The following is a 115,343-nucleotide window of genomic DNA, read 5'->3' as shown; positions in this document are numbered from 1 at the left end:
GGGTCATTTCGTGACCGATTACCCCGCCGATAGCGCCGTAATTGACCGCGGCATCCCCCTTGGGATCAAAGAAGGGCGGCTGCAGGATGGCTGCCGGAAAGACGATCTCGACCTGGTTCGGATCGTTATAGGCATTCACCGTCTGCGGCGTCATGAACCACTCGTTGCGGTCTACCTTCTTGTCGAGATGGCCAAGGTTGTATTGCCACTCGAAGGCGACCGCACGTGCGCCATTGCCATAGAGGTCGCCCGGCTTGACCGTCAGACCGTCATAGTTGCGCCACGTGTTCGGATAGCCGACCTGGATCTCGAAATTCTGCAGCTTGCGCCCTGCCGCTTCGCGCGTCGCGGGGGCCATCCAGGCATTATGGGCCAGACGGTTTGCAAAGGCGTCTTTCACGTCATGGGTAAGTTCGGTGATACGTGCCTTGGCAGCCGGCGGAAAATACCGGTCGACATAGATCTTGCCGATTGCCCAGCCCATGGCGTCTTCCGTGTGCTCGACGGCCTGCTTCCAGCGCACCGGAAGCTGCGGCGATCCTTCGAGTTCATGATCATAGAAATCGAAAGAAGCCTGGACGAAGTCGTGGCTCAGATAGGGTGATGCAGTGACGGCCAGATGGAAGGCTAGCCAGGCACGCAAGGTGTCGTAGTCTGAACCGGCCAGGATCTTGGCCATACCGGCCAGCGCAGTTGGCTGACCTACGATGATACGACGTGCACCAAGCTTGTCCGCCGGAATACCGGCAGCCGTCAGGAAGGCTGCCCAGTCAACACCCGGCGCTTTCTTTGCCAGCTCATCGACGGTCATAGGGTTGTACACCTTGACCGGATCACGCATTTCGGTACGAGACCACTGCGCCTGGGCGAGTGTGGTTTCCAGAGCCACGATCTTCGCGGCCGTCTGCTCGGCATCCTGCCATGAAATCATGCCAAGCGTTTTGGCAATATAGGCCTGATAGGCCTTCTTTTTCGCGGCAAAATCCGGCTTCAGGTAATAATCCCGATCCGGCAGACCAAGATGCCCCTGATGCAATGACAGTGCATATTGCTCGGGATTGTTGTCGTCAGCGTTGATCATCAGACCGAACGGTGAATACTGGAAGTTGGAAGCTGCCTGACCAAACAGTCGGGCCAGGCTCGACGGGTCCTTCACCGCCTGGATGGTGGCGAGATCAGCCTTGAGCGGCTCCGCCCCCAGCTTGTCGGCCTTGGCCGTGTCAAGGAAGGTCGCGTAAAACGCCCCGAGCTTTTCCTCGGTTGTCTTCGGATCGGCAGCGGGGTGCTTGCCTGCATCGGTCAGGATCGATTGCACGCGCTCATGCGCCGTCTCGGTCAGGATGACAAACGGACCAAAGGACGAGCGATCAGCCGGTATCACGACATTCTTCAGATAGGTGCCGTTGGCATACTGAAAGAAATTGTCGCCAGGGCGAACGGCCTTGTCCATGCCGGACATGTTGAAGCCCCAGCTCGGATCATAGGGCTTTACCGCCGCGTCGGCCTTTGCAGGAGCGGCACCGGCCGCATGTGCCGCAGGGAGGACCTGATGAGTCAGGGCGATGACACTGACAGCTCCGAGCCAGAGCGAGGTGGTACGTTTGAATTTTCCGGTCACAAGCCATCACTTTCAGCAGGTTCAACACCATCCCGCCCATTTTCTGGAGCGGGACACATCGTGCAACGTTATGACAGATTTTGTTTAACGGCGAGTCCGTGTGTTTGCCTTGCGCGAAGCCGGTTCCAGACTTGCCGAAGCCAGCACATTGAAGTCGAAAACCACCACCTTTTCGAGTGACGGACCCGCAAATTCCTTGAACGCCTCATGCGCAGGATCAAACCACGCCGGATCCATGACCACAGGCTTGCCAACATAATAATTGCGATCCCCTTCGGAGGCGAAGGTGACAACGAAGGCCTGCTGCAGACCTGCATCCACGCCTTCGCCGCTGTTTTGCACACCCATCTCGATCGACCGCACGGGGTGAGACCCGTCGGGACGGCGTGAGTCCTGCACAAGCCTCAGGAAACGCGAGGTGATTTCAGCGCGCATGGCATTGGTGGTGCCCGGCTTGTAGCGGAACATCACGACGTGCCGCAGAAGTCCCGGCCGCCAGCTGGGCGCCGTGAACTGGGGCAGGCCCACCTGCGCTGCGAGCTGACGGGCGGCAATCGTGCCATCATCAGCGACCGGGGGCAGAGTCACCGGGCCTGACGACGCGATCGGCAGGGAATAGGGATCAGCCATTGCCGGTGTCACGCAGGAGCCGGCGGCCACGGGGAGGAGCGCCGTCAGAGCGACACCCAGAAGGCTGAGACGTGTAAAAGTGTGCGACAAGGGTAGCCCTCCAGTTGGATCGGTTCCGTTCGTCACTGATTAGACCACGAAACCCGTCCGGGAGGGCTAAATTCTCGGTAGGAGAGAAAACGCTTTCGTTACGAGGCTGCCATAGCCTTGCGGAAGCGCTTCGCCTTGAACTGGATCAGCTGGTACATCGCCCTGGCAATCAGCACCTGCACCTTCGAGTGTGGCGTAAAGCCAATGGTCTTGAAGATCATGCTGGTCACACGATTGATGTGCTTAGGCTGATAATAGCCCATCGCCCGCGCCATGTACGCCGCAATACATTTCTTGTGATCATAGGGCGTGTTGGCAGGCATGTTGGTGGTGTAATAGGCGGTCGCGAGCTCATCATCCTCGCTTTCCGTCACCCGCCCCAGCGCGATCTTTGTCCGCTGCCACACGCTGAGCTTCTCGCGCTTGAGATAACGGTGCATGTGGTCATAGAACAGCTTGAAGTGACGGTATTCGTCAGCCGCAATCTGCTTGCAGATGGCCTTGAGCACTGGCTCATCCGTCGCATCCGCCATCGCCGTATAGAATGACGAGGTGCCGGTCTCGACCATGCAGCGCGCGATGAGCTCGCCCGTGCGCGACCCGCGGATCGAAGCGTCGACATCCTGCTCGATATGATAGGTCGCCCGATAACGTTCGAACGCCTTCATATAATCCCAACTCGGATCGGCCAGCATGGCCCATTTGCCCAGCGCATCCCCATGCTGGACTTCCTCGACCGCCCAGTTATCGGCGGCCTGCCGGAAATCGGGATCACCGACAAAGACATTACCGAGGTACACGGCGTAATCGAGCCCGTTCCGCTCGACCACCGCCGCAGCCTTGATGACCGGAATCAGATCCGGGTCCACGCGGGATGCATCAAAGGCATCCCAGTCCATCTGATCGATGCGCCAATGTTTCATGACGCTTAGATGACATGTCCCGGCCATTTTGGGTAGAGTTCTCGCGCAGGCGCGTGACAAGCGCCCCCTTGCTGTGGCATCGCTGCCTGAGCTTTTCCTTTTCAAATGTTTTGGAGCCATGCCCCGCATGTCCCTCGATACCCTGACACGCGACCCGGTCCTCCCTCGTGAAATACGCGCCCAAGGGCACGACATCCAGGCCGGCTGGAAACCCGAGATCAGGCATGACTGGACTCGCGATGAAGTTGCGGCACTGATCGACCTGCCCTTCCCCGAACTGATCTTCCGCGCCCAGATGGCCCATCGTGCCTATTTCGATCCCACCCGTGTGCAGATCTCGACACTCCTCTCCATCAAGACAGGTGGCTGCCCCGAGGATTGCGCCTATTGTCCTCAGAGCGCCCTGCACGAGAAGAGCGTGAAGGCCGAGCGCCTCATGGCCGTCGAGAAAGTGCTGACCGAAGCCCGGGCCGCCAAGGCCGCCGGTGCCGGACGCTTCTGCATGGGGGCAGCCTGGCGCTCCCCCAAGGAGCGTGACCTTGACACCGTGTGCGCCATGATCGAAGGCGTAAAGTCACTCGGGCTCGAAACCTGCGTGACCTTGGGCATGCTCGATGGCGAGCAGTCGCGCCGCCTGAAAGAAGCCGGGCTCGACTATTACAACCACAACCTCGACACCTCGCCTGAATATTACGACAAGATCATCACCACACGCACCTATCAGGACCGCCTCGACACACTCTCGAACGTGCGCGATGCCGGTATCAATGTCTGCTGCGGCGGAATCGTCGGCATGGGTGAGGATGAGAGCGACCGCGCAGGCCTGATCGCGACCCTCGCCTCCCTGCCCCAGCACCCCGAAAGCGTGCCGATCAATCTGCTCGTACGCGTCGAAGGCACACCGCTCGCCGAAGCCGAGGCCGTTGATCCCATCACCTTCGCCCGCGTCGTTGCCGCTGCACGCATCACCATGCCTGCCAGCCATGTACGCCTTGCCGCAGGCCGCGAACTGATGAGCGACGAAGCGCATGCCCTGGTATTCCTCGCCGGCGCCAACTCGATCTTCTGCGGCGACAAGCTGCTGACTACCCCCAACCCCGCCGAGCATCGCGACCGCAAGCTTCTGGCGAGCCTCGGCATGAAGCCGATGACCGAAGGGCACTGAACCGGTCTGGTTCGGTACGGCTTAGAGGGGCCGGTTCCTGCAAGGGGATCGGCCTTTTCTTTGCGCGACGGTGCCGGGGCTCTGCCCCGCACCCCGGAAAAGGGCGTGGGCCCCTTTCATCCCTGATGTTTATCCGGGACTTCGGCGAGAGCTGGCCTGTCATAAACGATATGAGCGCGATGACCTGCGGCGCTGCTCAGTGAGTGGCAGATCAGGGGCTTGTGTCTGCTGAATATTTCAAATCGCCGAGCAGGTACCGTCTGGGTGAGTCGCGCATATCCGCTCAGAGCGCGGCCGATCTGACTGACAACGAGGCTCCACGAAAAAAGCCAGCCCGAAGGCTGGCTCTGGAACAATCGTCATTCGGCCATCCCGGATGGCCGGGGGGTGAGGCTCAGCTTGCCCCGTGACCTGCTCAGAAATCAGCCGTGACAGAAAACTTGAACGTGCGCGGCAGGCCCTGAAGCAGATAACCACCGAATGCGCTTTCCCAATAACGCGTATTGGCAAGGTTATCGACACCCAGACGGGTCGTGATGGCCTTGTGCTCCACAACAAAGCTGTAGCGTGCACCCACATCGAAACGCGTCCAGTTTGGCACACGCATCTTGTTGAGATTGTCGGCATATTGATGGCCGGTCTGGATCACACGCCCCGTAAGCGTCGCGCCGCGGATGAACGGCAGATCATATTCGAGATTGCCGTTGATCGTGTAGCCCGGCACGCCGATGGAGCGATTGCCGTCATAAAGGCCGCCTGATGTGCGACGTTGGCTAGCATCTATGATTGACGTGCCGCCATTGAAGCGCAGACCCTTCACGATCTCACCATTGACGGTAAATTCGATCCCCCGGTTACGCTGCAATCCGTTGACCGAGAAGATACTGTTGCTGGTGCCTGCAATGGCAGACGTATAGGCGTTGGGCTGATCGATCTGGAAAATCGACACAGCAGTCGAGAAACGGCCGATATCGTATTTCGCCCCAAGCTCGTACTGGACCGTCTGGTAAGGCGGGAAAATCTGCCCCAGATTGACAACCTGTCCGCTGGCCTGAGGGCCGGGCGCCAATCCCTCAATGCGATTGAAATAGATCGACGTCTGGCGTGTAGGATGCACCACAAGCCCCACAACCGGCGTGAATGCTCCCTGATCGTAGGAAGTCGTGCTCTTGCCGTAATTATAGGCGACTGTCTTGATCGATTGATAGCGAAAGCCTGCCGTCAGCGCGACCCGGTCATGAAATGCCGAGACGGTATCTGAGAAGAAGAGGCTCCACAGACGCGTGGTATTGTTCTTCTGCGGATTATCGATGTTTCCGCCAATATACGTTTCGGGCTGCGACGCATTATAAAGCGTCGGATGATAGATGTTCGTGGCCTGCCTCGTCAGAGCGAGAGCATAGGCGGAAGCATTTTCCTCCCACAGGCCAGACCCACCGGCATTGATTTCATGCTTGATGCCACCCGTGTTGAAATGCGAGCGCAGCCCGGCCTGTGTGCTTTCATTGGTCTGCACATAGGGCACATACATGGCCCCGTTATAACCCGCCCCGGTCTGGCTGTTGGTGACATAGGTGCTACCGTAATTGCCCTTCTCGTTGCCTCCCAGACCGCCGAACTGCGCATAAGCCGTCAGGTATTTGCTGAAATCATGCTCCACCTTCAGCTTGCCATAGATGTAGTTCAGCTCCGTGTAGGTCCAGGGCTGACCGTAATTCGATCCTGCGCCCGGCACTTTCGGTACTGAGGTCGCACCACTCAAGAACACGCCACCGCGCCCGCCATTCACGCCCTGGTTCTCATAGGCCATGTCCACGGTAACACGCGTGCGTTCTGCCCGGTCATGCCAGTCGAAACCGCCACCTACCGCAACCTGATGGCGCTTCTCCCGGTCGATGGCCGCGACACCGCTACGACCTGCAACGTTGATCCGCACCCCGAACTGCTTGTCCTGGCCAAAACGTCGACCCACATCGACAGCGCCTCCGCCCATCGAGGAGCTGGTGTAGTCGCCCGTGACACGCGTCAGAGGGGTATCGCCGGCATGCTTGAATTCGAGATTGATATTGCCGCCCTGTGCCGTGCCACCCGGTGCGGCACCGTTGAGGAACGCCGAGGCACCATTGAGCACCTGCACCTGTTCGTAAAGCTGGGGCGAGACGAGCTGGCGCGGCGTGATGCCGTAAAGCCCGTCAATCGCCACGTCATCGCCATAGACAGGGAAGCCACGGATCACGAACTGCTCGGAGAAATTGCCGTAACCGAGCGTTGTGCGCACGGTCGGGTCATTCATTAGCACCTCGCCCAGCGTCTGGGACTGCTGGTTGAGGATCAGCGCCGAAGTGTAGCTGCGCACGTTGAAGGGCACATCCAGCCCCTTCTTGTTACCCAGCGCACCCAGATTACCGCCTGACTTTACTTCCATACGGTTCTGACGCTGCGCCTTGACCTCGATCTGCTCATCGCTGGTCAGGGCGTGGCGACCCGCCTTGTTAACCCCTCCCGCGTTTTTCTGACTGTCTTTCACCGTCCCCGATTGCGATTGTGCCTGCGTGGGTGTCTGATCCTGCGCGAAAGCTTGGCATGGCAGGGTTGCAGACAGCATGAGCAGGGCAGAAAGTGCCAGACGTCGTGGACGCGGCATTCCGGGGTTCAGGGCAGACAAGGTGAGCAGGCTCAAGAGGCTAATCTCATTGACAAGGGGTAAATGACGCGGCCAAATAGACGCGAATAAGAAACGCTCGCAACTAAACTTTGTCCTGACCTGCGATAATCGCGTCGCGAAGCTAGGCGCTGTTGCACAGGAAGCACATGCGAAAGAGTCTCAGTTACAAACAGGGCCGGAAACACATTCGTTCATGGGTCCGGCGCCTCATGATCGGCTCGGCTGTGAGTTACATTGCCAGTCTTTGCGTCCTGGCCCTGTTCCGGCATTTCGGAAGTGATCCGCTATTGGTTGTGGGGTTTCTCTGCGTCTTTGCACTGATGCCCATCATCGTGCTCATCGTATTCAGCCTGCCCCGCCGTGGAGGCAGGGTTGCAACTGGGCGTCACGTCTCTCACGCAGCCCTCTCCGTGTCCCTGCCCATTCTGCTCGCTTTGGCTGGAATGCCCTGATGCGCGATACGCTACGCAACAGGATGGGCTGGCTCCACGAATGGGTGGGCTTCATCGGCGGGCTGGTCCTGGTCGTCATTTTCACCGGCGGTTCGCTGGCGTTGTTCGACACCGAACTGACGCGCTGGATGCAACCGGAGCTATCCCATTATACGACCGGACCGATGACTGATGATGCGCTCAATCAGGTTGGCACGATAGCAGGCGAATTACGCGATGCAGGCCAGAATGCGTTCATCACCCTGCCTACCCCGCGTGACCCGATCATCCGTATCCTGCATTACGATGGGCATGTCTTTATTGGCGCGGCGTTTCGCCCTGCGGACGCTTTCCCTATTGCCACACGCCAGACTGGCGGCGGTCAGTTGTTCTTTGACCTTCATCACTCGCTTTATTACGGCCCCTTCTGGGGCAACATGCTGACTGAAATCGCAGCGGTGGGTCTGCTTGTGGCGGTTGGATCGGGAATTATCATCCATTTCAGATCGATCTTCAGCGATCTCCTGCTTTTCAGGCCCTTTGCCTCCAAGGGCCGCGCCTTCATGGACGCCCATATTCTTGCAGGACTGCTGTTTCTGCCCTTCATGGTCATGATGGCCTATACGGGCGCTGTGATCCATGCCCCCCGGCTCTTCCCAATGTTCAGCACGGGACATCACGGCCGCCCGTCGGACGGGACTGCCACTCATGGCCACACAGGTGCCAAGATCCCGACAGACCGTATTGCCGCACAGACGAGCCCCCACCCTTTCGCTACCCGATCTGCCATGACTTCAGGCCCCGCAGATACAACAGCCAGCCCAGGCCCGGTCCGTGCAGCGCTTGCGCCCATGTTTCACAAGGCTGAAGAGGCATTTGGTGACGGCTCGATCGGGCTTGTCCTGTTCGATCATGGCAAGGTATCGATGACGAAAGCCGATTCAGCGTCCTTTATCCTGTCTCGTGATCATCTGGAATTTTCAGAACAGGACGGCACACTGCTCAGAACAGTGAAAACACCAGATACGCTGCACCGCCTCGGCGGCGTATTGCGTGGGCTGCATTTCATCCGATGGGCGCCCCTGCCTTTGCGCTGGCTCTATTTCATCAGCGGACTTGTTGGCAGCGCCATGATGTCGGCTGGTCTGGTGATTTTCCTCATGAAGCACCGTCCCAGGAAGGCAAAAACCTTCGGGTTTCGTCTGGCTGAGACCCTGGCCATCGCGGTAACGACGGGCCTGCCTTTAGCCTGTCTTGCCTATCTCTGGGCCAATCGTCTCATATGGGCCGATCTGCCTGACCGAAGCCACCTGGAGATTCGCCTGTTCTTCGCAGTCTGGTTGCTCACCTTGCTTCATGCGGCGGGACGCAGCTTCACGGGTGGAGCACGCTCGGCATGGAATGAGCAGTTTTTCCTGTTTGCTGTCTTCTCGACGGCCCTGCTGCCGCTTGATCTGCTCTCACGCCATATGAACAACCTGCTGACGAGCCTCGACGTCTATAAGGGCGTCGATCTGACCATACTGGGCCTCGGACTCATCGCCTTTATCATTCATCGCAGACTGATCTCTCCATGACGCCTGTCTTTGGTCTTTTCCTGTGGATCATCGCATTCCTCGCGCACGGACTTCTTCAGCCCAAGATGTGCCGCATCCTGACGCTGCCGCATATTTCCGGCTATGCGCTTCACCCTTGCCGTACCCTTCTTCCCCTGCTCGCACTTTATCTTTGCTGCCGGAAGGGTGCAGTCTACGGGGTTATGGTCTGGTTTGGCACGGCATCTGTCGCAGGGATCTGCGCCTGCCTTATCCTGACTGCCATTTCCCTGCGCCAGATGCATGGCAAGCAGGTTTCGAACAAACCCGCCACCACCTGACCATGGGCCTGCCCCTCACTGCGGGCAAATCATGAAAGCTCAGCCCTTGTCGCCAAGCTGGGCGCGGCTTTGCATTGCGCGATCCCGATATGTGGCAGCCCGGCTGGTCTCCCCCGCAGCCTGGGCAGCACGAGCGGCACCATCGAGTGCTCTGGCCAGCCCGCGATAATCCAGCATGTCGCGACGCAGATCGACTGCCACCAGCGCCTGTGCCTCGGCCTGAGCGAACTGCCCCTGACGGAGTAGCAGTCGCGATGTGAGTTCAGCCCGGTCCGCTCGCTCCAACCTGGGAGGCCTGGGTGACACTGGCAGAGCGTTCAGTGAGGTAGACAGGAGAGCCATATCACCCAGCTCATCCGCAGCGATACCCTGCAGAAAGGCACGTCTCTCAACCAGAGCCGGATCATCCGTGCTGATCTGTCGCACGAGTTGGATCGCCTGGGTATTTTGCCCAAGTCGACAATAGGCGGCTACCGCCACAAGATCGAGCGCCGGGCTGGGTGCATCGCCCCGGAGCGCCATATCGCCATGTACGCGGCGTACAGTATCCAGCGCTGCTTTCGCATCACCCATGGCGAGTTCGGCAACGGCAAGATTGTACCCGGCATCGCGTATAGCAAGCACATCATCACGAAGCAGGGCTCTGCCATACGCAGTCTCGAACTGCGTTTTGGCCTGGTCCGCATGGGTCAGGTCGAATGAATCCCGCCCGACCTCCATGGCATTCAGGTAATCCTGATCGGGTCGTGAAGCGTCCCTGCTCCCAGCGCCGCCACACCCCGTCAGGGCCGTTACCCCCATCAATGTCCCAAGGAACAGGAAACGCGGCGTTCTCATGGCTTGATATCTCCAGCGGGAAGCCTGCGCGCGGGGGCCTTGCCCGAGCTGCCACCCAGGATCCAGAGACCACGCAACTGGTCGGTCAGGCGCTTGAGGCTGATGGTCGTGGCCTGTGCCTGTGTCAGCAGTGCCGGAAGCTGGGCACTTGCTGCATCCAGATGTGCCATCGTGTCCTTGAGCTGCGGCGTGGCTTTCTTCACGTCATTGCTGCTTGAACGCAGGTTATCCATCGTGCCCTGCGTCTGCTTCAGAACGCCCGATATCTGGGCCTCGATCGGCTTGAGCTGCGCTATGGAGTCCTGAAGTGTCCTGATTACTTCATCGGCGTGTTTCAGCAGCGTGTCATCCATCATCAGCCCACCGACTGTGCCTTTACCGTTGCGGATAGATGTCGTCACGGCAGCGAGGTCAGCCATGATCTTGTCCGCATTACGCAAGCTCGGCATCATGCCGGCACGGATATCACTGATGGTCTTGGTGATCATATCGGCCGGGTTGGGCTCGACCGTGGCTTCAAGCTCAGCAAACTCCCAATCCATCGCCGGGCCTTTGCTGCGCTCAAGCTCGATATAGCTTGCCCCGGCCACAACAAAGCGATGACGGATGATGGCGCGGCTATCCTTGCGGATATAGGGCTCGAATTGTGGGTCGATATCGGCAATGGCGTACATATTGCCATGCGGGTTGATCTTCACCGCACGGATCGAGCCGATACGGATCCCCATAAGCTCGATGTCATTTCCCACGGCCAGGCCCGCGATACCGCTCTCGGGCAGATTGAAATGCAGCTTGCCTGAGGGCGTCAGCCAGTCTCGCAGGACACCGGCCTCGATAATTGCAAATATGAACAGGCCGAAAGTCGCGACGACCAGCATACCGACCCATTCATCGGCATAGCGGATGCGCAACAGAGGGCGGGTGCGGCTGTCAGTGCTGGCGTTTGAACGGACACGAAACATCAGACCACCTGCTTCATTGGTAACAGACCCTCATCCAGCAACCTGTATCGCTGCGTTCCCTCGGCATTGTAACCGCGCCACAGATCCGGCTCGCGGGAAAACCAGATCACACCGCAGCCACGCTCACGCGCGGCTGTCAGCTCGGCAAGGAAGGCAGTCATCATATCAGCAGTCTCCAGCTCCACCGGATCTTCCAGCAAGAGCAGCTTTGGCTCTCCAAGAAAGGCTCTCACACAGGCCGCCTTGGCCCGATCAGCCACGCTCAGCCTTCCCGGGGTCAATGTAGGCAGACCTGGCAGGCCAAAACGTCTGGAAAGCGCGATTGCCTCATCAATCAGCGCCTCTGTAGGCGTGCGCGTATGATGCAGCTGTTGCAGAAGAATATTGAGATCGGTACCAAACAGGTCGATCCAGGCTCCCTGCTGCATCACACGGCCGATACGCCCCCGCAGCGCCCAGGCCCGGGGCTCGGCCAGCGCTTCCCAATCAAGCCCCTGGCACAGCACCTGTCCCGAGACGAGCGGCGCCATACCGGCGCAAAGATCCGCAAAACGTGTGGCGCGCTCGGAATCACGACAGGCAATCAGCATGCAGTCGCCCGGCATCAGGCGCAGCGAATAGGGAATGGAAGTGAGACCGCTTTCTTCAAAGACGGGGCGGGCTTCGCGCAATTCCAGTACGGCAGAAAGGTCGTCGGTCATGCGACTGTCACCCCGAGCACGACATTAACGACCATGATCACGAGAATACCGCGTGCAAAACCACGCGGCAGAAGGGTCGCGATCGTATCCGAGCGCGTGGCATCGAGACCGGTCAGCTGGGTGGCGAGACTCAGCAGAAAGCCGCTGATCGTCAGCTTGAGGGGGATCCCGAGATAATCGATCGGCTTCATCGCCCCGACGATATCGTAGAGGAACGTCCAGAGCGGCATGGTGATGACGGAGTGGACACGACAGACGCCGTATCCGACCGACAGTGAGATGATGCTGAACACCATGCCCAGCGTGAAGGAACTCAGCATCATCGCCAGCGCGCGTGGCATGACCAGTGTCATGAAGGGATCGATCCCCTGAGCCTGAAGCGCACGCAATTCACCACCCAGCGTCAGCTGTCCAAGCTGCGTCAGGCTCAGCATGGCACTTCGGCCGAGCAGGATGATGCCCACGAGAACCGGGGCAATTTCACGCACGAGCACGGTAGCAAGCAGAGAGTCAGTGCTATCGGCCATACCGGCAATACCCAGCCAGTAGATTGCCTGCGCCACAATGCCGAACCCCGTGAGCGCCGCCGTGAAAAGCGTGCTGAACAGCCCACCGCCCGCGGCCTGTCGCAGCGTGTTCTTGAACTCATGCAGCACTGTCCGGCGCCACGAGGTCGGGCGCAGTGCTTCGCGTATCACGCCCCAGCTCGCCCCGACGAGCATGAGTGAGAACCGCATCTGTCGCCTTGTCAGCGCACCCAGGCGGCGCAGCAGGCGCCTGTAGAGGGGAATTTCGTCACTCAACGCTTGGCTGCCAGAACATAGGTGTTGGTGATGCCAAGGCCCGGTAGGTAGAACATGCCGCGCGGCCGGAACAGATAGTAATCACGCAGCAACGCATGGGCCGCCTCTGACACCTGGATTGTCCCTGAGTCAGGGGCACTGATGGCCAGCAGCTCCGATGTCTGAGGCGCCTCGCCCCAGATATTGAACACGCCCGGATCCTGACCCAGCGTCGCCCCGAAGGCCTGCCCGACATCGAGGCCAATACGGAAGCTCGGGGTCAGTTCGGCGTCGGACAGTGTCACAAGCGCCAGTTCACGCAGGGCCAGCAGCGCATCGGCAACACGCCGTGCCGCATCGGGGTCGGGATCCTGTGAACACCCGCCAATCAGCACAAGCCTGCCGCCCAGAACCTGAGCCGAAAACAGCCCGGCATGCTGGATGACGTCCTGAAACCGCTCCACCAGCGTCTGGACGATCGGGATCAGATCAACAGTTGCTTCCGACTTCGAGTCCTGAAACAGGACTGTCGCCACCGGGACCATCGCATATTGCCCGGCCTTGAGACCGCCAGCGCTGTTGTCACCGGGTGCGGCAATGAAGCCTTCATTCAGTCGCGTGGTGATGGCACCATAATCCTCGCGCTGCTTCTGCTCCGGCTTTCCAGCTGATGCCTCATCGGCCCTCATGCTCGCAAAACGGACGGCCGCAATCTCGGCAACAATCGCAATGATGTGCGAGACCGCATGGGGACGGGCCGCGTCTTCCAGCACCACCATGCCGATAACCGTGCCTCTGGCGAGAATAGGCTGGATATAGACAGATTTCGAGCCGATCTGGCTCATGACCATGCGCTGGAAGGTACGCAGCCCCTCCTGTGCCGAGGCGTGATCGCTCTCGATCACCTCACCCGACATCAACATGGCAAAGAAGTTCTTGAGATCGCTATGGGCCAGTTCCATGCCCGCACTATGGGCGTCGGTCGTCCGGTCATAGGAGTCTTCGCACAGGAGACGCTCCTCCTCGCCAACCGACCGCCAGAGGCTCACACGCCTTGCCCGGGCCAGTTCGGCCAGGCGTTGTGTCAGAAGCGGTGCATCGTGTCCGGGGTCGAGGAGATGGGGCGTTCCGGCCATGGCATTGAGCGCGTTGCTCTCGGCCTTGACCTGGGCGCGTTCATACCGGATCTGGCGACGCAGACTTTCGGTCCGGCGGTTCTGACGCACCAGAAACCCTGCCAGCAGCCCGGCCAGCACGACAATCACCATCGAGAAAAGGAAGCCCTGCCGCCCTGCCGCGGCAGCGAAGGCCGCAAAATCGTCCTCTGGCGCGTTCAGCAGCAACACCCATCCTGGCCTGATCTTGTGCAGCGAGGCCATGATGGCAACGTATTGCGTGTCATGCGCCTTGATGAGGTGCACACCCGCCCCGTAGATGTGGAACAGCGAGAGCGCGCGTGTGAAAACCGGCTGCGTAGCGGGGTCGAGCTGCATCTTGTCGAACTGCCAGTTCGCCTTTCGCGCCACATCCAGCAGATGACTGCCTGCAATCAGACGCCCCTCCTTGTCCACCACAACCGCCTGCCCGCTTTTGCCAATCTTGATGGCCGCAAGAAAATCCGTCAGGCGGTTGAGGGAGATGTTGATGGCAAAGACGGCCTGATGCCCATCGGACGTATGTAGAACACTTGCGGCTGTCACGATGAGCTGTTCGGTGGCAACGGTGGGATAGGGGTCTGACCAGTTCAGGTCCGGATGCTCGAAGGCTCCCTTATACCAGGGGCGCTGACGCGGATCGTAATTCTTGCCCGGCGTGTCACTCGTGCGGACAAGCACATTGTTCTTGTCATAATACCAGTGCCGGAAAACATTCTTGTCCCGCAGCAGATGCACCCATTCCATGCCATCGGCGATATCCTTTGGCGCACGATCGATAAACCAGAACGAGCCACGATCATCGGCAAGATAGAAGCTCTCCACCTGCTCGACATTGCGCAGCATGGACGCGCCATAATTCAGAAAGACCTGGGGTGGCTCATCCGTCACCGGATCGGTCAGCAGGTCACGCGCCACCGTTGCAGTCGCCGGAGCTGGGGCCAGATAGTCTGAAACCTGCTGCGTCAGGTTTTTCTGTTCCTCGCGCAACAGATCGCGGGTAAGCGCAATCACCCCGTCGCGCGTCTTGTGATAGGAATGAAGCGTGACAACAACAATGACCACAATGACAAGAACAACGCCAAAGATCGGGCCTACGAGTTCGATCAGACGGCGTCTTCTCGTTTCGGCTTCGGGATCGGCCGGGTCAATGATCTCGGAAACTGGCAAAAGTCACGCCTCCCAGGATATCCCCTCCTGAGGGGAATGACTTGCGTTGATACGGCAACGCACGAATAACGCATGCGTCGCTTTCACATTTTCTCTCTTGTTTCAGCAGGCTGCAACCCGCATCTCCATCCAATACTGTCCGGATTGGAGAATGAAAATGGCAAGAGCATGGCTCACGGATCGCGTTATTCTCTCCCTCAGTGGCCGGGACAGGGTGAGCTTTCTTCAGGGACTGGTGTCGAACGACGTCAATGCTGCCTCAGACGAGACTCTGATTTGGACAGGCTATCTCACACCCCAGGGCCGCTACCTTTCGGATTTCTTTTTATGGTATGAGAGCGAGCGCCTTCTGCTCGACGTACCTGCCGATCACGCTGATTTTCTGATCAGCCGGTTGATGCGGTTCCGCCTGCGCGCTGACGTGGCGCTGGAGCGGACCGCTCTTTCCGTGGAAGCCCTCTGGGATGACACTCCCCACGAGGGCGCACGTCGTGACCCGAGACATCCTGATGCAGGATGGCGCCGTGTCACTGAGGGATCTGACACTGCCGATCAGGCCGATCTCACCGCCTATCATGTCCACCGCCTCTCGCTGGGCCTGCCCGATGCGCAGGATTGCGAGAGCGAGAAGACCTTGCTGATCGAGGCGAATTTCGATTGGCTGCACGGCATCTCTTTCACCAAGGGGTGCTATATGGGGCAGGAACTCACCGCCCGTACCCATTACCGTGGGCTGGTGAAAAAGCGTCTGGTGCCCGTGCAGGGTAATGGTCCCCTCCCCCCCTGCGGTACCATTCTGATGGCTGAAGGGCGCGAGATCGGTCAGATGCGCAGCAGTCTCGGGCAGCATGGCCTTGCCTTTTTACGTCGCGAGGTCTGGACAACGCCCGTGCATCATGAGGGAGTAACCCTCACACCCATCATTCCCGACTGGTTTCAGGACGAAGAATCATGAGCTACCTCCCCCCCGATCAGCAGACGATCGACACCCTGCTCGATACGGTGCATTTCAATGAGGATGGGCTGATCACGGCCCTCGCCCAGGCGGCAGAGGCGCCGCATGATGTTCTGATGCTGGCCTGGATGAACCGCGAGGCGCTGGCCGAGACGCTCGCAACCGGTCAGGTCTGCTACTATTCACGCAGCCGCGACAGGCTTTGGCGCAAGGGCGAGAGCTCTGGGCAGCGCCAGACCCTTGTTTCGGCCCGGCTGGATTGCGATCGCGATGCTGTGCTGTTGCTCGTGGACCAGACAGGCGTGGCTTGCCACACTGGCCGTCGCAGCTGCTTTTATCATGAAGTCGTCCCTGAGGGGCTGCGGGATACGAGTGCGCCGGAAGTCACCCCCGAACAGCTCTATGGCAGCGCACACTGAGCCTTGCCTCTTTTCCTGCCTCTTTCTTCCCGTCTGATGAAAAGGGCTGGCGCTTGCCGAGGGCTTATCCGTGACGCGAACGGGGCCTTTCCCTCACTGAATCACACCCCCCACCTCGGCACGCTGAGGCCGCTGGGCCCACAGCAGGTGCCTCCTGAGACGTCTCAGGACGCGTCGGGCTCAGTTGTCGCGACACTCCCCAGCGCTGTCACCGGGCGTCGTTCGTTCAGGATACGCAGCACCGCTTCTGCCGCCGCATCTGACGGGGTACCGTTATGGCTTGGCGATGCCGGAGGGCGCAGCTGCGCCATGACCGCATCGAAGGCGTCACGTTGCGCCGCCCCCAGCGCCGGGTCGGTCAACAGGGCATAGGACGCATCCGCCAGATCCTCTGGCGTGCAGCGCTCCTGCAGAAGCTCGGGCACAACCTCCCGCCCTGCAAGCAGATTGACCATCGCCACATATTTCACCTTGATCAGACGACGCGCCATGAACGCCGTGACCGGATTGACGCGATAAGCCACCGCCATCGGCACATGCGCCAGAGCCAGCTCGAGCGTCGACGTGCCCGATTTGGTCAGGGCTGCGCCTGCTGCGGCGAAAGCATCATGCTTGTCATGCAGCTCGGTCACGATGATCGGCTTGACCGGCCAGCGTGCCACGGCAGCGCGTACCGTCTGGGCGACAAGCGGCGAAAGCGGCAGGACCGGCACGATACCCGGCAAACGCTGTTTCAGCAGGGCGAGCATCTTGCCGTAAATCGGCAGAAGGCGTGGCACCTCGGAGCGACGGCTGCCCGGCATCAGGATCAGTACAGGTGCCTCGTCGGCAATGCCATGACGCAGCCGAAAGCGCTTCGCATCCCCCTGATCGGCCCCTGACTGAAGCACCGGATGACCGACGAAATCAACAGCGACGCCGCGCTCGCCGAACCACTCCACCTCAAACGGCAGGAGGCAAAGCAACCGGTCCCAGAGTTCGGGAAAACTATGGACGCGCTTCTCATGCCATGCCCAGACCTGCGGACCGACATAATGGATTTTCGGTACAGTCACATGTCGCAGACGCTTGAGAAAGCGCAGTGCAAACCCGGGAGAGTCGATCGTGACAATCAGATCGGGCTGACGCAGCACCACATCATTGACCGCCTCGTTCAGGCGCTGGGAAAGCTGTCGTATGCGCGGCAGCACCTCCACCAGCCCCATCACCGCCAGATCCCGCATGGGGAACAGGCTGGCAAGGCCCAGAGCCTCCATGCGCGGACCGCCGATTCCAACGAAAATCAGATGCGGGTCGCGCGCGTGAAGCGCTTGCATGAGGTGGGCGCCCAGCACATCACCACTGGCCTCACCTGCCAGAAGCCAGATGACGCGAGGGGTGATGGCAGAATGGGGCATGGAGCCTCAGCGTCTCAGCGTTGCGCCGGTTGCCTTGGCAACGGCTGCAATGATCTTTTCGGAAACAGCCTCGATTTCCTCATCGGTCAGGCTCGCCTTGACGGGCTGAAGCGTGACCTCGATGCCCAATGACCGATGGCCCGCCTCAAGCGACCCGCCCTCATACACATCGAAAAGGCTCACATCGCTGATCAGCGCCCGTTCGGCACCACGGGCGGCCTTGAGAACGGCCTGAGCTTCCACACCTGGTGCCACGATGAAGGCAAAATCGCGACTGACAGGCTGGAACGCCGAGAGCGCAGGCGGCTGGCGACGCTTGACCTTGGGCAGCGGCACGGCATCAAGGAAAATCTCGAACACCACAAGCGTCGAGTCGATGCCCATGGCGCGTGTTACGCGGGGATGCAGTTCGCCAAAGCAGCCCAGAACCGTCTTTGGACCCTGACGCACAACACCCGAGCGGCCAGGATGGTAATGACCGGGCGCATCGGCCGTCACGCTCAGCGCCTCGGCAGGAAGCTTGAGTGCCTCGAGCGCCGCCATAAGATCCGCCTTGGCGTCCCACAACGTCATGGGTTGTGCCCGCATGCCGGGGCGCCTTGGCGTCTCACCACCACGCAGCCCGGCCAGCACGAGCTTCTGCCCATCTGCGTGGAAGCAGGGGCCGAGTTCAAACAGGGCCGCATCACTCAGCCCACGCGCCGCATTACGCTGCCACCCACGGGCCAGATTGATCAGCGGCGTGGGGCGCATCTGGTTGAGGTCGGAAGCGATCGGGTTGAGCAGACGCAGCCCCTCAGGCGCTCCACCGAACAGCAGGGCGTCCTCATGCGAGACGAAGGAGAAGCCAACGGTCTCCACCAGCCCACGCAACGCGCAGAGTCGACGCAGATCGCCCAGACGGGCCTGTGCCGGCGTCAGGGCGGGAGCGGCAATCGCTGTCCTGAGCGGCAATGGCAACGGGGGAACCGAGTCCAGCCCGTAGATACGCAGCACTTCCTCGATCAGGTCGTTTTCTGCCTCGATGGCATGAACCGAGGCCGCAGCGTTCTGGGCCTGGGCAGGGTCGAGATGGGGTGCCTGATCGAGCGTGACACCTGTCGCCACGTCATTGCGCCATGATGGCACCGCAAAACAGGCGCGTGTCTCATCCTGCTCACGCACGGCAAAGCCAAGATGCTCAAGGATGCGTGTGGCTTCCCCCGAAGGGATTTCGACGCCACCCAGCGTCTCGAGACGATCGAAACGCAGCCATGCCTCACGCTGCCAGGCGGGAACTGCACCAGCGCTGGTGATCTCACTGGCCTCACCGCCACAAAGCGACAGGATGAGCTGCGTGGCAGCCTCCAGGCCGGGCAGAACGAGTGCCGGATCGATTCCACGCTCGAAACGCTGGCGGGCATCGGTATGGATGCCGAGCCTGCGCCCCGTCAGGGCGATACGCACCGCGTCGAACAGAGCGGCCTCAATGAATACATCCGTCGTTTCGTCAGAAACGCCCGTCGCCTCACCGCCGATCAGGCCAGCGAGAGACTGCACGCCAGCGCTATCGACAATCACAAGGTCATCCGTGCCGAGAACGAGATCGCGCCCGTCCAGTGCGCGGAACGTCTCACGTGCCGCACGGGTGAGAGACAGGGTGTTGCCGCTGATCTTGCCCGCATCGAACACATGGAGCGGACGCCCCAGATCGAAGGTGAGATAATTGGTGATGTCGACCAGCGCGCTGATCGGCTTGAGCCCGATCGATTCGAGGCGCTGACGCAGCCAGTCGGGGCTCGGGCGGTTTTTCACGCCACGTACCAGACGCCCGGCAATATAGGGGCATGCCGTATCGTACTGGATGTCCCAGTTGATCGGTGAGGCAAACTGCCCCTCGACTGTTTCAACCAGCCACGGCTTGAGATGGCCCAATCCGGCAGCAGCCAGATCCCGGGCAATGCCACGCACGCTGAGGGCATCGCCACGATTGGGCGTGATCGAGATATCAATCACCGGGTCATCGAGCTTCGCATAGTCTGCATAGGGCTGACCCAGCACGACATTCTCGGGCAGCTCGGCAATGCCGTCACTTTCCGCCCCGAGACCCAGCTCGCGGAGGGAACACAGCATACCCCCGCTTTCCTGCCCGCGAATCTTGCCTGCCTTGATGGTGATGTCGCTGCCCGGGATATAGGTTCCCGGCGGGGCAAAGATCACATGGAGGCCGGCGCGGGCATTGGGCGCACCGCAGACGACCTGCACCTTCTCGTAATCCCCACCAGCGGCCACCACACAGACCTGCAACCGGTCAGCGTCGGGATGACGATGAGCCTCAAGAATCTTGGCGACACGGAAGCCACGCAGCGAGTCGGCGGGATTTTCGACGCTCTCGACCTCAAGGCCTATGGCATTGAGCTTGCTGACGATCTCATCCAGCGAAACCGTGAAATCGAGATGCTCGCGCAGCCAGGACAGAGTGAATTTCATGGTCTCAGACTCCTTCTGCGAGGCTGACGGAGGACAGGGCAGAGAAGCCGTAATGACGCAGCCATCTCAAATCGCTCTCATAGAAGGAGCGCAGATCGGGAATACCGTTCTTGAGCATGGTCAGACGCTCGATGCCCATGCCGAAGGCAAAACCCTGCCAGATGGCGGGATCGAGGCCGCAATTGGCCAACACGCGCGGATGAACCATGCCCGAGCCCAGAACCTCGAGCCAGTCGGTCCCACCGCCAATCTCACCCGTCTGGCGCGACCAGCCGATATCAACCTCCATCGAGGGCTCGGTGAACGGAAAATAGGAGGCGCGGAAACGGACAGGGAGGTTCGGCTTGTCGAAGAAGATGCGCAAAAATTCGATCAGACAGCCCTTGAGATGACCGAGCGTGATGCCCTGGTCGATGACAAGTCCTTCACATTGATGAAACATCGGTGAGTGGGTGGCGTCATGATCGGCGCGATAGGTGCGCCCCGGCGCGATGACGCGGATCGGCGGGGGCTCGGTCAGCATGGTGCGGATCTGCACGCCCGATGTCTGGGTACGCAGCACACGCGGCGGCGACTCCTCATGGGATGCAGGCAGGTAGAATGTGTCGTGCTCGGTCCGCGCAGGATGATGGTCGGGCGTATTGAGCGCCGAGAAATTGTGCCATTGCGATTCGATGTCCGGCCCCTCGGCTACCGAGAACCCCATGGCACCGAAAATCGCGGTCATCTCCTCGATCGTTCGGTTGATCGGATGGAGCAGCCCGAGCGGAGTCGAGACAGCAGGCATCGACACATCGACCTGCTCGGATTTCAGCCGGGCCTCCAGCGCCGCCTCGGCAATGGCCTGACCACGCTCTTCAACAGCCGTATTGAGCGCATCGCGCAGTCGGTTCAGTGCCTGACCACGCTCCTTGCGCATCTCGGGCGTCATCTTGCCCAGTTCCTTGAGCAGGACAGTAAGGCGCCCCGATTTGCCGAGCACCCCAACGCGAATGGCGTCCCAGCTGGCGTGATCCTGCGCCTGCGCCAGGGATTCGAGAGTTTCGCTTTTCAGCGCTTCGAGATCATCGCCCATCATTCGCCTGTCCCATCGGTCAACTGGTATCGTCAAAAAAGAAAACGGGCCGTCCTGATACAGGACGACCCGTTTTCTATCAAATCCGGAAATCTGCCGAAGCCGAAATCCGGAGGCTAGAGCCTTTGATCAGGCCTGCGCCGTCTGTTCCTGAGCGGACTGCTCAAGAGCCATCTGCGCCAACTTCACGATCTCGGCGAAGGTTGCGGCGTCATCAAATGCGATGGCGGCCAGAACCTTACGGTCGATTTCGATGCCAGCCTTTGCCAGTCCGTTGATGAACTTGCTGTAGGTCAGGCCCTGCTCGCGAACAGCAGCGTTAATACGCTGGATCCACAGAGCGCGGAAATCGCGCTTCTTGTTGCGACGGTCGCGATAGGCATAACGAAGAGCCTTCTCGACGCGCTCGAGAGCGATACGATAATTGGTAGAAGACCGGCCGCGGTAACCCTTGGCGAGATCCAGAACCTTCTTGTGACGGGCGTGCGTCGTTACGCCGCGCTTAACACGTGCCATTTATCTGCTCCTCAAGCCAGTCCGTAGGGGGCCCACTGCTTCACGGTCTTCGCATCCATGTCTGTCATGGTCTGCGGGCCGCGATTGGTGCGCTTCATTTTCTGCGGACGGTTGATGAGGCCGTGGCGCTTGTTGCCGGGACCGCACATCACCTTGCCGGTCGCGGTGATCTTGAACCGCTTCTTGACCGACGACTTGGTCTTCATCTTGGGCATTTCATTCTCCTCTCGACATATCAGGCAACCTCCCGCAATTGCTTGCGGGCGTTACCAAGCGGCCAGGCATGCCCTACCATCGCCTGGACGCGCGTTCGAAAGGGGGCACCTAAAGGATATCTCTGCCCTGCACAACCCATTTTAACGCGCTAAAACATTTACTTTGGGTTAGACAGAACCTTAACCACAATATGGGACGTTCTTGACGTAGATCAACATTTGGGCCTTTTACGACGCGGTCTCTTTTCGCAACGTTTCCGAACACGAAACCACACATAGGACGACGCATGAACACGGTTTCCCGGCCGCGGTTCTGGGCAGCCCTCACCGCCGTGATATTTGCCCTTTGTGGCATTTATCTGACACTCGGCGGTGTCTGGCTCCTGAGCTATGGCGACACCCCTTATTACGCAGTCTGCGGTATTGCCCTTCTGGCGACCGCCTATCTCGTCTGGAGGGGCCGCGCGGCCGCCTTCTGGCTCTATACCCTGATCATTCTCGGCTCGCTCATCTGGGCGATCAGCGAAATCGGCATCGATTTCTGGTCGCTCGTGCCGCGCGGCGACGTCATCACCATTCTCGGCATCTGGCTGCTCCTGCCGTTCGTCAGCCGCCAGATCACCACGAGCCGCCTCGCCACCCTACCCCTGCTCGGCAGCGTCGTCCTTGCGCTGATTGTCGTGGTCGTGGCCTTCGTGCAGGATCCGGGTGACAAGGCGGGCAATCTGCCCACCGAAAAGATCGCCGCCGCTGGCAGCGATGCCGCCCAGGTGCCCGATGGCGACTGGCAGGCCTATGGCCGTACCCAGTATGGCGATCGCTTCTCCCCGCTCACCCAGATCAATGCCGACAATGTCAGCAAGCTCAAGGTTGCCTGGACCATGCGTACGGGCGACTTCAAGGGCCCGAACGACCCCGGTGAAGCCACCAACGAAGCGACACCGCTTGCCGTCAATGGCACGCTGTATTTCTGCTCGCTGCACCAGAAGCTGTGGGCCGTCGATGGCGCAACCGGCAAGACGAAGTGGGTGTTCGACCCCCATCTCTATGTCAATCCAGGCTTCCAGCATCTGACCTGCCGTGGCGTGACCTACCACAAATCCGATGCCAGCGCCGTCACGTCAGATGGCACGCCGGCCCCTGATGAGTGCCATGAGCGCCTGTTCCTGCCCGTCAATGATGGTCGCATGTTCGCTGTCGATGCCCAGACCGGCAAGGCCTGCCCGAGCTTCGGCAATAATGGCGAGATCGACCTGCGTACGCCTTACATGCCGTATGACCATGTTGGCGGCTACGAGCCGACCTCACCGCCTGTCGTAACAGACAAGGTCGTGATCGTTTCCGGGGCCGTGACCGACAACAACTCCACCAAGGAGCCCTCGGGCGTTACGCGTGCTTTCGACCTGTTCACAGGCAAGCTCGTCTGGGTGTTCGACCCCTCGAACCCCGACCCGAACGAAATGCCAAGCGGTGACCACAAATACGTCGCCAACTCGCCCAACTCGTGGATCACCGCGTCCTATGACGCCAATCTGGGCCTGGTCTATATCCCGACCGGCGTTCAGACCCCTGACCAGTGGGGCGGCAACCGCACCCCCGATGCCGAACGCTATGCGTCGTCCGTGCTCGCCCTGCACGCCGATACCGGCAAGCTGGCCTGGAGCTACCAGACCGTGCACCACGATCTGTGGGACATGGATCTTCCGGCCCAGATGAGCCTTGTGGATATCACCCAGAAGGACGGCACCGTTATTCCGGCCATCTACGCGCCGGCCAAGACGGGCAACATCTTCGTTCTCGACCGTCGCGACGGCAAGCTGATCGTGCCTGCACCCGAGCTTCCCGTGCCGCAGGAAGTGGTTAAGAGCGATCACGTTGCTCCCACACAGCCCTTCTCTGATCTGACGCTGCGCCCCAAGGCCCTGCTGACGGGCAAGGACATGTGGGGTGGCACCGTGTTCGATCAGCTGATCTGCCGCGTGGCATTCCATCAGCTCGACTACAAGGGCACGTTCACGGCACCGTCCGAGCGTGGCTCGCTGATCTTCCCGGGCAATCTGGGTATCTTCGAGTGGGGTGGTCTTGCTGTCGATCCGCAGCGTCAGATCGCCATCTCCAACCCGATCGCCCTGCCTTTCGTGTCGCGTCTGGTTCCCCGTGGTCCGGGTAACCCGCTCTGGCCCGAAAAGGACGCCAAGGGTTCGGGCGGCGAGACCGGCCTGCAGCACAACTATGGCGCACCCTATGCCATCATGCTGAGCCCGTTCCTGAACCCGATCACCACACGCATCGGTCTGCCGATCCCGTGCAAGCGTCCGCCGTGGGGCTACATGGCTGGTATCGATCTGCGCACCAACAAGGTGGTCTGGCAGCATCGCAATGGCACGCTGCGTGACAGCCTGTACAATAGCGCCCTGCCCATCCAGCTTCCGCCGCTCAAGGTTGGCGTGCCCAGCCTCGGTGGCCCGCTCACCACGGCCGGCAACGTCGCCTTCCTGACGTCCACGCTGGATTTCTACATCCGCGCATACAACGTCACGACGGGTGAAACCCTGTGGCAGGACCGTCTGCCCGCCGGTGGCCAGTCCACCCCGATGAGCTACTCTGCCAATGGCAAGCAGTACATCGTGACCTATGCCGGTGGTCACGGCTCTTTCGGCACGAAGATGGGCGATTACGTCATCGCCTACGCTCTGCCGAACTGATCCTTCCCGGTTTCGGAAACAGGAAAACCCGCCTTTTGGCGGGTTTTTTTGTGCCTGGCTTCAAAGGGCCTGCACGGCTCTTGCACAGAGACGAATAATGTCAGAGTGTTGCTGAAACCTCAGCCAAGGATTTCATCATGCTCCGTGGATTTCTCGCTCTGACCGTGCTGCTCGGCACAGCCGCAGCCCCTGTTGCCTACGCCAAGCCCTGCCGCGATGCGACCTCGGGCAAGTTCGTGAAATGCGAAAAGCCGAAGGCCGAGAAATGCCGCGATGCCAAGGGCAAGTTCACCAAGTGCAAGGCTGATGCCGCCTCCAAGGACGATAGCAAGACGACCGCACCCGCGACCCCCGCTGATGGGGCCCCTGGCAAGAACTGATTTAGGGGGCGGTCTCCGCCTCTCGCAGTTCGGGTTGTTCCATGTAAAAAAGGCCCGGGAGACCGGGCCTTTTTTCTTGATTGCCGTTCTACCCTGTCAAAATCAGGCCCGGGCTCGGGCCCGTATGGCCTGGGCCATTGCCTCAACCCCATTGCCACGGTTGGTCGAGAGCGCCTTCACCAGTCCCAGATCATGCAGGAATGTCGGGTCCGTCGCCTCGATCTCCGCCCGGTCACGCCCGGAATAGACGCGCAGCAGCAGAGCCACCAACCCATTCACGATGGCCGCATCGGACGCACCGGCGAAGAACAGGCGGCCATCTGACTCATGCGCCTCAAGCCAGACCTGGCTCTGGCAGCCGGGCACACGATGCCCATCATTCTGCCACTCAGCAGGAAAGGGCGGGAGGTTGCGCCCCATCTCGATGATGTATTCGTAGCGATCCATCCAGTCATCGAACAAGGCAAGTTCATCGCCGATCGACGCAATGGCCTCCGCCGCCGTGCCATCCACGGGCTGGACGAAAGGGAGATCCGTTACCGCGCCGCTCACAGGATGAACCTGCTCAGATCGCCCTTGCGGGCCAGAGGCGCAACGCGCTCCTGCACATCCTGCGCGGTAATCACCACAGTATCCCCGCTCCGGTCAGACGCCCTGAAGGAAACATCTTCCAGCAGGCGCTCCATGACCGTCGCAAGACGACGGGCACCGATATTCTCGACACGTTCATTGATATCCGCCGCCACTTCGGCGAGCGCATCCACCGCGCCGTCCTCAAAGGAGAGCGTAAGATTTTCGGTGCCAAGAAGAGAGACATATTGCTTGAGCAAAGAGTGCTCAGGCTCGAGCAGGATGCGCTTGAGGTCCTCACGTGTCAAACCAGCCAGCTCAACGCGAATAGGCAGACGCCCCTGCAACTCAGGCAGCAGGTCCGAGGGCTTTGCCAGATGAAAGGCCCCGGATGCGATGAACAGGATATGGTCGGTTTTCACCGGCCCGTATTTAGTGGTGACCGTCGTTCCCTCGATCAGCGGCAGAAGATCGCGCTGCACGCCCTCACGCGAGATATCGCCACCCCGTCCACCGCCTTCACCCGAGCGGGCGCAGACCTTGTCGATCTCATCGAGAAAGACGATGCCGTGATCCTGCGCATGACGCACTGCATCCTGGGTCAGTGCGTCGTTATCCACCAGCCGGTCGGCTTCCTCGCGGATCAGAAGCTGACGCGCGGCAGCGATCGTCAGGCGACGCTTCTGGGGGGAGCGGTTCATGAGGTTTTTCATGAGATCGCCAAAGGCAGCGGCATTCATGACCGTGCCACCCGCCATGTCGGGCATCTCACCCGCGCCCGGCTCACGCCCCACCTGAATCTCGATTTCCTTGTCCTCGAGTTCGCCATTACGAAGCATCTGGCGGAACTTGGTCTTGGTGTCCGCCGTGGCCCCTTCACCGACCAGCGCGTCGACAAGGCGGGATTCGGCGGCAAGCTCGGCCTTGGCATTCACGTCCTTGCGCCGGGCCTCACGCAGCATGGTGAGTGACACCTCGACCAGATCGCGCACGATGGATTCCACATCACGCCCGACATAGCCGACCTCGGTGAACTTGGTGGCCTCGACCTTCAGGAAAGGCGATTGTGCCAGACGCGCCAGACGGCGGGCGATCTCGGTCTTGCCGCAGCCGGTTGGCCCGATCATGAGGATATTCTTTGGCACGACCTCTTCACGCAACCCTTCGGGTAGTTGCGCACGGCGCCAGCGGTTGCGCATGGCAATAGCCACAGCCCGCTTGGCCTCGTTCTGACCGATAATGAAGCGATCAAGCTCGGAGACAATCTCACGCGGCGAGTAATTCGGAATTTCCATTACAGCGACTCTCCGCCCAGCAATTCCACCCGGACCGAATGATTGGTGTAGACGCAGATATCGCCCGCAATCTTCATCGCACGGCGGGCCACATCCTCGGCACTCAGCCCCTCGATATCGATGAGCGCACGCGCGGCCGAAAGCGCGTAATTGCCGCCGGAGCCGATCGCGATGATTCCGTCCTCAGGCTCAAGCACGTCGCCATTGCCGGTCAGTGTGAAGGAGCGATGGGCATCGGCCACCGCCATCATGGCCTCCAGCCGACGCAGATAGCGATCCGTGCGCCAGTCTTTCGCCAGATCGACACAGGCCCGTTCAAGCTGGTCGGGATAGCGCTCCAGCTTGGCTTCAAGGCGCTCGAGCAGGGTGAAGGCATCAGCTGTCGCCCCGGCAAACCCGGCGAGAATCGAATTCTTGGGCCCTATGCGCCGTACCTTGCGGGCATTGCCCTTGATGACCGTCTGGCCAAGCGTAACCTGCCCGTCACCCGCCATGGCCACCTGTCCGTCGCGACGAACGCAGAGGATGGTGGTGCCATGCCAGCCAACAGGGTCATGGGGGGAAGAGGAATGAGTGTGCATGCCTCTTCACATAAGCCCTGCGCGCAGAGAGACAAGCCCGCGCTATGCCCAGTTACGCAGCGTAGTGGCGATTGCCTGACGCAACTCCACCGGGGTAAAGGGCTTGCCCAGCACGAAAGCATCGGCAGGCAGGTTTTCGGGGTCGGCATAACCACTGACGTAAAGCACCGGCAGAGCGGGATATTTCTCCGCCAGGATGGCGCCGCATTCGCGGCCGCCCATGCCCGGCATCAGCAGATCGAGCACAACCAGATCGAAATGTTCACCCGTAGCCAGGCAGGCAATCACATCCTTGCCATCCGCAACGCTGATCACCTCATGACCGTCCTGCGAGAGAAACTGCGCCGTAACGAGCCGCACACCGGGTTCGTCATCAGCCAGCAGCACACGCAGCTTGCGCGGCCCCGAAACAGCCTCGACCGCCTCCTGCTGTGTCCCTGCCATCGCCTTGTGGCTGACAGGCAGAAGCATGATCATGCGCGTGCCTTCGCCCGGCGTGCTCTCGACACGGATATCTCCGCCGCTGCGCTGCAGGAACCCGTAGATGGTCGAAAGCCCCAGACCCGTGCCGCTCCCAAGGCCCTTCGTCGTGAAAAAAGGCTCGAAGATGCGGCGCGCGATTTCCGGCGGCATGCCGCAGCCCTGATCATCGACCGAGAGCACCACACGCTCGCCTTCAGGGGCATGAGCCTCATGGCTGAGCGCAATGCTGATGACACCGCCATCCGGCATGGCATCGCGGGCATTGATACAAAGGTTGAGCAGGGCCATTTCAAGTTGGCCTGAGTCACTCATCACGGAGGGCATGACCAGATCACGTGGCACGGCAGAGAGATCGATCGTACAGCGCCCCGTTTCGCCGCGCAGATCGCTCGACCGGCTCAGGCTCTGCACGATCAGGTCGTGCATGCTCCAGATCATCTCGACCAGATTGACAGGACGCAGCGCCATGGGTTTCGGCCGGCCGAATTCGAGCAGACGACGGGTCAGGACCGTACCGCGGCGGGCCGATTCAAGGGCATTGTCGAAGAGCTTGGTCACGGTCGGGTTTACTGCAGGCGTCATGTCCTGCAGCAATTCGAGCGAGCCCAGCATGGCGGTCAGCAGGTTGTTGAAGTCATGCGCAATCCCCCCGGCGAGTGTACCAAGAGCATGCATCTTGTCATCCTGACGCAGGCGCTCCTCCATGGCGAGGCGCTCAGTCACGTCGCGGTCGAGCATCATCTGCCAGCGCTGCGCGCTCGGGAAAGGGACACCCAGCGCATTGCGCGGCCAGGGCAGGGTCTGGCGCGTGATCTCGTGCCATCTCACCCCGTCAGCCGTATGCTCCGAAACCAGCCGCGAGACCTCGCCCTCGCTGCGGGTTTCCTCACGCATGGCGGCGATATCGGGCCGAAGGGCATCGTTGAACAGGGAGTCCTCAGCGATATCGCCCCTGCTATCTGGCGTGACTTCGACCTCGATATTGTGGCGCAGTACCGTGCCATCGGCCTCGGAAAACACGACATCCATCGGCACCGATTCCAGTGCGCCATGCAAAAGCACGCGCTCCATCATCAATGCCCGCTCGAGACGGTGATGGGCTGCAACCTCACGCACCATCGCGCGCAGTGAGTCGGATTCCCACGGCTTGTGGGCATAGAACTGGATCCTGCCCTGATTGAGGGCGGCAACCACGGCGGCCAGATCAGCATAGCCGGTCAGGAGAATCCCGCGCGCATCGGAATAGTCCCGCGCCTTGCTCAACATCACATCGCCCGTCATGTTGGGCATGCGCTGATCGGAGACAATCACCGCGATATCCGGTGACTTGCGCAGGAATTCGAGCGCCTCGAGCGGGTCTGTACTGGAGAGAATATCGAATTCATCTTCCAGCAGATCGGTCAGCGCGACCAGAATTTCGGCTTCATCATCCACCAGGAGGATACGGCTCCTCCCGAATGGTACGCTCATTTCGGTCCGTTTCATGCGCTGCGTCCTATCGTCACCGGTCCCGTAGGGGTAAGGCGCACCGGAACGGAGAGCGTGAAACAGGCCCCCACATCGCGTCCACCCTCGAGATTCGCGTCCTCTATATCAATCGTGCCGCCATGCGCCTCGATCACGCCATAGGCAATCGCCAGCCCCAGCCCTGTTCCCATACCGACAGGCTTGGTCGTGAAAAACGGCTCGAACACACGAGCGCGCAGGGCGGCGGGCACACCTGGTCCGTCATCTGCCACGCTGATCACATAATTTGCATCCGCCCCCTCCTGCTTCAGAACGGTCCGGATCACGATCTTGCCGCTCGGCGCCCCGGCCTCAAGCCCTTCTGCCTCGGCACGCGAGCGTATGGCATCGGCCGCGTTGCTGACGATATTCATGACCACCTGATGCAGGAGAGCCGGCTGGCAGACCAGCATGCGTGGGGCCGACAGATGGCGCTCCACTGTAATCTCGCGGCCGAATTTATGCGCTAGAAGGGCGAGCGCGGTGTCGATTGCCTCGACCACGTCAGTATCCTGAAAAGCGCTTTCATCGAGGCGTGAGAAACGCCTCAGGCTCAGCACCAGATTCTGGATGCGCTGCAGCCCCAGCCGCATCGCACCAATACGGCTCGAACATTTCTCGAGCAGCGCAAGCTGTGCTGGCAGAAGAGGCCCCTCGGACTCCGTGAGCCGCTGCAGGGCGCGCGCGATGGTTTCCTCATGCGCCAGAGTGAAAGCGAGCGGGTTGTTGATCTCGTGGGCAATGCCAGCCACGAGCTCGCCGAGCGAGGCCATCTTGGCTGTCTGCACCAGCTTCGCCTGTGTCTCGATCAGTCGCGCATTGGCATCGGCAAGTTCAGAATTGGCGTGGGCCAGCGCCTCGGCCATCGCGGCCTTGGCAGCAATGGCGCGGGCCTCGCTCTGCGCGGTCTGAAGCGCCACTTCGCGCACCTGACGCTTGATTTCCTGCTGCCTGATCTCGTCCTGAGCCAGCTTGCGACGCACAAGCACCCGGATGCGCAACGCTAGAACATCGGGGGCAATGTCGCTGGGTACCAGGTCATCCAGCCCTGCATCGAACAGATCTGCCGCAGAGTGACGCCTGAACCGGTCAGCATCGACAATGCCGAGAATCCGGAAGGATGTCCCTCCGGCCTCGAGCACATCCTGACGGCGCGCATCGAGACGGCGGCAGAAATTCACGCCATCGAGCAGGCGCGATGTGAGGTCGAGCACCAGACAATCCGGCCCCTCCTCGCCCCCAAGCCAGCCCCCGTGAATCAGCTCGCCCGAGGCGGTAACCGTGGTGACTGTATGGCCATCGCGCCAGAGCAGCTCCCCCAGAGACGCACCGGAGGAATCGCGCTCCCAATTGGCGTTATCACCCGGCTCGTCCTCGAAATCCTCGGTATGGGGGCTCGTGACGATAACGATACGCGCCCGGCGAAAACGTCCAGCCTCTTCGGCCTGAAGAAAATCCGAGCCCTCACGCAGCAGCGCACGGATGCGCAGCACCAGCAGGTCAGGATGGGCTGATTTGGAGATATAGGCATCCGCGCCGCTTTCGAGCCCTTCACGCTCCAGTCCGGGCCCGACATCCTCGGTCAGCATCAGGATGGGGATCGAGCGCGTCTGGGCGTTCATGCGGAACTGACGGGCCATCTGGCCGCCATTCATGCCAGGCAGGTGGTAGTCAGCCACCACCAGATCCGGCAGGCCGTCATCGAGGCAGGTCAGGGCTTCTTCACCGCTGGCCACGCGCCGGACGACAAACCCTGCCTCTTCAAGCAGAAGCGTAAGGGCTTGCGCCTGTATATCCGACTCCTCAACGAGAAGGATTGCGGGACGGGGCACATCTTGCAGGGTCATGAATGCACTGGTCTCATGAGTTTGCCGGAGTGATCAAGTTCGCCAGCGCCCTCAGGACGAAAAGAGTTCCTCTATCGTCTGGTGGCTGCAGAAATGGCGACATGTCGAAGGCTCATGCCATCTGGCCTGCTATGGGGTCCCTCACAACGCGGCATGTGCAGGTCGTGATGTTCATATGGATGCGAGGCCGCATCTCAGGCTGATCATTGCATTTCGCCGCGCTGGCAGCTACCTCAGGATCAGTCAACGTGGCCAGCCCTGACTGGACGCCACTTCATTCGTGCCCATCACGACAAGCTGGAAGCGCCCCATGGAAGTTTCGCCCCGCCCGCCCCTGTCACGCCTAGGCCAGCCGAGCGACGACCGCGAGCCCCGTGGCACAAACGGGCTTGGCACAGGCGGACGCAGCAGCAGCGGGCTTGCCGTCCTGCGCACGGCTTTCTGGGCTGTCTGCTACTTCGCCTTCTATTTCGCGCAGCAGGTGGCCGAGGTTCTGGCACCGCTTTGCCTCGTACTTGGCATTGGCTGGATGGCCCTGCCCAAGGCCCTTTCTGCCATCACCACCGGAACGGCCTCGACCGATCCTCAGGCGCAGGACGTCATGAACCATGTGGTCGGAAGCATTCCTGATCACCTCGCTATCGGCAGCCATGTCATGACAGCGAGCGGCCTTGTTTTTGATGGTTTCATGCTGATGGCCATTGCCGCCCTTGGTGCGACAGTCTCCGCTGTCGCCGCGCGCAACATGTAATGACGCGACCGGGGCTTTCATGATCCGGTTCTACAACGTCAGCTATCGCCATGCCCTCCGTCGCCGTCTGGCCGGGCAACGCCAGATGGCGCGCCCGGTCCTTGAGGGACTCGATTTTACCATCCAGCAAGGCAGCTTCTACTGGCTGACCGGCCCCTCCGGCGCGGGCAAGTCCAGCCTGCTTCGCCTCGCCCATGCCGAGACTCTGCCAGAGAGCGGTAAGGTCGAAATTCTCGGGGTCGCAACCGACCGGGCCAGCCGCCGCCAACTGGCGCAGATCAGGCAGCGCATCGGCTTCATCCCTCAGGATCTGCGCCTGCTTGGCGAACTGAACGTTTATGACAACATCGCCCTTCCTTTACGTCTGTCCGGCCAATCCGACAGCGCGATAAGGGGTGAGATCGGATCTATCCTCGACTGGCTCGATCTGGAGGCCAAATCGGGCAGCCTGCCTGATGAGCTTTCAGGGGGAGAGCGACAGCGCGTTGCCATCGCCCGTGCTCTTGTAACCCGCCCGGCCCTGCTACTGGCGGACGAACCGACCAATGCCCTTGCTGAGTCGCAAAGCTGGCAACTCATCGAGGCATTGAGGGCTCTGAGCCGCACAGGCACGACGGTCATCGTCGCCACGCATAACGAGTCGCTGCTGCGGACCATGCCGCTGCCCTGTATCAGCCTGCGTAACGGCCGCCTCGAAAAACCAGTCCCACCCCCGGTGATGCATCACCCTGAGACTCATGCCTCAGGCTCTGACACCTCCACTCATGGCGGCGACGACATTCGTCATTCCGATGACCATGCCACCTCTCCCTTCCTCTCCGCCACGCGCCCCCTGCGGGAACGGGATCGATGAGCCGCAAGCTCCCTGATGGGCTGCATCTGGGCCGGCGCGACCAGGGGCTGATACCCCTGATCGCTGCTGTGGCGGCAATCGCAGCCCTTGCACTCGGCGGCTGGAATGCGGCACGCGTTCTTTCTCGCGAATGGGACCACGGCGCCACCCGACAGGTCACGATTGAAATTCCGGATTTTACGGGCGATGCCGCAGACACAGCGCGCAAGCTGATTACCGTACTGAAGAGCGATCCCGGCATCGCCAGTGTCGAAATTCTGCCCGAAGCGAGGCTGCGCGATATCCTTCGCCCCTGGCTTGGCACGATGCAGGCCAGCCTGTCAGACCTGCCCGTCGTGCTCTCTATTACGCGGCGCAGCGATGGCCCCGTCACCGATCTGCCCGTCATACTGGATACGATCGCGCCCTCAGCCATCATCGAGGAAAATGCCCGCTGGGGCGAACGCCTGATGCTTCTTGGCCAGACTTTGCAGGCCTGTGCGTGGCTTGCCGTGTTGCTGGCCGGTTTTGCCACTGCTGGCGTGACCACACTTTCCGTGCGCATGACGCTGATTGCACGACGGCGCACTATTGAAATTCTTCACGGCCTCGGCGCCCGTGACGGGCTGATCGCACGACGCATCGCCTGGCGCAGTGCCCTGCTCGGGCTGAGCGGAGGGGTAATAGGCACGGCGCTCGGCGGGCTGATACTGGCCATACTCTATCATCTGCTGCTGCCCTTCATGGATCAGGCAGGCGCCGCTGCAACAACGTGGCCCCAGAGCTATGAACAATGGCTTGCCTTGTGGGCCGCCATACCTTCAGCCCTGCTACAGTCCCTCGCCTGTGTGCCGGTGCTCGTTGCTGTCCTCAGCTTCGTTGTGGCTCAGGGGACGGTGCGTCTATGGTTGCGCCGGCTGCCATGAGATTCTGGCTGGCCGTTCCGTTTCTGGTGTTCGTTCTGGCCCTCGTCTGGTGCGCAGGGTTCGCCTGGTTTTGCGTCGATGCGCTCCACCCGGTGTCCAATCCGGTACATTGCGACGGCATCGTTGCCCTGACCGGGGGGCGTGACCGTATCGAAACCTCGCTTCAGCTGCTGGACAAGGGGGTTGGGCACAAATTGCTAATCTCCGGGGTTGGGCCCCATGCCACACTCAGCCAGCTCAGCGAACATGCACCGATATCCCTGACACCCGAACTGGCGTCGCGCATCACACTGGGCAGGCGTGCGGTGTCTACCATCGGCAACGGGTCGGAAACGGCCCAGTGGGCCACGCAGAACCATATCCGTTCGCTGCTGGTCGTTACGGCGGGCTACCATATCCGGCGAGCTATGGTTGAAATCCATCGCGCCGCACCGGAGGTCGTGCTCCACCCCTACCCTGTCCGCTCACCGGCGCTGAGACGCAGCCCCAATCGCGCAACATTCAGCCTACTGCTGCACGAATACATCAAATGGATTGGCTCCCATCTGGGCCTCTCGCGGGGAGTCAATCTCACTCCCCAGTCATGAACCCATCCGGGTGAAAACCGATTCCGGCCCCGAATCCCGCGCGGTGCCGTTTCCCTCCTGCCACGTGATGCTCTAGTGAACATCGGGTTATCGAGACGCTACTGGGGGAGTGCATGATCCGGATACGCGCCTGGCTTTTCATGAGCTATTTCATCATCCTCACCCTGATCATGGGTGTGATCGCCATGCCCATACGCGCCCTGCGACGCCACAAGCTGGCCCTGCGCTATGCCCAGCTCTGGTCGTCGCTCACCTTGCGCGGTCTGAGCCTGATCTGTCGCATACGCATCACCGTCACCGGCCGCGAGAACCTGCCTTCCGGGGCGTGCCTTGTCGCCTCGCAGCATCAGTCTTTCTTCGATGGCTTCATCTGGATGACCATTGCTCAACAGCCGGCCTATGTCATTAAGCAGGAGCTCACCCGCATACCGTTCATCGGTCCCATGCTGATCCTGTCCGGCATGGTGCCCGTCGAGCGCGCAGCGGGCGCGAAGGCACTGCGCGCCCTGATGAAGGCGACGCAGGAGCATTTTGACGAAGGCCGACAGATCATCATCTTCCCTGAAGGGACAAGAACCGTCCCTGGCGAACGCGTTCCCCTCCAGCCCGGCGTAGTCGCACTGGCCAAGCAGGCGGCTGTGCCTGTCATTCCCGTCGCTACCAATTCCGGCCTCCACTGGCCGCGCCGTGGCTGGTTGATGACTCCGGGCGAAATCATCATTGCCATAGGAGAGGCCCTGCCTGCGAATGCCGGGAGGCACTCTCTTATCGACTCGATCTATCGGTCCTGGGACAAGCTTTGTGCGGCACACGATATGCCACACCCTGTGGATAACTCTGTGGACCTAGGACGCTGATCAGGGGGAATCCTGTGCGGAACACCGTGCATAACCCACATTGAACCGGTACGATCATGAAAGGATCCAGCCGGGGCGGGCAAGAAATCGAGTCAAGAGACAATTGCCGCAAAAGCTAGGTTTTTCGTGCCTTGTGGCGCAAAGAACGGTGCGGAGGGGGCATCTAACACAGCCCCTTCCGCTTTCATAGCCCCGCGGAACAGACTCTTTTTTTTTCCTCATTCCATCCGTTCTCAGCTCTGGGGATAAAATGTGCAGTTTCTCGCGACAACTGTGAAACCTGACTACAGAGCCTTCCAATTGCGCAGTATTCATCGGACCAATCCGAGATGAGGAGAGGGCTCTTCTTCACCATAATCGGTGTTACGTCCCTGTTACTCTCGATACAGGTTCTGGACGCCTATCGAATCAGTCAGATCGACCGACAGATCGTGAAGCTGTCCGCGACGGCGCGGGCAGAGGGTTGGCAATTTGAGTGGCAGGAGAAAGCACGCCAATGGCGCCCGTGGGGGTCACGCATCGTGCTGACTGCCCCCCTGATAGGCCGTGCTTCCGGAGAGGGCTGGACCGGGCGATCCCTTACGATCACACCCGGCTGGAGGCATCCGTTCGCGGCGTCATTCACGAATGAGGGTGCACAGATCCTGCGCCCCGGTGGCGATGTCGTGCTCAGTGCTGGTGGTGGATCGGGCTGGTTCGACCCGTCGCGGCAGGTGATCATCTATCGCACGGCAGGTGTGACGGCATCGGGGCTACCGATATCGGGAATCGACACGCTCACGCTACGCGATATCACCGCGCGGTTCCTGCCCGGCGGGCGGAGCGCCGACCCCTCTCTGGCATGGAGCCTGGACCTGCGCGCAGACAGGGTAGGACCTAAGCTGAGCGCCACGCGGGGCAGCGGCAGCCTGACGCCCAGCCTGCCGGACCTCCTCGCTGCACTGCCTGAAGCGAGGTATTTCCACCTCGTTCTCGCCGCACTGCACCGGACGAGTGATGGACACGATCTGAGCGACCGTCCTGCCGGTTTGACCCAATATGTGGGTTATGAACGCTTTTTAATTCAGGAGGCATCTTTCACGCTCGGCCCCCTCTCTGTTGTTGCCCGCGGAACCCTTTCAGATGCCGGACAAGGCACGGTATGGGCCCATCTCACCGGCTTGCAGGGCTTCGCCCGTTACTGGGTTACTCATACACCGCAAGCCCTGCGGAATAACCCGGACTACGCGCGCCTTCTGGCGGGGCTTGATGAACAAACCGCAAGGATACCGGACCATCTGGACCTTCCCATTCCGCTCGGTCCCGATGACATTTTATTGCAAAATCACATTTCCGCGATAATAACAGGGCATTATCGATGAACCAGAGGGGAAGCTGACGCCTTATGGGCGGTGGCAGTTAACCATTCCCCTTCACGACTGGCCTTGATGGCCGCGGATCCCTGCAATGCCTGACATGAGTGCTCTCTTCCTCGCACGATTGCAATTCGCGTTTACCGTCGGATTCCATATCGTCTTTCCCGCCTTCTCCATCGGCCTGGCCGCGTTTCTGGCTGTGCTCGAGGGGCTCTGGCTCAAGACAGACAAACCCGTCTATCTCGACCTCTTCAAATACTGGCTTCGCGTCTTTTCCGTGGTGTTTGCCATGGGTGTCGTTTCCGGCCTCGTCATGTCGTATGAATTCGGCACCAACTGGTCGCAATTCTCGCAAAAGGCCGGACCGATCCTTGGCCCGATGCTGGCCTATGAGGTCATGACGGCGTTCTTCCTTGAGGCCGGGTTCCTTGGCGTCATGATGTTCGGCCTCAACCGCGTGGGCAAGCGGCTGCATTTTGCCGCCACCTGCATGGTTTCGATCGGCACATTGATCTCCATGAGCTGGATCCTGGCTTCCAATTCCTGGATGCAGACGCCGCAGGGCTACAAGATCGATGCCGCAACAGGCCGCTTCCTGCCGGCCGACTGGTTCGCCATCGTCTTCAACCCCTCCTTCCCGTTCCGTCTCGTCCATATGGCGCTCGCCGCGTTCCTTTGCGTTGCGTTCATCGTGGGTGGCGTCGGCGCGTGGCATCTGCTCAAGGCCAAGCGCCAGAAGCGCCAGCCGACCGATGCCGTGAAGGTCATGTTCTCCATGGCCATGTGGATGGCGGCCATCGTGGCACCGCTTCAGATCCTTGCGGGTGACGCCCACGGCCTGAACACGCTGAAATACCAGCCCGCCAAGATTGCGGCGATGGAAGGCGACTGGGAGAGCGAGAGCCGTGCGCCCGAATTGCTGTTTGGCGTGCCGGACATGGAACATGAGGTGACACGCTACAAGATCGGCATCCCGCTGGTGGGCTCGCTGATCCTGACGCACAGCCTCGACGGCAAGGTGCCGGGTCTCAAGGATTTCCCGAAGGACCAGCGCGCACCGATGTATGTGGTGTTTTACACTTTCCGTGTGATGGTGGCCCTTGGCAGCCTGATGGCCCTGCTTGGCTTCTTCTCGCTGTTCCTACGCTGGAAGGGCGGGTTCTATACCAACCCGATCCTGCTGCGCGGCGCCTTGCTCATGACGCCTGCGGGGTTCATCGCCCTGCTGTGCGGCTGGGTCACGACTGAAGTGGGCCGCCAGCCCTTCACGATCTACGGACTGCTGCGCACCGTCGACAGTGTCTCACCCGTGACACTGCCGAACATGGAAATGTCCATGGTCGCCTTCGTCATCGTCTATTTCATCGTCTTTACCGCCGGTATCGGCATCCTGCTGCGCGATTTCGCCAAGGAACCCAGCTCGAACGAGCCTGAGCCCCCGCGCGATCAGCCGCATCGTGCCGCTGGTATCACCCAAGTCTCTCACCACCCGGCGGAGTAAGCGTTTACCATGAATACCCTCGCCTATTGGTTGCCCATCATCTGGGCAACCCTCGCGGCTCTGGCCATCTTCATCTATGTCTGTCTCGACGGGTTCGATCTGGGCATTGGCATTCTGTTCCTCGGCGAGCATCGCAAGGAACATCGCGATGTCATGGTCAACACCATCGCCCCGGTCTGGGACGGTAACGAAACCTGGATGATCTTCGGAGGCGCCACGCTTTATGGCGTGTTCCCCGTCGCCTATGGCACGATCCTCCCCGCGCTCTACCTGCCGATCCTGTTCATGCTGCTCGCGCTCATCCTGCGTGGCGTGGCGTTTGAATTCCGTGTGAAGGCAAGCGGCATTTTCGGCATGGGATTCTGGGATCGTTCCTTCTGCTTCGGCTCACTCGTTGCCTCTGTCATGCAGGGCATCATCCTGGGTGAGCTCATCATGGGCGTGAAGGTCGAGAACAATACCTTCGTCGGCAGTGCGTGGGACTGGGTCGCTCCATTCCCGCTCTTCTGCGGCTTTGCCGTGGCGGTTGGCTACACCCTGCTTGGTGCAACCTGGCTGGTCTGGCGCACGGAAACCGATCTGAAGGCTGTCATGCAGCGCCTCTCCGCGCCGCTGGGCCTCGGCATGCTGGTGCTGATTGCCATTGTGTCGGTCTGGACGCCCTATCTGCACGCCAACTACATGCATCGCTGGACCGATTTCCCTGAAATCGTCTGGGTTGCGCCCGTGCCCGTCGCCGTGATCGTGCTCGCTGCACTGTTCTTCCTGTCGCTGCGCAAGCAGGCAACGCGCCTCACGCCGTTCCTCTGCGCGCTGGGCTGGTTCTTTCTGTGCTTCTCGGGTCTAGGCATCAATGTCTGGCCCTATATCGTGCCGCCCACGGTCACGATCTGGTCGGCTTCCTCGCCGCCGGAAAGCCAGCTTTTCCTGCTGGTCGGCGCATCGATCCTGCTGCCAATCATCCTGGCCTACACGATCTATTCCTACTGGGTGTTCCGCGGCACGGTGACCGCCGATCACCATTACCACTGACCCCGGGCTTGGCCTGACTCGGTATAGCCCTCATGCGATCGCCCCGGTTCTGAACGGGGATGGATCTCATGAGGGGCCCCTGAACCCCAGGCTCTTCATCGCCCGGGCCTGACTGAGCAAAACACTGGTCAGGCTATTTCTGGTCGGCCTGCCACTTCGCCAGAGGAGTTATGACAATGCCTGCTTCTCCCGCCCCTTCTTCTTCCTTCCTTGCCCGTCTCGGCTGGTTTGTCGGGCTCTGGGCAGGCGGGGTCGTGACACTGGCGATTGTCGCAACCCTGCTCAGGATTATCATCTTTCATCAATGGTGAGATGAGGCCGCACGTCGACGGCCCTCATCCCGGCATTATGGGCGGCCTCAAGCCCCTCCTCCGTATCTTCGAAAACGAGACAGCGTGAGGGGGTAACACCGAGCTTGCTGGCGGCCAGCAGATAGAGATCAGGGGCCGGTTTGGGATGGGTCACATCCTCCACCGTCACCACGCAATCGAACAGTTCCAGCAAATCGAGCGTACGCAGTGTCGCGGTCACAATCGATTTGAGCCCGGCCGAGGCCACGGCCATCGGAACGTGGCCGAAATGGCTGCGGGCGATCTCGGCTGTGAAACTGTGCTCACGCAACACATCAAGATGGGCTTCGTAGAGCACACGGCAACGGGCAAGCAGAGCCGCCCGGTCAAGTGTCACATCAAACGCTTTCTCATAAGCGTCGAACAGCTTGCTGCTCGAAAGCCCGGTGCGGGCGTAGTACCACTCTGACGTGAGAACCTGCCCCTGCTCCGCCAGCGCTTCTTTGAACGTCAGGAAGTGGACGGGGAGCGTGTCCGCGATCGTCCCATCGCAATCGAAAATGATGGCGTCAAAATCGTAATCGTTCAGATTGAAAGTCGTCACCTGATCTGCCTTTCGCCAGCGTACCAGCGGTCTGTTGCCTGACTCGACCTCCCCATAAGGAAGCCATCTCTCTCAGAAGCAGTCCTTCGCCTGGCGCAGACTGCCCAGTTCACTGCTATCAGGGGCACGCAGGAAAGGATTGGTCTCGCGCTCAAGCCCAAGCCGCACCGGCAGGCTGGGGCGTCCTTCGGTACGAAGCGCCTCGACTTCAGCAGCACGCTGCCGCAGCGCCTCGTTTGTCGGGTCGACACTCAGCGCGAAGGCAGCATTGCTCTGCGTATATTCATGACCGCAATACACGAGCGTGTCATTCGGCAGAGGGTCGAAGCGACGAAGGCTCGTGAACATCTCTTCTGCCGTGCCCTCCAGGAGACGACCGCACCCGAGGCTGAACAGCGTGTCACCACAGAACAGTGCGGGAACAGAGCGGAAATAGAAGGAGATATGCCCGCGCGCATGACCGGGGGTCGCGATGACCTCCCCCAGATCATGACCCACGGCAATACGGTCCTCATCATGAAGCAGCAGGTCAAGCGGTGGCAACCGGGCCTGATCCGTCTCCGCGCCGGCGATACGGGCACCGTATTTCTGGCGCAAGGCCTCCGCGCCGCCAATATGGTCGGCGTGATGATGGGTGAGAAGGATAAGGTCGAGACGACCATTACCGATCACTTCCGCGACGGGGTCGGACTCGCCGGGGTCAACAACGGCAACAACGCCTGTCTGCGGGTCGGTCAGAAGCCAGGCATAATTATCGCGTGCGAAAGGCACGGCTTTGATCTGTAGGCTCATAGTGCAGCTCTCCTGTTCCTGCAGTGTGTTCCGGCGTCAGCTGAGGAAGATATTACGCCTTGCCGGTCGAGAACGCATCACCAGCCCCTCTGGCCCAATAAGGAGGTTCGGTCTAGCGTATCTCCATGCCCAAGCGCCCACCCCAGTTCGTCCCTCCCGATGCTGCCGGTTTTTATGCCAGCCGGCGCGGCGATCAGGTCAACGCTCTGCTCATGGCGCAACTGGCAGGCCTGCTGCCCGACCCGACCGGGTTACGCGTTCTGGGTCTTGGCTACGCGCAGCCCCTCCTGTCCCAATGGCGTGAGCTCGGGCGGGCACGCTGGGTAGCGTCGGCCCAGCTCGACACGCCCCTCACCCGGCGCGCGCCCCTGGACAATCATGGCGGCTTTGCCGTGCCTTCCTGCCTTGTGGCGCCAGATGCCCTGCCCTTCGATGATCTGGGTATCGATCTGGTGGTGATGGTGCATGGACTTGAACTGGCCAACCCCCATCCCCTGCTGCGCATGGTCTGGAAGGTCCTTGCCGATCATGGCCGGCTGATTCTTGTTGTCCCGAACCGGACAGGTCTTGCCGCCAAGGACGATACGTCGCCTTTCGGTCATGGCAGCCCGTTTTCGGCCAGCCAGCTCGATCGCGCCCTGCAACGCGCCCTGTTTCGCGCCGAAAGCACAGCAACCGCGCTCAGCGCGCCCTTGGCGCTGCTGAAGCTCGGTGAGCAGGCGGCTCTTATGGCCGATCGGGCGACGGGATTACTGGGGCGCAGGCTTGGGGGCGTGCATCTGGTGAACGCATGCAAGGATCTCTATTCCGGCATGCCCGTTGAGGCTGAGCGCGCCAAGCTCGCTTTTGGCAGACGCGTCACCACATTGGCGAGCTCTGCCAGCAGCTGTGACAGCCTGAGTGGAAAACCGGGTAGCTAGGGCTGGAAACAGGCAAAGCTTGACCCAAAACCAAGGTGTCGTAAGACTGCGCCCATGTCCCTGATTCAATCGATCAAATCCGTTCTGGCGCCGCCTCACCGCGCTGCCTTCCCCTTTCTCGCACTGACGGGAGGGTTGACCCTGCTCGGCCGCGCAACGCCCTGGCGCGCAACGCGCCTGATTGGCAATGTGGCTCTGGGCGGGTTCGGATTCTGCCTTTACTTCTTCCGCGACCCCAAGCGTTTTCCGCCAGCGCGCACCGATCTGGCCCTGGCCCCGGCTGATGGTCGCGTCGTATCGGTCGAACTCGCCACGCCACCCGCAGCGCTGGGCATGGGCAGTGAGCCTGTGTGGCGCGTGGCCACCTTCCTTTCTGTGCTGAACGTGCATATCAATCGTATGCCCGCAGCCGGCACGGTCACTAAGATTGCCTATCACGCCGGGCAGTTCCTCAATGCCAGCCTCGACAAGGCCTCTGACCTCAATGAACGCAACGAGGTTCGCCTGACGCTCGAGGACGGCCGTCAGATGGCCATCGTGCAGATCGCCGGGCTGATTGCGCGTCGTATCGTCTGCTATGTGGACGAGGGCAGCGCTGTGGAACCGGGCGATCGTTTCGGCCTGATCCGCTTTGGCTCGCGTACCGATCTTTATCTGCCGCCGGGTGTGACTCCGCTCGTCAGCACCGGACAAACCATGGTCGGTGGCGAAACCGTCATCGCCCATCTCTGAGCCTGTAAGCCCCGTGTCAGACACGCTCCCCGGCCCTGCTGAAACGACAGGTCACGCCCCGGCCAATACGGCGCAGGAGGCTACCTCTGCAGACGGACAGGCTGGCCTGCCTCCCCGGCGCAGGAAGCGTCGGCTGAGGCGTATCCGGCCGCGCCGTGTGCGTGTGCGTGGCCCGTCTTTCAACAGGCTCATCCCGAACCTGCTGACCATGCTGGGTCTGTGCGCCGGGCTGAGCGGAATGCGGTACGGGCTGGAGCAGCAATTCGCCTATGCTGCCGCAGCACTCGTGATTGCGGCCTGTATCGATGGGCTCGACGGACGTATCGCCCGTCTGCTGCATGGCACATCACGCTTCGGGGCCGAGTTCGACTCGTTATCCGATTTCGTCTGCTTTGGTGTGGCACCGCCTTTCCTGCTCTATCTCTGGACATTGCAGGCCAATGGCGGGCGCTACGCGTTTGTGCCCTGCATTCTGTTCACCGTGTGCATGGCGCTGCGTCTCGCCCGCTTCAACGCCAGCCTCGATGACGAGGAGAAGCCGGAATATTCCTACAGCTTCTTCACGGGGGTACCCGCACCTGCCGGCGCGGGTGTCGTGCTGTTCCCGATCTTTCTCGGGCTCGAAGCCGATCGTATGCACTGGCCAGTTCTTGAATCCCTTGCCCGCTCCCCCCTGCTGGCAGCCGGTTTCCTGATCCTGACAGCCGCCCTGCTGGTTTCGACACTGCCGGTCTGGTCGTTCAAGAACTTCAAGATCCCGTCACCCTTCGTGTTGCCGCTCATGCTCGGCACATTGCTCTATGCGGCAATCCTTCTGGCCGATCCCTGGCTTGCGCTCGCAGCGGCTGGCATCATCTATCTGCTGATGCTCCCGTTCAGTCGCCGCAGCTTCCATCGCCTGAAGGAACAGGCCGAGGCCATGTCGGAAGACGTGCCCTAGGCCTGTTTCCCTGATCAGGTTTTCCTCCGAGTTGGTTTTCCTTCGAGTTGGTTTTTCCTGTGGGGCGGTTTTTCCGGACCAGCTTTTCCGTGCGTCCCTCTGCTCTCAGACCTGCCTTCCCCTCCCTGCCTCCGCGCTTTCGCAGGCAGATGGTGAAGGAGCGGGCGAGATCCCGTTTCCCCATCAGATCGGCCAAGGTCGCTCTATCCCCCGGACACCGCATCTTGCATGTCTGCACGGCTGATACGCCCTTGCAGATATGCTCGCGTGGCATCCCCGGCCCTGTGCCTCGAATCCTCAATACCTGTGGCGCCGGTGGCCCCTTCTCTCAGAACGCCAGATCGACCTGCCCGCCGAACTGGCGCGCTTCATTGAAGTAACCCTGCAAGCCTGTCGTCACACCCAAGGTCTTGAAGTAGACATGCTGCTCGGCGAACAGATTGCGTGCCCAGAGCGAGAAGGTGGCCTTTGCGCCGGTATGACCCAGCCGCACATTGGACACAGCGACACGCCCGTTGACGATCAGCCCACTATCCCCCTTGGGCTGATAAACGTTCTTGGGGTTTCCGATCCCCGCATAGACTGGGTCGGTCGTGCCTGCATAATAACCGCTGTCGATATTGCCATCGAGATGGCCAAGCAGCGTGAAACCCTGGAACGGCCGCACATAATCTGCCTGGAAGCTGCCCGAATGAGCCGGGGTATAGCTCTGGTAGATTGGCACGAGCATGGTGCTGACCACGCCCACCGAATTGGGATAGGGATTAGCCGTGGGCGGGATGTGAACATAGTTATAGGCATAGGACAGGCCAAGCGTCAGGTAGCGTATGGGCGACACGCTCAGCTCGGCTTCGACGCCACTCAGATCACCGCGACCAGGCGCATTGATCGTCGAGGTGGTGGTACGCGTCGTCAGCTGATTGCCAATCTGATAGGGCTTGCTGAAATCGACCTGGATATCCTTGTAGTCGCCCCAATATCCCGCAACGTTGAAACGTACACGCTGATCGAGAAACTCGGTCTTGGTGCCGACCTCGAACATCGAGACCGATTCAGGCCCGAAAGCCTCATAATTCTGCGCTCGTGAATTGGCTCCGCCCGGTTTGTAACCCGTGCTCCACTTGCCGTAGAGCAACACATGGCGGGCAAGATCACCGCTGATTTCCAGAAGCGGATCCACACGTGACCATCCCGCATCGAAATCAATCGGGCCAGAGACACCTGCCGTATTGATCGGCGCCTGGTTGTTCACCGTTGTCAGCGTGCCCTGCTTGCCATCATGTGACCAGCGCAGCCCCGCCGTCAGATGCAGCGCATCATGCAGTACGGGTGGGGTATAGACAGCATTGCCATACACGCCCCAGCTTTTTGACGTGACATGGCTGGCACGATCAATGGGCTGGAGGCTCCAGTCGTCATAGGCCGGGCCAGTCAGAAGCCTGTATTCGCTACCAGCAGCATTGGTGAACTGGTTGGTGTAGAAGGCCTGAGCATTGTCAGAGGCATGCTCGCGGTAATAGATGAAGCCACCCTGATATTTCAGACGCTTCGTATGGCCAAAAGCCTGTATTTCCTGACTGATCTGGTTCTGCCAGAATCCTGCCAGCGAGTTACGCGCAAAGCTCATTCCGGTGAAATTGCCTGTCGTGTTGGAAAGGCTCCCGGAGGCCATCCCGTTGTCAAATTGGCTCTGGCTCAGTTCGCGATACGCCGTGATGGATCTGAAAGAGAGATATTGCGGTATCGCCTTGTAATCGAGCGTCATGCGATGCCCGCTGTTCTTGCCGATACTGGGCTCTTCGGGAACGCCGACAAACGCTCTTTTGGCGCGGGTCGTCTGCAAGGTTGCAAGCTGCGCGAGCTTGTTCGTTCCTCCCTTGAGCAACTGCATCCACAACGTGGTCGTGCTGTCATAGGAATTGTCATAGGCATAGTCAGCGGTGAAGTTATCGACCGGGTGATACATTGCCTCCACATGCACGCCGTGCTTGTCGTACTGGTTGAACCCTCCGGTGTCCGGCATCGGATTATCGACAAGCGGTCCGCGATGCGCAGTCACAGCGTCAATCTTGATCGCCAGATCATGGAAAGCTGGCAGATCGAGATGCAACTCGCCCTTGTTGCTGTTGTAATTGCCAAACCCGCCAACCAGACGCATGCCGAATTTTCCTGTGGGACGACGCGTCACGATGCTCAGGGCGCCAGCCTCGGTATTCCGGCCGAACAGTGTTCCCTGCGGGCCCTTGAGCACCTCCATGCTCTCGACATCGAAAAGTGCCGTGCCAAGTGCCTGCGGTCTGGCGACATAGACACCGTCGATATACACACCCACACCCTGGTCACGCGCGGGCTGATTGCTGTCACCCAGCACGCCAACGCCTCGTATATTGACCACCAGGGCCGAATTGCGGCCCGAAAACTGGGCGATACGCAAGGACGGTACGGAGCCGTCACCGAGATCGACCAGTGAGACGACGTGACGGTTGGCAAGCTGTCGGGCGCTGAGCACCGAAACGGAAGCCGGGTCCTTCTGATAGTTCTTGCCATGGCTCTGACCTGTTACGCTGATGCTCTCCGGCGTGACATGATGGGTCGCATGATGAGCGGACGACGCACGAGCCGTAGCCGGCGCTGCGGCAACCTCGCTGGCTGCGGCCTCACTCGCCTGCCGGACCGGCTTTCGTGTGCCACGTATCTTGTGCCGTGCGGATCCCGGTTTGCCCGCAGACGCTATCTTGGCGGTGGCAGGAAGGTTCTGATGGGCATCATCAGACAGAGGCATTGCGTAAGCGGCCCCCGTGCAGCAAAGGAAGGTAAACACCAGGCACAGTCTCTGACCTCTCAACACAAAACTCTCTCCTGCGCCGGATGCGCCGCATCTGGTCGTCCGGCTTTTCTGCAATCGACTCTGTTTCCCTTGAGTGTGCCCATCAGGCACTTCGGGTTGATCTCAATTAGATCGAAACAGAAATAGTTTTGTGTCGAATCAAGTATAGATAATGAAGTAATTATTGCATTGACTTATATAAGAAACATTTATGAAATATTTTATTCATAAATTATGCTAAACTATGGAAATATTTAGATAATACAACACCAGATTACGCGTTCGGACCACTCGACAGCACGGGCTCACAAGCACTTACCGACATCCCGTTGATCTCGCTCGCTTTCACAAAGCGATATGACCTCATCCGGCGGTCAGGGCATGACCGGCGGGTGACGCATAATCACAAGGGCCTCTTCCGAGCCAAAAGGCATCGAAAACCCGCGGAGTAACGATTGAAGGGTGACGAGCCTGAAAACGGTCTCCCACCTGTCCATCAAACAGAGCAGGCGGAGTGCGGGTAAGGCGTAGTGCCTGTTCACGCGGCGGTGTCGGCTTCCTGCTCGATATCGTGAAGCCGCCTGTAATCCACACGGTAATTGCCCAACGGGTCCCGCACGACCATATCCACGAAACGCATTCCCTTGATCATCTTCGCATGATCGTAACCGTGCTGAAGCAACACAGCCTGCCCGGTTGCTTCATCCGTGCCACGTACGGTGACCAGAATTTCCGCGTAAGTCGCGTCAAGCTGCTCCACACTCAGAATGGCGAGCGGGCTCGCACTGTCGATCGGGTGCACGAGGGTTTCGGTGAACCGCAGCTCAGGCACCTGCGATTGCAACAGGGCAAGCCGTGTGAAGATACGGGTAGGGTATCCCCCCTCACCAATCACGAACTGGGAGAGCGAAAGCTCTGCCTCCATCGCCAGCACGGCGCTCTTGCGCGAATTGGCAAGCCTGATGCACAGGGCGGCGGGGGTCGCACGCTGGCTGATAACCCCGATATGGCTGAAAAGAATTTGTGCCCTTGGGCGCGAAAAGCGGGCAAAGACCACGCCGGTAGATAGGGCGTTGATCATCATGCCCAGAAGCGCCTCAACGGAAACCAGCGCATTGGCCATATGCCCGGTCGGAGCCATGACCCCATAGCCAACCGTTGAAAAGGTCTGCACGCTGAAGAAGAAGAGCGAGAACATGTCGAGATCGGCAGTGTTATTGATATGGGCGTTGCACAGCCGGTAGAGCAACGCAAAACCCAGATTGATCGCAACATAAGCGATCGTGGACCACCCCAGGAAACGGGGCCACGAGGTGGTCAGGGCATGATGGTAAAGATCCGTCCAGAAGTTGCTGCCAATACCGACCCGTATGACCGACGCACGCTGACGCCCCGTGCCGATCTGATCGCCTGCCCGCCCCGTTCCATCGTCAGCACCCTGCAGGGGCAGCCCGGACTGCACCCTGAAAAACTGCCGCCAGCGGGACCTGTCGCGCTTCATCGCCCTTGCGCGTGGGTGAGCCTTCGCACCCTACCCTATGGCCGCTTCCTGCAGACGACGCAGAACCAGGTCACGCCCCATCAGCGGCAGAAGAGCGTGAAGCTCCGGCCCGGCCTCCTCACCTGTCAGGGCAAGACGCAGCGGATGGAAGAGAGCCTTTCCCTTGCGGCCGGACACGTCTTTCAGCGCAGCGATCCACTGCTTCCAGGTGTCAGCGTCCCACGGGGCGTCAGGCAGGGTCTGCTGCGCCTGCTCCAGGAACCCGGCCTCATCACGCAGGGAGGGAGGCGAGATATCTCCCTGCACCACTTCCCACCAGAAACCGATCTCGCCCGTCAGATCGACATTGCCACGTATGGCATTCCAGAAGGCCTCACTCGCCCCTTCAGGCAGGCGGGTGCGAACATCCTCGAAGGACAGGGTATGCAGCAGGCGACGATTGAGCCCCAGAAGATGCTGCATGTCGAAACGCGCTGCCGAACGCGAGATGTGCGACAGATCGAAACTCGCGATGGATTCTTCCAGCGTCATGGGCACCGGGTCGTCCGAACTGCCGATTCTGGACAGGTAGGACACAACCGATTGCGGCTCCATGCCGTCATGACGCAGCGCCCGCAGCGACAAAGCATCGAAGCGCTTGGACAGCTTGCCGCCACCTTCATCCAGCAACAGGGGCAGATGCGCGAAGGTGAAACGCGCACCCTTGCCACCCAGCGCCTCGATAATATCGAGTTGCACGCCAGTGTTGGTGATATGGTCCTCACCACGGATGATATGGGTGACGTCCAGCTCCATGTCGTCCACGACCGAGGCCAGCGTATAGAGCACCGTTCCATCGGCCCGCACGAGAACAGGGTCGGAAATGGCCGTCAGCTTGACCGACAGATCGCCCATCACGAGATCGCGCCAGCTCTTGTGACCATCTGAGAGGCGAAAGCGCCAATAGGGCGTCTTGCCATTGGCTTCGGCACGCTCGCGCTGCTCAGGCGTCATACGCAGCATCGCACGGTCATAGATGGGAGGCTTGCGCGCCTTGAGCCGCAATTCGCGCTTGGCGGCCAGTTCCTGCTCACTCTCGAAACAGGGATAGAGTCGCCCCGAAGCCTTGAGGGCCTCGATCGCCTTGGCATAGCGGTCGAGCCGCTCCGACTGATGGGCCATCTCGTCCCAGTCGAGGCCGAGCCATTCGAGATCCGTCTTGATCCCCTGCTCGTATTCCGCCTTGGAGCGCTCCAGATCCGTATCGTCGATGCGCAGCAGGAATTGTGCGCCATGCTTGCGGGCATACAGGGCATTAGCAATGGCCAGACGGGCATTGCCAACATGGAGATAGCCGGTCGGGCTGGGGGCGAAGCGCAGTTTCATGCTGCTTCTATGCCAAGGGCGCGGGCAATTTTCCATAGCCCGCGCACGGTATCGCCATCAGAAATATGCGTGAGTCCGAAAAGCGGTGCGTTCAGAAAACCCGGGAGAACCCCGCCCGCTGCAATTCGGCGAGTGCACCAAGTGCGCTAGGGGTCACGATGGCACGCGGATCGAGATGGTTCGTCAGCGTTGCCGCAAGCTGTTCCTGTCCCGGATTACCGGCCACGGCACCCAAAGCGAGCAGACGCCCGGCATGGGCCCACACAGCATTATGGCAGGCAAGGAACACAACGCCACGGGCCTGCAAGGCCGGAATACTGCGTCCAGCCGCCCCGTAAACGCCTTGCTCATCCTGATGATGGCGAGAATACCCTGTGGTGACCTGCCTGAGCGGCAGTACCGACTGGCCCGACGACGTCAGACGTGACAGGCCATAACGCGACCAGGCCTCGTCACCGTAAAGGGCCAGCTGCGCCTCACTCCACAACGCCATGACAAGCAGGGCCTCGGGGTGACCGAAGGAGAAAATCTCGCTGTTCAGCAGGTTCTGCGCCTCGATGGGCCAGTTGCCTGAAAGCGACGTCCCGGTCCCGATCATGCGCTCTTCGCTGCGATAGGCCCGAAGGGCTTCGAAAGCGACATCGTCCCACAGATCGGGATGATCCAGCAGGCGCGGCAGCGTAGTGAACTGACGCCGGCGCGGTACGGCCTGAAGCTGACGGCTCAGCGCAGGCAGGCTGGTCTGGGGCGATGGCGGCTGAGGGACGACCGCTGAACTCGTCCCCCGTGCCAATGCGGCGCGTGAAAGAGCCGCAAGCACAGGGCCAGCTGACAGGCCGGCCAGAATCTGACGTCGGTTCATCGGCATCAGAGCTCGACCTCCTCGTCATCCTCCACAAGACGACGGGGATCGAGGGTGCGCCAGTCACGCTCCATGGGCGTGGCAGGGTTGGCAGCGAAATCCTCAAGTTCCGATGCAGACTTCCAGCCATCATCTCCGGCCTCGACGACAATGGCGTCCTCACCGAACGAGAACCAGGCTTCGAGCACTTCACGCCCTGCGGCCCCGCCAACGCGGCAGCGCTCGACGCTGTCGCGCACATAGGCACGTGCGTAGGCATTGGCGTGGGCGAGGTCCTGAAAGTCTTTCACTTCCTCCACGATGCCTTCTTCCGCACCGCCCGAATTATCGAGAATACGGACGAACCAGCCGCGATCGGGTTCTGCTTCAGAGCTGCTCATGCTTCGCTCTCCTTCTCTCTGGACCGGATTCTCTGCAGGAGGAACTCGCGTCCGACTTTCACCCGCTTTTCACCGTCATAAGCCACGATATCGGCCGTGGCGTAAGTTTCGTTCCATTTGACCGGAATGAACGAGCCTGTTCCGACCACATCGAGCGGGGCATGGGAATCACGCATGGTCATGCATTTCTGCAGGCCAAATCCCGACGAAACGATGATCCGCACCTCGGGGAAACCAGCGGCATTGAGCTGCTCGCGCATCCACCAGATGGCGGCGGCCGACACGCCCGTGCCGACCAGATCCTTCAGCTCGTTATCGGAACGGTAGCGCCGTATCGTACCGGGCGTATGACGCTCCAGCACGGCGTAGGACGATTGGGGGTCGAGCCCTTCAATGAAGCGCCCGCCATGCGTATCGAGACGCACGCTGATTCGCCCCTGCGCCGCCAGCTCGGGGAAGCGACGGCACACTGCGAGCGCATCGGTGATTTCCTGCCCGAAATAATCGACCAGCACCACGAGAGGGTCGTCAGGATAGACCTCGCGATACATTTCCGCGGCACGCAGCGTCGAGCCCGCATAACCGATCAGGGCATGAGGCATGGTGCCCAGTCCATGATCCTGGCCGAAGAAAGCCGCCGTAACATCATTGGCGCAACCGACGAAGCCCTTAGCGCCCTCGCGTCGGGCAGCGCGTGAGCCGATCGAGGCGGCATAGCCCATCATCTCCTGCATCTCGAATCCGGCGCAGTGACGGGCCTCCATGGCCATGAACGCTGCATCCGGCAGGGCCAGCGCCATCTGATAGGCATTATGGGCCGCGACGCAGGCTGAGCCGAGCTTTTGCAGCAGAAGGGTTTCGAGGGGGGCCATGCGGGTAAAGGGCCCGGTCAGATAAAGTAGCGGCTCGCCCGCGCCAACCCAGCTTCCCTCAGGGTAGATCGTCTCGATCTCGACCGAAAAACCCTGCTCACGCGCGACATTCTCGAGCCACGCGACCATCAGCCCGTGGGCTGCGATGACAGGGCGGCGTATGAACAGCGCGTAGGTGACCTGACACTCGCCAAAATGCGAGACGATCTTCTGCGTCCGGTTGAAATAGGCGTCTGTCCGCCCGGCAATCTCGCCGGGTGTCAGAGCGAGTTTCGGGCTTAGCGCTGCATCGAGTGCAGCGCGCCCCTCATCGACCTTGGGGGGCGTCATTCCCGCAACGCCCCGTGATCGCGGAAGTGACCTGTCAGTTCCTCGGCCAGCAGGAACGCCATCTCAAGCGACTGCTCGGCATTGAGGCGCGGATCACAGAACGTCTCGTAACGCCCAGCAAGGTCAGCTTCCGTCAGACGATGGGCACCGCCCACACACTCAGTCACGTCCTGCCCGGTCATCTCGATATGGATGCCGCCGGGGCGCAGCCCAGCCTGCTGGAATACCGAGAAGAAGCCCTTCACCTCGCCAAGAATCGAGTCGAAGGAGCGGGTCTTGATCTTGTCTGCCGTTGCGATGGTATTGCCATGCATCGGGTCGCACAGCCATGTCACGGTGCGGCCAGAGCCACGCACCTTGTCGAGCAGCGGCGGCAGGAAATCACCCACCTTGCTGGCGCCCATGCGGGAAATGAGCGTGATGCGACCGGCCTCGTCCTTCGGGTTGAGGATATCGAGCAGCTTCTCGAGATCTTCCAGCGTGGTGGTGGGGCCGACCTTGATGCCGATCGGATTGCCCACGCCGCGCAGGAACTCCACATGCGCTCCATCGGGCTGGCGTGTCCGGTCGCCAATCCACAGAAAATGGGCCGAGCAATCGTACCAGTTCTCGCTCAGGCTATCGATGCGCGTCAGGGCCTGCTCATAAGGCAGCAAAAGCGCCTCATGCGAGGTGTAGAACTCGGTCTCGTTGATCTGCGGCGCGCTCTGGTTGAAGCCACATGCCCCCATGAAGGACAGGGTCTCATCAATGCGCTGGGCAAGGTCCTGATAGCGTTCGGCCAGTGGCGAGCGCTTGACGAAGCCGAGATTCCAGCGATGCACCTGATGCAGGTTGGCATAGCCACCCGATGCAAAGGCACGCAGCAGGTTCATCACGCCAACAGACTGGAAATATCCCGTTTCCATACGCGCCGGATCGGGGATTCGCGCCGCCTCGGTGAATTCCGGGCCGTTGATGATGTCGCCGCGGTAGCAGGGCAAGGTCACGCCGTTCTGCGTCTCGGTATCGGAGGAACGCGGCTTGGCATATTGCCCGGCCATACGCCCGATCTTGATCACCGGCACCTTGGCACCGAAGGTCAGCACGACGGCCATCTGCAGCAGCACACGGAACGTATCGCGCACGATATCAGCGGTGAACTCGTTGAAGCTCTCGGCACATGCCCCGCCCTGAAGCACAAAGGCCTCGCCACGCGCTGCCTTGGCAAGCTGGCTCTTCAGGCGCCGCGTCTCGCCCGCAAACACCAGGGGCGGATATCGCCGCAGACGGGCTTCGACAGAGTCGAGCGCGGCTGCATCCAGATAATGCGGAGCCTGACGAATGGGGTGCGACCGCCAGCTCGACGGCGTCCAGCCGGCGTGCACAGCGGATTCGCGGTTCGGGTGCATGAGAGTATTTTCCTTGAGCCGAAAAAAAGGGTTCTCACTATGAAACGGAATGGCCGATCCGGCTAGGGGCTAGCACGCCCGCACCCGGCGAAACGTCAGATTCCAGCGCCGGTCTCCTGTCAATTCATGGTGGCCCGGCTTCAGCGGGGCGATCCCGTGATAGAACAGACGCGACGGACCACCCCATACCACGACATCTCCGCTCAGGAGCGAAAGCTTGCGTGTCGGGGCCGTGCGCTCCAGCCCACCAAAGAGAAATTGTGCAGCCACACCGAGCGAGACCGATACGATCGGACTTTCCAGCGCCGTCTCGTCGCGGTCCTGATGAAGCCCCATGCGTGCACCGGGCGCATAACAGTTGATCAGACAGGTCTGGGGCACAAAGCCAGGATGGTCCGCCTGCTCTGCCATGATCCGGGCCAGTTCGAGCCAGTTATCCGGCATCTCCGGCCACGCCGCACCACTCAGGGGGTCTCGGGACTCGTAACGATATCCAGCCCTGTCGGAATGCCAGCCCAGCGCGCCACAATTTGTCATCTCGACCGAAAAACGCCGACCACCCGGCGTCTCGAGGCGACGCAGGGGTGCTTGCAGCGTGATTTCGTGCAGCTGTCGCATCAGCCTGGCCTGCATGGCCTGCGCGGCGCCCGGCAGGAATAGGGCGCCGGGTGCCAGAAGCGCAGGCTGTCTGGCTGCCGAGAAGAGATCGTCCATCATAATAGGCTCTTGCCGCCTCTGGTCTCACGAACTACTTGAAAAAAGTATCTGCGCCAGAGATCGGGCCAAATTCCGAAATGGCAACCACCACTCCTGTGCGGCGACCGCAGCGGGACGAAACTGCAAGGGAAAGCTTTCATGGCAAAGCTCCGTCGCGGCGCCTTTCTGGCCGCCACTCTGTTTGTTCTGCCTGCCGGAACCGCCTTTGCGCAGTTTACCGGACAAAATGCCCCCAACGAGGCTCATGCGCCGCAGAACAACAGCAACGACACCGGTGTGGAATATCACGGCAAGGGCGAACACCTGACCGCCAAGGGGCGCCACTCCCTGCCCCCCGGCTATCAGGAAACGCCAAGCACCGAATTCAAGCACGGCCCGGACCCTGACCACGCTGACAACGTGCAGCGTGACGCTGTCACCGGTGCCGATCTGAGCAAGTTCGGCTCGGCCTATTCCAATTCCAGCCCGGTCCAGAGCGGCCAGCTTGGCGACGCCACCGGCAATGGCTGGGTCGCGCCGCGCTGATACGACCCCCTTCCGGCTGCGACAACTCAGGCAGCCGGATGACATTTCCGCGGAAGGCCGCCTGAACCTTCTGCGGTCAAGGCGGGGCCGAACGCCCCACCTGCATACCTCATGAAAACCTAGGCCTCACCGTCGCGTGACGCTTGCTGACGGCTCCGGAACTTCAGACCGGACGCCCTGTTCTTTCCTCCATGCCAATCGCCTGGACATGGCCCCGTTGCGGGTGCCGCGCCGACAGGCCCAATGCAGAGGACAGGGACCATGCCTTCATTGAAACTACGCGACGGCAACAGCCTTCACTTCAAGGATATGGGCAAAGGCCGACCCGTATTGCTGGTTCATGGCTGGCCTCTGACAGGCGATATGTGGGAATATCAGACCCTTGCCCTGCTGGAGGCCGGATACAGGGTTATCACCTATGACCGTCGGGGCTTTGGCCAATCCAGCCATCCTTTTGGCGGCTATGATTACGATACGCTCACCGGTGATCTTGCCGAACTGATCGATCATCTCGATCTGCGCGATCTCACCCTCGTCGGGTTCTCAATGGGTGGTGGCGAAGTGGCGCGCTATCTGAGCAGCTATGGCCCTTCGCGCCTGGCTGGCGTTGCGCTCATTTCATCGGTCGTGCCCTATCTGCTGCAGGATCAGAGCAACCCGGATGGCGTACCGGTGGATGTCTTTGCCGATTTCAAGGCCCAGATCCGGCGGGACCGTTTCCATTTTCTGGCAGAGTTCCTCAAGGGCTTCTACGGGGTCAGCATGATCCGCAAGCCGGTCAGTCAGGCGCTAATCGACTGGAGCTTCACGCTCGGCATCATGGCCAGCCCCAATGCCACGCTCGACTGCATCGACTCATTCAGCCGAACCGATTTCCGCCCTGATCTCGCAGCCTTCACGGTGCCGACGCTGGTGGTTCACGGTACTGGCGACAAGACAGTGCCTTACGAATTGACGGGCAAACGCGTGAGCGAGGCGCTCCCCCATGCCCGCTATGTAGAATATGACAGCGCCCCTCATGGCCTGTTTGCCACTGACGCCGATGCGCTCAACCGCGACCTTCTGGCCTTTCTGACCAGCACCGGCATCTGACATCACTCCCCTCTCCGGTTTCCCCGGAGAGGGTTCGACGCGTCACCCTTTGCGGGCAACCTGACGCGTCGGGCTGCGCATCGTCACGAACTCTTCCGCCGTGGTGGGATGAATACCGATCGTGCAGTCGAAATCGATCTTCTTCAGCCCGGCCGTGATGGCAATCGCAATGCCCTGCATCATTTCCGCAGAGGCGTCGCCCATCATATGCGCGCCGACCACCTTCTGGCTCTCACGCTCGACCACCAACTTCATGAAGGCCTTGCGTTCGCGGCCGATCAGTGTCTGACGTAGCGGACGGAAAGACGCTGTAAACACCTCGATATCCGCCTTTTCCGCTGCCTCCTCCTCGGTCAGGCCGACACTTGCGAGCGGCTCAGAGAAGAAGACCGCCTTGGGGGTGGTCTCGAACGACCAGCTTCTGGCGCGGCCGGTATAGAGCGCTTCTGCCAGGATATGCCCCTCGGCGATAGCGACAGGAGTCAGGTTGATCCGGTCCGTGACATCACCAATGGCATAGATATTTTCCACATTCGTGGCGGATTGGTCGTCCACGGCAATGGCGCCATCCTTGACCGCCACCCCAACACCGTCCAGACCCAGGCCGTCGATATTGGGCTTGCGTCCGGTGGCGAAAAACACGCAATCGGTCTCGATCGTCTCGCCATTGCCGAGGCTGACGCGATAATGCCCCTCGCCCAGCTTCTCGATCCGTTCGGGGCTCTGGCCTGCATGAACAGCGATACCATGATGAGGCAACGCCTCATGCAGCTTCTCGCGCAATTCGCGGTCGAAGCCGCGCAGGGGCAGATCCTGCCTGAACACGAGATCGACTTTCGAGCCAAGCCCCGCGAAGATGCCAGCAAACTCGATACCGATATACCCGCCCCCGATGATGCAGATCCGCTCCGGGCGGGCCTTGAGGTGAAAGGCCTCATCAGAAATGATGGCGTGCTCGGCACCCTCGATCGGCGGACGTGTGGGGCGGCCACCTGTGGCGATCACGATGCGCTTTGCTGTCACCCGTCGCGGCTCGGCCTGCTCGTCCAGAGGCCCGGGCCCGATCTCGATCGTGTTGGCGTCGATCAGTCTGGCGCGCCCGACAAACAGCTCGACTCCGGCCTTGCCCAGCATCGACTTGTAGATGCCATCGAGCCTTTCGATTTCCTTGTCCTTGGCCGCGATGAACCGTGACCAGTCATGAGCCCCCAGCTGCACGTCCCAGCCATAAGCCCGCGCATCCTCAGCGGCTTCGGCCCCTTCTGACGCATAGACCATGAGCTTCTTGGGCACGCAGCCCAAATTCACACAGGTCCCGCCCCAGTGGCGGCTTTCGGCAATCGCCACCTTCGCACCGTTCTGGGCCGCGATACGGGCAAACCGTACCCCGCCCGAGCCTGCACCAATCACGAAAACATCGAAATCCGGCATCAAGCCTCTCCCCAAAATCAAACGCGGCCGGAAAATCTCCCGGCCGCGCATGGTATGTTCAGTATTCTGTTCTGCGCCCCTTCAGAACGGGGTGGGAGGGCTTAGCGTTCCGCAAAGGCCTTCTCGACGACATAGGAGCCCTGATTGCTCATATTGCCTTCGTCAAAGCCCATGGAAAGCAGCAGCTTTTCCGTATCGGCCAGCATTTCCGGCGAGCCGCAGATCATCACGCGGTCATGCTCGGGATCGAGCTTCGGCAGACCTAGATCCTCGAAGATCTTGCCGTTTTCGATCAGCGTGGTGATGCGATCAGTCACAGCGAAGTCTTCACGGGTAACGGCCGGATAGTATTTCAGCTGCTTGGACACATACTCGCCAAGAAATTCGTGGTTCGGCAGGTCATGGCGGATGTGGTTCATGTAGGCCAGTTCGCCCGAAACACGAACGGTATGGCTCAGCACGACATTCTCATAACGCTCGTAGCATTCCGGGTCCTCGATCAGGCTCATGAACGGGGCAAGACCCGTACCCGTCGAGAGGAAATAGAGGTTACGGCCCGGACGCAGATTATCGAGCAGCAAGGTGCCTACCGGCTTGCGACCGACAAGCACGGTGTCACCCACCTTCACATGGCGCAAACGCGAGGTCAGCGGGCCATCTTCCACCGCAATGGACAGGAATTCCAGCTCTTCCTCGTAATTGGCCGAGGCGATGGAGTAGGCGCGCAGCAGCGGCTTGCCCTCAACCTCGATGCCGATCATCGTGAACTGGCCATTCTCGAAGCGCAGACCCGGATCGCGCGTGCAGGTGAAGGTGAAGAGACGGTCGGTCCAGTGATGGACGCTCAGCACTTCGCATGCCTGGAGATGCCCGTATTCCTTGCTGGGGGGCGCCAGACGATACTGGCCCGGATGCCCCTCAACGGGCAGGAGCCCGGACAGGGGCTCGGCAATGGTAGGCATAGGCAGGGAGACAGGCGCGTTCATCAGGCACTCTTTCGCATGCTTGCAGGGGGCGGGCGGTCTGACACCGCCCAAAGTGGCGAAATTTCTAGATCATCCTTCCGCCGTTTGGAAACCCCACAGCCGCGCCTGTTCTAAATTATTACGACGATTTCGGATGCGTCCTTGCAATAAACTGCGAAACGTTATCGTGCATTTCCTTCAACGCGGGCAGATGGGCATAGACCATATGACCCGACGCATATTGCTTGATCTCGATGTTTTTCGCGAGCGCGCGCGGGATCGGCAGATGGCGCATTTCATACACACCCTCGAAATAGGGCGTGCCGAGATCGTAATAACCCTGATTGAGCATGACCTGTAGCGAGGGGTTTGTTTTCATCGCCATCGCCAGATCCGGCAGCACATTGGGCTCGCCACGGGCCGGACCGCGCTGATCGGGCTGCTTATGGGTGAAGCTCCACTTGCCGATGCTATGGGCGCTGACGCGATATTCCATATACCCATCGCCGAAGGACGGATCGGCCCCGTAATGCAGCGTCTTGCGTGCGTAATCGTTGAACGCCGCCACATAGGCCGATTCCATGGCGGCCGATTGCGGATCATAGGCCGGGCGCTGGGCCAGCGGGTCGAGGCTCGGGCCCGAAAAGCGGCTATCGAGGCGACCCGTATCCTGCCCCTCATCACCCAGCAGCGTCTTGGCAAACTCGCCGCCATTCACGCGCAGATCGGCCTTGATCAGATAATCGACCGGCAGGCCCGTATAGCGATGCAGCTTTTCGGCCGTGGCCTTGAGCTTCTCATCGCTGATGCCGGTGCCATCCTGCAGGGCAGAGGTGTAGTCGGTGAGCGCAAAATGCTCGACCTCGGCCAGAAACGCCTTCAGATCGGCAGGCTGGTCGGGCAGCTTGTGATGATACCAGGCTGTCGCGGCAAAGCTCGGCAGGCCCAGCACATAAGGCTGGTCGTTGCTCGGGTTACCCTGCGCACGATCGATGGAATTGCCGTAATTCAGGATCTGGGAAAGCAGGATTACACCATTGAGGTCGATCCCTTTCTCATTGGCCAGGGCATTGGCGATGATGGCGGAACGCGTCGTGCCATAGCTTTCGCCAAACAGGTATTTGGGTGAGTTGTAGCGCCCGTGACGCGCCAGAAACTGCGCGATGAAATCGGTGAACGCAGCAGCATCGGGGTCAGTGCCGTAAAAGGCCTTGTCACGATCCTTGCCGATCACGCGGCCAAAACCCGTGCCCGGTGCATCGATAAAGACGAGATCCGTCGAATCCAGAAGTGAGTCGTCGTTATCCACCAGCTTATAGGGCGCAGCAGGGGTGTGGACGTCATCCGATGTGACAACACGCTTAGGGCCAAGTGCCCCCATATGCAGCCAGACCGTCGCAGACCCCGGCCCACCATTATAGACGAAGGTGATGGGACGGTTTTCCGGATGTGCGCCCTTCTTGAAATAGGCGACGTAGAAAATGGAGGCGACAGCCTGCGGGGCTTTCGGATCGGGATTGGCATCGTCCCAGCCCTCAGGATGAACGATGAGCGTGCCAGACTCTGCCTGATAGGGAACAGCCTGCCCGCGAATGGTCACGCTGCCATCGCTCAGAACATGCTGTGGCTTCATCAGAAAGGCAGGACCATGCACCTCGCCGGGGCCACCATCGGGGCCGGGCGGCGGGGGTGGCGGGCCCACATGCGGCGGCGGCATGTCCGGCGCTGCGAGGGCCGTGCCGCCCATCAAAGCCGTCAGAGCGAAAAGGGCAGAAATTTTCGGAGCTTGCTTGAACCGCACCGGGTTCTCCTTGTGTCACGTCTCAAAAAAATACGCCGCGGCGTATCGTTCCGGTTGCGTATAGGAAAGCGAAACGCCCATGGCCGCAAGTCTCCCGTTGCAGCAAACCGTGTCATAACGCACAAACGGATTCATGGACTCAGCACTCTCCCCCGCCGATCACGCGCTCTCTGTTGCGATCGAGGAAACCGGCCTCTCGCCCTCCCCCAAGGAAGAGCCGCGCCTGCTCAAACTGATCGCACGAAGCCTCGTGCCGGGGACGAACACCATCCTCGCCTCCGAATATGAGCGCCTGATATGCGATGTGCGCCGCAAGGACTGGGCCGCACAGCTGATGAACCTCACCCGCCGCGCGGGCGAGCTCTGGATCAGCAAGGCAGACATGCTCGATGCAGTGAGTCGCGTGCACGACCCGCGGGCTACGCCAGAGCTGCTCCGTGCCACGCTGGCAGATACGCTGGCCGCACGTTTTCGCGATATGGGGCATACGCCGCGCGATGTGCTTGAAGCGGTGCAGGCCGACCTGACCGATGCGGGTACCTTCCTCTCGGGCGGACAGATCGATCGGCTGGCGCAGATCATCGCCGCGGCCTTCGGAGTGGAGGATACCGGCTTCGAGGCCGAGCTGATCGCGAGTGAAAAGGCGCGACGCGAAGAGGAAGAGCGGATTGAGGCGCGTGCCGAGGCCCGGCGCAAGCGGGAAAACGAGCGCCTCAAGGCATGGGAAGAAAGCCTCGTCGGGTTCGATCAGGTGCCCGCCATCCTGCATTGCACCCCGCGCGAGGCGCTGCGCTGGATTGCCGAAAACCGCCTGCCCGTCACACGCCGTACCCCGCAGCCCGACGGCACTGAAAAATTCGAGTTCGATCCCGAAATCCTCAAGCGCCTGCGTTCGCAGCTGGCGGAATGGCGCGGAGGCGAGAAAGGCACGCCAGCACTCGCCGGACGCAAGGTCGGCAATGCTGTCATCGCCCGTGTGGCCGCGCTTGATCGCTATGTCGCGCATTTTCGCACGGCACGCTCGCTCAAGCGCCGTATCACGCTGGTGACCGGCCCGACCAATTCAGGCAAATCCTACACCGCGCTCAATGCGCTGGCCAATGCCGAGAGTGGCCTCGCCCTCGCCCCTCTGCGCCTTCTGGCCCATGAGTTTCGCGAGTCCCTGTTGTCCCGCGGAGTTCCGGCTTCGCTCGCCACGGGTGAAGAGCGCATCGATTTCCCCGGTGCCCGCCATCTGGCCGCAACAGTCGAGATGTGCCCCTTTCACAACCCGGTCGATGTCGCGCTGATCGATGAAGCGCAAATGCTGATGGACCCCGATCGCGGCGCGGCCTGGACGGCTGCCATCATGGGTGTACCGGCGCGTCATCTGTATATTCTGGGCGCCCCCGATTGCATCCCCCTCATCAGGCGTATTGCCGAGCTTTGCGATGATCCGCTGGATGAAATCAGCCTTGAGCGTAAATCGCCGCTCCGCGCCGCCAGCGCACCTTTGCGCCTGCGCGATCTGGAGGCGGGTGACGCGCTCATTGCCTTCTCACGACGCGAGGTGCTGGATCTGCGCGCCGAGCTTCTGACGCTCGGCAAGCGTGTGGCCGTAGTCTATGGCGCGCTCAGCCCTGAGGTGCGTCGTGCCGAAGCCGCGCGCTTCAATAATGGCGAGGCCGAAATCCTTGTCGCAACCGATGCCATTGGCATGGGACTCAACCTGTCCATCAAGCGCGTGGTGTTCAGTGCGCTGCGCAAATATGACGGCAAGCAGACGCGAGACCTGACCGCTCAGGAAATCAAGCAGATTGGCGGTCGCGCCGGGCGCTACGGCCATCACGAAAACGGCGTCGTCGCCGTGCTGGGCGAGGCCGGCACACCGGCCCATATCCGCAAGATGCTTGCCGCACCGCCCGAGCCCATCACGGAACTGCGCCCCCTCGTGCAGCCGGATGCCGATATCGTGCGCGCTGTGGCTGAGGAAATCGAGACCGACAGCCTTTACGGTGTGCTGGTGCGCATCAAGCGCGCCGTGCTGCGCGCCGATGACCCGAATTACCGTCTGGCCGATATGGATCAGGCCTTCGAGATTGCCTCAGCCCTGGAAGGTGTGGAGGGGCTCTCCCTCACGCAGCGCTGGGTCTACGCCATGTGCCCCATCGATGAGCGCGATAATGGCATTTCGCGACTGGTCGGCTGGGCCAGCGATCATGCGGCGGGTCGGCGGGTGCCGCCCCCCGGCACAGGGCGTCTGGTCCAGCCCTCACAGGCCGGGCGCGAGGAACTCGAGCGCGCCGAGAAACGGCATAAGCGCCTCGTGGCGTGGCGCTGGCTCTCGCTGCGCTTTGCCGATGCCTATACCGACAAGCAGGCAGCCGAGGACAACACGACGGCGCTGAATGACTGGATCGAGGCGGTGCTTCGCCAGCAAAGCCGCGAGCGCGAACACCAGAAACGCGCCATGCCCGGCAGGCGCGGCGGCGGGAAAGGATTGGGTGACCGGTCCGGCGGAGGCTATTCCGGCCCCGGCCGCCCCCCGTCATCCAGAAGCGATGCGCGTCGTGACGGCGCCGGGCGCGATGGCGGCAGAAGCGAATCGGGTGAGCGCTCCCCCGGTGGATCGCCCTCCGGCAAGCGTTTCAAGGGAGCGGGCGGCCCACGCAAGGGCGGCAAGGGTGGTCGCGGCCGCGGATGACACGCCGCAATCGCTTTTTATCCCGTGTCGTCTCGCTGCGCCCCGGCAGGGTGGCAAAGCATGCCCGGAAGAGGGGCGTGGTAGGATGGCTGCGTAAGATCGCGTGTGCGCGTCCCCTCCCTGTCGCTGGTGCCTGCATCTCTGCCGAGCTGGCGTCAGCACCATGCGAAACGGCTGGGCGGGCGCTGTAATGGGCCAGATTTGACGAGTCGCCCAGCCTCGCTATGAGCAAGAAAATCCAGTCAAAACATAGACTTATCCAGATCATCGCCTCGGTTCCTGGCGCGACACATGGTTTTTTCGCGTGGTCGACGCAAAAAGTTCTTCCATTCTTCACAAAAACCGCGCTAGCGTTTCTTTGCGGCAACCGAGGTTGCTTCAAGTAATTCTCCGGAAATTACTCCGGTTGATTGAAGTAAAACTCGGCCAACGCAAAATAGTGCGCATCGTGCGCCATGTGAAGAAGGAATACAGATATGTCGTCTGGTTTTTCCGTAAGCACATTTTCGTCGAAAACTATGATCTCGATCAGGGCTTTCTCTGCAGATGCCAAATATAAAGGGGTTGGCCCACCGTAAAGGTGCGCCTCGGCCCTACGCCACCTTGCTTTGACAGGTCTTGCGCAGGGCCACCCGTTCTACTCTCCTCAGATACTTTCTGCTTTCCAGTTTCGCTTCTTTGTCGACCTTCCAATACCGGGATTGAGACAGTTACAAGGGTCCAGATCCCGGTAATGGGCAAACAGGGCGTCATCGCCCTCATAGAGATGACCGAGATTATGTTCCGCAGGATAGCGGGCCCCTCTCTGGTCCAGCAGCCTGAGCATTTCATGCTCGGTCGCTTCCGCTGACTCCCCCGGCTTCAGAACGTAATCCTGATGCATCACGTGGCAGAGAAAATGCCCGTAATAGAGCTTCTCCAAAATCCGGGCATCGAATGCTACGGGCAAGGTTTCGGACCATTCCCTGTCGTTCCGTCGCAGCGCAACATCAAGGGCAACAATCTCCCCCACCTCATGATCATGCACCGCGCGATAACGCAGCGCCGCACCGGCTGCCGCAAACCGATGCAGAAAGGCACGCTTGCCCTCATCGGGTGTGCAGGCGAACCAGTCTGTTCCTTCTGTCGCGAACGTATCGCGCAAATGCGCCTCGACCCTGGGGGCCAGATCTGCCGAAACGCGCAGCATGAGATGGTGCTCGAATCGCGCCTCGAAGGCGAGCATACGCTCTGGAATCTGCTGGGGTAACAGACGCCCCAGCTTCTGCATGACCTTGTCGGTCAGGTGCGCAGGCAGCCATTTCCACTGACCAAGCCAGTCATCCAGCCAGGCCTTGGCCGCAAAGAGACGCGGAATATTTCTGGTGCCTGCGTAGCGTATGAGGGCCACCGTATCGCGCCCATAGGCCTCGGCGATACGAAAGGCATTGCGGTGCATGTACTCACCGGCGATCGGCAGCGTGTCATAGGCCGTCAGCAGATGGCGGCGCAGATCCTCCAGCTTGTCGGTGCAGTTCGTGCCGATATAGAACACGCGCGAATCGACCTCGGCCGGAAAGCTGTCCACGCGCACAGCAAAGACGATCAGCTTGCCCGCGCAACCAGAGGCCTCGAACAGACGGCGCTCATCCTGGTTGAATCGCGCAGGTGTCTGGGCCTCCACATCGCGCACATGCGCGATATAGCCGTCATCATGCCCTTTCCGGCCGGTCCATTCGATCTCGTCGCGTGTGAAGGCGCCACTTTCCAGACGGGCCAGCGCCTTGATGGGGTCAGCATCCAGCTTCACGCCCAGATGGTTGACGAGCTCGAGTTGTCCCTCTGCCGTGACGCGACCATACAGGGCCATCTCGGTATAAGCCGGGCCGCGCTGCACCAGCGCGCCCCCTGAATTATTGCTGATCCCCCCCAGTACCGAGGCCCCGATGCAGGATGAGCCAATAACCGAGTGGGGCTCACGCCCATGACGCGCGAGGGTGGTTTCGAGCTTGTGCAGGGTTGTGCCGGGCAGGCAGATCACCTGTCGGCCACCATCAAGCAGATGCATGCCGCGCAGACGACGGGTGTTGATCAGGATGACGGGGCGATCATACGCGTCGCCGTCTGGCGTCGAGCCCCCGGTCAGCCCGGTATTGGCCGCCTGCACGATCATGATCTGGTCAGCCGCTACGCAAAGCTCGGCCACACGCCAGAATTCCACCAGCGTCCGTGGCCGGATGACCGCCCTCACCTTGCCCGATCCGAACCTGAACCCCTTGGTATAGGGCGCTGTCGCATGGGGCGCGACAAGCACATGCGGCGTGCCGACGATCTGACGCAACAGCACAAGAAGTCTGTCGGCATGAAGGGTCGGTTCGGTCAGACGCATGAGGGTCTTCCTTCTCGCAATGTCAGTCACGACGCCCTTTTTACGGGCGTGTCAGGCAGGCGCTCACCCGCACGGCGACGATGCGACCTGATCCGACAGACTGGCTTTGCCGTGCCATCGGATGCGCGTCCCATCGAATGCAGTCTTCAGCCGATGCGGGTCATCCCGCCCATATAGGGGTGCAACACCTCGGGGATCTCGATCGCCCCATCGGCCGTCTGGCCGTTTTCCATGACGGCAATCAACGTGCGCCCCACTGCCAGACCAGACCCGTTGAGGGTGTTCACAAAAGCCGGACCGTTCTCGGTGCGGTAGCGCGCATTCATGCGGCGTGCCTGAAAATCGCGCGTGTTGGAGCAGGAAGAGATTTCGCGCCAGGCCTTCTGGCCGGGCAACCAGCCTTCGAGATCGAATGTCTTGGCAGCACCGAACCCGGTATCTCCGGCGCAGAGCAGCATACGGCGATAGGGGATATTCAGCCGCTCCAGAATGGTTTCTGCACAGCGCGTCATGCGCTCATGCTCATCAGCGCTGGCCTCAGGCGTCGTAACGGACACCAGCTCGACCTTGCTGAACTGGTGCTGCCGCAACATGCCACGCACGTCACGCCCGGCCGACCCGGCCTCGGAACGGAAACAGCTTGAAAGCGCCGTCATACGCAATGGCAGCGCCTTCGCCTCAAGGATCTCACCTGCGACACTGGCCGTAAGGGGCACCTCTGCGGTCGGGATCAGCCAGCGACCATCCGTGGTCTGAAAGGAATCCTCGGCGAATTTGGGCAGCTTGTCGGTGCCGTACATGGCCGCATCATTGACCAGAAGCGGCACGATGGTCTCGCTATAGCCGAATTCCTGCGTGTGGGTATCGAGCATGTACTGCCCGAGCGCGCGCTCCAGCCGCGCCAGCGCCCCGCGCAGCACCGTGAAACGGGCCCCTGAAAGCTTGGCGGCTGTCGGGAAATCCATCAGCCCCAGCTGTTCGCCAAGTTCGAAATGCTGCTTGGGCTCGAAATCAAAGACAGGCACCTCGCCCCATTGGTGAACAACCTGATTGGCCTCCTCATCGCGCCCTTCCGGCACGGTTTCATCGAGACGGTTGGGCAGACCGGCCAGCGTGGCACTGATCTCGCTCTCGATTGTCGAGGCGCTGGCTTCGAGCGCCGCGATATGATCGCGCAGTTCGACAGCCTTCTGCTCAAGGGCGCTGGTATCCTGACCGGCTTTCTTGCCCTGACCGATTTCCCTGGCCAGAACCTTGCGCTGTGCCTGCTGCTCCTGAAGGACCTGAAGGGCCGCACGACGCTCCTCATCGCGTCGCACCAGATCACCGGCGACAGGCGACAGGCCGCGACGGGCCAGAGCCGAATCAAAACCAGCCGGGTCGGCGCGAAGGGCGCGCAAGTCATGCATGTCAGTAAAGTCCTGTCAGGTTTCAGTCGATCGTCGCAGGGCGCGGCTCAACGAGACGTGCCGTAAAGATCGAGATTTCATACAGAAAGATCAGCGGCACGGCGAGGCCCACCTGGGTAATCACATCGGGCGGGGCCAGTATGGCGGCAATGACCGTTGCACCGACAATGGCATAGCGACGGAATTTCTTCAGGCCCTTGGAGGTTACTATGCCCACACGTGCCAGCAGCGTCAGCACGACGGGCAGTTCGAAAGCCGCACCGAAGGCCAGGATCAGCTTCATGACCAGAGAAAGATAATCCGAGACCCTCGCCTGCAACTCGATATGCAGCCCCTGTGAGCCTGCCGGGGCCGTCTGGAACGACAGGAAGAAGCGCCATGCTATGGGAAAGATAAAGTAATACGCCATGGTCGCGCCAAGCAGGAACATCAGCGGCGTGGCAATCAGGAAGGGCGCAAAAGCCCGCTTCTCGTTGCGATACAGGCCCGGTGCGATAAAGATCCAGGCCTGCATGGCGATAATCGGGAATGACAGGAACACGGCGCCGAACACCGCCACGCGCACATAGGTAAAAAAGGCTTCTGACAGCGCCGTATAGATCAGATGCGGCTGCTCGCCCTGCTGACGCATGATCCTCGCCAGAGGCTCGGCAAGAAACAGATAGATCTGCTCCGAAAAATGATAGCAGAGCAGGAAGGCGACGATAAACGCGACCAGAGACCAGATAAGCCGCCTGCGCAACTCGATCAGGTGGTCGAGAAGCGGCATGGCCTTGTCATCGAGGGAGTCGTTATTCGTCATGGCGCTGTCGGACATTCAGGCAGGATCACCCCCGGCGCAGGGGCCGGGGCCGTTGAGACCTCTGGGGTCATGGCAGGATAGGGCGCTTGGGCAAGATCGGGGGTCGCGGCAGCGGGATGATCGCTCATCACATCGCCGGGCTTTGACGATGCAGGAGGCACCGAGGCAGGCGCAGCAGGTGGCGGATCGAGCGCGACACGACGCCCGTTATGGATGACCCGAAGGGGCGGAATGACGGCCGGGGCATGCCACAGCGTCTCTTCATGCCGGAGGCGACGCGCCGTTGCCGGGGGCAGGATCGTCGGACCAAAGGCCTCGGCCGGCCTGGCCGGGCTGTGGGCCTCGGCCTCACCGGCCCCGTAGGCATGGGTATTAGGCGTCTCTATAACACCAGGCCCCGTGACCGGGATCGCGTTGTCCGTTCCGTGGGCCGGAGAGGAAAGCGACGGAGGCGGCGTGAAGTCGAGGCTCTTGCTGATCGTCTTGTCGGAGTCGATCGTGCGCGCAATACGGTCCCGGAAGTCGAAGCGCTTCAGGTCGCGCAGATGGTCGCGGGCTTCCCCCAGATCGGCTTCGCGGATCATCTCATCCACATGGCCCTGAAACTCGGACGCCATACGACGTACGGCCTTGATACCCCGACTGACGGCGCGAATGGCGGTCGGCATGTCCTTGGGGCCGATGAAAACCAGCGCCACGACAACGATCAGCGCAATTTCCGACCAGCTAAAATCGAACATCTTCCCCACTCATCTCAGAAACCCGGCTCCGCTCTTGCACCACGCCCGGCCTAGCTCGCGCCCTTCTGGGTCACGATACGATCATTACGTCCCGAAGCATCGGGATCGAGCAGCAATTCCTCACGCCGTGGCAGAGCCCCGAGATCACTCAGCCCGAAACTGCTCAGAAAATGCGTCGAGGTCCCCCATAAAATGGGGCGACCCGGTACTTCCTTGCGCCCTTTGGGCATGATCAGTCCATCCTCGATCAGGGTATCAAGCACGGTCTGGCTCAGCGAGACGCCGCGTATGCCTTCGATATCGGCACGGGTGCAGGGCTGATGATAGGCGATGATCGCCAATGTTTCCATCGCGGAACGGCTCAGCCGTCGCGGTTTCTCCACCACGCGTGTCAGTGCCGGGGCAATTTCCGGACGGGTCCGGAACTGCCAGCCTCTCGCAACCGACACCAGCTCGACCGCATGATCCTCATATCTTGCCACGATACAGGCCAGAACCGGCCCCAGAAGCGACTCATCGGCCCCCTGCGAGACCACGAACTGCTTCAGCGCCGTTTCGGTGACGGGCTCGGCACTGGCAAAAATCAGTCCCTCGACCAGACGGGAGAGCGCGTTCACGGCCTCGATCGCGCGGTCGCGATGCGTCGCTGCCTGATGCGCGTCAGTGACCGCATCCGGATGAGCGATGAAACCAGCCGTCTGTGAGGCGACCGACACATCTTCGGCCTGCTCCACTGCATCCGCAGGAGAAGTCGACCAGCCGGGCATGGGGAGTTCTGACATCAGATTTCTGTCACTTCCTGAAAGTCACCCTGAGGGGCCCGAAGCATGATCTCGGCAAAAATGCTCTCCTGACGCAATTCCACTGTGCCGCTCTTGGCCATTTCGAGCCCTGCCACGAGGGCGCTGGCCATGGCGGCGGCCCGTGCCCGAGGCGATGCGGCGGATTGCGCTGGCAAAAGCGATGTCAGTTTCTGCCAGCCCACCACCTCGCTCGTATTCAACAGGCGATGCAGGGCAGAAACGGCTTCGGTCACGGTCCAGTAGCGCGGGCGTGGTGGCGCGTAGCTACGTTTGCGTCCACGACGGCGGGTCATGGCCAGATAGGCGCCGATCAGCCCCATCAGATCCACCCGCAGCCCTGAACGATCGATACGCGTCATATCCTCGCCATAGCCACGGGCAAAGACATGTTCGCCCAGTCTGGGTCGGTCATCGAGCCATACGGCCAGCGCCCTGATGGATTCCAGCTCCTGCAATCGGCCCTGAAGTAATCCGGCGGCATCCTCAGCCTCCGCATCCGGCTCATTTTCGGCAGGGAGCAGCAGACGTGATTTAAGCCATGTCAGCCAGGCTGCCATGACCAGCCAGTCCGCGGCCAGTTCGAGCCTGATCTGCCGCGCGCCCTCAACGAAAGCCAGATATTGCTCAACCAGTTGCAATATCGAGATCTGCGCCAGATCGACCTTCTGGGCACGGGCAAGATCGAGCAACAGGTCGAGCGGCCCCTCAAATCCGGTCAGGGAGAGATGCGGCGCCGATTCTAGATCTGCGCCGCCCGCCACCATGACCGAAGAAAAGGCCGTGCTCCCCTCACCCATACCGATCAGAAAACAGCCGGTGTGCAGGCAATCGAGCGTGCATGCAGGCGCACGCAGAACGACTTTGCAGCCTGGGTGGTGTCAAACCCGCCGACGCGCAGACGATAGAACACATGACCATTGATGGTCTTTTGCTCGATCATCGGCGTACGGTCGCTCAGCAGATCACTGGCCTGCTTCGAAAGCTTGCTCCACGTCGCTTTGGCGTCGGCTTCGCTGCCAAGGGCTGCAAGCTGGACCATATGCCCGCCCGTTGCCGTATTGGCGGCAGCCGTCTTGCTGGCAGAGTCAGTGGTCGCGGAAGACGATGCCGCAGGAGGGGCCGATGCTGCCTTGGCCGGTTTCTCCGACGATGCACGCTCGGGCACAGCTTTCTCGGGCACAACTTTCTCGGGCGCAGCTTTTTCGGGAGCCGGATTTTCCGGTGCCGTCGGTGCCGCAGACCCGCCCTGATCGGCTTCACCCTGCGCTCCGGTACCTTCCGGCAGCTTCTGAACGGACGTGTCGGGCAGGCCACCAGGGGCGCTCTGCCCCGAAGCACCGGCATTATCGGCCCCCGCATCCTGCCCTGTACCCGCGCTTGGTGCTCCAGCAGGCGCCGTTGCTCCGGCAGGAGGCGTCTCGGGGGCTGTGCGCGCCGCCAGCGCCTCGGGGCGTGGCTGCTCGGGCTCAGGGGCCAGATGCGCCTCACCCTTGCCTGTCACGTCAAGATCCGTGCCATCGCCCATGATCTGCATCCCGCCCGGATCGGCCGGGCGATCGCGCACAGGGCCGGGAGGCGGGCCAATGACGGGAATACCCCCTGAATGGCCGCCCAGCAGTGACCAGCCACCCACGCCAACCACGAGCAGCGCACCCAGACCCGCAGCCCCGTAAACGAGACGACGTGTCATGATGTCAGAGCCCAGTAGCGACGCCAGACCACCCCCTGCCCCGGCGCTGCGGCGCCTGAAGACAGGTTCGTCATCGTAATCGGCGCTCAGGCGCTCACGTGGCGAAGATGCTTGTGACGATGCGCCTCGGGAGGCACCTGGTCCATCGTCATAGCTCCCGCCGCCCGTAGCGTCCGAAGGATAGGAAGGCGGACGCGTATCGGTAAAGCGCGGGTCATTGGCGCGCCTGTCCGGGCCACGGCCTGTCTCCTGGCGGGGGCGGTCATAGCCCCCGTCGCCACCCGGCTGATCGTCGCGCCAGTCTGGCGTATCGTCGTTCATCGCATCTCCTCAACCGGCTCGACACCGAGAATGGCCAGGCCACAGCGCAACACGCTGGCAACCGACGCCACGAGGGCGAGCTTGGCCAGACTCGCCGGGCGGTCCTGCTCATGCAGGAAGCGCAGCGTCGTATCCTCACGGCCCTTGTTCCACAAGGCATGGAAATCGGCCGCAAGCTCGCCGCAATAATAGGCGATGCGGTGCGGCTCACGCGTCTGGGCAGCCCCCTCGACCACACGCGGGAACGTCGAGAGACGACGCAGCACCGCGAGTTCCACATCGGCATCAAGGCGCGACAGATCGGCACCGAGCAAGGAGGCATCGCTCGTGCTGTCAGCACCGAACATGGTTTCGGCACTGCGCATGACAGAGCGGCAGCGCGCATGGGCGTACTGAACATAGAAAACCGGGTTGTCGCGCGTCTGGGCCACGACCGCATCGAGGTCGAAATCCATTTGCGCATCGGCCTTGCGGGTCAGCATGGTAAAGCGCACGGCGTCGCGTCCCACCTCGTCCAGCAGGTCGCGCAGGGTCACGAAGGTACCGGCACGCTTGGACATGCGCACGGGTTCGCCACTCTTCATGATGCGCACGATCTGGCACATCACGACCTCGAACTCGGTCCTGCCATCTGTCAGTGCGCTGACAGCAGCCCGCATGCGCGAGACATAGCCGCCATGATCGGCGCCCAGCACGTCGATCAGCACATCGGCTGCTTCGGCCTTCTTGGCGTGATAGCCGATATCATTGGCGAAATAGGTGTTGCTGCCATCGGATTTGCGCAGGGCACGATCCACATCGTCACCAAACTGGGTGGAGCGGAACAGCGTCTGGGGGCGTGGCTCCCAGTCTTCCGGCGTCTTGCCCTTGGGGGGTTCAAGCACACCCTCATAAAGCAGCCCCTTGGCGTCCAGCGCGTTGATCGCCTCATCCACGCGACCGCTGGCGAGCGTCTCGGCTTCCGAGGCGAAAACCTCGTGATGAATACCCAGAGCTGCAAGATCGGTGCGGATCTCTTCCATCATCGCCTTGAGCGTGGCAGAACGCACGATCTCGAACCATACGGAAGGCTCGGCGGCCTGCCCAGCCTCGTTCGCCAGCGCCTTGCCATGCGCAGCCGCAAGAGCCTCACCGATGGGGATGAGATAGTCGCCCTGATATTGCAGACCAGTTGGTGTCAGCGCGGCAAAAGCCTCGGTATCGACCTGCGTGCCAATGGCCTGGAGGTAGCGCCAATATGCCGCCCAGGTCAGCGCAATGACCTGCGCCCCGGCATCGTTGATGTAATATTCCTTGGTAACCTCATGCCCGGTCTTGCCCAGCAGATTGGCGAGGGCATCGCCCACCACGGCGCCACGGCAATGGCCCACGTGCATCGGGCCCGTCGGGTTGGCCGAGACATATTCCACGTTCACGCGCTTGCCCGCACCCAGACGCGACTCACCGAAACGCGGCCCGGCCTCGATCACGCTGCGCGCCACTGATTGCAGCACGTCAGGGCTGAGCGTGATATTCACAAAGCCCGGCCCGGCAGCTTCTGCCTTGGCGACACCCGGCAGCGCCACAAGCAACGGCACCAGATCGGCTGCGATATCGGCAGGACGACGACGGGCGAATTTCGAGGCCAGCAGGGCGGCATTGGTTGCCATGTCACCATGAGACGGATCGCGCGTCGGCGTTACCTCGACACGGGCCGCAATCTCGTCAGGCAGATCGGCCACCACCGAACGCAATGCCTCGCGCACCTGGTTCTGGTAACGGGCGAAAAGGCAGTCTGTGGTGGGCGTTGGTGTATCGGACATGAAAAGCCTTGCGTTCCTGACGTGTATTCTGCTGCCTGTATCAACCCAGCATCGAGAGTTCCGTCAACCGTCGATGTTCATCCATCGCAAATCGATCGGTCATTCCTGCGATGTAATCGGCCACAACACGTCTGCGCCCGTTCTCATCGCCCTGCTGTGCCTTTTCGCGCCAGCCATCGGGCAGCAGGCTTGGGTCTTCTGCCAATATCCCGAAAATCTCGCCCAGCGCCAAGCGGGCCTTGCGGGTCATGCGCTTCACCTTCCAGTGACGATACATGCGCGCATAGAGGAACTTGCGGATTTCCTTGTTCTCCAGCGCCACCTGCTCGCTGAAGGCAACCACCGGCCCTGGGGCCTGGCGGATGTCGTCTGACGATTCCGGCCGAAGCGCCTCGATATTGGCCCTTGTCTGCATTGTGAGATCGGTCACCAGCACGTTGATGACCTGCCTTATGGTCTCATGACGTATCCGGCGTTCGCGATCATAGCGCTCGGTTGCCCTTGCGCCGCTCATCGCCCGCTCAAGCGCTGGTCCCACGATCGGCAGATTTGCGATATCCTCAAAGCGAAGCAGCCCTGCGCGCAACCCGTCATCGAGGTCATGGCCATGATAGGCGATATCATCGGCCAGCGCCGCCACCTGAGCCTCAGCAGAGGCATAGCTGGCGAAATCGAGGTGATGCTGGGCGTCGTATTCCAGCAGATAGGGCGTGGGGCGTTTGACCGGGCCATTATGCTTGGCCAGCCCCTCGAGCGTCTCCCATGTAAGGTTGAGGCCGTCAAAGGCGTGATAGCGTCCCTCAAGCAGGGTCACGAGACGCAGGGATTGGGTATTGTGGTCGAAGCCGCCATGATCCTGCATGCAGGCTTTCAGCGCATCCTCCCCCGCATGGCCAAAAGGCGTATGACCAAGATCATGCGCCAGAGCGAGTGCCTCGGTCAGATCCTCATCCAGACGAAGCTGGCGGGCAATCGAGCGGGCAATCTGCGCCACCTCAAGCGAGTGGGTCAGGCGTGTGCGAAAGAAATCACCCTCGTGATTGATGAAAACCTGCGTCTTGTATTGCAGCGTGCGAAACCCCGCAGAATGAATGACGCGATCGCGGTCACGCTGCCAGGGCGAGCGCGTGGGCGCATCCTCCTCGGGGTGCAGGCGGCCTCGCGCTGTCTTGCGACGCACGGCATAGGGGGCGACATCCTGACTGATCATCCACACTCTCCACTTTGCCCGCTTTAAGAGCATGGCCGAGCGCATTATATGGGAAAACATGAGCCAGACCACGCCCCCTTCCGACGCGGCCCTTGCGGGCAGCTTTTCGGTCTCGCCCGGTGCCGCTGCCCGGATTGTCGAGATCATCTCCCAGCAGGACGAGCCCGCAGGGCTGGCCCTGCGTGTGGCCGTGCTAGCCGGGGGGTGTAACGGCTTCCAGTATCAGTTCAAGCTCGACACTGACCGGGCAGATGATGATGTGGTGATCGAGCAGGACGGCGCAACGGTTCTGGTCGATCCGGTCAGCCTGGACCTGCTGGGTGGCGCCCAGCTACAATTCGTGGACAAGCTGATGGGGGCGCATTTCACGGTCGCCAATCCCAATGCAGCCTCGTCCTGCGGATGCGGTACGAGCTTTTCCCTCGCATGAGCTTTACTTTCGCAAGCTGGAACGTCAATTCCATCCGCCAGCGTGAGAAACACGTGCTCGACTGGCTCGACCGCGTCAAACCGGATCTGCTCTGCCTGCAGGAACTGAAATGCGAGACGCATCTCTTTCCGGCAAGCTTTGCAGAGGCCGGATATCATCCGGTTGTGGTAGGGCAGAAAGCCTATAATGGCGTTGCCATGCTGGCGCGCACGCCTGTCGAGGTGGCTCACGAGCGCCTGCCCGGCTTCGCCCATGAAGCCGCACGCTATGTCGAAATCCGCATGGCAGGCATGACGATCGGCAATCTTTATCTACCCAACGGCAATTCGGGCGGGGCAGAAGGCTTTGCGACCAAGCTTGATTTTTTCGCGGCACTTGCCGAGCGGGCCAGAACCCTGCGCGATGAGGAAGCCGATTTCCTGTTCACGGGTGATTTCAATGTCTGCCCCACAGATGAGGATTTCGCCCCCGGTGCCCTGAGCCCGGGCGATGCTCTGCTTCGCCCTGAGAGCCGCGCAGGCTGGAATCGCCTGCTCTGGCTCGGGCTGACTGATGCGCTGCGTGCGCTCAAACCCTCGGGACGACACTATACGTTCTTCGATTATCAGAACGCTGCCTTCCAGCGAAACACCGGCCTGCGCATCGACCATGCCCTTCTATCGCCAAGACTGGCCGAACGTCTGGTGTCGGTCACGCCCGACCGTGATGAGCGGGCGAAAGATCAGCCATCGGATCACATCCCGCTGATTGTGACGCTGGCTTGAATACAGGGCTCTGTTGGCCGTTGCTTGCGAAGGGCGCGACGGCCTTTACAGCCCCCCCTCATCCGGCTGTCGCGGCACTGGCCACACCCGCACGAAAATGCGTCCGGGGCGCGACCGGGAGCCGACCCGTTCTCGTCGGGTGGCGGCAAGGCCGTCAATCGAAAGCGAAGGACTCGCGTCAGGGGCAGCGAGGGCTTGGCAGGGTTGTCAGGCTCTCGATCTGGCCTGACAGAACATAATCACCAAAATCGATCAGCAACCTGTCCTCGACGCCGTTCGTCCAGAGACGGTCGCTATAGGTCGAATCAGGCAAAAACGCCGCGTTGCCGACGCCAAAGCTCGCTACCGAGACCGGCACGGCGCTGAGCCCGTCAAAGAGCGCTCTGGGGCTATCGGGCTTCACCTGCGCCAGTCGCCCCAGCGTAGCATAGCTTGGTGTCGCGCCATCGGTGGAAGCCCCGTCGAACAGATCGCGCTCCAGATGCAGCACGCCCTTATGCGCGCCATCGAGCAATTGTAGGGTGAACTGCGTGGGAAAGACGACCCGTGCCGGCAAGGTCATGACCTTGGCCTCTGGCTTGGTAAAGCGCACCACCACACTGCCATTGCGCTGGCGTCTGGCCTCTCCGGCGGTCTCGCTGGTGGTTTCGTTATCCTGGCTCTGGACCGTACGGAAAATGAAGGACCGGCCCTTCTTGTCCTCGAGCGTTGCCGATTGATAGCTCAGTGCCGAGACCGTGCCATCGGCTCCGGTCACCTGCACATCGAGTTTTTGGCTGACCGACCAGGCATCGCACAGATCGTGAATCTGGTAAGTGGCCTGACCACCCGCCGTTGCCAGCGACCCCGCCTTGAGACGGGCGAGATCGAGTGTGTAGGTCACCTTATGCGCAAGCAAGGCAGGTGCAGCCTTCGGGACTGACGCCGCGTGCGCCGGGGAAGCCAGACCACCACACAGGGCCAGCAAGAGACCCGACAGCGTACCGGCACCTGCCGAGGCCACAGCCCGAAAGCGGAGCATCGCAGGCGATGCTCCTTTTACCCGGCTCAACCGCATTGCTCTGCTCCGAGGGGTCTCAGGCAGCCCCGTCCTTCTGGCCGGCTTCTTTCTGTCCCCCGTCCTTGACGACCGCAGCCTTGGGCTTGGGCGGCAGAATGGCGAGCGAAAGCTCCTTCAGGCGCGCGGGCTCAACCGGCGCCGGCGCTTCCATCATAAGGTCTTCACCGCTCTGGTTGAGCGGGAACAGGATGACCTCACGAATGTTCGGCTCATCGGCCAGCAGCATCACGATGCGGTCCACACCCGGTGCCGAGCCACCATGCGGCGGGGCGCCATAACGGAATGCGTTGAGCATACCGCCAAAGCGCGCCTCGACCACGTCCTCGCCATAGCCGGCAATGGCAAAGGCACGGATCATGACTTCCGGCAGATGGTTACGGATCGCGCCCGAGGAGAGCTCGATGCCGTTGCAGACGATATCGTACTGATAGGCCTTGATGGTCAGCGGGTCCTGCGAGTTCAGCGCCTCAAGCCCGCCCTGCGGCATGGAGAACGGGTTGTGCGAGAAGTCGATCTGCCCCGTCTCCTCATTGCGCTCGAACATCGGGAAGTCGACAATCCAGCAGAAACGGAACGCGTCCTGCTCGATCAGATCGAGTTCCTGCGCGATGCGCGTGCGCACCTGACCCGAGAACTTGGCCACGGCATCGCCTTCGCCTGCGGCAAAGAACACGGCATCGCCCGCCTTTAGGCCACAGGCTTCACGAATGGCCTCAACGCGATCGGCTTCCAGATTCTTGGCAATCGGGCCCTTGCCACCATCTTCCTCGAAGATGATGTAGCCCAGACCGCCCGCACCGGCGTCACGCGCCCAGCTGTTGAGCTTGTCGAAGAAGCCACGCGGGCGCGTACCGGCACCGGGGGCCGGAATGGCGCGCACTTCGCCGCCATTAGCCGCGATACGGGCGAACAGGCCAAAACCGGAATTGGCGAAGGCTTCTGTCACCGTGCTGATCAGGAGCGGGTTGCGCAGGTCCGGCTTGTCGGAGCCATAAAGACGCATTGCCTCGTCATAGGGGATACGACGGAACGGCGCTGTATCGACCTTGCGGCCCTTGCCGAACTCGGCAAACAGGCCACTCAGCACGTCTTCCAGAACGGCGAATACGTCTTCCTGCGTGGCAAACGCCATCTCGAAATCGAGCTGATAGAACTCGCCGGGGCTGCGGTCAGCACGTGAGGCTTCATCGCGGAAGCAGGGGGCGATCTGGAAATAGCGGTCGAACCCCGCCACCATGGCCAGCTGCTTGAACTGCTGCGGTGCCTGGGGCAGCGCATAGAACTTGCCCGGATGCAGGCGCGCAGGCACAAGGAAGTCGCGTGCACCCTCAGGCGAGGACGCGGTCAGGATGGGCGTCTGGAATTCGGTAAATCCGTGGCCGATCATGCGCGAGCGCATGGAAGCGATGACTGCCGAACGCAGGCGGATATTGGCCGCCATCTTTTCACGACGCAGGTCGAGGTAACGATATTTGAGGCGCAGGTCCTCGGGGTAGTTCTCGTTGCCCGCCACCTGAAAAGGCAGGACGGCGGCATGGGAGCGAACCTCGATCTCGCGGGCGCGCAGTTCAATGGCGCCCGTAGGGAGATGCGGGTTGCGCTGGCCGTCTTCACGCGCCACGACTTCGCCCGTCACCGTAATCACGCTCTCGACGCGCAGACGCTCGACTGTCTCCAGCAGATCCGTCCCCGAGGGGATGACAATCTGGGTAACGCCGGTCTGGTCGCGCAAATCGATGAAGAGAAGCCCACCATGATCGCGCTTGCTGTGAACCCAGCCCGACAGACGGACGGTCTGGCCGGCGTCGCTTTCGCGCAGGGCGCTACAGCTATGCGTGCGATAAAGGTGCATGGGCGTCTTCCTGATTCGTAACCACGGGGTTGCGGGGGTGTTCCCCCCGCGAATGAAGCGCAGGAAGCCGCTCCACCCCTTGTCTGTCAAGCATCGTCGAAGGTGACGGCTTCCTTCGCCATCTCTTTTGGACGTCCCGCCATGGCGAGACCCACAATTTTATCACCCTTCAGATAACGTGCGGTGAAATCGAAACGATCCGCCTCGCCGTCGATCTCGACCCTGTCGAAGCTCTGGGGCCAGCCGAGATATTCGATCTTGCGGTCATATTGCTGCGTCCAGAACCACGGCACCGGCAATGTCCCGCCAGGCAGGCCCAGCATGGTGCGTGCCGCGATACGCGCCTGACACTGCGCGGTGCGCCAGTGCTCGATGCGGTAACGCTGACCGTCATGCGCCATGCTGGCGATATCGCCCACCGCATAGACATGAGGGGCAACCCGCATGGACTCATCCACATCGAGCCCGCCTTGGTTGTTAATGGCGTAATCAGGCAGATAATCCAGCACCGGGCTGGCACCAATACCGGCCAGAACCAGATTGGCGCTGATGGTGCTTCCGTCATCCAGCGTCACAGCGCTGACTGCCTTGTCCCCCTCAATGGCCTTCACCTTGCGCGAGGCGATGAAGGCAACACCTTTCTCCTCATGCAGGCTGCGCATGGCACCTGCCACGCTGTCGCCAAGCTGCTTCTGGAATGGCAATTCGCTTTGCGAGACCACCGTCACGCCAGCCCCACGCTTGCGCAAGGCCGCCGCCGCCTCCATGCCAATAAAGCCGGAACCGATCACGACAACACTCGTATTCTTGTCCACCGCCGCGATAATCTGCTGAGCGTCCTGCGCGGAACGCAGCCCATGCACCCCTTCCAGCGTGGCGCCGGGCACATCCAGCTTGCGGGCGCGAGAGCCTGAGGCAAGCAGGATATGATCCGGCGTGAACGGATTGCCCTTCTCCAGCGTGATCAGGCGGGTTTCGAGATCGACCTTGACCGCCCGATCAATCAGCCGCTCGATCTTGTGCGCGTCATACCATTCTGCCGGGCGCAAAGCCGGAGGAGGTGCCCCCTCCTCACCCGAGCCAAGCACCATCTTGCTGAGCGCTGTGCGGTCGTAGGGCAGGTCGGGCTCTGGGCTGACCAGTACCACGCGTCCGGCAAAGCCTTCCTCGCGCAGGGTCACCGCTGCAGCAATCGCCGCCGCCCCGGCCCCGATGATTGCAACGAATTCGTGCTCGCGCATGGGGGCTGGCGCTGTCTGGCTCATGGGCTGTTTGCCCACGAGCACGCGGTCATCATGAACCTCAACCGGGTAGCGATTGAGCGGATCGAGAGCGGGCGGCTCGATCAGGCGACCACTCTCGGCCGAGAAACTCGCCTTGTGCCAGGGGCATACGAGCTGCACATCGCCCTGCAGCGAGCGACAGGCCACGCCCTGCTCCATCGGAGCCCCTTTATGCGGGCATTTTCCGTCGAATGCCCGTATCTGATCGCCTGAGCGATAGAGAACCAGCGCCTTGTCGCCGATGGTAAAGGGCGTGATGACCTCCTCCGGAAGGTCATTCAGGGCCATAACATCGGTCCAGTCCAGCAGATCTTGGCTCATGTCGTTTCCAGTGCAATCGGATGAATCAGTGTTGGATACCGATTGCAACGCCGGGAAACGGATCCGGTTGGGGCCCCTGGCTTGCGTCATCCCCCGAAAGCAGCGCGTGACGTCAGCGAGCCCGGATCGGGTCATGACGCGATACGCCAGCGACCAGTGCGAGACCTTCGCCTGCCCCCCCCCGATCTGTCCGAGCAGAGGAGGCCGCTCGACGCCTAGCGGGGCCGTGCCATCAGCCAGTCATGAACCACCCTGTTTGTCCGCCCGAAGGAAAGCGGCGTCACGCTCACATGTTTCTCGGCGATGGCACGGGTTTCCGTACCGGGTGCGTCACTCTCATGATCGCGCTTGAGATGCAGCCAGTGATAGGCCGCACGGCGCATATCCTCGCGCGCCACAACCTCGACATCGCGCAAGAGCCCGCGGCCCTGCGTCGTCACCACGGCCTCCTTTGCCTCGCTGGCCGGACAGGCAGGAAAATTGATGTTCAGGCAGGCGGGCTCCGGCAGCGCAAGGGGGGCGAAGGCAGCAATGACATCGGGTGCCAGTTTTCGGGCTGTTTCCCACGGCACATTATTGCCGTCGCTGAAAGCCTGACTGAGCGCAAATGCAGGCAGGCCAAGAAGCATTGCTGTCATGGCCGCCCCCACCGTACCTGAAAACACCGTCTCGACGCCCAGATTTGCCCCACGGTTGACCCCGGACAGGACAAGGCTCGGGGCCGCGTCACCCAGAATATGCCGTGCCGCAACGGCCACACAATCGCCCGGCGTGCCGGTCACGGCGAAGCGCCTTGGCCCATGCTGATGCACACGCAGCGGGTCATGCAGGCTGAGTGCATGTGAGATTCCACTCTGATCCCGCGCCGGGGCAACCACCCATACATCATCCGACAGCTGCGCCGCCACGTCCTGGAGGACCGCCAGACCGGGTGCGTCAATGCCATCATCGTTGGTCAGAAGGATACGGCGGAAAACAGGATGGCTCATTAGGGAGTTTCTCCTCACGGATAGCGGGACGGACAGAAATCATGCCCCGACGCCGGACATGGACGAGCGACCCTGTCACGGTCTGTCGGCGGGCAAAAGAAAACCCGGCGTGAGGGCCGGGTTTTCCAGAAATCAGTCGTGGGCCTGAGGCTTCTGTCTGAATGGCACTGAGGCCGCACATTACAAAAATCAGCTCGGATCAGGCCATGATGACGGGCTCAGAAGGAATCGTCGCCCCAGCCGCCGCCGCTGTCACCACCCCAGTCTCCGCCGCTATCGCCGCCATTATTGCCCCAGTCATTGGCATCGTAATTCTGCCCGGCGTCCTGACCGCCCCCGGCAAAGGGATCGTTGCCCGCACCGCCGTAATTGTTGTTGATGATGGTTTCACCACCACCAAAACCCCCTGCAGCATCGGCGCCATGATGTCCTGAAAACAGGCTTTCAATGGCATTGGCAGCCAGCATACCGCCCGCCACACCGGTGGCCGTGGTGAGCGCCGAACCGAGAAAGCCCGTGCCGCGCTGCTGGAACATGCCGGTCGAGTAACCCGGAGGCAGATTGGCCTGCGGCGGCGGAGCGTAGCCTTGCTGGCCATAACCCTGCTGACCGTAGCTTTGCTGGGGCTGACCACCCCAGCCCGGAGGCGGTGCCGATGACTGCTGGCGATTACCGCCGCCAAACAGACCACCAAACAAACCACCACCGCCCTGCGGGCGCTGCTGCTGTGCCTGTTGCAGCTGGGACTGCGCCTGCTGCAACTGGAATTCGAGCTGGCGGATACGGTTCTGCGCTTCGGCCAGCGCCACTTCCTGCACCACAGCCATCTGGGTCACGCGGTAGCGGGCTTCAGGATATTTCTGGAAGTTATCCGCAATCCAGCGATCCGCCTCGGGATCGACCGGAGGCAGATTGGCCGGGGCCTGAGAGCCGCCAAACCCGCTATTCGGCGCTCCGCCGACGCGGGCAACGAACTGCGAAATAAGATCACGCTCTTGCTGGTTCATGGGGATGACTCTCCATCCGGTCAAAATGATAACGGCATATAATGTGGTTTGGGTCGGAAAGAGTTGCAAGAGCCCGGCGCAAAGGCCAGGCCTATTGAGTGTGGCACCTGAGATTGGCTTGTTTGGGCTGTCGGGGTAGAACAGGGCAAGTGAACAAGACCGGAGCCTCGATCCTTGACCCCCTTGCCCGAAAACGGCGGACGCCCCCTTTCCTTTCAGGATCTGATCCTGCGCCTGCATCAGTTCTGGTCGGCACAGGGCTGCGCCCTGCTCCAGCCCTATGACACAGAGCTTGGCGCGGGCACGCTCTCGCCGCACACCACCTTGCGGGCATTGGGGCGCAAGCCGTGGAAGGCCGCCTATGTGCAGCCCTGCCGCCGTCCCTCAGATGGCCGCTATGGCGAAAACCCGAACCGTCTTCAGCATTATTACCAGTATCAGGTGCTGCTCAAGCCAACACCCGAGGACAGCCAGCGCCTGCTGCTCGACAGCTACCGCGCCATCGGGATCGACCCGGAAAAGCACGATATCCGCTTTGTGGAAGATGACTGGGAAAACCCGACCATCGGCGCCTGGGGTCTGGGCTGGGAAGTCTGGTGCGATGGCATGGAAGTCACTCAGTTCACCTATTTCCAGCAGGTTGGCGGCATCCCGACCGTCGTACCCTCAACCGAGCTGACCTACGGGCTCGAGCGTCTGGCCATGTATGTGCAGGGCGTCGAGAACGTCTATGACCTCGACTTCAACGGTCAGGGCCTGAAATACGGCGATGTCTTCCTGCGCGCCGAGCAGGATTACTCGCGTCACAATTTCGAGCTGGCCGATACCGAAATGCTCATGCGTCACTTCCGTGATGCCGAGGCGGAGTCTGTCCGGCTGGCCGAAGCCGGTGTCGCCCAGCCAGCCTATGACCAGTGCGTCAAGGCCAGCCATCTGTTCAACCTGCTCGACTCACGCGGTGTGATCTCGGTCTCGGAGCGTGCCTCTTACATCGGTCGCGTGCGCAATCTTGCGAAGCTGTGCTGCGAAACCTGGCTTGCTGGCGACGAGGAGTCGAAATAATGGCCGAATTCCTTCTCGTTCTCGATTGCGAGGAAATTCCCGCCCGGATGCAGGAAACGGCGGGGCAGGATCTGGCCCGTCTGGTCAGTGAGGCCCTCTCGCCCCTGTCACCCGTAAACGTCACAGCTTTCTGGGGCGCGCGCCGTATCGGCGTCTCGCTACAGATCAACGATCAGATTGCTGAAACGACGCAGTCCGAGCGCGGCCCGCGCGAGAGCGCGCCCGAACAGGCGCTTGCCGGTTTTCTGCGCAAGCACGGTGCCGAGCGCGATGCGCTCGTGCTCGAAAACGGTTTCTGGGTGCTTAATCGCACGCTGCCAGCCATCACCGCTTCCCAGCAGATTGCTGCGACCGTTCCCGGCCTGCTCTGGCGCTTTCCCTGGCCCAAATCAATGCGCTGGGGACAGGGCAGCTCTTTCACCTGGGTACGCCCCTTGCGCCGCGTGATCTGCCTGCTTGACGGCAAGCTGGTGCCTTTCAGCCTCGCTACCGACGCCGATGATGCCCACGGGCTCGTGGCCGGTACGCAGACCGAAGGCCATCGCTTCATGGCACCGGAAGCGTTCGAGGTGACGTCCTTCGAGCAGCTCAGGAGCGAGCTGTTTGCCCGCAAGGTCGTGCTCGACCCGGCGCAACGCCTGTCGATCATTCGCGACGGGTTGCAGGCTCAGGCCGAGAGGGCCGGCCTGACCCTTGTGCAGGATGACAAGCTGGTCGAGGAAGTTTCGGGTCTGGCTGAATGGCCCGTTGCCCTGCTTGGGCGTATCGACGATGCCTATATGGATCTCCCGCCTGAAGTGATGCAGGTCTCGATGCGCATCAACCAGCGCTATTTTGCGCTGCGCACGGCAGACGGCAAGGCAGCACCGCATTTCGCATTCATCGCGAATATGGACTTTGGCGATGGTGGCGCCCTGACCATTGCAGGCAACGAGCGCGTGCTGCGGGCACGCTTTGCCGATGCCCGCCATTTCTGGGATCTCGACCGCAAGACGACGCTGGCCGATCGTGTTGCGGCGCTCGATGCCGTGACCTTCCATGCCCGCCTTGGCAGTCAGGGCGCGCGCGTCCAGCGCATCGTGACGCTGGCCGGTATCGTGGCACAGGCGATGGGGCTGGATGACGCCGCACAGAACCACGCAAAACGGGCCGCCCTGCTGGCGAAGGCCGATCTGACCACCGGCATGGTCGGCGAGTTCCCCGAACTTCAGGGCATCATGGGTGGCTATTACGCCCATCATGACCACGAAGGCGATGCGGTTGCGGATGCGGTGGCAGAGCATTACATGCCGCGCGGCCTGAATGACGACACGCCGCGCGCGCCTGTCTCGGTCGCCGTGGCTCTGGCAGACCGTCTGGATCTGCTGACGGCCTTTTTCGCCATGGGCGAGACGCCAAGCGGCTCCGGCGACCCCTATGCGCTGCGTCGCGCGGCGCTAGGGATCATCCGCATCATCCGTGACAACCAGTTGCGCCTCGATCTGACAGCCCTGATCGCACAGGCTGCGCAGAACCTGCCCGAAGGCCTGCGCGAAGGCGGCGAGCTTGCCGCCCTGCCCGGCTTCCTGGCCGAGCGCCTGCGCGTGCAGCTCCGCACCGAGGGCGAGCGTCACGATGTGCTAGCCGCCACACTGGCAGGTGGACTGGATGGCGACCTCGTACGCCTTCTGGCCCGCACCTCGGCACTGGCCGAGATGGTGGACACGGATGACGGACGCAACCTGCTGGCGGCCAGCAAGCGCGCCGCCAATATCCTGCGTATTGAGAACCGCAAGGACGGCCCGCATCAGGGTGAACCCGATGCGGCACTCTATGTGCAGGATGAGGAGCGCGCTCTGGGCCACGCTCTCGCGGCCGCCCGCAAGGATATCCACGATGCCTTGGTGGCAGAGCGCTTTGCCGATGCCATGCGTGTGGCAGCAGGGCTGCGCCCGAGCCTCGATCAGTTCTTTGCCGAGGTAACGGTCAATGATCCCGAGCCTGCACGACGCCTCAACCGCCTGCGCCTTCTGGCCCAGATTGGTGAGACACTGACCGAGATTGCCGAGTTCGGCCAGATCGAAGGCTGATATCGACGCCTGCCCCTGTCTCCAGCATCTGAGGCGCTGGAGACAGGAGGCTCCTGCCTCCGCCGAGGCAGCACCGCCGACAATGCTTGCTGCATAGCCATCCTGCGGATAATGCAGTCGCAAGCTGTTCCCGGAGGTTTTGTCAGCCACAGTCTATCTTCTTATCAGACAAAAGCGCCCATCTGGGCTTGGAGAATGCATCGTCGCGGGTATCGGCTGATATCAAGGCCCTGCAAACGACTTGCGCCGTGACTCCGCGGAAATGCTCCCTCATGTTCCCGGTTCCGGCTTATGGACGATGGCGCCTCAAACTCCCCAGCCCCCCAAAAGAGTCACGCAGGGTTCCTCGCGCCTACGCTCTGACCATGATGCGTACTGACCGCACGAAGAAGCGGCCCGCGTCAGGCTTCCGATTAGTGCCCTATCGTCTCGCCCGGCGGGGCGCGTCCGTGGCCGACCAGACTGGCATCCTGATAGGCCGGTCCAAACGCTCCGATTGGTGTTCCTGTTGTCGGATCGTGCCCCGGTGCTCCATCCCCCACAGGAAGAAACTGCCGCCCAAAATCCACGATCCTGCCAATCGTGGTGCGCCGTAAAGGCGGCGCCGCCATCGGGCGAGGCACTGGTGCGGGCTCCCAGTGTCCCGATCCCGCCAAAGGGCCATTTGAGGGCGGAACCATCTTGCTGGCAGGCATATCGAACTGAAGCGGCAGGACAGTTGAGAACCCTTTTGCACGGGCCGGACAAGGCAGTGAGGCAGCCGCGCAGGCAATAACTATCATTATCCGCACACGGTCTTGGATCATCCCGAACCTTCCCGAAAAGCCAGAGAGGCGATCTTCAAGTTCTCACCCGGAGTCGCACAACAGTTTTGAGGCTCAGGCACCATTTCCTGCGGAGTTTTCCCGAGGCTACGACCATATTTCCCGAGCGGTCGCTCGGCTCCGAAGCGGGAGCCGCCGGAATACGACGCCTGCACCTCACCGGAGCAGATGAATGCCTGTTGTTCATGAAAATCGATTGGTTCGATCCATAATATCAATTGGATCGATTGACCTGTGCCCCTGATACTCCACGAGACGCGAGGGAGTACGAAATCATGGACAGGCCATATGAGATTGTCATCATCGGCGGGGGAGCCAGCGCAACCCTGCTTGCGCATGTGCTGAAAAGACGGCACGGACGGAATTGTCTGATCATCGATCCCAGTGCCAACCCTTCTCTCGGGGTGGCCTATGGCACGCGGTGCATCGGCCACTTGCTCAACGTTCCTGCCTGCGGCATGAGCGGACTGGCGGACGAGCCGGATCATTTCGTGCAGTGGCTACACCGACACATTGATCCGGGCATCGCACCCGATGCCTTCATCCCCCGCGCGATTTACGGCCTCTACCTCCAGCACCTGTTTGACGAAAGCGGCGTCGTCTCCGTGCGGGGCAAGGTGGTGGCGTGCCATGCTGTCGCCAGGGGTTTCAGGCTTGTTCTGGCCTCCGGAGAAATCGTCATGGCGCAGCAGGTCGTTCTGGCCCTTGGCAATTTCCCGCCTGCCATGCTGCGTGGCGCACCCCCTGAAGTCATGCGCGACCCGCGTTATCATCATAATGTCTGGGATAGCGGAGCTGGTTACCGCACTGCCGCTGCCGAAGATATGGCCACGAAGGGCCGCCTCACCCCGTTTGCCCCTGAGGCAACATTACTGATGATCGGTAGTGGCCTCACCGCCATCGACATGGTCATGAAGGCGCGCCTCGCCGGACATGCTGGAACGATCCATCTCCTGTCAGGCCATGCAAGCCTGCCGAAGTCTCATAAACCCGGCCAGAAATCCGTCGCGCCTGTTATCAGCGTCGAAAAAGGCGCCGATCAGACAGGCGCCCGTCTCAGCCGGTATGTCCGTGAGTTTCATGCAGCGCTGAGGCAGGGACTGGACTGGCGCAGTGCGATCGACAGCCTGCGTCCCATCACCAATACCTTATGGGCGGCGCTTTCGCAGACAGAACAGGCGCGATTCAATCGTCATCTCAGGCGTCGATGGGATGTAGCGCGTCACCGCATCGCGCCACAGATCGCCGCTTTCCTGCACGATGCCCTGCAGGAGGGCACGCTTGAACTTCACGCCGGCCGTGTCACGCATATCGAGGCGCAGCCTGAAGGCCTGATCGTGACAGCCAGCCATGCCGGGGGCCAGACGCGCTTTCGCGCTGACCATGTGCTGAACTGCACGGGGCCCGATCTCGACTACACACGTGTCGGATCGGCCTTGCTTGAGCAGTTATTTGCCTCGGGGCTCGCCTCGCAAGGCAACCGGGGCGCCGGGCTGGAGACGGGCAATGATGGCAGGCTGATCAACGCCAATGGCGAAAGTCCTCATGCCCTCTACACGCTGGGACCCGCCCGACTGGGAACACTGTTCGAATCCATCGCCATTCCGGAAATCCGCCAGCAGACCTATGATCTCGCCACACGCCTCGCCAGCCCTTCAGCCGTCCAGACACCAGAGGACGCGTCTGCTTCTCCCCGTCATGAAAGCCGTTCCTGATGATTGCCCGCTATACCGACCACGCCGCCAATGAACGCACTTTTCTGGCCTGGGTGCGTACGGCGCTGGCGATGGTCGCCATCGGGTGCATGCTTGCAAAATTTAACATCTTTCTGCGCCTTATCAGCAGCGAGCATCATGCTGCCATGCCGGTCCTGCCGGGGTCCTCAGCGTGGATCGGGGTCGCTACCATCTGTGCCGGGCTTGCCCTTCTGCCTGCCAGCTGGTGGCGGTTTCGCAAGGTCAAGGAAGCCCTGTCAGCGGAAGAACCCCGTGAGATCACGCTCAGTGGACTGGAGGGTCTCTTCTGTCTGCTCCTCTGCGCCCTGATCGGCGCCATTCTGCTCTCGCTGCTTGGCATTCTGCCTTCATGACCCTTGACCAGCTGCGCATCTTTGTGGCGGTCGCAGAACGCGAGCATATGACCCGTGCAGCCGAAGCGCTCTGCCTGACCCAGTCAGCGGTCAGCCATGCCATCATGACGCTGGAACAGACATTCGGCCTCGTCTTTTTCGATCGTATCGGGCGGCGCATACGCCTGACACAAGCAGGCGGGCTCTTTCTGGAGGAAGCCCGTGCAGTTCTCAAACGCGCCGGGGCCGCCCAGCAGCGCATGCGCGCCCTGACAACGCTCGATGAGGGGTCGCTGCATCTCTGGGCCAGCCAGACCATCGCCAGCTACTGGCTGCCCGCTCGTATCAACCGCTTTCATGAACAGCATCCGGCTATCACGCTGGAAGTCACCATCAGCAACACCGAGGATATCTGTCAGCATCTGCTGGATGATACGCTGGCCATGGGGCTGATTGAGGGCGTTGTGACGGACCCCACCCTGACAGCCACATCGGTCGCAACCGATCAGCTTCTGCTCGTGGTCACTCCCGAACACGAATGGGCCCGCCATCCGCCGTGCCCCCAAGACCTTGCCGGTTCAGACTGGATCCTGCGCGAAAAAGGCTCAGGCACCCGTGCCAGCTTTGAAAAAGCGGTGGCAGACTGGGGCGTTGACCGCGTTGCCCTGTCTGTCGTGATGGAGCTGACATCCAACGAGGCAATCGCCAATGCTGTCGCGACCGGCAATGCAGCCACGGTGCTTTCGGCCAGTGTAGTCGCTGGCTTGATCGAGAACGGGCTGCTGCATCATGTCGGCATCAGCTTTCCCGAACGTTGTTTCTCGCTTGTGCGCAACGCCAGAGCGCTTTCCCCCGCAGAGAAAGCGTTTATCGCCTTGCTTTGAACGCTTCGGTTGGCGCAAGGCGGTCGCATAGCCACACCAGCCGGGCCTTTTGTCCCCTTCGTGCGATGACGAGGGCATTCTGACCGAATTGCCGGCCCAGCACACGGGCTTTGTCAGGCGCGAGCGGCACTGCGAAAAACGGCTCCTGCCACTGCCCCAGCACCCCCTTGCCGCAGAGCACCACTGGCGTGAGCCCTGAGCCAGACGAACGCAATGCACGATCGAGTATCGCATGCAAAGCCGTCATGGCGCGCTGATTGTACCGATCAGGCATACGCCTGCCGCCAGGATTACAGGCCCCGATCAGCACAAGGGCCGGAACAGAAAAAGGCCACGGCCTGAGTGTCTGCCCGATACGCAGGGTAAAGGGCGCAATCCGATATGCCGTGTCATGATAGGCACGCAGGATCGCCGGGCCTGGCGGTCTGATCCGTCTCACAGATCCGGATTACGCTCGACAACATCGCGCTCGTTGCGATGAACCCAGGAAGAGAGCAGCAGGCCAAAGCCGAACATCATGGTGAGCATGGCCGAACCGCCATAGGAGATGAGGGGTAGCGGCACGCCACCCACCGGAATAACCCCCATGACCATCGACAGATTGACCGCGCAGTAGAGGAAGAAATCGACCGAGATGCCCAGCGCCAGAAGCCGCCCGAACTGGTTGCGGCTGCGCATGGACATGAGCATCCCCCCGACCACAAGCGTGGCCAGAAGACCAATGACCGACACCGCGCCGACATAGCCCCATTCCTCACCAATCATGGTGAAAATGAAATCGGTCTGTTTCTCCGGCAGGAAGTTCAGCTGCCCCTGCGTCCCGCGCAGATAACCCTCGCCCCACATCCCGCCCGAGCCAAGGGCGATCTTGGACTGGATGATGTTGTAGCCAGCGCCAAGCGGGTCATGCTCAGGATGCAGGAAGGTGTCGATACGGGCCTTCTGGTAGTCATGCAGATGCGCATAGACGAACTTGCCAAGAAACGGCACCGGCGCCACCAGCAGCACGATCTGCCAGAGGCGCATGCCCGCAGCAAAGAACATGGTCGCGCCGATGAGGCCGATGATGACAGCCGTACCCAGATTGGGTTCCTTGAGCACCAGAACCACTGGCAGGAGCGTCAGCAAGGCGGGCGGGATCAATCGAAGCGGATTGCCCATACGCTTGATGTCGATGCGATGAAACCAGCTTGCCAGAGCCAAAACCAGAGCAATCTTGGCGAATTCCGAGGGCTGGAACTGGATACCGGCCAGATTGATCCACCGCTCTGCGCCCTTGCCCACATGGCCCATGCGCAGCACGAGTGTCAGCAGGGTGATGGCCATGAGGTAGATCGGGATGGAGAGCAGACGCAGCACTCTGGGGCTGGTAAGCGCAACCACGATCATCATCACCAGACCGAAGCCGAACCGAACCATCTGCGGGCGTGCGAAAGGCTTGGCCGTGCCGCCTCCGGCTGAATAGAGCGCGAGATAGCCGACCCCGGCCAGAGCGCAGATGAGAAGCACGTAGAGCCAGTTGATCTGGAGAAGCTTGCCCAGAAGCCTGAAACTCGGCTCGGGACGCCACAGGCGTTTCTGCCAGTTCATTACTCGGCGTCCGCGACGGCCTGACCGGGGGCATGGTCATGATTGACCGGGTCGCGCGTGAGCGTGTCGGTCATGATGTCCCGCGCCAGAGGGGCCGCGGCATCGGCACCGCCATTGCCATGCTCGATCACGACGGCGATCGCATAGCGTGGTGCATCATAAGGCGCAAAACAGATGAAAAGCGCATGGGGACGCTCTTCCCAGGGCAGGTTCATCGAGTTGAAGTGACCGCTCTCACGCAGGGCGCGCGAAACGCGTCGTACCTGCGCCGAGCCCGTCTTGCCTGCCATAGCCACATCGGGGATGTTCAGCCGGGCCTTGGGCGCGGTACCCCGTGGTGCGTTGACCACATCGAACATGCCCTGCCGGATAACGGCAAGATGCGTATCGGGAATATCGAGCACAGGCGCGGCATCGAGCGGCGTGTGCTCGGAGTCCTTGTCATTCACCTTGCGCACCAGATGCGGCGTGACATTACGGCCAGAAGCGATGCGCGAGACATAGGTTGCAAGCTCGAGCGGCGTCACCTGCACGAAGCCCTGCCCGATGCCGGCATTGACCGTGTCACCACCATTCCAGTGGAAGCCGTGCTTCTGCCGCCATTCCGGCGTGGGGATCACACCCGCACGTGTATGGGGCAATTCGATATCGAGTTTGGTGCCCAGACCAAATCCGTTGGCCATGGCTTTGATCGGCTCCATGCCGATCTTGCGCGCTGCGAGATAGAAATACACGTCGCAGCTATACATGAGCGCCTGCTGCATGGTGATGCTGCCATGCCCCCAGCGCGACCAGCAATGGAAGCGCACGCCGCCCATATCGTAATAGCCAGGGCAGTTGAACCGGTCCTGCGCGTTGATTTGCCCCGATTGCAGGGCTGCCAGTGCCACGGCAGGCTTGAATGTCGATCCCGGCGGATAGACACCAGCGACTGTCTTGTTGATGAGCGGTGTCCGGACGTTGTTCGTCCACTCGATCCACTGCGCGTGGCTCACGCCTGAATCAAAAAGCGACGGGTCGAATGACGGTGTGCTGACCATGGCCAGCACCTCGCCATTGCGGCAATCCATTACCACAACGCTCGCCGCCTGATCACCAATGCGGTTGAGCACCATCTGCTGCAATCCGGCATCAATGGTCAGGACAACTTCATCGCCCTGCTGGCCGTCCAGGCGGTCCATCTCGCCCATGACACGGCCCTTGGAGTTGACCTCCATCTCCACCGAGCCCGGCTCGCCACGCAACAGCAGATCCTGCGTCTGCTCGATACCCGCGCGCCCTGCCCGCATGCCAGGCAGTGCCATCATGGGACTTGAGGCCACATCACGCTCGTTCGGCGGGGCAACGTAGCCGACGATATGGGCGAGTTGCGGCCCATAGGGATAAAGGCGGGTCGTTCCCACATCGATCAGCACGCCAGGCAGGCTGGGCGCATTCAGTTCGATACGCGCCATGTCGTCCCAGCTCAGGAAGTCCTTGAGCGCTACAGGCACATATTTGCGTATGTGACGCAGATCACGTTCGATACGTGCCTGATCACGATCGTCCAGCGCGATGATCTGGCCGAAACGGGCAATCGTTGCATGGATATCGGTCGTCTCCTCAGGCATGAGGAGGGCGCGCCAGTTGACCTTGTTGCCAGCAAGCTGGATGCCGAAGCGATCGACAATCTGGCCACGCGCCGGGGCAAGCAATCGCTTGCTCGTGCGATTGCGCGCCGCCAGATCGCGCAGATGATCCCCTTCATGCACCTGAAGATCGTAGAGCTTCTTGCCCAGCACGCCGAGCACGCCGGCCTGCGTCGCCAGAACGAGAAGCGCCCTGCGCGTAAAGACACCGCGCGAGGGGGTGATCTCCTCGCGTTTGGCCCGTGTCCGGGAGGGGGGAGTCCGCCTGTTCTTTCTCATCACGCGGCAAGGATCCCGTGCCTGAGACAGGTCACAACATCGCCTTCGCCGGTCGGACGTTCAACACAAGGCACTGCGCTGTAACGGGACGTGATGGTCAAGTCGGGGCCTTCAGGCTTGCTCGGGGTTTGCCACTGTGCGGCGCGCCCAGCCAAACAGGGCGCTCAGGGTCGGATAGATACCAATTGTCACCGCTGCCTGAAAGAGACTCGGTCCCGGAGACAGCAACGTTAACGTCCCGATACACGCGATGATCCATCCAAACAACGACAAAACAAGGGCGAGAGCCCCCAGCAGCGCCCAGCCAAACAGAAAGCTGATGCGGCTCAGACCATAGCGCCACAAATGGGCGACGCCATGAAATACCAGCAGGGAAAACAGGAACACACCCGGCGGCCCGAAGCTCAGCACCTCGCAGATCAACCCGACGCAAAACGTCATGAACGGTGTCATGGACTGCGGACGGTGAGACGACCAGAAGAACACTGTCCCTGCCGCGATGCCGAAACAGAGTTCGCTTTGGCCTGGCAGGCCGAGCCCCGCGGAAAGGATAAGGGCACAGACGACCACGAAAAGCGACGGCATGAGCGCGCGCACAAGACTGTCAGCACGACGCCGCAAGGTCTGACGTGGCGCAATGCCGGGGTGGATATCAGGGGGAAGACGATGCGCCACCATGATGTCAGCCCTGCCCGCGTACCGGTTTCTGGAACGGGATGAACGGCAGCTCCGGAGCGACCGGCATGGGAGGGGTGATACGCACCCTCCCCGGCGCATCGGGGCCATTGTGATCAGCTATCGTGTAATTGAAAACACGCACGATATCCGGATGGTCGAGTGACGCTTCGGGCACAACGACGGGTGAGCCGGGGCGCAGGTAATGGACTGTCCCGACCACCAGGCCACCCGGCATCCCGGCAAAAGCCCCGTGATCACGCCCCTCGGGCGCGGGTTGCTCTCCCGTCACCACACGCTCGCCCTCGACTGGGCGGTTGTCCTGCGCGTAGTAAATCAGCCGCGGATAGAGTGAACCATCCCCTGCCATGATGGCATTACCACGCGATGCCGTGAGCATGACCGGAATACGGCTCGCCTCGTCATTGATCATGAGGATACGGACCGTATGGGCTCCGGTTTCGGTCACACGACCGAGCAGGCCGGACGCATCCAGCGCGACATCACCAGGCACGATTCCATGCCCGTCGCCCACAGCGAGCAGGATAGAGCGACCATACAACCCGCCAGCATCACGAAGGGCATGACCACTGACGAAATTCGGCGCGTTGTCAGGAATCCAGTGGAGACTGGCCTTGAGCTGGGCGTTCTCGTCGGCAAGGGCAACAGCGACGTCGTACCAGCGTCGCAGCTTCTGGTTTTCAGCACGCAAACGCACATTCTCACCAGCGATATCGGCGAGGCCGACAAAGGAGAGACGGAGATGATTCAAGCCGGTGCCAGGTGCCGCCAGAAGTCGATAGGCCGGTGCAAGTCCGTCGGCCAGCTTCATGCGCAGGGAATCAACAACCGGGCGTCGGGTCAGACCAAGCATGATCAGCCCAACCGCCAGGATGAAGAAAAACGGCAGCATCAGTTTCGCGAGTGCGTGTCGTCCCTGTATCGACAGCATCGACGGGATGCTCCCTGACTATCAGTACATCGAGATGAGGACGTTCCGCAGACGACGCATTTCCTCAAGGGCACGGCCTGTGCCGAGAGCCACGCAGGAAAGCGGTGACTCGCCAACGGTGACCGGAAGTCCTGTCGCATTGCGCAGGACATCATCCAGACGATAGAGCAATGCTCCACCCCCTGTCAGCACAATACCCTTGTCAACAATATCGGCTGCCAGTTCCGGCGGGGTATTTTCGAGCGCCATCGTCACGGCGTCGACGATCTGCATGACCGGCTCGGAAAGGCTCTCGGCTACCTGGGCCTGGCTCACCAGAACCTCACGCGGCACGCCATTGATGAGATCGCGCCCCTTAACTTCCTTCACCGGGCCCGGATCGCGCGGATCATCAGGCAGGCATGCCGAGCCGATTTCGATCTTCAGACGCTCGGCCGAACTCTCGCCAATCAGCAGATTGAATGTCTTACGGATATAGGAAATGATCGCGTCGTCCATCTTGTCGCCGCCCACACGCACTGAGCGCGCATAGACAATGCCACCAAGAGAGATCACAGCGACTTCAGTCGTACCGCCGCCAATATCGACAATCATGCTACCCGAGGGTTCAGTCACTGGCAGGCCTGCACCGATGGCAGCCGCCATGGGCTCTTCGATCAGCATGACCTTGCGTGCGCCGGCGCTCTCGGCACTTTCCTGAATGGCGCGACGCTCGACCGCTGTTGAACCAGACGGCACACAGACAATGATCTGAGGGCTCGCAAAAGCGCGGCGATTGTGAACCTTGCGGATGAAATGCTTGATCATTTCCTCCGCCACTTCGAAATCCGCAATCACGCCGTCGCGCAACGGGCGAATGGCTGTGATATTGCCGGGCGTGCGCCCGACCATCAGCTTGGCTTCCTCGCCCACCGCCAAAACCTGCTTCTTGCCACGCACCTCGGCGATGGCAACGACGGACGGTTCGTCAAGGACGATGCCGCGTCCCTTTACATAAACGAGAGTATTGGCGGTGCCGAGGTCAATTGCCATGTCTGCCGACATGAGACCCAGCAGACGTGAGAACATTCAAGCCTCCTGGCCGAAAAGGTTTTGCGCGCATGGGTCGTGCCCTGCCCTCACCTCGCCTGCATGATTACCCGGTCAGGAAGAGTGGGGCCTTGGCGCGCTGAAGTCATGACGCGAGATATTCTGGCGGGTGGCTTACCGGGGCACAGTGTGAGGGGCAAGAGGAGATCAGGGAAAATTGCAGTTTAATGAATATAAACGTTTCGTCAGCCACGGTTTATCGCGCGAGTTACGTTCAGTTACAAACTGTCCCAGCTTGGCCATGAAGCGGACATGCTGCCAACGCGGATCGGGTGCCTGTTTGTGCCTGACATGTTCACGACTGAGTGGCCCGTGGAAACCCGGGAAAAACCTCCCCGTTCTAGACGTGTCAAATTAACGAACTAGGATTCAAGCACCATGACCACGCCTTTCTCTTTGCTCCGCCCGCGCAAGCTGCTGGCTGCCTCGGCCTGCCTCGGATTGCTGGGTCTGAGCGCTTGCGGCAACCCTTATGATCCCGGCGCACGCGCTGGTTCCGGTGCCCTGATCGGTGCTGGTGGTGGCGCCGCCATTGGTGCGCTGGCCGGTGGTGGCCGTGGTGCCGCCATTGGCGCCCTTGCTGGCGGTGCCCTGGGTGCTGCCGGCGGTGCCGCAACCACCCCCAACCGCCCGCGTTCCGGTTACTGATCTCTTACCCGCTGAAAGCGTGTCATGATACTTGCTTACCCGCCCCGCCCCTCACGCCGCAAAGGGCCACTGGCCATTCTGGGTATGGCGGGTTTTTGTACCCTGCTCAGTGCCTGCGGCAGCCCCTATGATCCAGGCTCGCGCGCTGGTTCGGGTGCCCTGATTGGCGGTGGCGCCGGGGCTGCGATCGGCGCCCTTGCGGGTGGCGGACGCGGAGCAGCTATCGGTGCACTTGCAGGCGGATTGGTCGGCGCGGCTGGTGGCGCGGCCACCACACCGAACCGGCCCGGCGGTAACTACGCCCAAAGCGGGTATTACAACCAGGGCGGTTATTCCAACCAGGCCCCGCCCCAACAGGGCTATCAGCAGCCCTATTACAATAATGGCCAGAACGGCTATGCCGCGCCGGCCTATCCTACCCAGCCCCAGGCTGCGTATCCGGCCCAGCAAGGTTATCCAGCCTATAACCAGGGTTACGGATACTAGTCGAAACGGCTTCACCGTTTTGAACACCACACGGAAAACGCCCCGTAGCGATGCCGCTTCGGGGCGTTTTCTTTTATCCCGGGCCGTTACTGCTCTCATAAGCGGGCGCAAGTTCATGACGGCCTCATGGTGCCATGAAAAAACCCCGGCAGCCTGAGGCCGCCGGGGCTTGAAAACATCGATCTGCCGCCTGATCAGGCGTTAAGCGCCTCAGGCTCGCTTCGGGCACGCTTAACCAGCAGCTTGTTCAGCGCATGAACATAGGCACGCACTGCGGAAACGATCGTGTCGGCATCAGCGCCCTGACCATCCACCATCTTGCCACCCTCCTGCAGACGGACAGTCGTCTTGGCCTGAGCATCCGTGCCCTCGGTCACGGCGCCGACAGAGAACAGCGCCAGCTCGGCCTCATGCGGGAAGATCTCGCCAATGGCCTTGAAGGCAGCATCGACAGGACCGTTGCCGCTGACCTTTGCCGTGCGCACAACGCCATCCACGAGCAATTCGAGCGCTGCTTCGGCCGGACGCTTCGAACCAGCCGTCAGTTCCAGCGCGACAAAGCGGATACGGTCGTGATCACGGGTTTCGTCATCGACCAGGGCGCGGATATCGTCGTCGAATACGGTCTTTTTCTGATCCGCCAGAACCTTGAAGCGCTCGAACGCATCCTGGATCTTCTCATCCGGCAGGTCATAGCCCAGCGCCTTGAGCTTGTCGCGGAAGGCGGCCCGGCCCGAATGCTTGCCCAGAACGAGCGATGTCTTGCTCCAGCCCACGCTTTCCGGCGTCATGATCTCGTAGGTCGCTGCGTTCTTCAGGATGCCATCCTGATGGATACCGCTCTCATGAGCAAAGGCATTACGTCCGACAATCGCCTTGTTGGGCTGCACATCAAAGCCGGTGATATTGGCCAACAAGCGCGAGATTCCCAGCAGACGCGGCGTTTCAATACGGTTCTGGAAGGGAATCTTGTCACGGCGCGTGCGGATCGCCATGACAATCTCTTCGAGCGCCGCATTGCCGGCACGCTCGCCAATACCGTTGATCGTGCACTCGATCTGGCGGGCGCCACCCGCGACTGCTGCCAGCGTATTGGCGACACCCAAACCCAGATCGTTGTGGTTATGGGTCGAGAAAATCACCTTTTCCGCACCCGGCACGCGCTCACGCAGCATGGTGAAAATAGCCTGCAATTCATCCGGCGTGGTGAAGCCAACCGTGTCAGGAATATTGATGGTCGTCGCGCCATGACGGATCGCCATTTCCACGCAACGGCACAGGAAATCCGGCTCGGTGCGTGAACCATCCTCAGCCGACCACTGCACGTCATCCGTGAAGTGGCGCGACGCCTTGTTGCCCTCGGCAATCAGCTCCAGAACCGTCTCTGGCTCCATGCGAAGCTTGTACTTCATGTGCAGCGGCGAGGTAGAAATGAAGTTGTGAATTCGACGACGCGGCGCCTTGGCAATGGCCTCGCCTGCGGCCTCGATGTCCCGCTTGCCACCGCTTCGGGCCAGACCACACACCACGGCCTCGCGGACCGTCTCGGCAATCATCTGCACGCTCTCAAAATCGCCGGGCGACGCAACCGGGAACCCGGCCTCGATCACATCGACACCGAGCTCCTCAAGAGCCTTCGCCATACGGATCTTCTCTTCCAGATTCATCGAGAAGCCGGGCGATTGCTCGCCATCACGCAGGGTGGTGTCAAAAATGATGACGCGGTCGTCAGCAACCGTGCCGAAAGAAGGATGGATGATGGTCATGGCTTTGTCTTTTCGTGGCTTTGAACAACAGGATCGTAACCCCTGAACGCGCCGGTCGAACCGGCCGCAAAATGCGCTCAGGGGCAGATAAGTCGAAGCGTACGAAGAAGGAGGCCCGGGCACAGATCGGCGCGTGCTGCTGCACGGGATCCTATGCTTGAAAGGGGCGCCAGAATGTTCATGACGCCCTTCCTACTGTAAAAGACCAGCTCTTGCCTAGCGCAGTCGCATCATTTTCTAGCCCGAATGCGCAATATTCATGCCAGATCCGGCGAAATAGCGATCGATTGCCGCGCTCATGGCGGTCGCCACCTGCTTGCGATAGCCTCCCTGCCTCAGGGCCGCCTCGTCATGCCGATTGGACATGAAACCCATTTCGACCAGCACAGAGGGAATATCGGCCGACTTGAGCACGACAAAAGCCGCATGACGCGCGGGATGGCGCAGCAGGCCGATACGCGGCTGAAAGGCTGATACGACACTGGCGGCCATATGCGCCGACCCCCGCCTCGTCTCCTCGTTCACTAAACTGGCGAGAATGGCCTGCACCTCGGAGGACATGCCGTGAAACGCCGGGCCAGCAAACCGGTCGGCGCTGTTCTCGGTCTGGGCGAGCGAGGCGGTCTGCGCGTCTGATGCTCCGTTGGAGAGCGTATAGACGCTGGCGCCCCTTACCTCCGGGTCATGCAGGGCATCGGCATGCATGGAAATGAAAAGCTGCGCCTTGTGGCGGTGCGCAAGATCCACGCGCCCCTCGAGCGGAATGAAATGATCGTCCGCTCGCGTCATCACGACATCATAGCGTCCGGCACTTCTGATCTGATGATAGAGTTCCTGCGCTGCGGCCGCGGCAATGTGTTTCTCATAGGTGCCGCTCACACCGATCGCCCCTGGGTCTTTGCCTCCATGACCGGGGTCGAGCATGATCACAGGGCGCGGTGGTGCGGCCTTGCCTACCAGCGCAGGCGCCTTGCCGCTGGCGTGCGGCGTCAGATGATGGCTACCCGCCCCCTGCGCTGCGTGATGGGCTGCCCGGTGGCCTTCCGCACGCGCAGCGCGCACACCGAGCAGCGTACCTGTGGCCAGCGAGCCCCCCAGAAGTCTCGTCACCTTGCGGCGGGTCGGATCGAAAACAGGCATAGGCGGCCCCGGTGATGAGAGATGACAGCGCATCTTCTGATCAAAAAATAAGGTGTCAACAAGGCGATGGCGGCCATCTTGCATAGCACGGCATTTTCCGTCATCCTGTGGGAGAAGGATCACGATACGGTCGATCCGGCGCCAGGACAGAGCCCCGTCTAGAGGGGTATTTTCCGAGCGCCGCTCCCGTTTTCTGGCATGCTTCGCGCGTCATCATGGTTTGCAAGAGCCCCCTCCCTCCCGCAGGCACAGCCGCGGGACGACAAGAGAGGTCAGTCTTCCAGGCCTGGGCGCAGATGACAACTCGCAGGGGCCGCATGAAATCTGCCAGTCTCGTTTTGTGGAAAACTACCGGAGCAGGCATCGACCTGTGTCCGACGCTGTTCCGCGAGCGCTGGTCTGATGGCTCTTTCTCACAAACCACGCCTCGACATTCTGCCGCGCGCGCCGGAAACGCCACTGTGTCTGCACAGGGTTCGATACCGGCCGTGACAAGGGCTGACCGGAGTCTCCTTATTTATGAACAAGCGTATGCTGATCGACACCACACACGCGGAAGAAACCCGCGTTGTGGTCATGGATGGTGATCGTCTCGAAGATTATGATATCGAAACATCATCAAAAAAGCAGATCAAGGGTAACATCTACCTCGCCAAGGTCATTCGTGTAGAGCCCAGCCTTCAGGCTGCTTTTGTCGATTACGGCGGCAACCGTCACGGCTTCCTTGCCTTCAGCGAAATCCACCCGGATTATTTCCAGATCCCGGTTGCCGACCGCGAAAAGCTTCTCGCCCTTCAGGACGAAGATCTCCGCGCCGATGAGCGCGTCGAGACCGAGAACGAAGGCGCCGAGACCACTGCGGACGCGGAACAGGCCGAGCAGGCAGAACAGCCTGATTTCGAAGCCCGCCCTGAGACTGTTGGTGGTGAGCATGACACGGGTGACGAGGGTGCAGCCGCCCGTCGCACGGCCCGCTTCCTGCGTAACTACAAGATCCAGGAAGTCATTCGCCGTCGCCAGATCCTGCTCGTTCAGGTCGTCAAGGAAGAACGCGGCAACAAGGGTGCGGCTCTGACCACCTATGTTTCTCTGGCAGGACGTTATTGCGTGCTGATGCCCAATGCCCTGCGCGGCGGCGGCGTATCGCGCAAGATCACATCCGACAGCGATCGCAAGCGCCTGCGCGACATCATTGCCGAGCTCGACCTGCCGCGCGGCATGGCCATGATCGTGCGCACCGCTGGTGCGCAGCGTCCGGGGCCCGAAATCACGCGTGACTGCGAATATCTGCTTCAGCTCTGGGACGATATCCGCAACCACACGCTGTCATCGGTCGCCCCGACACTGATTTATGAAGAAGCCAATCTGATCAAGCGCGCCATTCGCGACCTGTTCAGCAAGGACATCGAAGAAATCATCATTGATGGTGAGCCGGCCTGGAAGAATGCGCGCGAATTCATGCGTCTTCTGATGCCGCATAACGCCAACAAGGTGAAACTCTGGCGCGACCAGAGCCAGAGCCTGTTCGGTCGCTACCACGTGGAAGGCCATCTGGACGCGATCTTCTCGCCCACGGCCCAGCTGAAATCGGGTGGCTATCTGGTGATCAACCAGACCGAAGCCCTCGTCTCGATCGACGTGAACTCCGGCCGTTCGACCGGTCAGCGCAATATCGAGGATACGGCAGTCCGCACGAACCTCGAAGCCGCTGAGGAAGTCGCCCGTCAGCTTCGTCTGCGCGACCTTGCCGGGCTTGTCGTGATCGACTTCATCGACATGGAAAGCCGCAAGCATAATGCGATGGTCGAGAAGCGCCTGAAGGATGCCCTGCGTTCTGACCGCGCACGCATCCAGATTGGCCAGATCTCGCATTTCGGCCTGCTGGAAATGTCCCGCCAGCGTCTGCGCCCGTCGATCTCGGAAGCCGTTCTGGTTCCCTGCCCCCATTGTCAGGGCACAGGCCATGTGCGTGGCATTGAAAGCGCCGCCCTGCACGTGCTGCGCGCCCTGGACGAGGAAGGGCTGAAGCAGAAAGCCGCCGAGATCAGTGTCCACATCACGTCGGGCATCGCGCTCTACATCCTCAACAACAAGCGTGACTGGCTTGGCGAGATCGAACAGCGCCACCGCATGCGCGTGTCGTTCCAGCCGGATGACAGCCTGACCCCGGCCGATCTGCGTATCGAACGCCTGCGCCCGCAGGTTCCCGCCGAGCAGCGCGCGCCGCAGCCCGAGCGTCATGAGTCTGTAGCGACCCCTGCCGCACCTGCCTCCATCGTTGTGGAAGAGGAGTCCGATCTGGGCGCGGTTTCGGCCGAGGAAAGCCGTGACGAAGCACCGCGCGAGGAAAACAGCCGTGAAGATGGCGGTCGCCGTCGCCGTCGCCGTCGTCGTCGCAATGGCCGACGCTCGGATGAGTCGCGCGACATGCCGCAGGCAGTCGAGGCCGATGTCTCTGATGAAGCAGAGGACGAAGAAGGCACGGCACCTGAGCAGGACGTTGCGGCATCGCACGACGATCAGGCAGCTGGCGACAGCGAAGCCCTGATGGTTCCCGGTCGTCGTCGCATGCGGACGCGTCGTGTCTCCCGTGAGGAACGCGGCCAGACCGAAGCACCGCGCGAAGCCCGTGCCCAGGAGCCCCGCAAGGCCGAGACACGTGATAACGCGGACCGCAACGGTGAGCGCAATGGCGCCAAGCGTGGCAACGAGGATCGTCGTCGCAACCAGCCGGAAAACCGCTGGAATGGCCCTACCCCGGCCGATCCCTTCGGTGGCGCCTCGTTCGACATCTTCGATATGATCGAACAGGCAGAATCCCGTCTGGGCGCACCATCTGCGCGCAATGACGAGCCGAAGCCCACTCTGGCAGGTAGCGCGGCCGACATTGACGCGGAATCTGCAAGGGCTGAAAGCGCTGCTTCGGCCGTCAACCTCTCGGCAGAAGCGCCCGCTGAAACGGCTGCAAGCCGCGTTCGCGAGGGTGATGAGGCTGGTGCCCGCAAGGGGCGTGGCCGTCCGCGTCGTCGTCCGGTGGCTGCCGAGCAGGCCGAACCTGCGCCGACTGCGCCGGTGGAATCGGACTCAGCCTCCGTGGCTGAGCCGGTCGCTGTGGCAGGGGCCGATCAGGACAAGCCCGCAGCCCGTCGTCGCGGCCGCCCTCGCAAGGCACCAGCTGCAGCTGCCCTGCCTGAAGGGGATGCTGTTGATGCAGAACCCGCAGAAGCAACCGCCGATGCGCCCAAGCCACGCCGTGGCCGCACGCCGCGCAAGGCAGCTGCGAGCGACGTTGAGGCTGACAGCGCGGTGAAGGCAGAGGAACAGGCTGCGAAGGCGCCCGCCAAGACCTCGGCCCGCCGTGGCAAGGCCAAGTCCGATGATGCGGCACCGGTCGTGCAGCCTATCAATGTCGATGAGGTTGCTCCCGCCAAGCCCCGTACGGGTTGGTGGAAGCGGTAACCGCAACAGACTTCATTGTTGAAGCAGGAAAACGGGGCGGCTCACACCGCCCCGTTTTTTTGGTGTGGGGGAGCGGATGGCGAGGCCCGGTATCTCAAGCAGCCGCGAGAAGAGATCCAGACAGCAGCGATTTTCCAAAGCCGGAATAGGCACGAAGCGTTCGCGCAATCCCGCTATAAATCCAGGGTAATACGCGCGAAGGCCACGCTGACCCGCATGCTGAACTAGGTCCACCCCCGGCAGTCAAGGGTCGCATCCGGCTTTGCCTTGATCCAATATCGAGCGAAACAATGCACAAATGGCGCGCTCTACATTCGCCCCATGGATTATATGCTCACCAAGCGAGTGCCACACATCTCAACACAGGAGGCTCGCTTCCTGACCATATCGTCCTATCAGGCGAGTACAGTCCCCAGTCGGGAAACCGGGGAAGGTACTCCGCCTCAACTCAGCGGCAAACGCTCGGTGCGCCGGTCGCTGCGATATATGTGCCCGTCAGTGGGTTGAAGCACGCGTTTTGCGGGCAAGCGCTGCCTGAGGCCAGACCGTCGCTGAACACCTGCCCACCCATGCGGTTGGTCTCCTGTTGCACGGCACCGCAAAGGGGGGTGTTGACCGGGGCCGAAGGATCATTGGTCAGTTGCGCCTCATTGGCGGGCAACGGTGTTTCGCCGGTCAGGCCCGGTGCGAAATCCTGCGGCGGAATACGCGCCTGGGTCTGGGCTTGAGCTGGCTGGGGCGCAGGCGTGTCGGCGCAACCGGCCAGAAGCGAAACCCCAAGCAGACCGGCATGCGCCAGTGTGAGTGCAAAGCGCGTTTTCATAGTCCTAAATCCCCCTGTTCTTTCTTTTGCGTTCCCAGAGGGTCGAGCCGTCCCTGGCGCGTGCCATCTGCAAAACGAAGCGTAATGGCACCGCCACGTGGCCGTCCGGAAGCCGTTGTTACCGGCTTGCCTTGTGCATCCTGCACCAGTGCGTAACCGCGGGCCAGAACCGCCTCGGGCGACACGGCCTCAAGCCTGCCCACCATACCGGACAATCTCGCCCGATCGAGACCAAGACGAGCGCTGACCGTTTCGGTTCCAAGACGCGCATGCGTGAATGACGCGCGCTCCTGCTGCATGCGAAAACGGATGCCCGAAGCCAGAGCGGCGCTGGCCAGGCCAAGACGCGCCTGCTTCTGGCCCATGAAATGAGCGGCCGAGGGCATGCGCCCCTCAAGCGTCATCAGACGTTGCCGGGCTTTTGACGCCACCATGGGCAGGGCAAGCTCAAGACGCTGTCCGCGCTCGTCCAGCCTGAAACGCGCTGTTTCCAGCAATCCCGGCAGATCGGGCAGGCGCGCAACGATCTGGTCATGTCGCGCCCGGGCCATTTGCAACTGCCGCGACAGGGCACCAGCAAGGCGTGCGCCGCGATGAGCCAGATCGGCCACCATCTCCGAACGGAGCGGAACGGCCATCTCAGCCGCAGCCGTGGGGGTGGGCGCGCGCTGATCCGACACGAAATCAATCAGGGTGGTATCGGTTTCGTGCCCGACCGCAGAGATCAGCGGAATGGGACAGGCCGCCACGGCGCGAAGAACCGACTCATCGTTGAAAGCCATGAGGTCCTCCAGCGAACCGCCACCGCGCGCCACGATCATCAGATCGGGTCGAAGCGCTTCAGGCAGGGTCGGGCTCGAAAACCCCTCGATGGCCGCCGCTATCTGGGCCGCAGCGCCCTCACCCTGCACGGCCACGGGCCAGACCAGAACCGGGCGTGGAAAGCGACGTGACAGGGTAGTGAGAATATCGTGCAGCACGGCCCCGCGGCTCGAAGTCACGAGCCCGATCAGCCGCGGCAGGAAGGGCAGCGGCTTCTTGCGCTCGCTATCGAACAGCCCTTCGGCCAGAAGCTTCTGGCGCAGCTTCTCGATCTTGGCGAGAAGGGCTCCCTCACCCGCAAAACTCATCTGGTCGATGACAAGCTGATAGCTCGACCTGTCGCCATAGGCGGAAACGCGGCCGGTTGCGATCACCTCGACCCCGTTCTCAGGCACCATGCCAAGGCGTGACACCGAGCCGCGCCAGATCACGCCCGATATCTTGCCTCCCTGGTCTTTCAGGGAGAGGTAGACATGGCCCGAGGGATAGCGCTTGAGTTCGGTGATCTCTCCGCGCACGCGCACGCGGCCGAAGCTGCCTTCGAGCGTACGCTTGATGGCGCCGGAGATTTCACTGACCGAATATTCGGGGACATTCCCGCTCGCGCTGTGATCGTTTTCGCTCATGAGCACAGTCTATGCTACGGAACGCGGGCTACGACCAGTCAGAACAGGAAGAATGACAATGCGGGTGTTACTTGTCGGATCAGGCGGACGCGAACATGCTCTGGCAGCCTGCCTCTCCCGCTCTCCGGAGCTGGAAACGCTCTTCATTGCACCGGGAAATCCGGGCATGCAGACGCTTGGTACGCTGGTCCCTCTTGCCGCCGATGATGTGACGGGCCTCGTGAATTTCGCCCGTGAACAGCGAATCGATCTCGTCGTTCCGGGCCCGGAAGCACCGCTTGTTGCTGGTCTCGCCGATCTCTGCGCTGAAGCTGGCATTGCCTGCGCCGGACCGAGCCAGGCCGCCAGTGCGCTTGAGGGCAGCAAGAGCTTTACCAAGGATGTGGCCGACGCTGCCGGTATTCCCACGGCACGATGGGAGCGTTTTGAGGAAGCAGAACCTGCTCTGGCCTTCGTGCATCGCCGTGGGGCCCCCATTGTCATCAAGGCCGATGGTCTGGCCGCCGGCAAGGGCGTGATCGTGGCCCTGACGCTCGAAGAGGCCGAGGCCGCCATCATCGATATCCTGACCGATCGCAGTTTCGGTGCCGCCGGCGCCAGCATCGTAATCGAGGAATGTCTTGTCGGGCAGGAAGTCTCGCTGTTCGCCTTCTGCTCCGACGGTGAGGCTGTGCTGATTGGTGCCGCGCGCGACCACAAGCGCATTGGTGAAGGGGATACAGGGCCCAATACCGGAGGCATGGGTGCCGTGTCGCCGCCGCCCCATTTCGATCGCGACGCGCAGGAAAAGGCGCTCGATATCATGGTGCGCCCGATGCTGGCCGAGATGGTCCGGCGTGGGACGCCTTTCAGGGGAATCATCTTTGCAGGGCTGATGCTGACCGAGGAAGGCCCCAAGCTGATCGAATACAATGTGCGTTTCGGCGACCCCGAGGCACAGGCCCTGCTGATCCGCCTGCAATCGGATCTGCTGCCCGTGCTCAAGGCCTTGGCCGAGGGACGCCTTGATGACGCCGCCATCAGCTTCACCGATGAGGCCTCGATTTCGGTCGTGCTGGCGGCGCGTGGCTATCCGGGCACCCCTGCCAAAGGCGGGGTGATACGGGGCATCGAGCGGGCCGATGCTGTGCCAGGCGTACAGGTGTTTCAGGCAGGCACAGCCATGCAGGACGGCAAGCTCGTCGCTGCCGGCGGCCGCGTCCTGACCGTGTGCGCCACAGGTGCAACGCCGGAAGAGGCACGGGCACGGGCCTATCAAGGCGTGTCGGCCATAGACTGGGATGACGGGATCTACCGTCGCGATATCGGTCTCTGAAACATGCCTGCCCCGTCTGCAAATATGGCGGGGCCATACTGCAGGCAGCAACCTGGCCCTGACGTCGAAATAGGCGAGGTAATTCTGCCTGCCAGATACGAAAGCCCAAGTTAGCGCCGGATAAAAGCGGCCGCGTCTGCCTGACGAACGGCGCGTGAGCCCGAAAACACAACACGCAAAGGCATGCGCAATCCTACTTCCCGCCGGAATGAGCGCTGCCTTACGCAAGGATGCGGTGAGCCTCTCCCCGGCCCGGCAATCAGACCGGACCGGGAGGGCTTTGAGGCCCTAGTGATATTCCGTCATTTCGACAGGGGCCGCGGGCTCAAGGAACGACGGGTCCATCTGGCTTTCCTGCGCAAGCGACGTGGTCTCATGATGTTGTCCTTCTTCCGAGCCCTTAACATCCAGTGGGGCATGGTCATTGAGGATTTTCCTGATCTTGGCTTCGTTGAGCGTAGATGACGCCACGGCAACCAGCACAGGCTCGTTCCGCGCACGGCTCTCATGATAGAGCGCCACCTGATGCGCCTTGTCCGAACCGGGCTGTGGATGATCATTGATCAGCCACGTCCACACGCCCGGTGGACGATGAAGCTCGTTGCCCGTTCGCATGGCCTCGGCAGGGGCATCGCCTGCATGCAGGGGATATTGATGGATTGTCTCTGATGGGATGTCACAAACCAGAAGGTCATCAACAGCGATCTGGGCATGACGGGCGGTATCGAATACCGCCATGATCGTATGCTGTATCATCGTGTTCTCCATGACGCCGTGACAACACGACGACATCTTCACGATAGCGAAAATAACGTTATGAGTCCCATATATAACGTTATATTGAAGTTATAGATAACATTCCTTTGCTGTTGCCGCGCTAGAGGATTCACTAACGTGACGAGGATGGGCCGCGCTCGCGTCGCATCGGCCATCATGGTGCCATGATGGGATGTCAGATCGCAGCGTCATCATCCCTGCGGAGCTTTGCCACATCATGAGCGCGCCTCCGCGTCCCCTGTCCCCTTCCACCATGCCTCTCTCTTGCGCTGCTCGACAAGCACAGGACGGGGTCAACCTGCGTCGCAATGACGGGATCGATTGCCTGCGTGGGATCGCCATTCTGCTGGTGGTCATACATCATCTGGCCCTGCGCTTTCCCCTTACGGAAACCAGTCTTGCACGCGTCATGCCGTATCGTGTGCTGAGGATGCTGAACTGGGGTGGCATTAAGGGGGTGACAATGTTCTTCGTCATTTCCGGCTTTCTGATCACGGATCACATGATCAGACGCTACGGCCGTCCTGCCGCGCTCGACTGGCGCGCCTTCTCGGGCCGACGTGCTGCGCGTATCCTGCCCTGTCTTCTTATTCTCATCGCCATCTGTTGCACGCTTGGTGCGCTGCATGTGCCAAGCTTCGAGCCAGACCATCCGGGGCAAAGCCTCGGTGGAGCGGCCTTTTCCGCCCTGTTCATGCATCTGAATGTCTATGAGGGCCGCACAGGATATCTGCCGGCTTACTGGGATGTGCTCTGGTCACTCTCGGTCGAGGAAGTTTTCTACCTTGCCTTCCCGCTGATCTGCCTGAGCCTCGGTCGCTCAAAAACAACCCTGATGCTCTGTGTAGCACTCCTCGCGCTCGCCGCGCCGTATTTCGAGTGGCAACTGCGTGATGCCACTGAGATATGGCAGGAAAAGGCCTATGGCCCAGACATGAGCGCCATCGCCACGGGCGTGTTCGCGGCTCTGGTCGCAAGGCGGACTTTGCACCCGCGTCATCGACTGGCTGTCACGATGGCCGGTTCAGCAGGCATTGCCGGTATGGCGCTCTATCTTTTGCAGGGGGGCTGGTGCTGGTCCCTTTTCGGGCTCGCGACACCGTTGTTTTTCAATACGGCCATAGGCCTGTGTGTCTGGGCTTTCGCCCGGGGATGGGGGGCCGCATACACGGGACGACATACACGCTGGCTGCGTCGCTGGGGACAGGACAGCTATGAAATCTATCTCAGCCATATGTTCATCGTCATGCCCGTCGTCGGGCTCACCCGGTTATCAGGGCTCGATACCGGCTGGGCATGGCTGATCTACCCTCCGGCCCTGCTTGCTGTATTCGGCCTCGGCCGCGTGATCAGTTGCGGTTTCTCACAGCCGCTCGACAAGCGGCTGCGTGGCTGGCTATGCGCCACTCCATGAAAGCAGCAATCATTTGGGCGAGAGCATGACAGCATCTGAGCGCTCTCTTCAGACAGTGCCTGAACGACCACGCCCTTTGAGGAACCGGAGTGCGGGATGCGCGAGCCTATTGCACCCAGACCTGCGAAATCAGCATGTGGTTGAGCAATGAGTAGTGATAATTTCCCAGACGTTTCGAGACGAAATCCACATAGCGCATCTGTATGAGCGGTATGAAGGCGCTCTGCTCCATTGCCAACGTGCCTGCGCGCTCCCATAGCGTGCGAGCCTGTCCCGCATTGAGGCTGTGCTCGGCCTGCGTCATGAGCTTCTGAAGCCCGGGATGACAGAACCCGCTCGCATTTGTCGCGCTGTCAGAGTGAGGGCGTGCGTTGTCGCAGCCCAGCAAGGCATCGAGAAAAGTCGAAGGCGACGGGTAATCCGCATACCAGTAAGCCAGGCTGATCTGCACGTGATTGTCTGAATTGCGGGCATAGCCTTCCGCCGTGGCGGGTGTCATGGGGCGCACACTGGCCTGAAATCCCAGGGATTGCAGCATGTTCCGCAGATAGACCCCCATCGCCAGACCAATAGCCTGATTCGGCACGACAAGCGTCACGCTTTGCCCGGCATGGCCACTCTGGCGGATAAGTGCCCGGGCGCGATCGATATCGGGCCCCTGCCATTCTCCAGCCTCGGATAGCCGCCCGAACCGGCAAGGAATATCGGCCCCGGCAATACCATGCGGCACAATCTGGCAGAGCGGCTCGGCAATGGCCGAACCGCCATAGAGAATGGTCATCGCATGGCGGTCGATCGCATGATTGATGGCCTGCCTGACAGCAAGAGAGTCAAAAGGCGGCTCATGCACATTCAGGGCCAGATAATACAGGCCAAGAAGCGGCTGCAGATGCACCTGATCGGTAAACCGGCTGCCCAGCTCGCCCAACCGGTCCTGCGGCTTGGCATCGAGCATCGAGTCATACTGCCCCTGCTCGATGGCGGTCACCTCGGCCTCATCCGACAGGCCGAAATCATAATCGATCCGATCGACATAGCCTTCGCTCTGCGCGGCCGGATTCCAGACCCGAAAATAGGGATTACGCCCAATCTCCATTCGGCGCGACGGATCATAATGCGTGATCCGATACGGCCCTGTGCCAGGCAGGGGCGTCAGCGCCGATTCCGTCGCCGGGGCATCCCTGGGCAGGATCACAGCATGAGGAAAAGCGAGCTTCTGGAGAAATTCACCGTCAGGGGCATCGAGCCGGATGGTAATACGCCGCGTCGCCGGATCGGTCGTCACCCCCTCAAGACGGCAATGGGCGGGATCGGCAAGGCAGGCCTTGGCTCCGGTGATATTGCCATAAAAGGACAAGGCGGTGGGGCTACCCACCTTGTAGATGCGGCGCAGCGATGCCGCCACATCCTCTACCGTTACCGGGGCGCCATTGGAGAAGCGTATCCCCTCACGCAGACGAAACGCCCAAACCAGACCATCCGCGCTCACCTCGGGCAGCGCCTCAGCCAGATCCGGCACGACCTCGAGCCCACGCGTCCCGTCGGCCTGACGATAGGTCACGAGCCCGTCATACATGTTCACGAAAAGCTGGATATATTCGCTGGTGTAATTGATTTGCGGGTCCAGCGTACCGCCCGGCGCATCGGCGGTCAGGCGCAACCCACCACCGCGATGAGGACTGCCTTGCGTGATGCCATCTGACATCGCGGGCGATGCTTCCTCTGCCCCGGGGGGCGCCGCCTGTGCTCCCTGGCCATGAAGGGAGGGCGCCAGAAGAACGGCGCCCAGCCCGGCAAGAATGAGGCCGTAACGCCCTCTCACGCTGCGCTGCTCTCAGCCGCGATGGGCAAGCTGATGGATGCGCGTCACCAGCGCCTCGGTCCCTGCTGTTGAATCGACCGTGCCAGCATAACGCCCTTGCGGGTCCATAATCACAATGCGTGGGGCCGGGAGATGATAGGCTGTACCATCTTCGGCATGGACCATCTCGTTGGGTGCGTGAAATTCCTTCGCCACCCGGTCGATCATGCTGGGTGAGCCCGTGAGCGGCACGACGTGATCGCCCAGAGGCAGGGCATATTTCTTGAGATCGTCTGATTCATCGTGAAGCGGGTCGAGCGTGATGGCCAATGGGGCAACCTTCACCCCCTCGCGCGCAAGAGCCAGCTTGGTATCGCTCATGGTTTTAAGCACCGGACCACAGAGTCCCTTGGGACAATGCGTGTCGAAGAACCAGACCAGAACCCAGTTCCCCTTGAAATCGCCCTCGGTGACATTGCCCTCGCCCAGCGCGACCAGACGATAACTCCCGCCAATCTCGTTACCTTGGGTCGAAACCGTGCTGCCGTATTTCTCGGAAAGGCGATACGCGCTCCAACTGAGCGCCAGAGCGAGAATGAGGACGACAATGGAAAGACGCGGAGCAGTCCAGGTCTTGCGGGGTGTACGGTTCTTGTTCATTGCTTAATGTGCTTCCGCCCAGTTCTTGCCAATACCTGTCTCAACAACCAGCGGCACACTCAGTGTCGCGGCCTGCTCCATCTCGATACGGACGAATTCTGCCAGGGCCTCAGCCTGATCGGCCCGGACCTCGAACAGCAATTCGTCATGCACCTGAAGCAACATTCTGGCGTCCAGCCCGCTTTGTGGCAAGCGCCGCCCCAGACGCACCATGGCGCGCTTGATGATATCGGCAGCCCCGCCCTGCAGGGGGGCGTTGATCGCCTGACGCTCGGCATAAGCACGTCTGGCCCCGTTCTTTTCGCCAATTCCCGGCACGTAGCACCGACGCCCCAGCGGCGTGGTGACGTAACCATCACGCTTGGCATCATCCTTGGTACGATCCATGTAATCGCGAATACCCGGATAGCGGGCAAAATACGCATCGATATAACGACGCGCCTCACCCGCAGCTATGCCAAGCTGACGCGCCAGACCGAAAGCCGAAATGCCGTAGATGATGCCGAAATTGATGGCCTTGGCGCGTCGACGCGTCAGCGGGTCCATATTCTCGAGCGGCAGATTGAACACTTCGGCGGCCGTGCGGGCATGGATATCCTGCCCCAGCGTGAAGGCTTCCTTCAATGGGCCGATATCGGCCACCTCGGCCAGAAGGCGCAGTTCGATCTGGGAATAATCCGCCGAAACCAGCACATAACCCTCTTCCGCAATGAAGGCACGGCGGATGCGCCCGCCTTCCTCGGTGCGGATGGGAATATTCTGCAGATTGGGGTCGTTGGATGACAGACGGCCTGTGGTGGTGATGGCCATCTGGAACGAGGTGTGAACGCGATGGGTGCGCGCATCCATCTGCTGTACCAGCGCATCCGCATAGGTCGATTTCAGCTTGGCGAGCTGACGCCACGCAAGAATACGCGAGGGGAGTTCATGCCCGGCATCGGCCAGTTCCTGCAACACCGATGAATCCGTGCCCCACGCGCCTGCCTTGGTGCGTTTCCCACCTGGCAGGTTCATTTCGTCGAACAGGATTTCGCCAAGCTGCTTGGGCGACCCCAGATTGAAGCTGCGCCCCGCCAGAGCATGGATCTCGATTTCCATCTCGGCCATGCGCGAGCCGAAATCGGCCGACATGCGGCGCAGTTCCGCGGCATCGAGCTTGACCCCCGCCTGCTCCATGTCCCTGAGGATGGCAACCAGAGGGCGCTCCATCTCCTCATAGAGCGCTAGCGCATGACGCTCGCGCAGGGCAGGCTTGAGAGCGAGCCACAGACGCAGCGTCACATCGGCATCCTCGGCCGCGTACTCCGTTGCGCGGGCTATGGGGACCTGCGCGAAAGGCACCCTGCTGCGCCCAGTTCCCGTAACGGAGTCATAGGAAATTGGCTCATGGCCCAGATGCAGGCGCGACAGTTCATCCATGCCCTGACCATGCTCACCCGCCGACTGGGCGTAGGAAATGAGCATCGTGTCATCAATCGGTGCCACATTATCGATACCCGCGTGAGACAGCACGAGCAGGTCGTATTTGGCGTTCTGGAAAATCTTCAGCACCGAGTCATCGGCCAGAAGCGGGCGAAGGGCTTCGAGCACCTCTGCCACATCCAGCTGGCCGCCCGCAGGGTGCTCCAGCGTGCCCTCATGACGCAGCGGCACATAGGCCGCCTCGCCCGGTGCCACGGCCAGTGACAGGCCAATCAGTGTCGCCTGACGGGCATTGAGCGAATCCGTCTCGGTATCGAAGGCGAAATACCCACGGCGCTGTGCGCGGGCGATCCAGTCCTTGAGTGTGTCGATGGACTGGATGGTTTCATACGGGCCATAGGGCTTGTCACCCTTGGTCGTCTCTTCGGTCGCTTCATTGGCCGTCGGCTCTACCTTGCCGGCGCTGCGTTTGCCCGCCAGCGCCCCCAGCCCCATGCGCTGGATGACCGAGTGAAACCCCATCTTTTCCAGAAAATCACGCAGGACGGGCGCGTCGGGCTCACGGCAGCCAAGGGCCTCGACAGGTTCAGGCAAGGGCACATCGCGTGCCAGCGTCACCAGCCTAAGCGAAATACGGGCGGCCTCGGCATGGTCGATCAGCGATTGCTGCCGTTTGGACTTCTTCATGTCGGGAGCGGCCGCGAGGATCGCCTCCAGCGTGCCGAATTCCTGCACTAATTGCGCCGCGCCCTTGGGCCCGATCCCCGGCACACCCGGCACGTTATCGGTCGGGTCGCCCATCAGGGCCTGCACATCGATCACACGCTCGGGTGGTACGCCAAACTTGGCCTCGACCTCTGCCAGTTTGATCGGCTTTTGCTTGATCGGATCGAGCAGGGCCACGCGATCGCTCACCAACTGCATCAGATCCTTGTCTGACGAGACGATCGTGCACTGACCGCCCTCTCGCTCGATGATTTCGGCATAGGAGGCGATGATGTCATCCGCCTCGAAACCGGCCAGCTCGATCATGGGCACATTGAAGGCCCGCGTTGCATCGCGGATGAGCGGGAATTGCGGGCGCAGATCTTCTGGCGCTTCGGGACGATGCGCCTTGTACTGGGGGTAGATGTCGTTGCGGAAGGTCTGGCGCCCGGCATCGAAAACAACGGCCAGATGCGTGCCGACATGATCGCGCAACAGACGTTGCAGCATATTGGTAAAGCCATACACCGCATTGACCGGCACCCCTTCAGGGCTGCTCATGGGCGGCAGCGCATGAAAGGCGCGGAAAATGAAGCCCGAACCATCAACCAGAACCAGATGTTTCCCGGCGCTCATGCGGCAACCTGTATGATCGAGAATGACAAGCTGCGCATCTCCTTCTGCGGGTACACCATCATACGGCATCCCGGCGGGGCAGATTTGCGCCCCTACTGGCCAGCGCGCCCCGAGGACGCAATACTCTTCCGATGATACGAGAGTTCCGCCCACATTCAAACTACCGTCACAGGGCAAGGGCAAGCGATGCCCGCTCTGAGCGAAGCGAGAGCGCGTCCGTTCCGCCACGGGCATGGCTCGCGCGCCTCGTTCCTGTTGTGATCTGTGGCCTGATCCTGTCGGGGTGCACCACCGCCCCACCCCGCCATGCTCCACAACCACACGGGCAGGAAGCCGCGCTTATTCCTGCCTCAATGCATATCACCCTGTCTGACGGTGCCGTTGCGCCGCTGCGTGTATGGCCTGCCAAAGCGCCGATGCATGCCATCATTCTGGCACTGCATGGCTTTGGTGACAGTCGCGACGCCTGGGAATTCTCTGCACCGCAACTCGCCGCCTCAGGCATCGAAACCATAGCGCCCGATGCCCGCGGCTTTGGTGAAACAACCAGTCGCGGCCGCTGGAGCAGCACCGCAAGGCTGGTTCAGGATGCGCGCGAAGAGGCCCGCTTCATCCATGCCCGCAACCCAACCGTGCCGCTTTTCATCATGGGGGAGAGCATGGGGGGCGCGGTTGCAACAATTCTGGCGGCCGATCCGCAGGCAGCCCCCGAAGGCGCGGGATTAAGCGGCGTTATTCTCGTCTCTCCCGCCATATGGCGCTTTGACCCCTTCTCACGCCTTGTTCTGGAAGGGCTCGACACCATCGCCCCGGACTGGATCTTCACCGGCGCGCATGTGCCGGGGGAGCATATCGCCACCAACAACATTGCTGCCCTGCGCCGACTCTATTTCGATCCCCTCACCCTGCATGAATATCGTCTGGACACATTGCTCGGGCTGGTCGAATTGATGGCCGATGGCCAGGGCCAGGCCCGGAATGTCCAACTTCCCATGCTCGTCCTGTACGGTGATCATGACCAGATGATCCCGGCCCCGCCCATGGCCTCGTTCTGGCACCACCTGCCTGCGGGCGTGCGCAAGGACCTCATTCCCGGGGGGCACCATCTGCTGCTGCGCGACCGCAATGGGCGCAATGCGACGGGTGACATCGCCTCATGGATTTTGCACCCGGACCAGCTTCTCCCCTCTGGCGGCGATGCCGCCGCGGCAGCATGGATGGCGGGTGATCCGGGCCATTTCGGCCCCTGAGCCTTGCCCGACAAGACGCCTAGCGCAAGGAGTGTTGAGAGAGCGCCTGCTCGTAAAACAGCGATCACACGTCTGATCGACACCCGAAAATTGGGACTGGCGTGCTCTGGAAAATCTGGTTATAGCGATCCAGCGGGACCCGTAGCTCAGCTGGATAGAGCGTCGCCCTCCGAAGGCGAAGGTCGAAGGTTCGAATCCTTTCGGGTCCGCCATTTTTCTGAAAATCACATCAGCTTCAACGGCACTGTAGCGCGCCATGTTTTCTGCGCGCTTTTCAGCCGAGGCAGAGTGCCCCGACAGGCCAGCCCCCAACGATGCGACGCGCTGGCTGGGGGCCGCAGAAGACCAACTCAGCTTATGCCGAAGGCCTTGATTGTCGCCTCGGCCAGACGGGCATCGGTCTCACCCTCCCCGCCGCTCAGTCCCAGCGCCCCGATGACCGCTCCGTTGACCATGATGGGTGCACCGCCACCTGCAGGCAGAACATTGGGCAGAGCAGCAATCATGGTCTTGCCCGCATGCAGGGCCTTTTCCATATCCTCGGTCGGACGCAGGAAAAGGGCTGAGGTACGTGCCTTGGACAGGGCGAGCTCAATGCTTCCCAGCTGCGTGCCGTCATCCTTTTTGAAGGCCACCAGATGGCCACCGGCATCCACGACGGCGACCGCAACTCTCACGCCGCGCTCGCGGGCAATCTGCAGGGCACGGTCGATATAATCCAGGGCGGTAGCAAGCTGCATCGGAGTTTTCTTTCTGAGTAGGTCTGGAATCCGACTATAAGGACAAAAAATCCGGACGTCCGATCACGCAACGGCGAAGATTGTTACGACAGCGATGTGCTCACCTGCCCAAGGCGCAGGACAGCCCTGATGCCCCGCACCATGTCGTGTGACAGTGGCGCGTTCGGAAGAGGCTCGGCCTACTCCCCTGAGAGTTTCGCTTCATATGACGCGTTCAGTGATGGATGAAACCCATGCCGGTCTGCAGGGCCGTGCGGGCCATTTCAGTCCAGAGGCCACCCATATGGCCCCCCCCTCCATGTGATCCATGCGCGCCATCGCTCTGCGGCGCCTGATCATCAGCACCCGCGCTGTCATCCATGTCTGGCTGCGTATGCGTTGCACACCCGGCAAGGCTTAGAACAAGGCAGAAACCGAGTGTCCGGGCTTTATATGCCAACGCTATCGAGCGTCCGGGCGCCTGCTCGCCATCACGAGATTGCCCCCCGGCATGCCTCCTTGCGCCGCTATCATCAGGGGCGATCAGCACGTCACAAAGGATAGGCGGGATCATCGCCCATATCCTTCCCCATCGGGAGGGGGCGGCGGGGGCGGGCATCCATGC

98 protein-coding genes, 1 tRNA gene and 1 pseudogene (1 of these 100 running past the window's edge) are annotated in these 115,343 nt (G+C 61.2%); 37 read left to right on the top strand and 63 right to left on the bottom strand.

The features are described from left to right. From ED655_RS05555 to ED655_RS05545, 3 genes are all read right to left on the bottom strand, one after another. Positions 1 to 1,618: the 5' portion of a M13 family metallopeptidase gene (locus ED655_RS05555; protein ID WP_240993516.1), read on the bottom strand. 482 nt of this gene lie to the left of the window's left edge; the window shows 1,618 of its 2,100 coding nt (coding positions 1-1,618); the start codon lies at positions 1,616 to 1,618; its stop codon lies off the left edge, out of view. Positions 1,619 to 1,702: 84 nt separating this feature from the next. Further along, positions 1,703 to 2,338, bottom strand: coding sequence for a Dabb family protein (locus ED655_RS05550; RefSeq protein ID WP_408735647.1), 636 nt, complete (start codon positions 2,336 to 2,338; stop codon positions 1,703 to 1,705). A gap of 98 nt (positions 2,339 to 2,436) precedes the next feature. Then, positions 2,437 to 3,261: an acyl-ACP desaturase gene (locus ED655_RS05545; protein ID WP_122049314.1), complete on the bottom strand. Its 825-nt coding sequence runs from the start codon at positions 3,259 to 3,261 to the stop codon at positions 2,437 to 2,439. A 127-nt stretch (positions 3,262 to 3,388) separates the two neighbouring features. Here ED655_RS05545 and bioB point away from each other — a divergent pair, with 127 nt between their 5' ends. Beyond that, the gene (gene bioB, locus ED655_RS05540) at positions 3,389 to 4,426 is read left to right on the top strand and encodes a biotin synthase BioB (RefSeq protein WP_122049344.1); all 1,038 of its coding nucleotides are present in this window, start codon (positions 3,389 to 3,391) and stop codon (positions 4,424 to 4,426) included. Positions 4,427 to 4,841: 415 nt separating this feature from the next. On the opposite strand, the gene ED655_RS05535 is transcribed toward bioB, so the two are convergent. Further along, positions 4,842 to 7,070, bottom strand: a complete 2,229-nt coding sequence (locus tag ED655_RS05535; RefSeq protein WP_122049313.1) for a TonB-dependent receptor — start codon at positions 7,068 to 7,070, stop codon at positions 4,842 to 4,844. 230 nt (positions 7,071 to 7,300) lie between these two features. Between ED655_RS05535 and ED655_RS05530 the strand changes: the two genes are divergently transcribed. Genes ED655_RS05530 through ED655_RS05520 form a run of 3 tightly spaced genes read left to right on the top strand, consistent with a single transcriptional unit; the run spans position 7,301 to position 9,398 of the window. Beyond that, positions 7,301 to 7,543 (top strand): hypothetical protein, encoded by a 243-nt coding sequence (locus ED655_RS05530; protein WP_122049312.1) that lies wholly within the window; start codon positions 7,301 to 7,303, stop codon positions 7,541 to 7,543. Further along, positions 7,543 to 9,099 (top strand): PepSY-associated TM helix domain-containing protein, encoded by a 1,557-nt coding sequence (locus ED655_RS05525; protein ID WP_122049311.1) that lies wholly within the window; start codon positions 7,543 to 7,545, stop codon positions 9,097 to 9,099. Before ED655_RS05530 ends, ED655_RS05525 begins: the two co-directional genes overlap by 1 nt. Continuing rightward, positions 9,096 to 9,398 carry a hypothetical protein gene (locus tag ED655_RS05520; RefSeq protein ID WP_122049310.1) on the top strand — a complete coding sequence of 101 codons (303 nt, stop codon included), beginning with the start codon at positions 9,096 to 9,098 and terminating at the stop codon, positions 9,396 to 9,398. The genes ED655_RS05525 and ED655_RS05520 overlap by 4 nt, the downstream gene beginning before the upstream one ends. A gap of 39 nt (positions 9,399 to 9,437) precedes the next feature. Here the strand turns inward: ED655_RS05520 and ED655_RS05515 are convergent, their stop codons facing one another. From ED655_RS05515 to ED655_RS05495, 5 genes are read right to left on the bottom strand one after another with little or no spacing between them, the layout of a single operon-like run. After that, positions 9,438 to 10,235, bottom strand: a complete 798-nt coding sequence (locus ED655_RS05515) for a hypothetical protein (protein ID WP_162993403.1) — start codon at positions 10,233 to 10,235, stop codon at positions 9,438 to 9,440. Continuing rightward, positions 10,232 to 11,197: an MlaD family protein gene (locus ED655_RS05510; protein WP_122049308.1), complete on the bottom strand. Its 966-nt coding sequence runs from the start codon at positions 11,195 to 11,197 to the stop codon at positions 10,232 to 10,234. Before ED655_RS05510 ends, ED655_RS05515 begins: the two co-directional genes overlap by 4 nt. Next, the gene (locus ED655_RS05505) at positions 11,197 to 11,898 is read right to left on the bottom strand and encodes a P-loop NTPase family protein (RefSeq protein ID WP_122049307.1); all 702 of its coding nucleotides are present in this window, start codon (positions 11,896 to 11,898) and stop codon (positions 11,197 to 11,199) included. Before ED655_RS05505 ends, ED655_RS05510 begins: the two co-directional genes overlap by 1 nt. Next, positions 11,895 to 12,701 (bottom strand): MlaE family ABC transporter permease, encoded by an 807-nt coding sequence (locus ED655_RS05500; RefSeq protein ID WP_240993515.1) that lies wholly within the window; start codon positions 12,699 to 12,701, stop codon positions 11,895 to 11,897. Before ED655_RS05500 ends, ED655_RS05505 begins: the two co-directional genes overlap by 4 nt. Beyond that, on the bottom strand, positions 12,698 to 15,004 hold the full coding sequence (locus ED655_RS05495) for a cache domain-containing protein (protein ID WP_122049305.1): 2,307 nt from the start codon (positions 15,002 to 15,004) through the stop codon (positions 12,698 to 12,700). Before ED655_RS05495 ends, ED655_RS05500 begins: the two co-directional genes overlap by 4 nt. A gap of 151 nt (positions 15,005 to 15,155) precedes the next feature. Here ED655_RS05495 and ygfZ point away from each other — a divergent pair, with 151 nt between their 5' ends. After that, positions 15,156 to 15,959, top strand: coding sequence for a CAF17-like 4Fe-4S cluster assembly/insertion protein YgfZ (gene ygfZ / locus ED655_RS05490; RefSeq protein WP_240993514.1), 804 nt, complete (start codon positions 15,156 to 15,158; stop codon positions 15,957 to 15,959). After that, on the top strand, positions 15,956 to 16,378 hold the full coding sequence (hisI, locus tag ED655_RS05485; protein WP_122049304.1) for a phosphoribosyl-AMP cyclohydrolase: 423 nt from the start codon (positions 15,956 to 15,958) through the stop codon (positions 16,376 to 16,378). Before ygfZ ends, hisI begins: the two co-directional genes overlap by 4 nt. Before the next feature lie 164 nt (positions 16,379 to 16,542). Here hisI and lpxB read toward each other — a convergent pair whose 3' ends face one another. The 5 genes from lpxB to rpmI form a co-directional block, all read right to left on the bottom strand. Beyond that, positions 16,543 to 17,775, bottom strand: coding sequence for a lipid-A-disaccharide synthase (lpxB, locus tag ED655_RS05480; protein ID WP_122049303.1), 1,233 nt, complete (start codon positions 17,773 to 17,775; stop codon positions 16,543 to 16,545). 6 nt (positions 17,776 to 17,781) lie between these two features. Beyond that, positions 17,782 to 20,244 (bottom strand): phenylalanine--tRNA ligase subunit beta, encoded by a 2,463-nt coding sequence (pheT, locus tag ED655_RS05475; protein WP_122049302.1) that lies wholly within the window; start codon positions 20,242 to 20,244, stop codon positions 17,782 to 17,784. Between the two features lie 4 nt (positions 20,245 to 20,248). After that, positions 20,249 to 21,319 carry a phenylalanine--tRNA ligase subunit alpha gene (gene pheS, locus ED655_RS05470; RefSeq protein ID WP_062165706.1) on the bottom strand — a complete coding sequence of 357 codons (1,071 nt, stop codon included), beginning with the start codon at positions 21,317 to 21,319 and terminating at the stop codon, positions 20,249 to 20,251. Positions 21,320 to 21,448: 129 nt separating this feature from the next. After that, complete coding sequence (rplT, locus tag ED655_RS05465) at positions 21,449 to 21,835, bottom strand: 50S ribosomal protein L20 (protein WP_062164227.1); 387 nt, start codon at positions 21,833 to 21,835, stop codon at positions 21,449 to 21,451. Positions 21,836 to 21,846: 11 nt separating this feature from the next. Next, complete coding sequence (gene rpmI / locus ED655_RS05460) at positions 21,847 to 22,050, bottom strand: 50S ribosomal protein L35 (RefSeq protein WP_023978115.1); 204 nt, start codon at positions 22,048 to 22,050, stop codon at positions 21,847 to 21,849. Between the two features lie 287 nt (positions 22,051 to 22,337). Between rpmI and ED655_RS05455 the strand changes: the two genes are divergently transcribed. Then, complete coding sequence (locus tag ED655_RS05455) at positions 22,338 to 24,755, top strand: glucose/quinate/shikimate family membrane-bound PQQ-dependent dehydrogenase (RefSeq protein ID WP_062164226.1); 2,418 nt, start codon at positions 22,338 to 22,340, stop codon at positions 24,753 to 24,755. A gap of 137 nt (positions 24,756 to 24,892) precedes the next feature. Further along, positions 24,893 to 25,135, top strand: a complete 243-nt coding sequence (locus tag ED655_RS05450; RefSeq protein WP_062164225.1) for a hypothetical protein — start codon at positions 24,893 to 24,895, stop codon at positions 25,133 to 25,135. Between the two features lie 102 nt (positions 25,136 to 25,237). Here ED655_RS05450 and ED655_RS05445 read toward each other — a convergent pair whose 3' ends face one another. Genes ED655_RS05445 through ED655_RS05425 form a run of 5 tightly spaced genes read right to left on the bottom strand, consistent with a single transcriptional unit; the run spans position 25,238 to position 31,417 of the window. Then, complete coding sequence (locus ED655_RS05445) at positions 25,238 to 25,687, bottom strand: SufE family protein (protein WP_062164224.1); 450 nt, start codon at positions 25,685 to 25,687, stop codon at positions 25,238 to 25,240. Beyond that, positions 25,684 to 27,000 (bottom strand): ATP-dependent protease ATPase subunit HslU, encoded by a 1,317-nt coding sequence (hslU, locus tag ED655_RS05440; RefSeq protein WP_062164223.1) that lies wholly within the window; start codon positions 26,998 to 27,000, stop codon positions 25,684 to 25,686. The genes ED655_RS05445 and hslU overlap by 4 nt, the downstream gene beginning before the upstream one ends. Next, the gene (gene hslV, locus ED655_RS05435; protein WP_122039042.1) at positions 27,000 to 27,581 is read right to left on the bottom strand and encodes an ATP-dependent protease subunit HslV; all 582 of its coding nucleotides are present in this window, start codon (positions 27,579 to 27,581) and stop codon (positions 27,000 to 27,002) included. The genes hslU and hslV overlap by 1 nt, the downstream gene beginning before the upstream one ends. A 42-nt stretch (positions 27,582 to 27,623) precedes the next feature. Next, complete coding sequence (locus ED655_RS05430; protein ID WP_240993513.1) at positions 27,624 to 29,549, bottom strand: response regulator; 1,926 nt, start codon at positions 29,547 to 29,549, stop codon at positions 27,624 to 27,626. Continuing rightward, positions 29,546 to 31,417, bottom strand: coding sequence for a response regulator (locus ED655_RS05425; protein WP_122049300.1), 1,872 nt, complete (start codon positions 31,415 to 31,417; stop codon positions 29,546 to 29,548). Before ED655_RS05425 ends, ED655_RS05430 begins: the two co-directional genes overlap by 4 nt. Before the next feature lie 310 nt (positions 31,418 to 31,727). On the opposite strand from ED655_RS05425, the gene ED655_RS05415 reads away from it, so the two are divergent. The 9 genes from ED655_RS05415 (at position 31,728) to ED655_RS05375 (ending at position 39,569) form a co-directional block, all read left to right on the top strand. Then, positions 31,728 to 32,168 carry a hypothetical protein gene (locus tag ED655_RS05415; protein ID WP_122049298.1) on the top strand — a complete coding sequence of 147 codons (441 nt, stop codon included), beginning with the start codon at positions 31,728 to 31,730 and terminating at the stop codon, positions 32,166 to 32,168. A 19-nt stretch (positions 32,169 to 32,187) separates the two neighbouring features. Next, complete coding sequence (locus ED655_RS05410) at positions 32,188 to 33,021, top strand: cell division ATP-binding protein FtsE (protein WP_122049297.1); 834 nt, start codon at positions 32,188 to 32,190, stop codon at positions 33,019 to 33,021. Further along, the gene (locus tag ED655_RS05405; protein WP_122049296.1) at positions 33,018 to 33,926 is read left to right on the top strand and encodes a cell division protein FtsX; all 909 of its coding nucleotides are present in this window, start codon (positions 33,018 to 33,020) and stop codon (positions 33,924 to 33,926) included. Before ED655_RS05410 ends, ED655_RS05405 begins: the two co-directional genes overlap by 4 nt. Next, positions 33,923 to 34,513 (top strand): YdcF family protein, encoded by a 591-nt coding sequence (locus tag ED655_RS05400; protein WP_122049342.1) that lies wholly within the window; start codon positions 33,923 to 33,925, stop codon positions 34,511 to 34,513. Before ED655_RS05405 ends, ED655_RS05400 begins: the two co-directional genes overlap by 4 nt. Before the next feature lie 113 nt (positions 34,514 to 34,626). Beyond that, entirely contained in the window at positions 34,627 to 35,370 is a 744-nt protein-coding gene (locus ED655_RS05395; protein ID WP_122049295.1) for a lysophospholipid acyltransferase family protein, read from the top strand. Positions 35,371 to 35,699: 329 nt separating this feature from the next. Continuing rightward, positions 35,700 to 36,731 carry a DUF2125 domain-containing protein gene (locus ED655_RS05390; RefSeq protein WP_122049294.1) on the top strand — a complete coding sequence of 344 codons (1,032 nt, stop codon included), beginning with the start codon at positions 35,700 to 35,702 and terminating at the stop codon, positions 36,729 to 36,731. 85 nt (positions 36,732 to 36,816) lie between these two features. Continuing rightward, positions 36,817 to 38,226 (top strand): cytochrome ubiquinol oxidase subunit I, encoded by a 1,410-nt coding sequence (locus ED655_RS05385; protein WP_023978129.1) that lies wholly within the window; start codon positions 36,817 to 36,819, stop codon positions 38,224 to 38,226. A 9-nt stretch (positions 38,227 to 38,235) separates the two neighbouring features. Next, positions 38,236 to 39,258, top strand: a complete 1,023-nt coding sequence (gene cydB, locus ED655_RS05380; RefSeq protein ID WP_122039049.1) for a cytochrome d ubiquinol oxidase subunit II — start codon at positions 38,236 to 38,238, stop codon at positions 39,256 to 39,258. Positions 39,259 to 39,434: 176 nt separating this feature from the next. Next, positions 39,435 to 39,569 carry a DUF2474 family protein gene (locus tag ED655_RS05375; protein WP_122039115.1) on the top strand — a complete coding sequence of 45 codons (135 nt, stop codon included), beginning with the start codon at positions 39,435 to 39,437 and terminating at the stop codon, positions 39,567 to 39,569. On the opposite strand, the gene ED655_RS05370 is transcribed toward ED655_RS05375, so the two are convergent. After that, positions 39,550 to 40,152 (bottom strand): HAD family hydrolase, encoded by a 603-nt coding sequence (locus tag ED655_RS05370; RefSeq protein ID WP_162993402.1) that lies wholly within the window; start codon positions 40,150 to 40,152, stop codon positions 39,550 to 39,552. The genes ED655_RS05375 and ED655_RS05370 overlap by 20 nt on opposite strands. Positions 40,153 to 40,224: 72 nt before the next feature. Then, complete coding sequence (gloB, locus tag ED655_RS05365) at positions 40,225 to 40,944, bottom strand: hydroxyacylglutathione hydrolase (RefSeq protein ID WP_122049292.1); 720 nt, start codon at positions 40,942 to 40,944, stop codon at positions 40,225 to 40,227. A gap of 125 nt (positions 40,945 to 41,069) precedes the next feature. Here gloB and ED655_RS05360 point away from each other — a divergent pair, with 125 nt between their 5' ends. The 3 genes and pseudogenes from ED655_RS05360 to ED655_RS05350 all read left to right on the top strand — a co-directional run bounded on the left by ED655_RS05360 (position 41,070) and on the right by ED655_RS05350 (position 43,536). Next, a complete protein-coding gene (locus tag ED655_RS05360; protein ID WP_122049291.1) occupies positions 41,070 to 41,864 on the top strand; it encodes a class I SAM-dependent methyltransferase in 795 nt (264 codons plus the stop codon). A gap of 45 nt (positions 41,865 to 41,909) precedes the next feature. Next, positions 41,910 to 42,596 (top strand): annotated as a pseudogene (locus tag ED655_RS05355) (phosphatidylserine decarboxylase); the annotation flags it as partial. A gap of 163 nt (positions 42,597 to 42,759) precedes the next feature. Then, on the top strand, positions 42,760 to 43,536 hold the full coding sequence (locus ED655_RS05350) for a CDP-alcohol phosphatidyltransferase family protein (protein ID WP_081866838.1): 777 nt from the start codon (positions 42,760 to 42,762) through the stop codon (positions 43,534 to 43,536). A 328-nt stretch (positions 43,537 to 43,864) separates the two neighbouring features. On the opposite strand, the gene ED655_RS05345 is transcribed toward ED655_RS05350, so the two are convergent. From ED655_RS05345 to alkB, 8 genes are all read right to left on the bottom strand, one after another. Beyond that, on the bottom strand, positions 43,865 to 46,318 hold the full coding sequence (locus tag ED655_RS05345) for a TonB-dependent receptor (protein WP_122049289.1): 2,454 nt from the start codon (positions 46,316 to 46,318) through the stop codon (positions 43,865 to 43,867). A 583-nt stretch (positions 46,319 to 46,901) separates the two neighbouring features. Continuing rightward, positions 46,902 to 47,864, bottom strand: coding sequence for an ion channel (locus ED655_RS05340; RefSeq protein ID WP_122049288.1), 963 nt, complete (start codon positions 47,862 to 47,864; stop codon positions 46,902 to 46,904). Positions 47,865 to 47,894: 30 nt separating this feature from the next. Beyond that, a complete protein-coding gene (gltX, locus tag ED655_RS05335; protein ID WP_122049287.1) occupies positions 47,895 to 49,229 on the bottom strand; it encodes a glutamate--tRNA ligase in 1,335 nt (444 codons plus the stop codon). 91 nt (positions 49,230 to 49,320) lie between these two features. After that, positions 49,321 to 50,097, bottom strand: a complete 777-nt coding sequence (locus tag ED655_RS05330; RefSeq protein ID WP_122049286.1) for a transcriptional initiation protein Tat — start codon at positions 50,095 to 50,097, stop codon at positions 49,321 to 49,323. After that, positions 50,097 to 50,471 (bottom strand): hypothetical protein, encoded by a 375-nt coding sequence (locus ED655_RS05325; protein ID WP_062164205.1) that lies wholly within the window; start codon positions 50,469 to 50,471, stop codon positions 50,097 to 50,099. The genes ED655_RS05330 and ED655_RS05325 overlap by 1 nt, the downstream gene beginning before the upstream one ends. Continuing rightward, entirely contained in the window at positions 50,468 to 51,673 is a 1,206-nt protein-coding gene (locus ED655_RS05320) for a beta/alpha barrel domain-containing protein (protein WP_240993512.1), read from the bottom strand. Before ED655_RS05320 ends, ED655_RS05325 begins: the two co-directional genes overlap by 4 nt. Then, a complete protein-coding gene (locus ED655_RS05315; protein WP_023978144.1) occupies positions 51,670 to 53,064 on the bottom strand; it encodes a class II 3-deoxy-7-phosphoheptulonate synthase in 1,395 nt (464 codons plus the stop codon). Before ED655_RS05315 ends, ED655_RS05320 begins: the two co-directional genes overlap by 4 nt. A gap of 69 nt (positions 53,065 to 53,133) precedes the next feature. Then, positions 53,134 to 53,781 (bottom strand): DNA oxidative demethylase AlkB, encoded by a 648-nt coding sequence (gene alkB, locus ED655_RS05310; protein ID WP_346773209.1) that lies wholly within the window; start codon positions 53,779 to 53,781, stop codon positions 53,134 to 53,136. 138 nt (positions 53,782 to 53,919) lie between these two features. On the opposite strand from alkB, the gene ED655_RS15825 reads away from it, so the two are divergent. Together ED655_RS15825 and ED655_RS05300 are read left to right on the top strand one after the other, a co-directional pair. Continuing rightward, positions 53,920 to 54,306: a hypothetical protein gene (locus ED655_RS15825; protein ID WP_023978146.1), complete on the top strand. Its 387-nt coding sequence runs from the start codon at positions 53,920 to 53,922 to the stop codon at positions 54,304 to 54,306. Positions 54,307 to 54,567: 261 nt separating this feature from the next. Then, positions 54,568 to 55,398, top strand: coding sequence for an alpha/beta fold hydrolase (locus tag ED655_RS05300; RefSeq protein ID WP_122049285.1), 831 nt, complete (start codon positions 54,568 to 54,570; stop codon positions 55,396 to 55,398). A gap of 42 nt (positions 55,399 to 55,440) precedes the next feature. On the opposite strand, the gene gorA is transcribed toward ED655_RS05300, so the two are convergent. The 3 genes from gorA to ED655_RS05285 form a co-directional block, all read right to left on the bottom strand. After that, positions 55,441 to 56,829 (bottom strand): glutathione-disulfide reductase, encoded by a 1,389-nt coding sequence (gene gorA / locus ED655_RS05295; protein ID WP_122049340.1) that lies wholly within the window; start codon positions 56,827 to 56,829, stop codon positions 55,441 to 55,443. Positions 56,830 to 56,930: 101 nt separating this feature from the next. After that, positions 56,931 to 57,815, bottom strand: coding sequence for a ferredoxin--NADP reductase (locus tag ED655_RS05290; protein ID WP_122049284.1), 885 nt, complete (start codon positions 57,813 to 57,815; stop codon positions 56,931 to 56,933). Positions 57,816 to 57,933: 118 nt separating this feature from the next. Continuing rightward, positions 57,934 to 59,511, bottom strand: coding sequence for a S10 family peptidase (locus ED655_RS05285; protein WP_408735648.1), 1,578 nt, complete (start codon positions 59,509 to 59,511; stop codon positions 57,934 to 57,936). Between the two features lie 217 nt (positions 59,512 to 59,728). Here ED655_RS05285 and ED655_RS05280 point away from each other — a divergent pair, with 217 nt between their 5' ends. Then, entirely contained in the window at positions 59,729 to 62,278 is a 2,550-nt protein-coding gene (locus ED655_RS05280) for a helicase-related protein (protein WP_122049283.1), read from the top strand. Positions 62,279 to 62,924: 646 nt separating this feature from the next. Here ED655_RS05280 and dld read toward each other — a convergent pair. From dld to ED655_RS05235, 9 genes are all read right to left on the bottom strand, one after another. Further along, complete coding sequence (gene dld / locus ED655_RS05275; RefSeq protein WP_122049282.1) at positions 62,925 to 64,646, bottom strand: D-lactate dehydrogenase; 1,722 nt, start codon at positions 64,644 to 64,646, stop codon at positions 62,925 to 62,927. 146 nt (positions 64,647 to 64,792) lie between these two features. Next, on the bottom strand, positions 64,793 to 66,055 hold the full coding sequence (serS, locus tag ED655_RS05270; protein ID WP_122049281.1) for a serine--tRNA ligase: 1,263 nt from the start codon (positions 66,053 to 66,055) through the stop codon (positions 64,793 to 64,795). 22 nt (positions 66,056 to 66,077) lie between these two features. Beyond that, complete coding sequence (gene tatC, locus ED655_RS05265) at positions 66,078 to 66,872, bottom strand: twin-arginine translocase subunit TatC (RefSeq protein WP_023978650.1); 795 nt, start codon at positions 66,870 to 66,872, stop codon at positions 66,078 to 66,080. Then, the gene (gene tatB, locus ED655_RS05260) at positions 66,854 to 67,597 is read right to left on the bottom strand and encodes a Sec-independent protein translocase protein TatB (protein WP_122049280.1); all 744 of its coding nucleotides are present in this window, start codon (positions 67,595 to 67,597) and stop codon (positions 66,854 to 66,856) included. Before tatB ends, tatC begins: the two co-directional genes overlap by 19 nt. A 50-nt stretch (positions 67,598 to 67,647) precedes the next feature. Continuing rightward, entirely contained in the window at positions 67,648 to 68,379 is a 732-nt protein-coding gene (gene scpB, locus ED655_RS05255; RefSeq protein WP_240993511.1) for an SMC-Scp complex subunit ScpB, read from the bottom strand. After that, positions 68,379 to 69,164, bottom strand: a complete 786-nt coding sequence (locus ED655_RS05250) for a segregation and condensation protein A (RefSeq protein WP_122049337.1) — start codon at positions 69,162 to 69,164, stop codon at positions 68,379 to 68,381. Before ED655_RS05250 ends, scpB begins: the two co-directional genes overlap by 1 nt. A 38-nt stretch (positions 69,165 to 69,202) precedes the next feature. Further along, a complete protein-coding gene (locus ED655_RS05245; protein WP_122049279.1) occupies positions 69,203 to 70,411 on the bottom strand; it encodes an SPOR domain-containing protein in 1,209 nt (402 codons plus the stop codon). Continuing rightward, positions 70,408 to 72,213, bottom strand: coding sequence for an arginine--tRNA ligase (argS, locus tag ED655_RS05240; protein WP_122049278.1), 1,806 nt, complete (start codon positions 72,211 to 72,213; stop codon positions 70,408 to 70,410). The genes ED655_RS05245 and argS overlap by 4 nt, the downstream gene beginning before the upstream one ends. 40 nt (positions 72,214 to 72,253) lie before the next feature. Further along, positions 72,254 to 73,423: a deoxyguanosinetriphosphate triphosphohydrolase gene (locus tag ED655_RS05235; protein ID WP_122049277.1), complete on the bottom strand. Its 1,170-nt coding sequence runs from the start codon at positions 73,421 to 73,423 to the stop codon at positions 72,254 to 72,256. Positions 73,424 to 73,481: 58 nt separating this feature from the next. Between ED655_RS05235 and erpA the strand changes: the two genes are divergently transcribed. Both erpA and xth read left to right on the top strand, forming a co-directional pair. Then, the gene (gene erpA / locus ED655_RS05230) at positions 73,482 to 73,853 is read left to right on the top strand and encodes an iron-sulfur cluster insertion protein ErpA (protein WP_062165699.1); all 372 of its coding nucleotides are present in this window, start codon (positions 73,482 to 73,484) and stop codon (positions 73,851 to 73,853) included. Next, positions 73,850 to 74,617, top strand: coding sequence for an exodeoxyribonuclease III (xth, locus tag ED655_RS05225; RefSeq protein ID WP_122049276.1), 768 nt, complete (start codon positions 73,850 to 73,852; stop codon positions 74,615 to 74,617). Before erpA ends, xth begins: the two co-directional genes overlap by 4 nt. A gap of 178 nt (positions 74,618 to 74,795) precedes the next feature. On the opposite strand, the gene ED655_RS05220 is transcribed toward xth, so the two are convergent. The 5 genes from ED655_RS05220 to ED655_RS05200 all read right to left on the bottom strand — a co-directional run bounded on the left by ED655_RS05220 (position 74,796) and on the right by ED655_RS05200 (position 81,129). Further along, positions 74,796 to 75,638: an EipB family protein gene (locus ED655_RS05220; RefSeq protein ID WP_162993400.1), complete on the bottom strand. Its 843-nt coding sequence runs from the start codon at positions 75,636 to 75,638 to the stop codon at positions 74,796 to 74,798. Between the two features lie 55 nt (positions 75,639 to 75,693). Further along, positions 75,694 to 77,529 carry an aspartate--tRNA ligase gene (gene aspS, locus ED655_RS05215; RefSeq protein WP_122049274.1) on the bottom strand — a complete coding sequence of 612 codons (1,836 nt, stop codon included), beginning with the start codon at positions 77,527 to 77,529 and terminating at the stop codon, positions 75,694 to 75,696. Between the two features lie 86 nt (positions 77,530 to 77,615). After that, entirely contained in the window at positions 77,616 to 79,133 is a 1,518-nt protein-coding gene (locus tag ED655_RS05210; protein ID WP_162993399.1) for an FAD-dependent oxidoreductase, read from the bottom strand. Between the two features lie 215 nt (positions 79,134 to 79,348). Continuing rightward, entirely contained in the window at positions 79,349 to 80,122 is a 774-nt protein-coding gene (surE, locus tag ED655_RS05205; protein WP_122049272.1) for a 5'/3'-nucleotidase SurE, read from the bottom strand. Positions 80,123 to 80,340: 218 nt separating this feature from the next. Continuing rightward, entirely contained in the window at positions 80,341 to 81,129 is a 789-nt protein-coding gene (locus ED655_RS05200; RefSeq protein WP_122049271.1) for a DUF2076 domain-containing protein, read from the bottom strand. Positions 81,130 to 81,303: 174 nt separating this feature from the next. Here ED655_RS05200 and ED655_RS05195 point away from each other — a divergent pair, with 174 nt between their 5' ends. Beyond that, complete coding sequence (locus ED655_RS05195) at positions 81,304 to 82,191, top strand: glycine--tRNA ligase subunit alpha (RefSeq protein WP_031240773.1); 888 nt, start codon at positions 81,304 to 81,306, stop codon at positions 82,189 to 82,191. Then, a complete protein-coding gene (gene glyS, locus ED655_RS05190; protein ID WP_122049270.1) occupies positions 82,191 to 84,260 on the top strand; it encodes a glycine--tRNA ligase subunit beta in 2,070 nt (689 codons plus the stop codon). The genes ED655_RS05195 and glyS overlap by 1 nt, the downstream gene beginning before the upstream one ends. A gap of 413 nt (positions 84,261 to 84,673) precedes the next feature. Here the strand turns inward: glyS and ED655_RS15465 are convergent, their stop codons facing one another. Next, positions 84,674 to 85,042: a hypothetical protein gene (locus ED655_RS15465; protein ID WP_162993398.1), complete on the bottom strand. Its 369-nt coding sequence runs from the start codon at positions 85,040 to 85,042 to the stop codon at positions 84,674 to 84,676. A 317-nt stretch (positions 85,043 to 85,359) separates the two neighbouring features. Between ED655_RS15465 and ED655_RS05185 the strand changes: the two genes are divergently transcribed. Genes ED655_RS05185 through ED655_RS05175 form a run of 3 tightly spaced genes read left to right on the top strand, consistent with a single transcriptional unit; the run spans position 85,360 to position 88,036 of the window. After that, the gene (locus ED655_RS05185; RefSeq protein WP_122049269.1) at positions 85,360 to 86,799 is read left to right on the top strand and encodes an FAD/NAD(P)-binding protein; all 1,440 of its coding nucleotides are present in this window, start codon (positions 85,360 to 85,362) and stop codon (positions 86,797 to 86,799) included. Further along, positions 86,799 to 87,173: a YidH family protein gene (locus ED655_RS05180; RefSeq protein WP_122049268.1), complete on the top strand. Its 375-nt coding sequence runs from the start codon at positions 86,799 to 86,801 to the stop codon at positions 87,171 to 87,173. The genes ED655_RS05185 and ED655_RS05180 overlap by 1 nt, the downstream gene beginning before the upstream one ends. After that, a complete protein-coding gene (locus ED655_RS05175) occupies positions 87,170 to 88,036 on the top strand; it encodes a LysR family transcriptional regulator (protein WP_122049267.1) in 867 nt (288 codons plus the stop codon). Before ED655_RS05180 ends, ED655_RS05175 begins: the two co-directional genes overlap by 4 nt. Here ED655_RS05175 and ED655_RS05170 read toward each other — a convergent pair. From ED655_RS05170 to ED655_RS05145, 6 genes are all read right to left on the bottom strand, one after another. After that, entirely contained in the window at positions 88,020 to 88,475 is a 456-nt protein-coding gene (locus tag ED655_RS05170) for a DUF3293 domain-containing protein (RefSeq protein ID WP_122049266.1), read from the bottom strand. The genes ED655_RS05175 and ED655_RS05170 overlap by 17 nt on opposite strands. Then, entirely contained in the window at positions 88,472 to 89,626 is a 1,155-nt protein-coding gene (gene rodA, locus ED655_RS05165) for a rod shape-determining protein RodA (protein WP_023978670.1), read from the bottom strand. Before rodA ends, ED655_RS05170 begins: the two co-directional genes overlap by 4 nt. Then, on the bottom strand, positions 89,626 to 91,536 hold the full coding sequence (gene mrdA / locus ED655_RS05160) for a penicillin-binding protein 2 (protein WP_408735646.1): 1,911 nt from the start codon (positions 91,534 to 91,536) through the stop codon (positions 89,626 to 89,628). Before mrdA ends, rodA begins: the two co-directional genes overlap by 1 nt. A 108-nt stretch (positions 91,537 to 91,644) precedes the next feature. Next, entirely contained in the window at positions 91,645 to 92,211 is a 567-nt protein-coding gene (locus ED655_RS05155; RefSeq protein WP_122049264.1) for a hypothetical protein, read from the bottom strand. Positions 92,212 to 92,215: 4 nt separating this feature from the next. Next, positions 92,216 to 93,160 (bottom strand): rod shape-determining protein MreC, encoded by a 945-nt coding sequence (locus tag ED655_RS05150; RefSeq protein WP_122049263.1) that lies wholly within the window; start codon positions 93,158 to 93,160, stop codon positions 92,216 to 92,218. Between the two features lie 21 nt (positions 93,161 to 93,181). After that, positions 93,182 to 94,228 (bottom strand): rod shape-determining protein, encoded by a 1,047-nt coding sequence (locus ED655_RS05145; protein WP_122039080.1) that lies wholly within the window; start codon positions 94,226 to 94,228, stop codon positions 93,182 to 93,184. Positions 94,229 to 94,627: 399 nt separating this feature from the next. On the opposite strand from ED655_RS05145, the gene ED655_RS05140 reads away from it, so the two are divergent. Then, positions 94,628 to 94,897, top strand: coding sequence for a hypothetical protein (locus tag ED655_RS05140; RefSeq protein ID WP_122049262.1), 270 nt, complete (start codon positions 94,628 to 94,630; stop codon positions 94,895 to 94,897). A gap of 24 nt (positions 94,898 to 94,921) precedes the next feature. Then, complete coding sequence (locus ED655_RS15820; protein WP_240993510.1) at positions 94,922 to 95,383, top strand: hypothetical protein; 462 nt, start codon at positions 94,922 to 94,924, stop codon at positions 95,381 to 95,383. A 194-nt stretch (positions 95,384 to 95,577) separates the two neighbouring features. On the opposite strand, the gene ED655_RS05130 is transcribed toward ED655_RS15820, so the two are convergent. Both ED655_RS05130 and ED655_RS05125 read right to left on the bottom strand, forming a co-directional pair. Next, on the bottom strand, positions 95,578 to 97,149 hold the full coding sequence (locus tag ED655_RS05130) for a 2-isopropylmalate synthase (protein WP_122049261.1): 1,572 nt from the start codon (positions 97,147 to 97,149) through the stop codon (positions 95,578 to 95,580). A gap of 237 nt (positions 97,150 to 97,386) precedes the next feature. Further along, positions 97,387 to 98,289: an N-acetylmuramoyl-L-alanine amidase family protein gene (locus ED655_RS05125; protein ID WP_122049335.1), complete on the bottom strand. Its 903-nt coding sequence runs from the start codon at positions 98,287 to 98,289 to the stop codon at positions 97,387 to 97,389. A gap of 519 nt (positions 98,290 to 98,808) precedes the next feature. Between ED655_RS05125 and ED655_RS05120 the strand changes: the two genes are divergently transcribed. Then, complete coding sequence (locus ED655_RS05120; protein ID WP_122049260.1) at positions 98,809 to 101,748, top strand: Rne/Rng family ribonuclease; 2,940 nt, start codon at positions 98,809 to 98,811, stop codon at positions 101,746 to 101,748. A 448-nt stretch (positions 101,749 to 102,196) separates the two neighbouring features. On the opposite strand, the gene ED655_RS05110 is transcribed toward ED655_RS05120, so the two are convergent. Together ED655_RS05110 and xseA are read right to left on the bottom strand one after the other, a co-directional pair. After that, positions 102,197 to 102,571, bottom strand: a complete 375-nt coding sequence (locus ED655_RS05110; protein ID WP_122049258.1) for a hypothetical protein — start codon at positions 102,569 to 102,571, stop codon at positions 102,197 to 102,199. Next, complete coding sequence (xseA, locus tag ED655_RS05105) at positions 102,568 to 104,019, bottom strand: exodeoxyribonuclease VII large subunit (protein ID WP_122049257.1); 1,452 nt, start codon at positions 104,017 to 104,019, stop codon at positions 102,568 to 102,570. The genes ED655_RS05110 and xseA overlap by 4 nt, the downstream gene beginning before the upstream one ends. A gap of 58 nt (positions 104,020 to 104,077) precedes the next feature. Here xseA and purD point away from each other — a divergent pair, with 58 nt between their 5' ends. Further along, positions 104,078 to 105,334: a phosphoribosylamine--glycine ligase gene (gene purD / locus ED655_RS05100; RefSeq protein ID WP_122049256.1), complete on the top strand. Its 1,257-nt coding sequence runs from the start codon at positions 104,078 to 104,080 to the stop codon at positions 105,332 to 105,334. A 288-nt stretch (positions 105,335 to 105,622) separates the two neighbouring features. Here the strand turns inward: purD and ED655_RS05095 are convergent, their stop codons facing one another. After that, positions 105,623 to 106,090, bottom strand: a complete 468-nt coding sequence (locus ED655_RS05095) for a hypothetical protein (protein ID WP_162993397.1) — start codon at positions 106,088 to 106,090, stop codon at positions 105,623 to 105,625. Positions 106,091 to 106,328: 238 nt separating this feature from the next. On the opposite strand from ED655_RS05095, the gene ED655_RS05090 reads away from it, so the two are divergent. After that, entirely contained in the window at positions 106,329 to 107,525 is a 1,197-nt protein-coding gene (locus tag ED655_RS05090; RefSeq protein ID WP_162993396.1) for an acyltransferase family protein, read from the top strand. Between the two features lie 106 nt (positions 107,526 to 107,631). Here the strand turns inward: ED655_RS05090 and ED655_RS05085 are convergent, their stop codons facing one another. From ED655_RS05085 to polA, 3 genes are read right to left on the bottom strand one after another with little or no spacing between them, the layout of a single operon-like run. Then, positions 107,632 to 109,347 (bottom strand): ABC transporter substrate-binding protein, encoded by a 1,716-nt coding sequence (locus ED655_RS05085; RefSeq protein WP_240993509.1) that lies wholly within the window; start codon positions 109,345 to 109,347, stop codon positions 107,632 to 107,634. Positions 109,348 to 109,359: 12 nt separating this feature from the next. After that, entirely contained in the window at positions 109,360 to 109,986 is a 627-nt protein-coding gene (locus ED655_RS05080) for an SCO family protein (RefSeq protein ID WP_122049253.1), read from the bottom strand. Positions 109,987 to 109,989: 3 nt separating this feature from the next. Then, positions 109,990 to 112,749: a DNA polymerase I gene (polA, locus tag ED655_RS05075; RefSeq protein ID WP_122049333.1), complete on the bottom strand. Its 2,760-nt coding sequence runs from the start codon at positions 112,747 to 112,749 to the stop codon at positions 109,990 to 109,992. Positions 112,750 to 112,880: 131 nt separating this feature from the next. Here polA and ED655_RS05070 point away from each other — a divergent pair, with 131 nt between their 5' ends. Beyond that, positions 112,881 to 113,999: an alpha/beta fold hydrolase gene (locus tag ED655_RS05070; RefSeq protein WP_240993508.1), complete on the top strand. Its 1,119-nt coding sequence runs from the start codon at positions 112,881 to 112,883 to the stop codon at positions 113,997 to 113,999. A gap of 135 nt (positions 114,000 to 114,134) precedes the next feature. After that, positions 114,135 to 114,211, top strand: a tRNA-Arg gene (locus ED655_RS05065). Between the two features lie 138 nt (positions 114,212 to 114,349). Here ED655_RS05065 and ED655_RS05060 read toward each other — a convergent pair. After that, positions 114,350 to 114,739, bottom strand: coding sequence for a GlcG/HbpS family heme-binding protein (locus tag ED655_RS05060; RefSeq protein ID WP_122049251.1), 390 nt, complete (start codon positions 114,737 to 114,739; stop codon positions 114,350 to 114,352). Between the two features lie 214 nt (positions 114,740 to 114,953). Further along, on the bottom strand, positions 114,954 to 115,292 hold the full coding sequence (locus ED655_RS05055; protein ID WP_240993507.1) for a hypothetical protein: 339 nt from the start codon (positions 115,290 to 115,292) through the stop codon (positions 114,954 to 114,956). Positions 115,293 to 115,343 lie beyond the last annotated feature (51 nt).

Source organism: Asaia bogorensis, from assembly GCF_900465345.1.
Lineage (GTDB): Bacteria > Pseudomonadota > Alphaproteobacteria > Acetobacterales > Acetobacteraceae > Asaia > Asaia bogorensis_A.
Note: the sequence above shows the minus strand (reverse complement) of the source record. Positions and strands in the feature narration are given on the sequence as shown.

Bases quoted from the DNA above. Each gene is read 5' to 3' on its own strand.
- ED655_RS05545 (WP_122049314.1), bottom strand. From the start codon at position 3,261: ATGAAACATTGGCGCATCGATCAGATGGACTGGGATGCCTTTGATGCA.
- bioB (WP_122049344.1), top strand. From the start codon at position 3,389: ATGTCCCTCGATACCCTGACACGCGACCCGGTCCTCCCTCGTGAAATA.
- ED655_RS05535 (WP_122049313.1), bottom strand. From the start codon at position 7,070: ATGCCGCGTCCACGACGTCTGGCACTTTCTGCCCTGCTCATGCTGTCT.
- ED655_RS05530 (WP_122049312.1), top strand. From the start codon at position 7,301: ATGATCGGCTCGGCTGTGAGTTACATTGCCAGTCTTTGCGTCCTGGCC.
- ED655_RS05525 (WP_122049311.1), top strand. From the start codon at position 7,543: ATGCGCGATACGCTACGCAACAGGATGGGCTGGCTCCACGAATGGGTG.
- ED655_RS05520 (WP_122049310.1), top strand. From the start codon at position 9,096: ATGACGCCTGTCTTTGGTCTTTTCCTGTGGATCATCGCATTCCTCGCG.
- ED655_RS05515 (WP_162993403.1), bottom strand. From the start codon at position 10,235: ATGAGAACGCCGCGTTTCCTGTTCCTTGGGACATTGATGGGGGTAACG.
- ED655_RS05510 (WP_122049308.1), bottom strand. From the start codon at position 11,197: ATGTTTCGTGTCCGTTCAAACGCCAGCACTGACAGCCGCACCCGCCCT.
- ED655_RS05505 (WP_122049307.1), bottom strand. From the start codon at position 11,898: ATGACCGACGACCTTTCTGCCGTACTGGAATTGCGCGAAGCCCGCCCC.
- ygfZ (WP_240993514.1), top strand. From the start codon at position 15,156: ATGAAAATGGCAAGAGCATGGCTCACGGATCGCGTTATTCTCTCCCTC.
- hisI (WP_122049304.1), top strand. From the start codon at position 15,956: ATGAGCTACCTCCCCCCCGATCAGCAGACGATCGACACCCTGCTCGAT.
- lpxB (WP_122049303.1), bottom strand. From the start codon at position 17,775: ATGCCCCATTCTGCCATCACCCCTCGCGTCATCTGGCTTCTGGCAGGT.
- pheT (WP_122049302.1), bottom strand. From the start codon at position 20,244: ATGAAATTCACTCTGTCCTGGCTGCGCGAGCATCTCGATTTCACGGTT.
- pheS (WP_062165706.1), bottom strand. From the start codon at position 21,319: ATGGGCGATGATCTCGAAGCGCTGAAAAGCGAAACTCTCGAATCCCTG.
- rplT (WP_062164227.1), bottom strand. From the start codon at position 21,835: ATGGCACGTGTTAAGCGCGGCGTAACGACGCACGCCCGTCACAAGAAG.
- rpmI (WP_023978115.1), bottom strand. From the start codon at position 22,050: ATGCCCAAGATGAAGACCAAGTCGTCGGTCAAGAAGCGGTTCAAGATC.
- ED655_RS05455 (WP_062164226.1), top strand. From the start codon at position 22,338: ATGAACACGGTTTCCCGGCCGCGGTTCTGGGCAGCCCTCACCGCCGTG.
- ED655_RS05450 (WP_062164225.1), top strand. From the start codon at position 24,893: ATGCTCCGTGGATTTCTCGCTCTGACCGTGCTGCTCGGCACAGCCGCA.
- hslU (WP_062164223.1), bottom strand. From the start codon at position 27,000: ATGGAAATTCCGAATTACTCGCCGCGTGAGATTGTCTCCGAGCTTGAT.
- hslV (WP_122039042.1), bottom strand. From the start codon at position 27,581: ATGCACACTCATTCCTCTTCCCCCCATGACCCTGTTGGCTGGCATGGC.
- ED655_RS05430 (WP_240993513.1), bottom strand. From the start codon at position 29,549: ATGAAACGGACCGAAATGAGCGTACCATTCGGGAGGAGCCGTATCCTC.
- ED655_RS05425 (WP_122049300.1), bottom strand. From the start codon at position 31,417: ATGACCCTGCAAGATGTGCCCCGTCCCGCAATCCTTCTCGTTGAGGAG.
- ED655_RS05415 (WP_122049298.1), top strand. From the start codon at position 31,728: ATGGAAGTTTCGCCCCGCCCGCCCCTGTCACGCCTAGGCCAGCCGAGC.
- ED655_RS05410 (WP_122049297.1), top strand. From the start codon at position 32,188: ATGATCCGGTTCTACAACGTCAGCTATCGCCATGCCCTCCGTCGCCGT.
- ED655_RS05405 (WP_122049296.1), top strand. From the start codon at position 33,018: ATGAGCCGCAAGCTCCCTGATGGGCTGCATCTGGGCCGGCGCGACCAG.
- ED655_RS05400 (WP_122049342.1), top strand. From the start codon at position 33,923: ATGAGATTCTGGCTGGCCGTTCCGTTTCTGGTGTTCGTTCTGGCCCTC.
- ED655_RS05395 (WP_122049295.1), top strand. From the start codon at position 34,627: ATGATCCGGATACGCGCCTGGCTTTTCATGAGCTATTTCATCATCCTC.
- ED655_RS05390 (WP_122049294.1), top strand. From the start codon at position 35,700: ATGAGGAGAGGGCTCTTCTTCACCATAATCGGTGTTACGTCCCTGTTA.
- ED655_RS05385 (WP_023978129.1), top strand. From the start codon at position 36,817: ATGCCTGACATGAGTGCTCTCTTCCTCGCACGATTGCAATTCGCGTTT.
- cydB (WP_122039049.1), top strand. From the start codon at position 38,236: ATGAATACCCTCGCCTATTGGTTGCCCATCATCTGGGCAACCCTCGCG.
- ED655_RS05375 (WP_122039115.1), top strand. From the start codon at position 39,435: ATGCCTGCTTCTCCCGCCCCTTCTTCTTCCTTCCTTGCCCGTCTCGGC.
- gloB (WP_122049292.1), bottom strand. From the start codon at position 40,944: ATGAGCCTACAGATCAAAGCCGTGCCTTTCGCACGCGATAATTATGCC.
- ED655_RS05360 (WP_122049291.1), top strand. From the start codon at position 41,070: ATGCCCAAGCGCCCACCCCAGTTCGTCCCTCCCGATGCTGCCGGTTTT.
- ED655_RS05345 (WP_122049289.1), bottom strand. From the start codon at position 46,318: ATGCCTCTGTCTGATGATGCCCATCAGAACCTTCCTGCCACCGCCAAG.
- ED655_RS05340 (WP_122049288.1), bottom strand. From the start codon at position 47,864: ATGAAGCGCGACAGGTCCCGCTGGCGGCAGTTTTTCAGGGTGCAGTCC.
- gltX (WP_122049287.1), bottom strand. From the start codon at position 49,229: ATGAAACTGCGCTTCGCCCCCAGCCCGACCGGCTATCTCCATGTTGGC.
- ED655_RS05330 (WP_122049286.1), bottom strand. From the start codon at position 50,097: ATGCCGATGAACCGACGTCAGATTCTGGCCGGCCTGTCAGCTGGCCCT.
- ED655_RS05325 (WP_062164205.1), bottom strand. From the start codon at position 50,471: ATGAGCAGCTCTGAAGCAGAACCCGATCGCGGCTGGTTCGTCCGTATT.
- ED655_RS05320 (WP_240993512.1), bottom strand. From the start codon at position 51,673: ATGACGCCCCCCAAGGTCGATGAGGGGCGCGCTGCACTCGATGCAGCG.
- ED655_RS05315 (WP_023978144.1), bottom strand. From the start codon at position 53,064: ATGCACCCGAACCGCGAATCCGCTGTGCACGCCGGCTGGACGCCGTCG.
- alkB (WP_346773209.1), bottom strand. From the start codon at position 53,781: ATGATGGACGATCTCTTCTCGGCAGCCAGACAGCCTGCGCTTCTGGCA.
- ED655_RS15825 (WP_023978146.1), top strand. From the start codon at position 53,920: ATGGCAAAGCTCCGTCGCGGCGCCTTTCTGGCCGCCACTCTGTTTGTT.
- ED655_RS05300 (WP_122049285.1), top strand. From the start codon at position 54,568: ATGCCTTCATTGAAACTACGCGACGGCAACAGCCTTCACTTCAAGGAT.
- gorA (WP_122049340.1), bottom strand. From the start codon at position 56,829: ATGCCGGATTTCGATGTTTTCGTGATTGGTGCAGGCTCGGGCGGGGTA.
- ED655_RS05290 (WP_122049284.1), bottom strand. From the start codon at position 57,815: ATGAACGCGCCTGTCTCCCTGCCTATGCCTACCATTGCCGAGCCCCTG.
- ED655_RS05285 (WP_408735648.1), bottom strand. From the start codon at position 59,511: ATGCCGCCGCCGCATGTGGGCCCGCCACCCCCGCCGCCCGGCCCCGAT.
- ED655_RS05280 (WP_122049283.1), top strand. From the start codon at position 59,729: ATGGACTCAGCACTCTCCCCCGCCGATCACGCGCTCTCTGTTGCGATC.
- dld (WP_122049282.1), bottom strand. From the start codon at position 64,646: ATGCGTCTGACCGAACCGACCCTTCATGCCGACAGACTTCTTGTGCTG.
- serS (WP_122049281.1), bottom strand. From the start codon at position 66,055: ATGCATGACTTGCGCGCCCTTCGCGCCGACCCGGCTGGTTTTGATTCG.
- tatC (WP_023978650.1), bottom strand. From the start codon at position 66,872: ATGTCCGACAGCGCCATGACGAATAACGACTCCCTCGATGACAAGGCC.
- tatB (WP_122049280.1), bottom strand. From the start codon at position 67,597: ATGTTCGATTTTAGCTGGTCGGAAATTGCGCTGATCGTTGTCGTGGCG.
- scpB (WP_240993511.1), bottom strand. From the start codon at position 68,379: ATGTCAGAACTCCCCATGCCCGGCTGGTCGACTTCTCCTGCGGATGCA.
- ED655_RS05250 (WP_122049337.1), bottom strand. From the start codon at position 69,164: ATGGTGGCGGGCGGCGCAGATCTAGAATCGGCGCCGCATCTCTCCCTG.
- ED655_RS05245 (WP_122049279.1), bottom strand. From the start codon at position 70,411: ATGAACGACGATACGCCAGACTGGCGCGACGATCAGCCGGGTGGCGAC.
- argS (WP_122049278.1), bottom strand. From the start codon at position 72,213: ATGTCCGATACACCAACGCCCACCACAGACTGCCTTTTCGCCCGTTAC.
- ED655_RS05235 (WP_122049277.1), bottom strand. From the start codon at position 73,423: ATGATCAGTCAGGATGTCGCCCCCTATGCCGTGCGTCGCAAGACAGCG.
- erpA (WP_062165699.1), top strand. From the start codon at position 73,482: ATGAGCCAGACCACGCCCCCTTCCGACGCGGCCCTTGCGGGCAGCTTT.
- xth (WP_122049276.1), top strand. From the start codon at position 73,850: ATGAGCTTTACTTTCGCAAGCTGGAACGTCAATTCCATCCGCCAGCGT.
- ED655_RS05220 (WP_162993400.1), bottom strand. From the start codon at position 75,638: ATGCTCCGCTTTCGGGCTGTGGCCTCGGCAGGTGCCGGTACGCTGTCG.
- aspS (WP_122049274.1), bottom strand. From the start codon at position 77,529: ATGCACCTTTATCGCACGCATAGCTGTAGCGCCCTGCGCGAAAGCGAC.
- ED655_RS05210 (WP_162993399.1), bottom strand. From the start codon at position 79,133: ATGAGCCAAGATCTGCTGGACTGGACCGATGTTATGGCCCTGAATGAC.
- surE (WP_122049272.1), bottom strand. From the start codon at position 80,122: ATGAGCCATCCTGTTTTCCGCCGTATCCTTCTGACCAACGATGATGGC.
- ED655_RS05200 (WP_122049271.1), bottom strand. From the start codon at position 81,129: ATGAACCAGCAAGAGCGTGATCTTATTTCGCAGTTCGTTGCCCGCGTC.
- glyS (WP_122049270.1), top strand. From the start codon at position 82,191: ATGGCCGAATTCCTTCTCGTTCTCGATTGCGAGGAAATTCCCGCCCGG.
- ED655_RS15465 (WP_162993398.1), bottom strand. From the start codon at position 85,042: ATGATAGTTATTGCCTGCGCGGCTGCCTCACTGCCTTGTCCGGCCCGT.
- ED655_RS05185 (WP_122049269.1), top strand. From the start codon at position 85,360: ATGGACAGGCCATATGAGATTGTCATCATCGGCGGGGGAGCCAGCGCA.
- ED655_RS05180 (WP_122049268.1), top strand. From the start codon at position 86,799: ATGATTGCCCGCTATACCGACCACGCCGCCAATGAACGCACTTTTCTG.
- ED655_RS05175 (WP_122049267.1), top strand. From the start codon at position 87,170: ATGACCCTTGACCAGCTGCGCATCTTTGTGGCGGTCGCAGAACGCGAG.
- rodA (WP_023978670.1), bottom strand. From the start codon at position 89,626: ATGAACTGGCAGAAACGCCTGTGGCGTCCCGAGCCGAGTTTCAGGCTT.
- ED655_RS05155 (WP_122049264.1), bottom strand. From the start codon at position 92,211: ATGGTGGCGCATCGTCTTCCCCCTGATATCCACCCCGGCATTGCGCCA.
- ED655_RS05150 (WP_122049263.1), bottom strand. From the start codon at position 93,160: ATGCTGTCGATACAGGGACGACACGCACTCGCGAAACTGATGCTGCCG.
- ED655_RS05145 (WP_122039080.1), bottom strand. From the start codon at position 94,228: ATGTTCTCACGTCTGCTGGGTCTCATGTCGGCAGACATGGCAATTGAC.
- ED655_RS05140 (WP_122049262.1), top strand. From the start codon at position 94,628: ATGACCACGCCTTTCTCTTTGCTCCGCCCGCGCAAGCTGCTGGCTGCC.
- ED655_RS15820 (WP_240993510.1), top strand. From the start codon at position 94,922: ATGATACTTGCTTACCCGCCCCGCCCCTCACGCCGCAAAGGGCCACTG.
- ED655_RS05130 (WP_122049261.1), bottom strand. From the start codon at position 97,149: ATGACCATCATCCATCCTTCTTTCGGCACGGTTGCTGACGACCGCGTC.
- ED655_RS05125 (WP_122049335.1), bottom strand. From the start codon at position 98,289: ATGCCTGTTTTCGATCCGACCCGCCGCAAGGTGACGAGACTTCTGGGG.
- ED655_RS05120 (WP_122049260.1), top strand. From the start codon at position 98,809: ATGAACAAGCGTATGCTGATCGACACCACACACGCGGAAGAAACCCGC.
- ED655_RS05110 (WP_122049258.1), bottom strand. From the start codon at position 102,571: ATGAAAACGCGCTTTGCACTCACACTGGCGCATGCCGGTCTGCTTGGG.
- xseA (WP_122049257.1), bottom strand. From the start codon at position 104,019: ATGAGCGAAAACGATCACAGCGCGAGCGGGAATGTCCCCGAATATTCG.
- purD (WP_122049256.1), top strand. From the start codon at position 104,078: ATGCGGGTGTTACTTGTCGGATCAGGCGGACGCGAACATGCTCTGGCA.
- ED655_RS05095 (WP_162993397.1), bottom strand. From the start codon at position 106,090: ATGATACAGCATACGATCATGGCGGTATTCGATACCGCCCGTCATGCC.
- ED655_RS05090 (WP_162993396.1), top strand. From the start codon at position 106,329: ATGAGCGCGCCTCCGCGTCCCCTGTCCCCTTCCACCATGCCTCTCTCT.
- ED655_RS05080 (WP_122049253.1), bottom strand. From the start codon at position 109,986: ATGAACAAGAACCGTACACCCCGCAAGACCTGGACTGCTCCGCGTCTT.
- polA (WP_122049333.1), bottom strand. From the start codon at position 112,749: ATGAGCGCCGGGAAACATCTGGTTCTGGTTGATGGTTCGGGCTTCATT.
- ED655_RS05070 (WP_240993508.1), top strand. From the start codon at position 112,881: ATGATACGAGAGTTCCGCCCACATTCAAACTACCGTCACAGGGCAAGG.
- ED655_RS05060 (WP_122049251.1), bottom strand. From the start codon at position 114,739: ATGCAGCTTGCTACCGCCCTGGATTATATCGACCGTGCCCTGCAGATT.
- ED655_RS05055 (WP_240993507.1), bottom strand. From the start codon at position 115,292: ATGATCCCGCCTATCCTTTGTGACGTGCTGATCGCCCCTGATGATAGC.